This is a genomic window from Pedobacter zeae, assembly GCF_014196715.1.
Lineage (GTDB): Bacteria > Bacteroidota > Bacteroidia > Sphingobacteriales > Sphingobacteriaceae > Pedobacter > Pedobacter zeae.
This window is the reverse complement of sequence record NZ_JACIEF010000002.1, coordinates 230,686-346,028: the sequence shown is the minus strand read 5'-3', so window position 1 is coordinate 346,028 and position 115,343 is coordinate 230,686. Positions and strand designations below refer to the sequence as shown.

The following is a 115,343-nucleotide window of genomic DNA, read 5'->3' as shown; positions in this document are numbered from 1 at the left end:
GAGAGGCCTAAAAGGAACATACGCATACGTAATATATCAAATTCATTTTCAACCCATTAAAACAAAATGCAAACATTTAACTATTTCGAACAAGAAGGTAATACCTATAAATTAAAGGTGCAAAAAGGACTATTTTACACCATTACTTTGGGCTGTATTGCTGCCATAATTGCCATATTGATGTATAGCACCAGCAAGGCGACATTTTTATACGTTGCTTTCTTCGCTTTTGTAGGTGTACTGGGCATTTTGCGTACCACAGGTGTTATTGCTTTTGACAACCAAAGCCGCGAAATACAGCGTAAACGTTTTTTCTTCAGTACCCCTGTAAACTATAGTTTTGATGATTTTGATCATTTCCTGATATCAAAGCAAAAAAGCTACTTCATTACAGTAAGTATCCAGGCCATTATGGTGATGAGAAAGAACAATAAAACCCGACATATTTTACTGGCACAAACTTTATTTACGGCAAAGCCCCTTCAAAAACTTAGTGAAGAAATCAGTACGATAATGGGCCTGACCCAAAATTAAAAATATGCTGTTATGGCATTTATACAAGCCTGCTTCCTTCACCCGGCTGTAGGCCAGCCCTAAATACCTAAAAAACAGGAAAATTATAAGATATGGCAGCCTATCATTTAAAAATAGAAAACGGCAAACTCAGCTTTCAGCCCGAACGGGATTACAGGGGCAAGATTTTGTTTTTCGTACTCCTCGCTATTGGGATATTCGTGGTAACACCGATGCTCGATCTCTATCCTGATACGCAATGGGGTGTAATGGCCATTGGTTTGGTATCAGCGCTGACAGCGCTTTATGATTTTATCTTCCATTTTAATGTTACCTATATTTTCGATCAGTATACGAGACAGGTATACAAAAAAATTCCCGGGTTATTTACCCGCAAAATTATGGCTTTTGAAGAAGTCTATATTCTCCAGGTTCAGGAAGATGGCCTGTTACATTATGCCTTATCACATAAAGAGAACAAATATGGTAAAAGCTTCGCCATTAGTCAACCATTTGGCACTAATCGCAAAAGCCAGGTAAGACAGGAACAGTTTGAAATGGAAGTGTTAACGGAAATTGAAAGAATGATACAGTTCAGCATTCAATAAACTAAGATCATTAAATAAAAGATTCACCTACCTAACCTAAAAGACATGAGAGGACTTTCGATATTCTGGATCATTTACATGTTGTTTTTCGCTATTCCGTTCCCCATGTGGATCTATTACAGCACTAAAGACGACAGCTTATCCAACCTGATGGGTGAGAATCCCTGGTATCCGCTCTCTATGCTTGCTCTATCTGTACTCCTTTGGGCTATATTATTGATCGGTTATTACCAGAAATGGGTGATCCGCACCTTTTCGATTAAACGTAATATAGAAAAACTTAAAACTACGGGCGAACCCCGGGAAGCCAAAATACTGGAGTCGTCAAAAATAGATAAAAGAGGCGCGGCTTACGATACCTACGAACTTATGTTACAGTTTAAAAACCTGAGGGGCAGTACAATTATGCACAAAACCACTGTAAATGATACAAAACCTTATGAACGCCGTTACGAAACAGGTAAAACGGTTGGCATCCTGTTAGATAAAGAGGTAAACAAAGTTCCTTATTTTATTTTTGCCACTACAGAAGTAAGCATAAAAAAAATGCACCTGTTTCTATCTAACCTGGCCTGGCTTGCCTTAACCTCCATTGTGGTTTGGTACTATATTTATTCTTATGATTTAGAAAGCAGGGGCATGGGCTGGCGCTTTATGGGTATTGGCCATCCTTTATTAACCTGCGCCTTTACGCTGCTTGTTTACCGTGTTTTCGGCACTTTTATCGCTCATAAGTTTACCGGCAAACCCAGTCAGTTGTACCTGATCAAATTTAAAGGTACGCATACTACTGCCCGGGTGCTCAAAGTCAGCCAAAGCGGAACTTATATCAACGAGCAGCCTATGATCAATTTTGAACTCGAATTTACCGATGATTTTAATCACAAGCACCGGGCAAGCATTAAAAAGATAGTAGATCTACTTGATCTGGACAGCGTTAGGCAGGAATACTATTCTATTTTTTACCTCAAAGAAGATCCGCAAAAAATTGCTTTTGAAAAAGACCTGAACGAACTTAAAGGAGAATTCTGATGAAAAACCGAAGAAAACTTTATTGCCTGATTGCACTGTCCGGTTTACTGGGTTTAAGCTGCAGGCAGATCACCAAAAGCGTAGATGAAACTTTTCATCCCAACGATTCGTTGGTTAAAAAATATGATCAGGAAAACAGTCTTCGAGAGAATGGAGAATATAAAGGCGATACCAAAACATCTTCTTCTACTTCTATACAGCACCAACAGCAAAAAACCATCGTGATAAACGGTGATACCGTTAACACACCCGAAATGGAGCTCAAAGCAAAAGAAATGTTCAACGACATTGAATCGTTAAAGCAACAAAAAAGCCCTGCAACAGCTAAAGAAATCCAGAAAAGGGTAAATAAGTTTCTAAAAGAGATGAAACTTCAGCAAGGTGGCCTTAAAACCATTGATACAGAAAAACCGGCCGTAAAAGCAAAAAAAGGACTACTCCCTACTGCTGAACTGGCTCTGGCTGAAGAACGGTTAAGGCGGCCGCCCCAGTACCGTAATAAAGAAATTATGGTATACCAATCGGTTCATTTTTACGATAATGGCTCCATAAGCCTGATGTTGCAACACCCGGTAAACCCTAAATATGCCGATGCTTATGAATATCGGAATGGCGCATGGTCTGCACCCAAACCGGTATTGACCAGGGATATCGAACGCAGAACATTCCCTTTAAATGGCATGCATTTTTCGGATGCCAGGAAAGTATTTAACATTTATAACGAAAAAGCAGCCCAGGTAGAGGGGGCGGCACCGGCCTCTTCTGTTTACATTTCCATATGGGATGATCATATCCGCTGGTTCCCCGGGAGCATCAGCGGTACCCGTGAGCGCTTCGATATCCAGTTTAACCAGGACGGGACACTTAAAAGCTTCAGGCAGGAGTAACGAAAAAAGGCTTCCATTCATATTGCTTCATCAATAGCCCAAGCAAATCCGGCACCTGCAACATCATACCACAGAACCATTCTAAATAACATGATGCACTTTAGCTTAACATAAGCTTTAATTTTTCGCAACATGGCCCATGTATTTTTGCCGCAAACGGAAAACAAAACTTATGGACACAACGCTATTAAAGCAAAAGGCCTTGGCCTTCGCTGTTGCTGCATTTGTTACTTCAACAGTAATAATCAGTGCATGTAAAAAGAATAATGAACCAGAAACTCCCGAAACCCCTACTCCGGTAACCCTAAAAGATTATTCGGTAAACCCTGCTTTGGTAAAAGCAATGCCTGGTTTCGAAAACCTGAACATTACTACGTTAATCAGTTCGGATGATGTACTGCCCGAATCGCCAAATTTCATTTTCGGTGCACAGCCTGATGGAGCAGGAATGATTAAAAATCCTGCGGGAGAAGGTTTTATCATGATTAACAACCATGAAATCCTCCAGTCGGTATCGCGTGTATACCTGGATAAAAACTTTAAACCGGTAAAAGGAGAATACATTGTTGATTCGGATGGCGGTATGACCCGTCTTTGTTCGGCTACCCTGGCAACCCCTGAAGAGCATGGCTTTCCTAAACCAGTTTTTTTAACTGCCGGTGAGAGTGGTGCAGAATCGATGATCCATGCCATCGACCCTCTTGCAGCGGCCGATAAAAAGAACAAACAAAGAACCGTTAGCGCATTGGGCAGATGGAGTGCAGAAAATGCCGTACCATTGCCTAAAGGAGCATTCGCCGGTAAAACTGTAATTATGATTGGTGAAGATGAGAGCGATGGGCAGCTGGCCATGTATGTATCCAATACACCAGGTGATTTGGAAAACGGCAAGTTATATGTGATGAAACGCAGCAATAACGACCCGATTGAAACCAACATGGATAAAGGACAAAGCTACGATGTAGAATTTGTAGAGCTTGATAATGTAAAAAGCAGTACGGGTGCCCAGTTGCAACAACAAACTATCGATAAAAAAGCTTTAATGTTAGCGCGTGTAGAAGATATCGATTACAGAAAAGGCAGTGCTGCCAACGGACGCGAGATATACTTTACGGCAACAGGCGTTAGTCAGGGCGATAAAATCACACCGGTAAGCGGTAAAACCATGTGGGGCCGTGTATACAAGCTGGTTCTTGATGCGAGCAACCCGTTAAAAGGTAAACTTGAAGTGGCTGTTGACGGGAACGACAATCCTGGAAAAAGCATCGTAAACCCGGATAACCTTTGCGTTACCGAAAACTATGTATACATTCAGGAAGATGGCGATTCATTTTACAAAAACAACGATCACGATGGAACCATCTGGCAGTTCGCAATGGCTTCAAAATCGTTAAAACCGATGTTGCAGATGAACCATCGCAGAACGGATGCTACATTTAACGCCAAATATAACCCCTCAAACAATACGCAGTTAAGCAGCTGGGAATATGGGGCCATGTACGATATCTCTGCTTTAACCGGTATCCCGGATACCTTTGTTGTGAATTTACACCCACACACCTGGACAAGTGATAAATACAAAAATGCCGACGGTGGTACAACCCGGTTGGTGAACAACAGCGAAGGCGGACAGGTAGTAATTGTTCGCGGCGTTTCTAAATAATCCAAAATGCTTTCTTATCCCTTCCGGTAAAAGCCGGAAGGGATTTTTCTATTTTATTTCAACTCTGAACACGCATGTTTAGCCTAAAAAAAATTGTCTTTTTTGCTTTATTAATCACCCTCACTACCCTGCTTTCCATTTTCTGCAAAACAGCGAACAAAGTAATTGCAGAACAGGTGAAAGCAGATTTCGATCAGCAGCTCACTGAATTTCAAAATATGGTTGATCAAACATTATTTAAGGCCGTTCAAAACCGGAACGAAAAGGCAATTAAGCAATCCTTCTTACAGGCAAGAGCTAAATACAAGGAGCTGGAATATTATATCGAATATTTTTTCCCATCTACCGCAGTAATGCTTAATGGGGCACCCATTGATGAAATTGAATTGGGCGAAAACATGATTGAGCACCCAACGGGCTTCCAGGTAATGGAAGAAATAATTTATGAGGAGCCAACAAAAGAAAATCGCCTGGAATTACTCAACGAAGTAAAGAAAATGCAGCTCAACCTGCAACGGGTTAGTCGCTTTAACGCACAATATCAGCTTACCGATGCACAACTTTTTGATGCCATCCGTTTAGAAATTTTCAGGATTACAAGTTTAGGGATTACAGGTTTCGACACGCCCAATGCTTTACAGTCGATCCCTGAAACTGCTTTTGCTTTAAAAGGAATTGATCGTCTACTAGAGAAATATGATGAACCCCAGGCACATCAAACAATCGCTTCGGCCATTGCTTACCTGGAAAAAAACAGCGACTTTAACACTTTTGACCGCCTGACTTTTATCACGCAATACCTCGATCCGATCAGTAAAAAAATCAGCCTGCTCCGGTTAAAAAAAGATATTGCAACGGCAGCAAGCGGCTCTGCATTACGCGATGAAGCTGTAAGCATGTTTCAGCCAAATGCTTTTAATGTAGATAAATTTGTAGGGAACAGTACTTTGTTCATCAGCGATGCTAAAATTGTTTTGGGAAAGGCTTTATTTAACGATCCAGTGCTTTCTAACGGAGGTAACCGCAGCTGTGCCAGCTGTCATCACCAGGCTAAGGCTTTTACCGATGGTTTAACAAAACCCATAGGAATTAAAACAGGAGAAACTTTACTGAGGAACACCCCCACACTCCGTTATGCAGGCTTGCAACGTGGATTTTTTTACGACTTAAAAGCCGGCACATTAGAAGATCAGGCCCTTGATGTGGTACATCATAAACAGGAAATGAACGGATCACTTACCCTGGCGGCCGAGCGTATTAACACGGCTAAACGTTACCAAGCCTTATTTCAAAAAGCCTATCAGGATAAAGCCGGCAAAGCCGACCCCTGGAAAATCCAGCATGCCCTGGCTTCCTATATCCGGTCGTTATCGCCTTTTAGCTCCAGGTTTGACCGCTACATGCAGGGAGACCAGAAACAACTGGGTGCTGATGAGAAAAAGGGCTTTAACCTATTTATGGGTAAAGCTAAATGTGGCAGCTGCCATTTCGCACCTCTTTTTAACGGCACCCCAGCCCCGCTTTTCCATAAAAGTGAAGCAGAAGTTTTGGGTGTACCGGCAACTGCCGATACCATTAAACCTCAATTAGACAACGATTTGGGTCGGTATGCCCTTTACCATTACCCGCAATACAAACATGCCTTTAAAACTTCAACGTTAAGAAACATTACCAAAACAGCACCTTACATGCACAACGGTGTATACAAGACCCTGGAGCAAGTGATGGATTTCTATAACCGTGGCGGGGGAGCAGGCATGGGCATCAAAGTGGATAACCAAACTTTAGCTGCCGATAAACTGAATTTAAGCAAAACAGAGATTAAACAGATTATTGCTTTTTTAGGGGCACTTGAAGATTTGCCTTAACCTGATTGCATTTTTTTTACCACAGAGATGCGGAGTTTTCACAGCATAAACAGCGTCTCTTTTTATTTTTAACGCAAAAATTTCGTAGAGAAACGCAAGGCTGTATCTGGCTTTGTTAGTTGTACTTACGACGCTTGATGTTGAATTTCCAACCTTTATTTCTGCACCCGCACGCGTGCAACGAACTTGATTAATAAGTAAGAATTATATTTTACCACCAAGATACAGGGACACAAAAGCTACAGGCAACTCGATGGCCTCTGTGACTTCTCTTTGTGTACTTTGCGGTTAAAAGTCTATGTAAAAACTACAACAAATCTTTCAACACCACCCAAACATTTTCGGCCAAAATCTTATCTCCTTCTGCTGTTGGATGGATCCCATCGGCCTGGTTCAACTCCGGTACACCTCCTACCTTATCCAGCAAAAACGGAATCAGTTTCATATTATTCTTTTTCGCCAGTACCGGGAATATATTTTTAAAATCTGCTGCATATTTGGCGCCCATATTCGGGGGTACCTGCATACCGGCCAGTACCAGTTGGGCATCCGGGTATTTTGCTTTTACACGGTCTATAATATCCTGTAAATTTTTAGTGGTTTGTGTCACCGGTAATCCCCTCAAACCATCGTTAGCACCAAGTTCGAGTACAAAGATTGCTACTGGTTGTTTCAGCAACCAATCAATCCTGCCTTTACCACCTGCAGAGGTTTCGCCGCTCAAGCCCCCGTTAATTACTTTATAAGGCAGCTTTAACGAGTCGATTTTATTCTGAATTACGGCCGGATATGCTTCCGAAGGATCGAGGCCCATTCCTGCCGTTAAGCTGGTACCAAAAAAGAGGATATTTTTTTGCTGTTGATTTACAGCAACAGCTTTTTGGTCAGCCGAATCTAAAGTTTTATCATTATTGCTTTTGCTTTGCCCGTTACCGCAGCCCAGCAGGGCTATTCCTAAAACAAATAAGCCTATTATGCGTTTTCGTAACATATTTAACCGGTGTATATCTAATTATAAAACATTATCTTAACAGGAAACATCCTGTTATGTTTGGCAACGATCTATACGCAAACCTAAAAAAATCAGCTATTGGAAAGCATATTGAACATCCGAAATGTAAGCAAAATTTACCAAAGTGCAGGACGCGAATTAACCGTTCTCGATCAAATTAATTTTTCGATCAGCGCAGGTTCAACAGTTGCCATTACCGGCCCCTCGGGCAGCGGAAAAACAACCTTGCTGGGCTTATGTGCCGGGTTAGACCGGGCAAGCACGGGCACGGTGGAGCTTAAGGGCATAGCCCTCGAAAATTTAAGCGAAAATGAACGTGCAGCTGTAAGAAACCAGTATGTAGGCTTTATTTTTCAAAATTTCCAGCTGCTGCCAACTTTAACGGCATTAGAAAATGTGATGGTTCCGCTCGAATTAAGGGGGGCAAAAAACATTAAGGCGCATGCTTTAGAACTGCTGGATAAAGTTGGCCTGGCCGATCGTGCACACCACTATCCCGTACAACTATCGGGCGGTGAACAGCAAAGGGTTTCGCTGGCCAGGGCATTCTCAAATCAACCCGCCATTCTTTTTGCCGACGAGCCTACCGGAAACCTCGATGCCGAAACCAGCGAAAAGGTAATTAAGCTGCTTTTCGATTTAAACAAAGATGCCGGAACCACATTAATTATCGTTACGCACGATCTTGAACTCGCTGCCCGTACGGCAAGAACCATCAAGATTAAAGGTGGCGCAATCCTTTCAGACGAAAACCCTGCTTATGCCTGATAACCTCCAAAAACAATCCATCAAGTTTTCGTGGCTGTTTAAAATGGCCTGGCGCGATAGCAGGAAAAACCGTGCACGTTTATTGCTCTTTATTTCTGCTATTGTTTTGGGTATCGCCGCCCTTGTTGCTGTTTATTCGTTTAAAGATAACCTGCAAAGGGATATTGATGCACAGGCAAAAGAACTTACAGGCGCCGACCTGGTTTTGGATAGCCGGAAAGGTGTAAGCAAAGCCATGCAAAAAATGCTCGATACACTGGGCGACGAACGATCTCAGGAGAAAACCTTTGCTTCGATGATCTATTTCCAGAAAGGCGGAGGCAGTCACTTGGTTCAAATGAAAGCACTGCAGGGAAAATATCCTTACTATGGCACAATCGAAACCATCCCGGCAACGGCAGCAAAAAGCTTCCAATCAGGTAGAAATGCTTTGGTAGACAAAACCCTCATGTTGCAGTTTAATGCAGATATTGGCGATTCGGTAAAGGTTGGCGACCTTAATTTTAAGATCCTCGGCACTTTAACAAAAGCACCCGGGCAAACGGGAATATCTGCCAGCATTGCCCCTACGGTTTACATTCCGCTGCAATACCTTGATAAAACCAACCTGATTAAAACCGGAAGCCGGATCAACAATAAATTTTATTTCAAATATAACGATCCGTCTAAAATAGATGAATGGGTAAAAAAGCAGGACAGCAAATTAGAAAAAGAAGGCTTTGATGCCGATACCGTTGAATCGAGAAAAGAACAGACCGGCAGATCCTTCAAAGATGTAAACCGTTTTCTGGCCTTATCCGGTTTTATCGCTTTGTTGCTGGGCTGTATTGGAGTTGGTAGCGCTATCCACGTCTACATCAGGGAAAAATTAAGTGCAATTGCTACACTGAGGTGTTTAGGATTAACCTCACATCATGCCTTTTTAATTTACCTCATCCAGGTTTTTTTCATTGGCTTAATTGCTGCTGTTCTAGGCGCAGTTTTAGGCACAGGCATCCAATTTTTGCTTCCGCTGGTGTTAAAAGATTTTCTACCGGTCGAAATTACCATGCAGGTTTCGTGGCTGGCAGTTGGCCAGGGTATTTTATTGGGCCTGGTCATCTCGATCCTCTTTGCCCTTCCTTCACTTCTGTCTGTTAGAAGGGTTTCGCCATTAAATGCCATCCGGATATCTTTCGAAAAATCAGGTGGAAAAAGAGATCCGCTAACCGCTTTGGTGTACCTGCTTATAGCTGTATTTATTATGGTTTTTACGCACCTGCAGATGAAAACATGGCTACAAACCCTGATTTTTACCACCAGCTTTGCCCTCGCTTTGATACTGTTGATGAGACTGTCTAAACTATTGATGTTTCTGGTTAGAAAACTCTTACCCAGTTCATCCGGTTATTTATGGCGGCAGGGATTTGCGAACCTCTACCGTCCGAACAATCAAACCTTAATGCTTACCGTTTCTATAGGTTTATCAACTGTATTTATCTGCACCTTATTTTTTATTCAGGGGATATTAATGAGTCGCGTTACCCTTTCATCTGGCACCAACCAACCCAATATGGTGATGTTCGATATCCAGAATGCACAACAGAAAGGGCTCGACAGTTTAACCAAGGCTTTCAAATTGCCATTAATGAACCAGGTGCCTGTAATTACCATGCGCATTGAAGAAATTAACGGAAAGAAAGCCAGTGCAGATACCAATAACAGGAGAGCGTACCGCAACGAGATCAGGGCTACTTACCAGGATACTTTAACCGCAGCAGAGAAAATTACATCGGGCAAATGGACGGGAAAAATAAAACCAAACGAAACGGTTTACATTTCCCTGGATCAGCGTTATGCACAACAAATTAAGGTAGGCTTAAACGATAAAATACTTTTCAATGTGCAGGGCATGATGATTCCAACCGTGGTAGGTAGCTTAAGGGAAGTAAACTGGAGCAGGATGCAAACCAATTTCAGGGTTGTTTTTCCGGCGGGGGTTTTAGAAGAGGCACCACAGTTTCACGTGCTGATGACCAGGGTACCTTCAAGCGAGGTTTCAGCACGTTTCCAGGGGGAAGTAGTGAGGCAATTCCCTAACGTTTCAGTTATTGATTTAGACCTGATCCTAAAACTGCTTGACGAACTTTTGGGTAAAATCGGTTTTGTGATTCAGTTTATGGCCGGATTCAGTATGGTAACCGGCTGGATTGTGCTGATTTCTTCAGTGTTAACCAGTAAAAACCAGCGGATAAAAGAAAGTATTTTACTCCGCACCATGGGCGCCAGCAGTAAGCAAATCATCCGGATCAATGCCATTGAATACTTCTTTTTAGGTGCCTTTGCAGCTGGTGCCGGGTTAATCCTGGCCCTTGGCGCAAGTTGGGCATTGGCCAAATTCAGTTTCAATGCAGCATTTATACCCCCTGTTTGGCCAACGCTGTTCGTATTTGGTTCGATTGTGTTACTGGTGGTCATTACAGGTGTGTTAAGTACGCGGGGCATTCTTAAACAGCCGCCTTTAAAGATTTTAAGAAACGAAGGGTAACTGTGAGGCTGGTTTTACCACAGAACACATAGAGAAAGGCACGAAGCAAATGGCATAAAACTTTTCTGTGTCTTCCCTGCATCCGCTGGCTAAATACAAGTATATTGAATAACCCGGATTTTTGATACTTTTATGCTTATGATCAGATTAAATAACGATACCCCAACCGAAGTGCTTCAGGAGGTAAAGGTTGGCAGCATGGTTACCGATACTTTCAGCAAGACGGGCCTGGTAGAAAGCATTGAAGTAAAAGATGACGGCTTGTACCGGACTTATGAATTTAACCTTGTTACCGGAAGAACCATCACTGTTAAAAAGTAAAACGCCATAAACTTTATCAGCTTATCCTAATCTTAACCAAATGTCATTACTTATCCTGCTTTTCGGTATTCTTTTGCTTTTTGTGCTGATCTTGAAAAAGATTAACCCAATGATCGCCCTGATTGCTGTAGCGATCATTACGGGGCTTTTACTGGGAATGCCTGTTAGCAGGGTAATGGCCTCCATCAGTAATGGAATTGGCAGTACCCTCGGCAGCATGGTGATGGTTTTGGCACTTGGCGCGATGATGGGTAAAATGATTGAAGACAGCGGTTCGGCTAAAAAGATCGTTTTTATTTTGATCAGGGCCTTTGGTAAAAAGAATATTCAATGGGCCGTGCTGTTAACCGGTTTATCGGTAGGAATTCCTTTATTTTACAATGCTGGTTTCGTGGTGTTAATCCCCTTGGTTTTTGCCATTTCAGCTACCACCGGACTATCGAAATTATATATTGGCATCCCAATGGCTACAGCCCTTTCGGTAACACATGGTTTTTTACCCCCCCACCCTGGTCCTGTTGCTTTAGCCGGAATTTTCCATGCCGATATTGGCAAAACACTGATTTACGGTTTAGTGCTAAGCATACCTATTGCACTTATTGCCGGAATCTATTTCCCACGGCTTATTCTCAAACGGGATCAATCGGCAACAGTTCAGGACTTCAGCATCAGCGAAGAAGAAAATCTTCCTTCTGCTTCAAGGAGTTTTATTACCGCCCTGTTACCCGTATTCTTAATCATCGCCGGAACCATAGGAAGCAGTTTCAGAATGGATTATATAGGAAAACCGTTGTTTATATTTTTAGCCGATCCTACGGTAGCCTTATTAATTTCGGTTATTATTGCTTTGGCTGTTCAAAAAACCGGTATTTCAAAAGCCATGGAATCATGCGCCGAAGGGGTGAAAAGCATTGCTATGATTATTTTAATTATTGCCGCCGGTGGGGCATTTAAACAGATTTTGATCGACAGCGGTATGGGTGAAACCGTAAAACAGCTCACCGGAGATTTAAATTTATCGCCACTGCTGCTGGCCTGGTTAATTACAGCATCGCTCCGGGTAACCCTTGGCTCGGCAACGGTTGCCGCCCTGACTGCATCGGGTATGGTATTGCCCTTAATTGGTTCCGGTGTTTCTCCGGAGCTGATGGTTTTATCGGTAGGTGCCGGAAGTTTAATGTTTTCTCACGTAAACGATACCGGTTTTTGGATGTTCAAAGAATATTTTAACCTCAGCCTGAAAGAAACTTTTAGCACCTGGACCATCATGGAAAGTTTGGTTTCGGTTTTGGGGCTTATTGGGTTACTTGTATTAAATCAGTTTGTATAAAGAAAATAATATAAACATTATTAACACCTTAAGAAATATTCAATTGCTAAAAAAATTAGCTTTTTGTTGTTTTCACAATATAATTTGTTTATTTTTGTATAATCAATTTATCAAGATAATTTATGATTTCATATCAATTCGATAAAGACAAAGCTATTGCAGCACTTTTATATATTTCTAAAGAAATAGCTGATGGCCAAGGTATGTCGGATAAGTATGCAGCACTAAAAGTTCTTTACTTTGCAGAAAAGAAGCATCTCATTCAATTTGGCAGACTGATTACAAATGACCGATTTGCTGCATTGAAATTTGGTCCCGTACCATCAGGCAGCTATGATTTAATGGATTATGGATCTTCCTTTATTCAGGTAGATAATAAAAAGGTTATCCCTAATGAAGAGCCAAATCTGAAAAAGCTTTCAAAAAGTGACATATTATGCCTAGATGAATCAATCAAGGAAAACAAGGCTTTAACCTTTGGAGAATTAAAGCAAAAATCACATGATGAAGCTTATCATAAGGCATTTGACAATGGAATTCAGTGGCTTTCAATTGAAGATATTGCAATACAGGAAGGAGCAGAACCGAGTTTACTTGGATATATAAAAGAGTACTACCAGGCCGTTAATTTCTCAAAATGTCCAACAAACTGATTGAACTCTTTTCTGAAGAATACAGGAGAAAACATGCCGAAGAGCTGGTTAAAGCCGATTCTATAATCATTCTGGAAATTCCTGAATTTCATATTAACCATGAGAAGTTTATTATACTGCTTACATCATCAATCAAAGATGATGAATTTTCGGCTGTTTGTATTAATTCCAATCCCTCACCTGGGAATAACCACGTAGTCATTCACCCTAATGATTATCAATTCCTTGATCACCTTAGTCATATCGATTGCGGATCTATTGTAGCTTTTTCAAAACAGTATTTAAAGGATTTACTTTTTAGAGAACCGCACCGATACAAAGGTTCAGTAACAGAAGTGACCTATATTGATATTATGCTAAAAGTAAGCCAATCGATAACGATTACTGACGAACAGCGTGAGAAATTTAATTTATAGTGTCGCTTTTTAGACTTAGAACCTTGATTTCTTTGTGTTTTGACTACCTCGGTATGCTTCGAAATCAAAATTAATCCATTAATTCTTAACCCGGTTCTTTTCTGCATCGGCTCCGGATGATTCGTGTTTTGCCGGTGTAGAAAAAGCCTTACCGAAACGGTAACTATAACTCACCACAACCGATCTAGAATCCTGCCGGTTTACCCAATTTGCCTCCGTATTTGCCAGGTTATTGATTACCCCGTTAAAAACCCTGGTTCTAAAAATATCGTTTGCAGTTAATTTCAAGGTACTTTTTGCTGAAAGTTTTTTCTGTACCGCTGCGCCAAATTCATGTACTTCGCCCAATAAAAACTGTACGCTGGATAATTTACTCTGGTAACGCATATTTACCTCAGCATTCCATGTCGGGCTGATTTTGAACTGCAAATTCGGGGTTGTCCTTAAATAACTTCCGCGGGTAACCAGAAAACCCGTGTAAAAATCTGTCTTTGAAACTATTCTGGCATACTCCACATAAGCATTCAGTTTAACCCACTTCGTAAGGTCGATTTCTGCATTTACCGAAACATTGGCTACCGTTGTTTTGCCCACATTCGCCGGCCTGCTGTAATAGGTGCCCTCTACAATTTCTATCGTTTCGTTTACTTCATCCCTCACCCAGCTATAGCCTAAAGTGGTGGTAATTTTATTTTTATAAGTATGCGAAAGCTCCAAACTTTGTGTAAATGATGGCTTTAAAAACGGGTTTCCGACATAATAGGTAAACTTATCCAATGGCGAGAAAAATGGGTTCAGATCCTGGTAATACGGACGGTCGATCCTTCGTCCGTAATTTAAATCCAGCTGATTGCTCCCGGCAGTATCCAGCTTGTAAGAAAAATAAACCGTTGGAAACAAACTGTTATAGGTTCTTTTAAAGCTCGAGTCTGGTTTAATCAGATTGCCCAACTGGTGCCCGTTTGATACCGTATTTTCATACCTCAATCCTATTTGTAAGGAAAATCGCTTTCCTTCCCTGCTCATGTTCAGGTAAGCAGCATTAATATTTTCTTTGTACAAAAAATGGTTGCTTTTTTCATAATCTACGCTTGTGTTTCCGTTTGCGGTATTAAAGTAGTCGGCAATATTATCGGTTTTGGTATATGCCGTTTTAACACCTGCAGCCAGTTTCCATTCGTTTGCCAAGGGGTGCGAATAATCCATTTTTGCCGTGTAGATGTCGATATCAGAAGGCAGGTTACCCGTTAATACATCCTGATATTTTAATGTTCCGCTTGGCAGGTAACTGAAATTATAATAGGTCTGGTCGGTTTGGTTACGGTACAGCAGGTAGTCTGCATCAAACGTAAGTTCCCTGCCGGCCTGTTTAAACTTATGCCTGTAATTTAAGTTTAGCCCTGCATTCTGGTATTTAATCTGATCGATATTTTCGGCACGGATGACCGAATCGAGCTGCATCGATGCGTTGGATAAATTACTGGTATTGTTGTTTACCTGTTTAGAAATGCGGTTCATACCTGTTAGCACCACGCCCCAGGTCGTATGATCAGAAGCATAATAATCAAGCCCTGTTTTCAGGTTGAACGTATTGCCATGCCTGCGGAAATAGGAGTTCTGATTAAAGTACGATTTGGCACTGGCATCATCATTTTTGTATTTCCGATTCAGGTCGAGATCCGTAAAACTATTATTGAGGTTATAACTTAAATTTCCAAAAACATTAACCTTATCCTTGCGGTAATTAAAGTTTAAACTATTGTTAGATCGGCTTAGCTCGCCCTGATTTAAACTCAGATTAATGCCTCCGTTAAAACCGGCGGTTTTGGTTTTCCTGGTTTTGATATTGATTACCCCGCCATTTCCGGCAGCATCATATTTGGCAGGCGGATTGGTCATCAATTCGATCTGATCGAGCGATGAAGAAGGCAACGAACGCAGGTAATTTTCCAGGTCGGCCCCCGATAGGTAGGTTGGCTTATCGTCGATAAAAATAGCAACTCCATTTTTCCCTTTAAGCGAAATCGCCCCATTCTGATCGACATTAACACCAGGCGATTTACTCAGCACATCCAAAGCCGTTGTACCGGCATTAGAAATCAGGGCATCAACATTCACCACGGTACGGTCGATCTTCCGTTCAACAAAAGCCTTTTGACCTGCAACCGTTACCTCTTTCAGGTTATTGGCTCCGGTAGCCATTTTAATATCAGCCAAAGCAATATTGGGGTGCGCCGCATCCACTACGATTAAATCTGATTGGTAAATGGGCGCCCCCACAACCGATATTTTAAGCTGGTATTTACCGTAAACCAACCGATCGAAACTAAAGCGTCCGTCGGCCTCAGTAAAACTGGTTTTTAACAAAACAGTATCTTTAAGCAGTGCTACCGTAGCAAATTCGATGTTTTTTCCTTCAGCATCCAATACCCGGCCATAAATTTTGGGTGAAAATGGTTGATCCTGAGCAAAAGTAAGGGCAATATTCATCCATAGGGCTAAAAAAGCCAGGAGTGTAAATTTCATGATGGTAGGATTGGATTTGCGCTTTGGAAGATTAATTTTTGTGGTTTTCGATCAGGAAATTATACATCAGCGAGTGGCTATCGTTTTTCAAAAACCGCTTTTTATACTTTTGCTGAACCTCGGCATTTTGTTTCACACCGTTTACAATCAGCTCATCTTTACTGAGTTTATACGATAGTTTATTGGTATTACTGATAATGCCATCTTTCATCAATTCCTGGTTGATCTCGTTGGTATAATCATGTCCATCTCCATTAGTTACTGTTTTTGAGGTAACTATACGCTGCGAACCGGTTCTGATGCTGCCCCTTTCGCGATAAGCAGGTGGGGTTGGTGGCGTAGGAGGAGTAGCATAACTTGCGGTCGGTGGTACTGCAGGAGCTGCCGGCGTGGCAGGTACAGCGGGCATGGCAGGCATCGCAGCAATTGCAGTTCTCGGCACTTTTGGCGGACGAGGTATTCTTGGGACTGTTCCATAACCCTGCGCTTTATACTCCTTTGCCCATTTACCATATTCTTTTGCATCTTCAGCAGCTTGTTTAGCATCAGCAATGGCTTTTTTCGAATCATTTTCGGCCATTTTTGCATCGGCAATTGCCTGTTTACGGTCTAGTTCGGCTTGCTTAGCATCAATGGCAGCTTGCCTGGCATCTTTCTGGGCCTGCATTTCATCGTACTGTCGTGCTTTTTCATCGGCGAGCCTGGCTTTTTCATTCTCCTGCGTGGCTTTTAGATCCTCTTCCGTTTCTTGAGTCGGCTGCTTTTCATTCAGCTTTTTCATTTCGCGATCCATTTTTGCATTGATCTCTCTTTCCATCTGATCTGCAGATTTTCCTGCGGGTCCGGCTTTTTTCCTGGCCGTATCCTGCAAGGCTACAATTGATGTACTGATTTCTTTTGTGGCGACTGTATTGGTATTGCCCACACTTTTAAAAGCGGCAGCACAAACCACAACAGATACCAGGGCGATGGTTAATATTGTTTTTTCCATTTTGTTTAAAGTTGAATGCGTATTGAATAACATCCTGCTTGCTCTGTGCAGCAGGCTACCTTTCTTCCCGGTTATGGCCATCGCATAAGCAGGTGCACGCTGCTTAAATTCCTGGCACACAATAAGGGCCTGAACATAGTTTTTACGATCGTTTACACAGGCGATGGCCAAATCATCGCAGCAATGCTCGCGCTCTGTTTTGATTAATTGCGATACCCAAAGTACCGCGGGGTTAAAGAAGAATACAATTTCAATAAAACTTTGAAACAAGTTTACCAGGTAATCTTTCCGTTTGATGTGAGCCAGTTCGTGAGAGAGGATCGCTTCTACCTCCGCATTCGATAAACCATTGAGCAAGCCCAAAGGGATAAGGATTAAAGGCTTAAAATAGCCCACTACAATAGGTGACTGGGCAATGCCCGATTGCATCACCTTAACTTTTTGCGTTAAACCCAGTTTTTGTGCAAGCTCATTTAATTTTTCGTCCCACTTTTTGCCCGCAGCATAAGTTTTATGATGACGAAGATGGTATACCCCATTTAAACCTACCATTAATTGGATACTTTTTGCACAAATGATCAGAAACCACACCAATACGATCTGATTGGCATAAGTATTCCACAATGATAAGATTTTGTTCAGCCCCAGGTACATATCGTGCTGTACGTTTATAACAGCATGTTTATCTGAAATAGCCTTAGGCAGGTTAATTCCAGTTTGATGAACAGCCTGCAAAGATGTACCGTAAGCCGGTTGCTGAAGTTCCTGATAAAACGTAAAACCTATTGCCCCAACAAACAAACCTAAGCATACCGTCAGCAGGTTATATCTCCATCTGGCGCTTGCCTTACGGGTAGTAAACATGACCAAACCTGCCATCAAAGCTAAAATTACGCCAAGCCATAACGAATGGAACAAGGTAGCGCCAAGGGCATGAAGCCAGTTTTCTGGCAAAAGGTTAATTAATTTAAATTCCATTATCGTGGTTCTTTAGCCTCTATTCCGGGTAATTAGTCCATGCTATCCAATAGCCGCTTAATCTCTTCAATTTCTTTTTTTGAGGTTTTCTCATTCCCCAAAAGCTGCATCATTAACTGCGATGCGGAGCCTTTATACAACGTATTTACGAAACGGTCCAACAACTGCACTTTGGTTTTTTCTTCTGCTTCTACCGGAATATAAATGTGTTTCATTTGGCTCTCATCACGCTTTAAAATTCCTTTTTCAGTTAAGATCTGCATCTGCTTTAAAGTAGAGGTATAATTCACCTCTCTCTGCTCATTCAGCTTATCATTTACAAACCGAACAGTAGAGGGGCCAAATTCCCATAACACCTGGAGAATTTCCAGTTCGGCTTTGGTAGGTTCGGGCAGATTATTTTCGGATTGTGTATTCTTCATACCCTAAAGGTACGATGTTTTTCGTACGATACAAATATTAGGATAAATATTTTTTAATAAATATTATAACAACCTGATTTTAAGAACATTAAAAAAACAAAAACACATTTTATTAAAATCGATATTGCTTTTACAAAAATGATTTGGTCAGGATTTTTAATTTTCCGGGGGGAGTTTTTCGCCCTATCCAGCCAGGTTAGATACTCATTTTGATCACAATCATCAACAGCATTAATGCTTATCAAAGGATATGTAGCTGCTACTCGACAAATTTGGACATAGAACTTATACCCTATCGACTGTTCCGTTTTACCCTGTACACCACAAATTATAATTAAGATGACCGATAAAAAGAACAACATTTCTACCCTGTTTATCACTTACCTGATATTGACAACTACTTTCCTTATATTATTGATTGGCTTTGGAGAAAATTATTTTTTTGCAAATTTTAATATCGAAATCCTGCCCCTTTATGATCTTAGCGATCTGGCGTTCTCACAGCGTGGATTAAGCTACCTGGAAAAATCTGCTCTTTTGGTCTTTTTGCCTTTGATGATCACGGTATCCTTTATTATACACTCGTGGATCTGTGATACTTCTACTGTACTGCGCACCAGGAACGCTGCTTTTCTCATTGGCCTGTTGCCATTCTCTTTTTTACCTGCTTTGATCAGTTTCCAGGAAATGAAAATGTCTATTCTGTTAATCTGCATTTCACTTACACTTACGCTCTGCCTTTGGATCGTTCTTTTCCACATCAGGATGTTTCAGTTTAATTATCTCTCTTTCCATTTATTTACAAGCTGCTGTCTTTTAATCACATTTGCATCAATTAACCGGATCGATGCAGATATTCAGCAATGTTTAAACCATGCAAAAAATGAAGCCCTCATCGAAAAGCCAGATCCGGCTACCGTAAACAGCCCAGTTGTTTTTGTTGGCAGTACCGCATCCTTTAATCTTTACTACTCCCCAACAGAGCACCGGAGCATTATTCTGCCCAAAACGAATTAATAATCTTTACACAACTGCACAATCATCGCCATAACCAAATAGATTAATTTAAACAATTATCTATTTTTTAATACGCTATTAAACGTTTATTGTAAAGCAGTTGAACAAAGTTTTTCAATTTACACAACCAGGTTTCATGCTTGCAGGAAGTACCAAATCCATCGTCTCTAATCAAAATCAACAAGTAATTTGACAATTATCAATATATTTATGCATATTTATGCTCATTTTTATTGGATAACCGTCTATTAATCCCTATAAAAAAGATCAACAAAATGCTTTTCATAGAAAATCATGTTAAAAAACCATGCGTTTTTAACAGGCCGCCTTACATAATTTCCATTACAGTCTATGGCCTTCCCCCATGGGTATCTTCAAAACCATTCTGTTATGGTTGATGTTCTAATTAACTTACTCTAAATGAAAATTTTAAACTTATTAATCAACAATATACGAGTACATTTCAGCTTCATTAAAGTTTATCCCACAAAAGGCGGGCAACACCAAAAATTAAATTTGATCTTCAAGGTAATCCATACAGTTGACAATTGCCGGTCTTCTTTTTTCGACAGTGCGGTTTTAATAGCTGAGAAAGGCTTCTGATCGTGCAGGAACCAAGTCCACAAATAAGGTTAAATGCCTTTTTTACCTATCCAAAAAGTACTTATTGTATTTAGGATCAAACATAAATTTAAATGGAGGGATCTAAAATCTTGGTTATACTAGAGGATTTTGATTTAAGAGCAAAAATCACCGAAATACTTACCGTTGGGAAATACAATGTAAAATCGACAGATAGTGGCAAGCATGCGATCGACATCATCAGAAAAAATCCGGTTGACGTGATTATTTCAGGGGTAAATGTATCAGAAATAGATGGATTTGGGGTGCTCCTTACGGTTAACAAATTTACTGAAACCGCTGGCATCATCTTTATTATGTTACTGAACGATAAAGATTATGATCTTGCCCGCAGGGTTATGGAACTTGGTGCAGATGGCCACTTAATGGCCCCTTTTGATGACGGAGAACTGCTTAATCAGGTGGGAGTTAAACTGAGAAAAAAGAGATTGCAGCACGACTTATTTTTAAAAAAACATTTACAGCTGAGAAGTATAGACAACAGTAAAGACGATATGTCGTGGTTAAGATCGAGGTTTGAAGGAAGTTTACCAAGACATTTTAAGAAAAACCAGGTGCTTTATTACAAAGGAGAAAGACGTTCGCTGGGCCTGCATTATATTTTATCGGGAAAGGTTAAAACTTATGTGGCCGATACCGCAGGTAATGTATTCATTACAGGCATTTATGGGCCCCACGAATATTTCGGATTGCAGGGAACGTTATTGGGTACCGAAAATAAAGAAATTGCCGAAGCCATTGACAGTACTGAAGTACTGACCATTCCATTTGCCGAAGTACAGCATTTAATTACAGATTATCCTGAAATATTCAGTGTTTTTGCCAAAGATTTAGCCCTGACCTTAAGCAAGCGTGATGAAAAGTTGCTCGATATTGCCTATTACTCGGTACGCAAGAGAATTGCAAAGGCCATTATCGGGCTAACGCAACTTAGCCATAATGCAGAGCGTGGCAGACTTATACTTCCAAGGCACGATCTGGCCTGCCTGGTGGGCATTGCAAGCGAAACCCTGAGCCGCGTATTAAGCGATTTTACCAAGGAAGGCCTTATTGAAAAGGAGGGCAACAACATTATTGTACTGGATGCCAAATCGTTAATGCTGATGAAAAATTAACGCCACCAGGTTGAACAATCGATTTTGGACGATTACCGCAAACAGTGGCCTCGACTGGAGCGGCATATGAGAAAGATCAAGATAAGCATTGACCATGGTCAGATGAAAATTGATAGTTATTATACAATTTAGCCATAACCAATACTTAGCCACTATTGGATAAATAGTTTATACAGTATCCATGTTAACAAAACATGAATGCCGGTAAGACCTGAATATGGGATGAAGGAATGCTGTATTTTCGACACAAAACAAATGAAACCGTACTCAATTTAATTAAACAACATGGAATTTAGCTACACGAGAGCTTTTTTAAAGGTATTTCTTTCCTTATTAGACAGGGCAAAAGATAGAGCAGCCATCCGTTTTTTATACCGGCATACCACATTTCGGAACATTAACGCAGGAGAGTCACTTTTCGGATCTGGCAGCCAGGGGACAAGCGGACAGATTATATATGTGGCTGACGGGCTGGTAAATGGGTATATTTCCAATGAAAGCCAAAAATCGTCCAGTATATGGCTCGGCCAATCGGGCAGCACCTACATCTGCGATGATTACAGGTATACCGATCACAACTTTAACATCCAGGCAATAGAGCATTCCACTCTCTTTATCCTGGATAAATGCGAATTAGAGGAAGGATGCGCATGGTACCCGGTACTTAATTCATTATTCCATTTTCATTTTCTCCGCAACGCCATAAACGATGTGAACAATAGCAACATATTGTTCAGGTTACAAAATATAGAAAACAGGATCAGCTTATTCAAGCGAATATATCCAGACCTATATAACCGGATCCCTGCAAATCTGCTCATCTCTTATCTTGATCCGGATGCAACTTTGGATCAGGAACAGAGCCTGCTGCTGGACGATACAGATTACGAATGCGCATTGAATTACCCGCAGCCAGAAAACCCACAAAAACCTACCCTTTCAATCTTATATTACTGTTGATTAAGGCCTAATCAAATTTATTGAATAGCAAATAAATCAGCTTTGAAGCTTTTATGGTTGATCAATGAAAGATCGTCAAGAATAATATCTCTTGAGCGGGTTACCTCCCTATGGTTATTTCTTTAACATTAAAAATATTTCTTTATCCTTTAACCTGCTTAATTACGGCAATTAGATCTTCTTCTCCATATCTGGTGGTTGCTGCTTCAAAGGTTTGCAATGTGGTTTTGGCTAATGGCGAATTAAGCCCTATTGCTTTAGCCAGGTTTAAATCTTTTACAATATGTTTAAGGGCGAAAGCAGGCTTATAATTATCGGCTATAATGGCATCGCCTTTAATTTTGGTAAAAACATTGGCTATGGCGCCATTATTGAGCAGATTAAGCAAATCTTCCGTTTTAATTCCTTGTTGATTGGCAAATACCACTGTTTCGGCCAAACCTTGTGTATATAAAGCCAATAAGGAATTAATAGCCAGTTTAGCCACATTACCTACACCGGTATCACCCAAACGGACCACTAATTTACCCATTTTTTCGAGTATCGGTTTAACTGGTTCAAAAGCCGATTCCTCTCCACCCACCATAATCACCAATTGCCCTGTTTCTGCTTGCTTTACACTTCCGGAAACCGGGGCATCTAAATATTGCGCACCTTTTTCTTTACACAATGTGGCCATTTCTTTTGAAATTGCAGGAGAAACCGTACTCATATTAATCATAACTTTACCCGAAATTTCTACACTGAAAAGCCCTTCAGGTCCATTAAAAATCTGCTCAATGGCCGCATCATCCGATACCATTAATATGATCACTTCTGTTTGGCTGACCAGGTTTTTGGGCGTTTCGGCACTCAGCCCCCCCATTTCTTTCAAAACAGTTTCTTTATCTTTACTTCTGTTGTAAACCGTAACGGCGTAACCGGCTTTTAGCAATTGTTCTGCCATTGGGATCCCCATGTTGCCTAAGCCGATCCAACCTATTTTTGTTGTATTCATGTTGTTGTTTTTATACCAAACAAATGTGATAAAGAAAAAGCTGAAATTGTTTAACAGTTGGTAAAAATACTGGTGCAAAATGATTTATTTTGGGGGCCGGCTCTTAATTTACTAATAAAATTAGTAAATTAGTTGCGTAATTAAATTAATAGCATACAACAATTAGCAAACATGGCCAGCCTCCTGAAAGATTTATACTCCCCCGCTTTTTACGACCGTTTAAGCAATGCCCTGGCGGTTAGTATCCCAAAATTTGATAAAGAAAAATTTATTAAAGCCATTTTTATACCTGAATTTGAAGCAAAAGAACTTAAGGAGCGGATGAGACATACAACGGAGGTTTTGCACTGTTTTTTACCCCAGGATTATCCTCAGAGTATTGAACTGATCAAAAAAACCATCACACAATTAAGGGCGCAGGGTATCGGGGAAGACGGATTGGCCTATATGTTTCTGCCAGATTATATCGAAACTTATGGCATTAACGATTTTGAAAACTCGGTTGAGGCACTTGAGTTTGTTACGCAGTTTATAAGCTGCGAATTTGCGGTGCGCCCTTTTATTTTAAGGTACGGAAATCAAATGATCTTAAGGATGCAGCAATGGTCTCTACATGAGAGCCATAAAGTCAGAAGATTGGCCAGTGAGGGCAGCAGACCACGCTTGCCCTGGGCGATGGGCATCCCTTTTCTGAAAAAAGATCCCGTTTCGATCTTACCTATACTGGAGAACCTTAAAACAGATCCTTCTGAATATGTGAGGCGAAGTGTGGCCAACAGTTTAAATGATATTGCAAAAGACCATCCGGAAGTGGTACTAAATGTGGTTAAAAAATGGTCAGGTTTAAGTAGCGATACCGACGCCATTATTAAACACGGCAGCAGGACATTGCTTAAACAGGGACATACAGCTATTCTTAAACATTATGGTTTGGATGATAAAGGCATTTTGCTAAGAGACTTTAAAATCCTTAACCCAACCATTAAAATCGGGGAAAGCCTCGAATTTTCATTTTCAATCACCAACGAAAATCCTACCGGACAAAAAGTGCGCCTGGAATATGCCATTTATTATAAAAAACAAAATGGCCAGAATACAAAGAAGGTATACAAGATTTCGGAGAGGCTTTATCCTCCTGGTGCAGCAGTTAGGGTAATACGTAAACAAAAATTTGTGTTAATTACCACCAGAAAATTCCATTTGGGCGATCATCAGCTATCGATGATTATCAATGGCGCTGAAAAGGAAAGGCTACATTTCGAATTAACCGCCTAATTTGGCGATCAGTTCATCAAGCAATGCAACCTGTCGTTCGTTGATGTATTTAACCGCATCCGGATAATTAAACCAGGCGGCTTTATCCATTTCCGGATAACTTTGCCTTTTACCTGAGCGGGGCGGCCATTCTAATTCGAAAGTATTGCTTACAAAAACTTCAGGTGCCAGATTACCTGCTATTGCCCAGCAAAAAACTTTTTTGCCCCCTTTTTGAACAATTGGGGTTAACTCGATAAAATCACCGGATAGTTTTTTGCCGGTTTCTTCTGCAAATTCGCGGATAGCAGCCGCTAAGGGTTCCTCGTGCTCGTCTATTTCGCCTTTGGGTACCGTCCAAAAGCCCTGATCTTTGTTTATAAAAAATGGTCCGCCCGGATGAGCAAGAAAAAATTCAATTTCCTCATCCTTTTTTCTAAAGAGCAATATTCCCGCACTTTGTTTCATTATGGTAAGGTAGGAATTGCATAAAAAAAAGCAGCCATATTTTTAAAATTTGGCCGCTTTATATAAATCTGGCATGATGAGATTTTTTGAAGATATTTTTTACAATAATCCATACAAACCGTGGGCGTAATTCCTTAACGATGACGATACCGTTTTCATCTTATCCGGTGACGGACCTTTTACTTTGTACGCTTCCGGATGAAGTTCTAAAGGCTGTTCTTCAACTTGTTCTAATGTGCTTCTATTGCTTAATGCAGCATGCTGTTCTTCGCTTAATTTTAAAGGTGCCATGATGTTTATTTTATATTAGAACAACAGGAATATCTGAAATAAGTTTGCCGTTTTTACTATTTTTTTTGTATTTTTTATCAAAAACCTCTGACCAATTATTTACAAATTCTAAAACTAAATTTATTTCGCTATCGATGGCTAACATAATAGTTTATGGTACGTGAGGACACGAACCTAGGCGACGGCTAGGTGGCCAAAACGGTTTTTCATTTTTTAGGGCTCGTAAAGTGCAAAACCCTTTGTTCCTAAACCTGATTGAGCGGAATAGCCCGCATCCCGATTTTTCATCGGGAGAGGACTATAAGCGAAAGCAGGACTGCAGGCCGCCAGGAACCGCTAACCAATCATTTCCTGATTCTATTCCAGTGAGACAGCTATCGATGGCAAACATAATAGTTTCTGGTACGTGAGGACACGAACCAAGGCGATAGCTAGGTAGCCAAAACGGTTTTTCATTTTTTAGGGTTCGTAAGGTGCAGAACCCTTTGTTCCTAAACCTGATTGAGCGGAATAGCCCGCATCCCGATTTTTCATCGGGAGAGGACTATAAGCGAAAGCAGGACTGCAGGCCGCCAGGAACCACTATCCAATCATTTTCTGATTCTATTCCAGTGAGACAGCTATCGATGGCAAACATAATAGTTTATGGTACATGAGGACACGAACCAAGGCGACGGCTAGGTGGCCAAAACGGTTTTTCATTTTTTAGGGCTCGTAAAGTGCAGAACCCTTTGTTCCTAAACCTGATTGAGCGGAATAGCCCGGATCCCGATTTTTCATTGGGAGAGGACTATAAGCGAAAGCAGGACTGCAGGCCGCCAGGAACTACTAACCAATCATTTCCTGATTCTATTCCAGTGAGACAGCTATCGATGGCAAACATAATAGTTTATGGTACATGAGGACACGAACCTAGGCGACGGCGATGTATTTCGGTCGGTGAAACACCTACCGATAGGATAAGGTTCTATATACTTATGGCACGAAATATAAACATGAGAATTCCGGTACCATCATTTTCAAAAGCATAAAAAAACCGCCCCAATTTTACATTGGGACGGCTCTGAATAAGTTTATCTAATTATTTAATGGTAACTGGTACCGAGATTTTATCCCAATCCAAAGAGAATCCATTTTTGGTGATTTTGTAAACCAAACGTTCTTGTGTTGCTTTTAAGGCTTTGGTTTTAACCTCTACACGTAACGCATCTTTTGCTTCTTCGTATTTGTAAGCCCCCCATTGTTTAGGTTCTTTATTAAAAATAGCTGTCCAGGTACCACTTTCTTTAGGGATCAAGAAGAAACTGTATTTTCCGGCTGCCAAAGGTTTGCCTTCAACCAGGATATCTTTATCGGTTTCGAAAGTTGTAGCCTCGTTTGCACCAGCACGCCATACTTTATCGTATGCCTCTAGCCCACCCCAGATTTTACGTCCTTTTACGGCTGGGCTGCTGTAATTGATGGTGATGGTTGCGCCTTTAACTTTCCCGGTTGCCGTTGCCGCAGGGCTTGGCTTCGGCTGAGCATCTTGAGCCATTGCATTTACAGAAACGGTAATTACTGTTAATAGCAACGCGATTGATTTAATCATCGTTTTCATAGAGTTATATTTATCTGTTTTTGTTGTTTTTTGATTTTACGAATTTATACTTTTAGGTTGAAAAAACTATAATCCCAGTGTCTAAAAACGTTTGAAATGCTTTATTATTTCACTTCTGATTTTCTATTTTTTCCGACCCGCAAATCTGATTACTGAACCTTGCCCGTTATGAAATAAACCTTCGCTCAGTTCGATCTCTTTTTCTTCTAATGTGATGATGTCAAAATCCACAAAATCTGATTTTATTTCTTCAATGGAGAATAACATATCAATCTCTTTTGGCCCGCCAACATTTTCGTTTTTGGCCAGGTAACCGAGGTGGTTTTTGCTAAAAGCTTCGAAAATAACTATGCCCCCTTTACGCAAATAAGCACGGAGAGATTGGTGATAAGAAGATTTAATTGCAGCCGGAAAATGGGCATAAATCAGTGCCAAGGCATCAAACTGTTCGGGCTTATAATTTAATGTTTCTAATTGACCAACCTGGTAATCGATGCTGACCTGATTACTTTCTGCGAGCCGGAGGGCTTTGTTTTTCCCTTCCATACTGATATCAAAAGCTGAAACCTCCCAACCCAGTTTGGCTGCAAAAACAGCATTGCGTCCTTCGCCTTCTGCAGGAAATAGTATTTTGCCCGGGCTGAGCTTTTCTAACTGTTCTTTTAAATAATTATTCGGTTGTTCGCCATAAGCAAACTCATTTGTACGGTAACGGTCGTTCCATCTGTCAACCCAGGCTTCGTTCATATTCGCATTATTGATTTTAATTGATCAAAATAAAGGTATAGAATTTTGCCCAGGCAGCGGCGTTTCCAATATCTTCCTGAAGTAAAAATTAAGCCGGTTTGCCTATTGGGGTTTTAGGCTGATAAAACAGGAGACCCAACAACGAAAATATAATTACCGCAAAGGCGCCGATTACATTTAACCACAAAAAAGAGACAACATCAAATTCATATACGGCGATCACCGCAATTTCAGCTAAAATTGCTGCCGTGAACACCAAAGGTCCGTTTATCTTTTTAAAATAAAAAGCCACTAAGAAGATGCCCAATATTGGGCCGTAAAAAAGTGAACCCAATACATTTACGGCTTCAATAAGCGATCCCATCTGTGTAGCAAACATGGCCACTGCAATGGAGAAAATTCCCCAGGCTAAGGTATGCAGGCGACTATATTTCAGTTCATCTTCGTCTGCTATTTCTTTTTCCTCAAAAATGAGGTGTATGTCTTTTAAGGAACATGCAGCCAGAGAATTAAGTGCTGCTGAAATTGATCCCCAGCTGGCCAAAAAGATCACGGCAAAGAGCAAGCCGATCATCCCTGAGGGAAGTGTATTTTTTACAAAGTATAAAAAGATATAATTGGTATCGGTTTTTTCGGCATTATAGTTCGATTTATTAATGGCCTCTTCTACCCTGCCATGTAATTCTTTGACCTGCTTTTGGGTCGACTTAAAATCTGCTATCGAAGCATTCAATCCGGGCGACTGTTTTTCTTTTTCTTCAAGAATATGTTTTGATTGCTGGTTGAATTTCTGTTGTAATGCAGCATGTTCTTTTTCGAAAGCAGCAGCCTGTTGTGGCTGGGTTGTTTTTAAGTACTGGTAAGAACGCTCATTGAAATATATGGGAGCAGGCTTTAGCGCAAAAAAGGCAAATAACAATGCACCGATTAAAAGAATGGCAAACTGCATCGGAATTTTAACCAACCCATTTAAGAGCAGTCCCATTTTTGCATTCGTATTGTCTTTTGCAGTGATATACCGGCCAACCTGGCTTTGGTCTGTTCCGAAATAGGAAAGCGCCAGAAAAAAACCGCCGATCAATCCGCTCCAGATGTTGTATTTATCTTTCCAATCGAAGCCGGTGGTAATTACATTTAACTTGCCCGATTTACCGGCCAGGTAAAGCGCATCTTTAAAACCGATCCCATTCGGCATGTTCTGCACCAGAAGGTACCCGGCGAAGGCCATGGTACCCAAGATAATCAAAAACTGTAGTTTTTGTGTATGTGCGATGGCTTTGGCCCCACCAATATAAGTATAAATTAAAAGTATACCCCCGGTTAAAATATTCGTTAAATAAATGTTCCAGTTTAAAACACTCGAAAGGATAATACTGGGTGCATAAATACTGATCCCGGTTGATAAACCGCGTGAGAAAAGAAAAAGCAGCGAAGTTAATACCCGTGTTTTTTTATCAAAACGGTTTTCCAGGTATTCGTAAGCCGTATAAACATTCAGGCGTTGAAAAATCGGGATGAAAGTAATGCAGATGACAATCATCGCCAAAGGCAACCCAAAATAATATTGAACGAAGCGCATGCCATCGGTATAAGCCTGCCCCGGGGCTGACAGAAAAGTGATGGCGCTGGCCTGTGTAGCCATAATACCCAAAAGCACAATGTACCAGGGCATTTTATTATCGGCCTTTAAATAAGAAGCGTTACTTTTTTGCCCGCGACCAATAAAAACACCATAAGCTACCACAGCAAGCAATGTAAATATCAATACTGCCCAATCGATATTACTCATGCCCAGAATTTAGTAAAGAGGTAATAAAATACCATCTGGAATACCAGTGCCAATGCCAATAAGACATACCAGGTATTCCAGTTTTTAAATTGATTTTTCATCACTTCCCGGCCGATAAAAAGTTAAAAAACAATCTCGCTGCGCCCACATTACCTGCAGGCAACTGCCTGAAAAAGGCTAAAGGCGTGTAGATAAAATTCCCTTTACCGTATTTTGCGTAAAGTGTTGATCCTTGGAGCGGTTCTTCACCTGTATCGTTCATTTCGAAAAGGGCTTCGTATTTTGCATCCCATTTATCAGGAAAATAAGCACCACGTTCCTGCACCCAGCCTTTAAAATCTTCGGCAGTGATTTTATTCGGATAATTTAGCAGTTTGTGATTAGGGTTTAAGAATTTAACTTCCGCATTTTCTTCGGTTACCCTTTTACCGCTTATCGAGAAGGGATAAATCCCGAAATCCTGTAAGGCCATATCCTGTGTGGTATTATATTGCATTACAATGGTCCCGCCATTTTCTACATAACTACGCAATGCGTTTTGCCAGTTTTTAATCCTTTTTTCGGTATTGATCACCCTTACACCGGTTACCACGGCATCATAAGTAGCCAGTTTTGTTGCATTCAGGATGTCGGCTTCAGTGAGCACATCTACCTGCAAACCCGCCTGTCTTAAAAACTCAGGGATTAAATCACCGGCACCTTCAATATAGCCAATCTTTTTGGCGAGTACTTTTACATCCCCCTTGATTAACCAGGTGGTGGCAGGTATAAAATATTGCAAGGTGGGTAAATGTGGGTATTGGATCAGCACCTGCCCTTTCGAATATTCGTTTGCTTCTGATGAGAAAACAGCTTCAAGCTTATTCCGACTGGTTTTTATTTTGGCCAGATCTTCGGCCGGGATCAGAAAGTCTTTGATCGTTATGGTATTCTCTGCCAAATTAATTCCCTGGAAAGTTTTGATCACCTGGTTCCCGATCTTAAACCCTACCTTGCCGTAATTAATGTTTTTATTTGCTCTTAAACGGAGCGTAACACTTAGTGCTTCTTTTTCTTTAGCGAAATAAACAGGCTCAGCAAAACTTAAATCAAGCGGTGGAATAACCCTCAGCGCTTCTACCACGTCGCCTTTAACCGGATCTAATTTTTTGTAAGACAAGGGCAATTTGATCTCAAATTTTTCATTTTCAATTTTCAGCAACAATACTACATTGATGGGCGATTGTGTTTCCGGTAATCCGATTAAGGTATCGTTGGCTACACTGAAAGTTGCCGCATCTTTTGCAGGTTTGGCTAACCAGTATGGTTCGGTAGGTGCTGCATCAGCCGGAATCTGGATTTTACGCTCAACTGTAATCAGTGAGTCGTTAGCGATATTCCTGTTCAGGTTATCGGTCTGGTTTAACCAGTTCACGCTTTCTACAATTACAGGCGTAGCCGATCTTGAAATTAAATTCAGGCGAAAGTTATAGCTATTGCCTGCAATGGCCTCAGGCTGGTTGGTTACCACTTCGCCCATAAAACCTGCGCAACTTAAAATAATCTGATCAATAGCAGCCAGTTTATCTTTTCTTAAAGCCTGATCCTGTAATTCGGCAATTTTCTTTCTTAACATCAACAGCCCATGCAAACTCTTATCGGGCTGGTTGTAATTGAAAGATAACAGCACAATATCAATCAGTTCGTCAATATCACCGGTTCCTTTTTCCGACCAGTTAAGATTTATTCCATCAAATAGTGTTCGCTTGGCAGGATCGCCCAAAACATGGGTAAAGTATTCGGTTCGAACGCCGGCTACCGATTGGGTTCCTGCCCCCTGGCTTTTATGCAGGCTTCGGCTTAAACCTGCCAGTTCACCATAGCCCATGCCTAATTGTGCATCGTATTGGCCAACCGTAACTTTTAATTGATTCTCGGCCGTTGTATTTACAGATCCGAACCTAAAGGTATTCCACAACAATCTTTTTGGCTGCCAAACGGACACATATTTAAGCTGGTTAGGAAACATATTTTTATCGGCAGCAGCTTTAAAAGCTTTTTCTGCAACCACAGCAGAAGCAGCATGTTGCCCGTGCCCCGCAGCAGCTGTAGGTGGGAAACGGCAAATGATTACATCTGGCCTGAATTTTCTGATCACCCAAACCACATCGGCCGTAATACTGTCGGCATCCCATTGCTTAAAGGTATCGTTGGTATTTTTAGAAAAGCCAAAATCAATGGCCCTGGTAAAAAACTGTTGTGCCCCATCTAATCGGCGTGCCTCTAAAAGTTCGTGTGTTCTGATTAAGCCCAGAGCAGCACCTTGCTCGGTGCCTAAAAGATTTTGTCCGCCATCTCCCCTGGTAAGTGATAAATAAGCCGTTTCTACATTTTGCTCATTGATTAACCAGGATAGCAAACCGGTGTTTTCATCGTCAGGGTGGGCAGCTAAATATAAAACCTTGGGAAGGTGTTTCAAGGTTTTGAGTTCTCTATAAATTTCTGAAGATTTTGCCGGACGTACTTGTTGGGCCATGCAAAATATTGCAGGAAAGCATAATATAAATAGTGCAGTTAATCTTTTGAACATAATATTTGTTTTGCACCTCAAATATGCTTAAAAAGCTTATAAATATTGCTACCAAAACGAAAAAGGTACAAAAAATGGAGCTTCTCCGATTTACAATCGTTTAAAAACAGATTCGAGCAAATGGATGTAGAGGGTTATTCCTTCTTCAATTTCTTCGATCAGTACAAACTCATCTGCAGTATGCGATCTTGCTGATTCCCCAGGCCCCATTTTTACAGAAGGCATGGTTAGCCAACCCTGGTCGGAACTGGTAGGAGAAGTATAGGTTTTTCTGCCAAGCGAAATCCCCGCCACTACAAGCGGATGTAATATATCGATATTGGAAGGATGGAGTACATTGGGGCGAACGTTAAAATCACTTAAGGTATGGTTAATGATCACATTCAAGATCTCGCGCGGGGTATAATTGTGATCGAAACGGATATCCACCGTAAAATGACATTCGCCCGGTACAATATTATGCTGCAAACCCGCATTTATTTCTGTAACCGTCATTTTTACCGGAGCAGGTAAATGGTCTTCAATCGGGAACTGAAAATGTGAAAACCAATCAATATCCTTAATGGCTTTGTAAATGGCATTATCACCTTCTTCACGTGCGGCATGTCCGGATCGGCCTTTGGCTATACAATCAATCACCATCGAACCTTTTTCGGCAATAGCCATTTGCATACCTGTTGGCTCGCCTACTATTGCAAAAGAAATGGGTTTAAGCTCATCCAGAATACTTCTGATACCGTTTAAGCCCGAATTTTCTTCTTCGCCGGTAGCTGCCAAACATAAATTGAAAGCAAGATCAGTCGATTCGTAAAAATAAATAAAGGCAGAAATAAGTGATACCAGCGAAGCGCCTGCATCGTTACTGCCCAGGCCATGTATTTTTTCATCATAAATTATGGCATGGAAAGGGTCTAATGTATACTGCTCATTCGGTTTTACGGTATCATGATGCGAGTTGAGCAGAATAGTTGGTTTTGCGTGGTCGAAATACTTATTGTAACACCATACATTATTGTTTTTGCGGATCGTAGTAATGCCATGTTTAGCCAAATGCGATTCTATTTTATTTGCAGTGCCTTGTTCCGAACCACTAAAGGATGGAATGGCAATTAAAGCTGATAAAAGTTCTATCGCTTCATTGTATAAACGGTTTAAATCGGGATGGCTGGTGAGTTGTTTTTCTATAGTATTCATAACGGTTTATTAAATGCTTTTAAGGTTGAGGTTCTGTTTCAATTGTAGGGTATTTTCTGCACTGGCGATAATTTGATCGATATGTTCGGGGCTGAACAACATGGCCGTGCACAAACAGTTGCTTTTATTTTTGCTTTCGAGGATAGCATAGTTAACACAGCTTTTGCAGCCTTCCCAAAAAGCGGTATCCTGGGTAATTTGTGCAAAGGTTACAGGCTCGAATCCCAGTTGACTATTCATTTTCATAATGGCTGCGCCGGACGTGATGCTGAATATTTTGGCTTCGGGATACAAGCGACGGGAGAGACTGAAGATCCGGTTTTTAATACTTTTTGCAACGCCGGCGTTTCTAAATTTAGGCGCTACAATTAATCCTGAATTGGAAATAAAGGTGTTTTTTTGCCAGCTTTCGAAATAGGAAAAACCTACCCATTCACCAGCTGCAGTTACTGCGATAACGGCTTTCCCGGCATTCATCTTTTCGACAACTGAAGCCGGTGTTCTTTTCGCAATTCCTGAACCCCTTAACAATGCCGAGCTTTGAGTTTCTGTTACAATTTCATCTGCATACTTTGCATCTGCACTGGTTGCTACCCTGACAAAAATTATTGAATTGTTCATTTTAATAAAATTTCATAACTGCCAGTCATCAAAAGCGATACCCACGCAGCGAACAAAACAACAAAACACTGATTATCAATGTGAAAAATTTAAAAAACATATACCATTGCTGTAAGGATGAACAAAATCATATCATTTTGAAAGGCTTCTTTCCATATTGAAAAACTATTTTTATTTTCTGCCTGACTGGTTGAGTTCCGAGCTAAAGCCGAAAGGGCCAATTGTCACAATCGTTACTTATTCGGTATATTTATTGTTAATATTGCAGCATAATTTTTACCTATGAATGGGATGGTCCTCATCATCGATGATGAAAAGAAAATCAGCAGTTTACTTTCCAGAATTATAGAACTCGAAGGTTTTAAAACCTTACAGGCAGGTACTGGGAAAGAAGGCCTTAAATTACTTAAAAACAATGATGTGAGTATTGTTATCAGTGATGTAAAACTGCCTGATGTAAATGGCGTTGCGCTGGTTAAAGATCTTAAAGCCATAAAACCTTATGTGGAAATTATAAACCTCACTGCTTACGGTACCATTTCTGATGGCGTTTTGGCTATTAAGAATGGGGCATTTGATTATCTCGTAAAAGGCGACGATAACGATAAGATTATTCCGCTTTTATACAAAGCCATGGATAAATCGAACCTGCAGCGAAGGGTTTCTGACCTGGAAAATAAAATCGCCAAAAAACACAGCTTCGAAACCATTATCGGTCAATCAAAAGCCTTAAAAGAAGCCATTGATCTTGCCAAAAAAGTAAGTGCAACTGATACTACGGTATTGCTGTTAGGCGAAACCGGTACAGGAAAGGAAGTTTTCGCCCAATCTATCCATTACGAAAGTCCGAGAGCGGCCAAACCATTTGTAGCCTTAAACTGCAGCGGTTTTAGTCCCGATTTATTGGAGAGCGAACTGTTCGGTTACAAGGCAGGGGCCTTTACCGGCGCAAATAAAGATAAAAAGGGCTTGCTTGAAGAAGCCAATGGAGGTACCTTACTATTGGATGAGATAGGCGAAATGAACCTCGATTTACAAGCCAAATTATTACGGGTACTGGAAAGCCAAACTTTTATAAAAGTGGGCGATACCTTAACCCAACAGGTAAACGTGCGGATTTTAGCTGCCACCAACAAAGATTTAAAAGCAGATGCGGCATCCGGAAAATTCAGGTCTGACCTTTATTACCGGCTTTCGGTTTTCACCATCATTTTGCCACCGCTCAGGGAACGTAAAGCCGATATCCCTGCATTGGCTAAACATTATTTAAAAGATTTTGCCGATAAGGTGAACCGCCCGACACCCAAAATGAACGATAAGATTTTATCTATTTTGAGCGATTACAACTGGAAGGGAAATATCCGTGAATTAAAAAACGTAATAGAACGTTTGGTCATTTTATCAGATGGCGATACACTGAGTGCAACTGCACTTCCACCGGAGTTTTTTGAGTTTGCGCCAATAGAAAACGATTATAACCTGCAACAGATAGAAAAACAGCATATCCAAAAAGTGCTGATCCATACCAAAGGAAACAAAACAGAAACTTCGCGGTTATTGGGCATTGGTTTAACTACGCTTTACCGCAAGATAGAAGAATACCAGATCAGAGAACTTTAAGGTTGAAGGCAGGAAGGTTGGGGCTTTTGAGCCCAACAGGATTACTTTTTCATCTGTCTCATATCTAACCTCCCTAATCTCATTTAAACTTCAAACCTGATCCACTTATCACCTTCGTGGCCGAAAATAAAAGAACCGGGATGTAACATTTCGGCAATATCTTCAATTAATGAAACCGCATTTTCGGCAGTTCTTTCGCGTTCAGCATCGTCGTTCAATAAAATGATGCGGCTGTTTTTTACGGCCGGCCAATCGGTATCCAATACAGAAGGCACTTCGCGCATCAAATCTGTTAAGGTTTTACCCGGCTGGTAGTAAATGATGAAAGCAGCACTTAAAATATCCGTTTCCAACCTGCCTCCTGCCAATGCGATCTCTTCTGACAAAAGATAACCAGGATTGTTTCCGGTATCCAGGCAGGCTACAGGCATTTTATCCATAAATTTAATTTTGTGTTCCACTAAATCTAAACGTTCCTGTAGTTCTTCCTGTTTAGCAGCATCGAGGCCAATAAATAAATCGTTTAAAAAAGACATCTGCATTAAATTTATTAATTTGTGCAAAAATAACATTCCTGATCGCATGCGTGGCTCATTTAAATATATATTTTGGATTTTTTGTATCATCTTACTCTTTTCCTGTAAGGAAAGCAATGAGCACAAAGACAAAAAAGTATTCAATATCAATCTCGACCAGGGTTTAACCTCCATTGATCCTGCCTTTGCCCGCAACCAGAACGCCATCTGGATGACGAACCAAATCTTTAACGGACTGGTACAGATCGATTCATCCCTGCAAACCCTTCCGTGCATTGCAAAAAGTTGGCAGGTTTCGGAAGATGCACTCACCTACACCTTCAATCTGCGTAATGATGTTTATTTTCATGACGATCCGATATTCAAAAATGGAAAAGGCAGAAAAGTTGTGGCAAGCGATTTTGTGTACAGCTTTTACAGATTGATTGATCCAAAAGTAGCCTCATCGGGCGGTTGGATTTTTAGTGATAAAGTGAAAGATAAAAACAATTTTATAGCACTGAACGATTCCACGTTCAAGATTAAACTGGTTCGTCCTTTTCCGCCGTTTATGAGTTTGCTTACCACACAATACTGCTCAGTAGTACCCAAAGAGGTGGTAGAACATTATGGGAAGGACTTTAGAAGTCACCCGGTTGGAACCGGCCCGTTTAGGTTTAAATACTGGAAAGAAGGTGAAATACTCGTACTTTTAAAAAACGAACATTATTTCGAAAAAGATGAAAAAGGAAAGGCACTGCCTTATCTTGATGCAGTAAAAGCCACATTTATAACGGATAAACAGAGTGGTTTTATGAGTTTCCTAAAAAAAGACCTTGATTTTTATTACAATGTTGACGGAAGCTACCGCGATGATATCCTGACCAAAAGCGGAAAAATGACCTCAAAATACAAGGGAAAATTTACGCTGACCAAAAGTCCGTACCTGTGTACAGAATATGTTGGAATATTGGTAGACACAAATCTTTCGATTGTGAAAAAATCGCCATTGAGGCAGAAAAAAATCAGGCAGGCTATTAATTATGCCATAGACCGCGATCGACTGATCAAATACTTAAGAAATGGGATCGGTGTTGCGGCCACTTCTGGTTTTATTCCGAAAGGAATGCCAGGTTTCGACAGCTTGGCTGTACGGGGGTATGCCTATAATCCTAAACTTGCTGCCAAGCTTTTGGCAGAAGCCGGCTATCCTGAAGGTAAAGGCCTTGCCGAGGTAACCTTAAATACCACCACCACTTATAAAGATCTGATTGAGTTTATCCAGGGCGAGCTTACAGCGATTGGCATCAAGGTAAAAATTGATGTCAGTCCAAGCGCCAGTTTAAGAGACCTGATGTCGAAAAATCACGTCAATTTTTTCCGCGGCTCCTGGCTGGCAGATTATGGCGATGGAGAAAACTTCCTCTCCATGTTCTACTCCAAAAACAAAGTGCCTTACGGACCCAATTATACGGCTTTCTACAACAAAGCATTCGACGAGCTTTTCGAGAAATGCTATTACGAAGCCAATGATGAAAAGAGATTTGAGCTGTACCGCAAAATGGACCAGATGGTTATGGATTACTCGCCGGTTGTACCCTTGTTTTACGATCAGTCTGTAGTAATGCTACAGAACAACATTAGCGGATATTCTTTTAATCCCTTGAGTTTAATGATTTTGAAGAGGATTAAAAAAAGCGCAACATAAAAATCAATGTGATCAGCCCGGGCTTGTTTAAAACCTTTAACATTAAATAGTGTGGCCCTTCGACAGGCTCAGGATGAACATACGATTTCAAACTATTTTTTCTCCATTAACTTTCTTTTAAGGAAATCGGCGGTTGCTTCGCTTACTTTTAAACCGTTAGAAAATTTCATCCAGTGGTGGGTATCATCCGGGATGGCGAGAAACTCAAAATCAAACTTCTTATCTTCAAAACGTTTAATGAGGTCTACACTTTGGTTAAAAGCAACGTTTCTATCATCATCAGCATGAATAATCAATGTGGGCGAAGTCCAGGTATTTACATAACTTACCGGCGACGATTCTTCGGCTACCTTTTCAGCAAGAGCTGCATCGGGTGCGGGCTTCCGTCCCTCCTGGGCTAAAGTAGTAAACCGGTTATTTACGCCATGTATATCTACCCCTGCAGCAAACAATTTAGAATCTTTACCAAGGGCAAGCGCGGTCAGGTATCCGCCATAAGAACCTCCATAAATCCCGATTTTTTCTTTGTTGATCATGGGCTGTCTGGCAAGCCAGTCGCCCGCGGCTTTAATATCCTGGTATTCTGATGCACCCTGCGCTCCTGCATGCAAGGGTTTATGAAAATCATAACCATAGCCGGTCCCCAGGCGGTAATTAACAGAAAGAACCATAAAGCCAAGATGAACGAGGTATTGATTTAAGGCATAATCTATCGAATAGTAATCCATAGGATTCCAGCCTAAAAGCATTTGCCTTTGCGGGCCACCGTGTACATATACGATAGCAGGTTGATTTTTAACCGCTTTTTTTGGGGAGAACAATTGGCCATAAACGGTACTTCCGTCAGCAGCTTTGAAGTTAACATGCTGAGGCAGCACCATCTCTCTGAGGGGAAAATCATTTGGAATAAGGGATTCGCCAATGAGTTTTAGTGCTTTTCCGGGATTGATAAGCGCAGGTAAAAGCGGTCTTTCGGCAGTAGCGCTTAAACAGAAAAATGTTTGGATATCGCCCGAAATAACCGGATAGGCTTCTATGCCTTTCCCATGGGTTAAGGGTTGCATATCGGCCTGGCTGACCGAAACTTTATAAATGTGCCGCCTATCCAGGTCATCGGCATCTTTGCCTGTATTGGCTGCAAAAACCAATGTTTTCTTATCGGTACTTAACTTAATGTTCTCTACAGCAAAATTACCGGGGGTGAGCAACACTTTTTTTGATCCGTCGGGATTAATGGCATAAAGGTGCGGCCACCCGTCTTCATAAGAGGTAAAAATAATTTTTCCATCGGCCCATAATAAGTTTGCCCCACCATCAATTGAAGGGAAAGAACCGCGTAAAGTTTCGGGGGCTTTCCAGATCTGTTTTCCAGTACCTGTATTAACATTTACTGTCCAAATGGCCCATGGCTGATGCTTCCTGGTTAAAATGGAGTCGGTTTCACCGCCGGCACCGGGTGTTCTTATAAATGCAATGTCATTTCCATCCGGCGACCATACCGGGGTATTATCTTTGGAGAAAGACGGCAATAGCCATTTAACCGGTGTTTGCTGGTCGGTATAAATCCCTAAAAAAGAATGATCGTTACGATTGGAAATAAAAGCAACTTTTTTGCCATCGGGCGACCATTTACAGGACCCATTTATTCCTTTTGCGTAAAATAGATTTTTCGCTGCCGATGTTCCGTCAACAGGGCTGATCATCACCTGACCATTTTTAGTAAAAATAACCTGGTCGCTATTGGGTGAAATAACCGGATAATCGCCTTCGCCCAAAAGCACTGTTTTACCCCCCTCAAAAGGAATGCAAAATACCTGAACTTTGGGTGCAATAGGAGACGAATTTGCATTAACCGGACCGCCATCCCTTCCCCCATGATCCCCACCGCGTACAAATACGATCCACTTTCCATCAGCAGAAATAGATAAACCGGTTAGCTCCTGACCGTCGTCTTCACTATAATCTGTAATTTTTACTGCTTGGTAATGCGGGGCCTGTGCTACATAAATATTTCTTTTACCCTGTTCGTTCGCAGCCCAGGCGATTTTAGCACCAACCGGGGCGGCCACCAACTGGCTTGGAAAAGGATAAGATAAAACAGATTTTAAACTGAACGACTGCGCGAATACACCGTAAGCAGAAAGTAAAACGAATAGGATAATCGATAGTTTCTTCATTTTGTAAAGGGTTTGGCGTTGGGCGCATGGCGAATAGCGTTTGGCAAATGGTGTACAAAACGCTTTCCGCCACACCCTATACGCTTTATCTTACTGATCCCACCACAACCTGGTTGTTCTTGGCACATCTACAGGCACATTACTACCATTTTTACTTCTTTCGCCCTGCGGATAATCTAACCGGCGGATAAAATCAGTTAAGACCGCATTTACGGGAAGCGTAAAATCTTTATATTTATAATCGTATCGGCGGGCATCATTCCAGGCTTCAGGATTCAGATAAGTGGCAACATATTTTTCTTTTAAGATTAAATCTTTGGTTAAAGAGGCTGCACCAACTGCTACCCGTGGATCGGCCAAATAAATGGCCTTATCAGCAGCAGCCACCTGAAATTTATCCATATTAGCTCCTATTGCGGCCAGGTAAGCAGCATAAGCCCGCGGCCTGTCAGTGGCTAATGCAGCTTCCGCTTCAATAAACTTTAATTCGGCATAGGTTGCAATAAATATTGGGGATGTTGGACTGGTCCAAGGCGAGTTGACAGAGATATAACATTCATCTTTAGTTGTATTGCCTCCGGTACCCCGGTTACCTGCGCCATTTACCGTACCGATGTAAATATTATTAATGGTTTTATCGGTTATTTTCGCAATTCTGGGGTCGAACAAACCATATGTAGTGCCATTAAGCTGATCGATCAATTGTTCAGAAAGCCATCCGCCTAATGATTGAGATGCATTTGCGATGGCCACACTTGCCCAAAAGTTTCTGGTTACAAAAGTTCCCATAGCAGCATCATCCGCATTAGAAGTAAATGAGTTACTTACTGCGTTAAGTACCGCTGTTGCATTATAGGCGGATGTTTTACTTACTTTATTTAAAAGCCTTGCCTTAAGTGCATAGGCAAATTTTAACCAGTTTGCCCGCTCTGATGTTCCGGAGGTCCCATAAATAAGATCGCTTGCAGGAGTGAGCTTTATGGTTGCGTTTGTTTTGGCCAATTCTGCAATAGCCTCGTCAACAAGAGCCATGCTTTGGTTGTAAACCTCTTGCCCGCTGTCATATTTAGGGGTAAAATTGGTTACATTAAAAGCCTGTGAAAATGGCGCATTACCCCATAAGTCGTTAACCATAATCAGGTTATACGCAATCAGTACATCCGCAACGCCTTTATATTCGCTTGATCCTTGTGATGTAGCAAGTTTTTTCATTTCATTGGCATCGGCCATCGCGAAATAAAGTGCATCCCAGGTGGAGCTGAAATCAATTGATTGATAAGTATCGCCCGCTGCGCTGGCTGATGGATTTGCAGTATATTGTACATAAGGTACAATTATACTGGCAACATTATAACTGTTTATACCTGCCTTTGCAGTTGATGTAGCCAATAAAGATGGCAGCGTTGGAACGGTAACCTGATTGGGGTTATCAGCTAATTTATCAAAGTAGCTATCCTTACAGCTTTGCAAGCTTAGTGTTGCTATTAAAGCTGAAAATATTGTGTATTTTATATTGTTTTGCATCGTATTTCCTTTTTAAAAACCAACATTAATAGAAAAAAGGATAGTCCTGGCACTTGGATAGGTAAAACCGGCAGAACCATCGTTATTACTGCCTGAATCAAAAGAACTGGATTCAGGATCTACACCATAGTATTTTGTCCATAACCAGAGGTTATTTCCTGTTACCGACAAACTCGCTGATTTTATTGTTTTAGCAGGAAGCCATTTTGCCGGTAGGGCATAACTTAAACTTGCTGAACGTAAACGTACCCACGAAGCATCGGAAACAAATGGCTCCGAAACATTTCTATAGTATACCCTGTAATAACCTTCTCCATAATCCACACCATCTACTGTATTCTGCCCTAACCATACTGGCTTGGTATTGGGTGTTCCATTGGCCAATACACCATCAAACACCTTATACGATCTTCTGTCAGCAGTATAATCCGGTAACCCGAAGGCAGCATAAAAATCTTCAAGCCAGTTATATTTTTCAAATCCTAAACGGGCATCAAAAAGTACATTTAAGCTAAATTGCTTATACCTGAAAGTATTACCCAAACCGATAACATAATCGGGCTGTGAGTTACCAAGCAAGCGTTGTTGTCCGCCGGAAATTACCGGGAAGCCGTTTGCTCCAATCAATAAGGGCAGATTTTTATCTAAGAATATAGGATCCTGGGCCTGAGGAGAATATCGGGTAAAATAACTTCCGTAGATATTTCCGTAAGGTTGTCCTTCAATTAATTTCATGGTTACCCCCGCATTTCCATAGCCCCTGGCCGCACCGTAAACCAGTTCAGTTATACCGTTTGGCATGGTTAATACTTTATTCCTGTTGGCCGAAAGGTTGAGGTTTACGTCCCATTTAAATTGTTCGGTAACGATCGGTTTTCCGTTGATCACCAGTTCCACCCCCCTATTCCGGATATCGCCTGCATTAATAAAAGATGAAACGTAACCTGTAGCAGAAGAAACCTGCGCACGTACGATCTGATCCTTACTCAATGAATAATAATAAGTGAAATCGAAGCCTAAACGGTTTTTCAAGAACGACATTTCTAAACCCGCCTCAAAAGTGTTTGTAAATTCAGCCCTGAGCCCGGGGTTCCCAAGATTTGGAGAAATAGTTAGTCCGGTTGTACCTGTCGGAAGACCAGTATAACTTACAAAACCCGAAGAGGTGGCATATTCCGATGCATCTTTTCCGATTTGAGCATAAGATAACCGTAGCTTTGCCTGACTGATTGCCGTTGGCAGCTTAAAATGATCTGAAAACACATAACTCAAACTTGCCGACGGATAAAAGAAAGATCTGTTATCTTTTGATAAAGTTGAGGTAATGTCATTTCTTCCTGTAAGCGTTAAGAAAAGGTAGTTATTATAATCAAAGGTAGCTTCACCAAAATAGCCAACCAGCCTTTTCTCCGTTATCGCTTGAGATGGCGTTAACACCTTTGCATTCCCCAGATTGAAGAAATTATAAATACTTAACTGACTTCCCAGAACACCAATATCCTTAACACGTTTATCGTAAATTTCCTGTCCAACCCTCAATGTGCCATTCAAACCTTCAGCTATTTTCGAACTGAACGTTGCCACAAAAGTGCTGTTCAAAGTCCTGAACTTGGTGTTATATTCGCCATAAAAACCAAAATCATTATCATATACATTTTCGCCGGTAAACATTGGCCCTCTTGCTGTTCTTATCCTGTTATCGTTATAGGTATCAACGCCAAAACGGTACGCAAAATTTAACCATTTAACCGGCTCATATACCACACTCGCCCCACCAATGAAACGGTTTACATCGCCTTTCAGTTTGTTATTTGCGGTGCCCCATATGGGGTTGTTTGTACCGAGATATACCTGTGTGCCATCAGGATTTTCAGAATTTGAAACATCGTATCGTGGCGACCAATAAGCCAGGCTTTCGCCAAACCTGTCGGCACTGTAGGTATATCCTCCAGAATTGTTAAAATTCATGTTTACCGAAGCTTTAAGTTTACTGCTGATGGTAAAATCGGTATTCAGCCTTGCAGAAAAGTTTTTGTAATCGGTGTTGGGCATCATTCCTTTCTGATAAAGCTGGGAAACTGAAGAAAAGAACTTGATGGCTTCACTTCCTCCTGCTGCCGAAACTGAATTTTTAATTTGCTGCCCGGTTCCGAATGCCTGTTTATAATTATTAAACAGCTGATCGGGATGTGTCGGATCTATCAATTTTGCCTCCGCGATAGTTGGGCCCCATGCCGGTCCGATACCAGCGGGAGGATTGGTATAAATCCCTCTAACACCCTGGGTATATTCTGTCTGAACATCGGGGCTGATCAGTACGTTATCAAAACCATAAGTACTGTTAAGATTAATATTAACTCCACCTGCTTTACCTTTTTTTGTGGTAATTACGACTACGCCATTAGCCCCCCTTAAACCATATAGTGCAGTTGCCGCCCCACCTTTTAAAATATTGATGGTTTCGATGTCTTCAGGATTCACGTCCGATGCCCTGTTGCTTACCCCCCTTGCACCATAAGCTGTTCCTCCGGGATTGGCTCCCAATGTTGAGGTTGTATTATCTATCTGCACCCCATCAATTACATATAAAGGATCGCCGGAAATGTTCGGATCGATAGAGTTAACTCCCCTGATCCGGATATTTGCCCCCTGCCCGGGGCCACCGCCTGTACTCGAGATGGTTGCACCGGCTACCTTGCCCTGCAAGGCATTGATCAGATTGGGCTGGTGATTAAAATTAAGGTCTTTATCGTTTACCGTTTGTGCCGCATAGCCTAGAGATTTGGCCTGCCTTGTAATACCCAACGCAGTTGAGATGGTTACTTCCTGTAATTCCTGAGCATCTGAGGCCAGTGTCGCATTAATAGTCGTATTGCTGCCAACTGTAAGTTCCTTGGTTTTATAACCAATAAGGCTGATCACCAGCACAGCACCTGGCGATGGTACCTGAATGGTAAAAACACCAGTAACATCAGTTGAGGTACCCGTTGCAGTACCCTTAATTTTTATACTTACTCCAGGTAGCGGACCACCATCATCAGAAGAAGTTATTTTTCCTGTTATGGTTTTTACCTGAGCAAAAGTGGTTACGCCGGTAAGTAAAATGCACAGAAAAACAAGTGAGGTAAAGATTTTTCTCATATCTGGATTTGTTTAGGTTAATCATTAGCTATTGCAATATAAGTTTTTAACGGCACAAAAACGCACAAAACATAACAACAGGAACCAATTTAAAGTATTTTTTACATTACAAAATGCACATCCTGCACAAACAAGCAAACAAACTACTCTGAAAACCGCAAAAAAACAGATGCAATACCAATATAGCCAAAAAATGCCAGGAGATCGCTATTTAAAATCATCAATATGATACCAAGAGGGAATTCTGACCGTTCAAACAATCGTTTAATTGAGTTATACCTGAGTTCAATTCACCATCCGTTCTGATAATGTTCTTACAAATGATTTTCTTTTCCGGTCGTCGCCCTGAACCGGAATTCAGATAGGGTATTATTAGTTTAACCACAGTAATCAACCAGTGGTACCGCCGGCACCAGTTGATTTTCCTGCTAAAAGAAAAAAGTCTTTCCGGGTTAATGGAAAGACTTTTAAAATATATGGAGTTTGGGTTTTTACTGTTGTATACCCCCCATACCACCTTGCTGCTGATCTTGCTTGATATCGTCGTTTTTAATCTTTTTCTTCTCTGTAAATTTAAGCTTACCGAAAGAATAACTAAAGTTAACACCAAAAGAACGTAATGGATAATAGATATTCTGACTTTGAAAGACTGTTCCGGTTGGCATTATAGAGTTGTTTACCGTCTGAATGTGAAGATCTTTTGTAAACGGATTTAAAGTATTAACACCAATTGAACCTTTTTTATTTAAAATATCTTTTTTGAAAGATGCTCCATAAAAAACCATTGCATCCGTTTTACCCTGATAAGTTCTGCGCGGAGAATTTACTACACCGAATAATTCAAAATTGTAGCCTTTACTGAACCCGTAAGCTGAACGGAGAAAAATATTATAATTTAAGTAAGTACCGGTATTAAAATCAATTAGCCTGTTGTTCACTTCATAAGTATTTAATCCGAAATTACTCATTATAGTCCATTTGGGTTTAGGATTGTACGAGCCAAATACATTGAAACCATACGTCTGACCAGTACCCACATTGATATAAGTGGTTAATGGCGTATTGGCAACTGTTGTAGTAAGCGAACTTTCTATGATCCCGCCGGTGCGTCGGTAAAATACAGACGCATTAATTACCGATCCTTTAATAAATGTACTGTAGCCCAACTCGAGGTTATCGCTTAATTCGGGAGCCAAATATGGATTTCCCTGCATTAAGCTAATCGGGTTACTGTCGTTAAGAAAAGGATTTAAATAATTTTGTCCAGGTCTTTGTAAACGACGGTTATAGCTTAGTTTTAACGTGGTGTTACCTTTTAGGGTTTGAGATATAATTGCGCTTGGAAATAAATTTAGATAATCATTCTTCTGAATTCCATTGGCTTTGGTATTAAAACTTATTGAGGTATACTCGGTTCTTAAACCACCTTTAAATTTTAATTTTTTGGTTAAATCAAAGTTTATTACACCATAAGCCGCAGCAACATCCTGATTGTAATCAAAATCCTGAGAAGAAAAATCGAACTGGCTTTTTATGGTACGAAAAATCCCTTTTGCCCCCACTTCTAAAGTTGTTGATTTAGAAAACGGATAAGTATAGTCAGTCTGAACAGTATACTCGTTATTTTTACTGGTATTATTTCTTTGAGTAGTTACACCTGTTGAAGAACCCTGGGGAATAAGTGTATTACTAAAACTTTGTGGCGTACGTCCGGCAGATAATTGTGCTGAAATGGAAAACTCTTCCCCTTCTTTCTTAGAGGTCTTTTTATAATCCACATTCCAATCTACATTGCTAAAGGTCATATCCATATCGCTGATGTTTTTTTGGAAAATGCTGTTATAAATAAAATCCGACTCACCCGGTCCTCCGTTAGAAAAACGGTTGAACTTTACATTAGAGCTAATGTTATTGTAAGCATTAAAGTCGTAATCAACCCCCAGGCTACCGTTTAAACCATTTCTACTCCATTTTGAGTATCCATCTTGTGATAAGTTATTAAAACCGCCATTGTTTAATGCGGTATTATTAACGATGACAACCCTTGAATTTTGGGCATATGCAAAATTACCTCCAAGAGCTGTGTTAACACTTAAACGGCCTGTTTTCGCAGTTAAATTGAAAGCACCATTGTTCTGGCGTGTACCTGCAGATGCATTTAGCGAACCGCTTACCCCTTGTGCATTCGATTTTTTAGTAATGATATTGATAATACCTCCAGATCCTTCAGCATCGTATTTTGCAGACGGGCTGGTAATTACTTCTACACTTTTAATCTGTTCTGCAGGAATCATTTTTAAGGCGTCGGCAACACTACTGGCCATTGTTCCTGAAGGTTTACCATTAATCAATACCCGCACCGCACCGCCACGGAGTTGAACATTTCCATTCATATCAACCGAAAGCATCGGCACTTTACGCATCACATCGGTTGCATCGCCTCCAGCATTGGTACCATCAGCTTCAGCATTATAAACCATTCTGTCGATTTTATTTTCAATAACTGCCTTTGTTCCCTGAACCTCAACATCGGCCAAAGTATTCCCTGTTCCGGAGATATAAATGGTTCCTAAGTTGTTATCGGGTTTAGACGGGGTGGTAGTAACTAAAACCGTTTTTGTTTTGTAACCCATAAAACCGATCATCAGTTTATAAGCATCCGGAGCAACATTTTGCAGGGATAATTTTCCTTTCTCATCCGTTACCCCACCATTTACAGATTTATTGTCTTTTACCGTAATTAAGGATACCGTTGCGTAATCAATTGGTTTTTTGGTGAGTGAATCAAGTATAACAGCTGTAATACGTCCGGTAACTGTTGCTTTTTTCGCTGCTCCACCAAAGCCACCACTGGGAAACTGGGCATGCGCGGTAAGAAATATTCCTAGGATAAAAGTTAATAGTAGAAGTTTTTTCATTTTAATAGTTAGTCTTTTGTAATTAGTCTACGCAAATTGCATTTTGTTACAATTATACGCCATACTTTTTACACCAACTCTATCAATTAGTCGGTAAATGTTAGGCTTTTATCGGCGAATAGATTGGTTCATTGGTCAATAGTTTATGGGTTGATAGTCGAATTAGGATTGATGGCTCTAATTATCCAAATCAACTACTCCACTCATGACTTAAGACTAATCAATTTAATACCATGACATTTTCTAACTTACCGGGCAATTAATTATAAAACCATCATCCATCTTACCTCACTACCTTGAAATATTATTTGGTCTTGAGTAAACCATTTGCATTACATTAATATTCCGCATGGCAAAAGCGGCTTCGCAATAGTTGAGGTAATAGTTCCACTTTCGTATAAAGGTTCCGTCAAAACCCAGGGCTTTTACTTTATGGAGGTTTTTATTGAATTCCAGAAACCATAAATGAAGTGTACGGGCATAATCGAGCCCCATATCTTTTAAATCGACCAGGGTTAAATCACCGGTTTCATTTATTGCTTTATTGATGGCCGCTACTGAAGGTAAAAGCGAACCCGGAAAAATATGCTTCTGAATCCAATCTACACTGTTTCGCAATTTATCGTACCGGCAATCGGGAGAGGTAATAACCTGAAAGGCAAAAATTCCATCGGGTTTTAATAACTTTTGACATTTTGCGAAATAGGTTTCCAGGTACTGATGGCCTACAGCTTCCAGCATTTCTATGGAAACGATCTTATCAAAAGTACCCTCAATTTTCCGGTAATCCTGAATAATGATCGAAACTTTGTCAGCAAGTCCTTCTGCATGAACACGCTCCATCGCAAGTTTTTGTTGTTCTTTAGAAATGGTAACAGAAGTAACGCTACAGCCGTAATTTTTAGCCAGAAAAATTGCATTACCGCCCCAACCGCTCCCAATTTCGAGCACATGGTCGGTTGCTTTAATTTTTAGCTGCCTGGCCAGGCGATCATATTTGGCATATTGTGACTCTTCTAAACTTAAATCTTCAGGGTTAAAATAACCGCTGGAATAAGTCATGGTTTTATCCAGAAAAATAGCGAAGAAATCGTTATTCAGGTCGTAATGCTCGGAAATATTTTTCTGCGATCCGGCCAAAGAATTCGCCCGGCGTACATGATAGATTTTGTTAACCCACTTAAAAACATTAAGCGCAATTGATTTCACCCTGCTCCCGGTAACCGAAGGGGCATTTTCAATATTCAGGATTATCCATTTAATTACGTTGGTAATGTTAGTGGTATCCCACAGGCCCGAGGTGTACCCTTCTCCAAAGCCAATATCGCCATAAAGCACAATAGACTTAAAGAAATCGGGATGGTTAACCTGTATATGCGCCTCGATTTGATGCTCACCGTTTCCAAAAACCATTGTTTCGCCTCCAGGCAACGAAAGTTCCAATTTGCCCAATGTCATTTTAGAAAGCGCCTTAAGCACTGCTCTTTCGAAAAAACCCGTTGATGTTCTGGTAGCGGTAAGCGTATTCATAATTTTTAATCTGGTTGATTTTTGGTCTTATAGGGTCTATATACGTTACGTTGCAGTTCAGGGTTTTCAGCTTTTGGATGAAAAGGTATTTTTTTTATCCACAGCCTAAAGGCCTGCCAATGGATCATGGCCATTACCTGCAAAGGAATTAAAGGTATGGTGAAAAAACAACGCAATAAACCGGCATTGGTTAATGGCTTTTTATCTCCCTTTAAAGTACTGATAAAAAACAATTTACCATGCTTATCCAGGTCATTAATTTTAATATCAAGTTGATCAGCGGGCACTTTCAATTTAAAATCGAAAGCATCGTCGTGATCGATAAATGGTGACACATAAAAATATTTGGTTGTTATTTTTTTAAAGGTATCGCCATGCAATTCGTCTCTTCCAAAGAAAAAAAGTTTCATCTCCCGGTAGGTATTGCTGATTTCGGCCACACAACACACCGGATTTCTTTCCTGGTCGAAGCAATAATAAAAAGACACCGGATTAAAGTTATATCCCAGAACATTGAGATTGGTAAGCAGTTTTATTTTAAGCCTGCTGCCATCTACACCATTCTCTTTTAAATAATCTTCTAAATGTTGACGTGTATTTTTTGTTTTATCGGGCTTTTCTCTTGGCAACTGAAGGTGTTCGCCATCGCGAAAAGAAAAAAGGTTAAATTTATTCCGGCTGAACCAGCGCAATTTTTGCGCAAGCAGATCCAACTCATCCAGATCAATATAAAACATATACACGTTGTACCAAAAGGAATGTTTTTTGGGTGCCAGGCGATGGTGCATTACCTTAGCGGTGTAGATGTTTGAATTGAATTCCATTGTTGTTACAATTTACAAAATTTGTTGCTGATTTTTCATTCTGAGTATACTGTCATTCTGAGCGCAGAGAAGAATCTTTTCTAAAAGATCCTTCATTACATTCAGGATGACAGATTATGATAAAAATGCGCATTGCGAGAAGGAACGATGAAGCAATCTTTCATGCTCGTAATTCTTACATTAAAGATTGCTTCGTCGGCTGAAAAAGCCTTCTCGCAATGACGTAATTTCCTTAACACCTGACAAGGATAGCGAAGTACAACACCGTCGAGCCCCATGTTTAGTACTCAACCAAGCTAAACCTAATGAATAGATCTTAGCCGAGATAACGATCATTGAAGACAGGTTAAACCCGGAAAAATGATTAGATCATCAAAGCCCCCGGCACAAATCCACCGCGCTCTTGTAAGCATCTTCATGAAAACCATATTTAAAATAACTTCCGCAATAATAAACTGGCCCGGTTTCGTTTAGTTTGTGTAAATGCTCCTGTGCCTGCATGGCAGGAACATCGAACAAAGGGTGATGATAATCGATTTCTTTGATGATCTTGTCTGGATTTAAAGTTCCGGTGGGGTTAATGGATACAAAATAATTTTGCTTTTTAGAAACCCCCTGTAAACTGTTCATCCAATAAATGGTGCTCGGTAATAATTTATCGCCGTTTTTTTCTACGCGGTAATTCCAACTGCTCCAGGCCAGCCTGGTTTCGGGCATCTGCTTTTCGTCGGTATGTATCACAGCTTTGTTTAGCTGGTATTTAAACTTAGAAAGCAGTTCGGTTTCGAGCGCTGTTTTATCTTTTATGATTTCGAAAGTCTGGTCGGCATGAGCGGCTATGATCACTTTATCGAATTCGAATTTCTCGCCCCTTTGATTTTCCACTTCAACTTTGCCATTCTGCAAACGTTTTACTGAAACAATTTTAGTATTGATCTTAATCCTGTTCCGAAAAGGAGCGATCAGTTTTTCCCGGTAAGACTGACTGCCATTTTGCAGCGTATACCATTGGTGCTGGGTATTTAAGCCCAAAAAGCCATGATTTTTAAAGAACCGGATCAGGGTAACTGCCGGGAAATCCAGAATCTGCTCCATGGGTGCACTCCATACTGCTGCACTCATCGGAATAAGGTATTGCCAAAGCATATCATCGCTATAACCAAAGGCATCAAAAAACTGCCTGATCGAATAATCCTGATATTCCGGTTTATCCAAAATTTCGACACTCTGCTTGTTGAAACGGTTAATCTGCATCAACATTTTTAAATAAGAAATATTGAAAAAATTCTTCCTTTGGGCGAAAAGATGGTTTAAGCTCGATCCGCTGTATTCTAACTTTTTGGGCAGAAATTGTACACTGAAAGACATATCGGTTTTAATTACCGGGGCCTCAATCTCAGCAAACATTTCTGTAAGATTTGGATAAGTCTGGTAATTAAAAACCATAAAACCACTGTCGAGGTAAATGGGTTTACCGTCCTCTTCAAGTGTAATGGTATTGGTATGCCCCCCGATATAACCGAGCTCTTCGAAAAGTGTAATATCGTATTGATGTTGCAACTTATGGGCACAGCCCATACCTGCTATTCCTGAGCCGATAATGGCGAGTGTTTGCATTTTGATAAATTTGAATTAATCGTCATGCTGAATTCATTTCAGCATCTGTAAGTAGCCCCTGAATCAAGTTCAGGGTGATGCACTGCGTTATACCTTTTCGAATAAATAATGGCACACCATCCATTCGTTTCCTTTATTATAATTAAACAGTTCGGCGCACGACATATAGAACAATCTCCAGTATACCCACCACTTTACAGCCTGATCTTTGCCATAAGTACGTTCTAAAATGGGCATAATCTGTTTTTTGTGCTTATCCATATTACTTAACCAGGCTTCGGATGTCTTGCTATAGTTGGTTCCGTTTATCACCCAATGCCTGTGTATTTTAAGGTCGTCGTTAAAATAGAAAAACAGGTGGTTTGATGGCATAATGCCTCCGGTAAAAAAGTATTTGCTCATCCAATCGGTTTCATCGATCACCTCAAATTTGTAAGCCAGGGTTTTATGGGTAAAAATATGCACGAACAGTTTGCCATCGGGTTTCATAAAGGAAGCCACCTTATTGAGCAAAAATTTATAGTTTCGCATATGCTCAAACATTTCTACCGAAACCACACGATCGAAGGTATCGGCAATGGTAAATGTGTTCATATCGGCGGTTAAAACCGTTAGATTCTGGATACCGCGCTGTTTTGCAGTTTCATCGATAAAGACTTTTTGGGTAGCGGAATTAGAGACTACGGTAAAAGTACTTTCCGGATATTTAGCTGCCATGTAAAGCGAAAGCGAGCCCCAGCCACAACCCAGCTCTAAAACATTCTGTCCGTTTTGTAAGTCGGCTCTTTTGCATGTTAAGGCCAGCATATCATCTTCTGAAGTATCGATATCCTTAACTCCTGGTTTCCAATACCCGCTGCTGTATTTCAAATTTTTACCCAAACAGTACTGAAAAAATTCTGTTGGCAGTTCATAATGCTGTTTATTGGCATCTGCGGTGTTTACCGCAATAGGCGATTGCTTCAGCTCTGCAACCAGGTCCATAAATTTTTCCTGCTGCAGTTCAGCATCCCCAAGCGTTTCGTCATCCAGGCGTTGTTTGCATAATTTTCGGATGCCGATACGTAAGGCAGTATCCGGAAGTTTGTCGTTTTCTAAAAGTTTATCGTACCACATATAGTTTGAAGTTTGATGGTCGGAAGTCCGAAGTCGGAGGTCCGATGTTGTTGTTCTATACCTAAAAAGCCTAATAGCAGATAGTTTATTTTTGATTTACAGTTTTATATTGGCAGCCAGCCCCCCGGTCTTTCGGACCTCTGACTTCGGACTACTTTTTCTTAGGCCATGGAAAAAAGGCACTCGTTGTTTCCTGGTATTTTTTATAGGCCAGAGGTTTGCTTCTCAGGTTTTGCTCTTCGTTGTTCGGCACACCGGTAACCCGGGTTAATAAGTATAACATAACTGCCGGACTGATAACTGCCAGAATTCCCCATGGCGATGCCAGCGCAAAAATAAAATAGCCTATCCAGGTTAACCATTCGAAAAAGTAATTTGGATGGCGGCTATAGTACCAGAGGCCCGTATCACAAACCTTGCCTTTATTATTTGGATCTTTCTTAAATGCGGCAAGCTGCCTGTCGGCCATCATCTCCCCAAAAAAAGCCACCGCCCAAACTGCAGCTCCAATAAATTCGAGAATGGAAATTTCGGGCGACAGGTTTGCCGTGACGATCAATAATGGAATTGCCAAAATCACATTGGAGATGGCCTGGAACTGAAAAAAAACAAAAAAATTCCGGTCTGCCTTGTTTCCCCATTCTTTACGGAGCTGTTGGTACCGGCCCTCCTCTTCATCTAAATGACCGATAACCCGCTGCCAAAGGTGAATACCCAGGCGCAACTCGGCTAATAAAAACATGCTGCAGATTAAAATTTTCCGGGGATCGAAACCATCCGACAGAAAAAAAGTAATCAGTGTAATAACGGGGAAATTCAACGCCCAAAAAACATCAACCACGCCAGCATTTTTGATTTTCTTTGCCCAAAGCCAAACCATGGTCATAATAAAACAGCAGGTAATTAAAGAAAGCAGTGCAATGAATAGTGGATTTCCTGTTTGGAGCGACATAAGTTTAATATCAAAGGTTAAGGCTTTAAAGCCATAATCAGCTTGTTATAAAAACTCCTCCTAAGACCTTCAAACCTTAGCCCCTACACCCGCCTTAAAAGTAATTCTTTAACACCTTCGCCATCTTTTAGTTTAAATAAGTGCACTAAAACATAAGCTAAGGTTGCTATACTACCTAAACATACGAACAAAATGGCAATAGAGATTTTGAGAATAATGCTTTTTTCTTTATAAAACATCCACAGCATGATAATGAAGATGTTAGCGTAAAAATCCCACAGGGTTGCACGCATCCAGGGGATGCTGCCCAGAAAATCCCATTGTTCGAACAGGTTGTTTTCTAAAGAAGTGCTAATGACCTTATAGCACATAAAAACGAACAATACAGAGAAAATGATTTTGAGGAAGTTGATCATCAGGCAGTCTATTTTTAAACCTACTGGAGTATATACGGTAAGATAAGTAAAAAGGATTTATTTTAAAATCTCCTAATTGCCTTTCAACTCCCGCTGCCCTTGAATTCTCCTGTCGCTCATATTGTTTTTTTTGCCACAACATAAATACTCTTTAGGGTTTACAAGATCAGAACAGTACGGGCACAGCCTCACATAAATGCATTTTTATTTAAAAAGCAGGCTCCTGTGTGTATCACTTTCGATAGTGCTGCCATTCGCTTCAATCTTTTTAAGGTGCTTTATGCTGAAGGCAGTATCCCGTTCCATAGGCTGCAGATGCTTCGTACCTCAGCATGATAGTATATATGTAGGGTATTGCAAACAAAAAGGATTTTTGCTGCTGTCCCTTAGGTTTAGCTAACCCCAAACCGTAGAGAAAAAAAATAATTCAGAAAGAATTAAATAATGATTCGTAGAGACACGTACCAGAGGATGGAGCTTTAGTCTTTTTTCTTTTAACTCAGCAACCTTAAACCTTTCTGATTTTGATAATCCTCATCCAGTGCAATACTTTCATCACCGGATAAGTAGGATCAAATTCCCACCATTTGGTTGCAAAATTCGGGCTGTTCGGTTTTTTATGGTGGTTGTTCTGAAAAAGCTCACCCATCAATAAAAAATCCCAGGGCAATGAGTTTTTGCTATGGTCCTCATTATCGTGGTTAGCGTAGCCGTATTTATGTCCGCACCAGTTTACAATGGCACCATGCAGCGGCCCCATTAAAAAGTGGATAGGCAGTAAAAGATACAACCACCAGTGATTGGCAAAAACAACGTAAAAACCGATGTAAAACAATGCGCAGCTGATTCTCCAAATCCATGAATCGCCGATCCGGTCAATCAAAGGCCATTCCGGATAATTACCACGGAAAGCAGGTTCGGGTTCGATTTTATGTTTAAGATAATTGAGGTACATATTTTTTGTAGCAATCATCATCCCGAAAACATCTTTAAAAAAATGAGGCGAATGCGGGTCTTTTTCAGTGTCGCTATAAGCATGATGCATCCTGTGCAGGATGGCATAAGCCCTGGGGTTTAAAAAGGATGAACCTTGCGATATCAGTAATACCAGATAGAAAAACCTTTCCCAAAAAGGCTCCATTTTAAACATCTTATGTGAGGAATAACGGTGGAGGAAAAAGGTTTGGCTAAACAGTGATAAAAACCAATGACAAATAAAAAAAATGAAAATTACCATGTATGATGTGTATGCTTTATAAACGGATTTTGAAGGCGTTTAGTTTTTTAGCGTAGGGAAAGGTGCTTAGTTTTTAAGCGTTTAGACAAAAAGAATCCTGTTCCGGTGTGGAACAGGATTCCATATATGACGTATTTATTATCTGCCAAAATCGTCCTGAACGCGAACAATATCGCTTTCATCCGATGGATTAGAAGCATCGGTATGTTGCCAGATTTCTGCCACAACTCCCCAGTCATCTAAACCTATTAAACGGTGACGTTCACCTTGTTGTAATTTGATCTGATCTTTCGGTGCGTATTTTTTCACTTCACCCTCTTCGTCGGTTTGGCTGGTTTTGATACCCACAGTACCGGTTACCACTTGCCAAATTTCTGCCCTGCGATGGTGATATTGCCAAGAAAGACGTGTATTAGGAGCAACGATTAAAATTTTCGGACTTAATTTACCACCAATTTTAAGGTCTTCCACATTTAATCCATCAAAATAAGTATCGGCAAATTGTTGTGCCTGTGCCTCGTCTATTACAAAGAAGCCACCCCAAGGACGGGTTTCATCGCGGTTTACTACATTAAAACCTTCAATTTTTAAACGTTGTGCTACGCTTTCGAATATTTCTTTTTTGTCGTTTGTCATTGATAAAGTATTAGTTCTTCTAATGATTGTTGAGGTTCACAGGCATTAATCACCCTCCTGTGCGGTTCTATAATTTGCGGCAAAAATAAGCCTAATAAATTAAAAAAGTGCTTTCGTATATTTTATTTTTTTAAGTCTAATCGGAGACCGGCTTAAAATCACCGTTCAGGCGGGTTAAAGACGATAAATTGCAGGTAAAAATTTTAGCAGAATAATTTCCTTTAAACGAGAAAGCCTCATATTACTATGAGGCTAATTCCATCGTCCTATTAGCATCCACCAATAAAACTAAACCAAACAAACTAATGAAATTACATAACACATAAGTTTGATAATTGTTTTTAATAAAAGAGAAAATCTTTTAATATCTTTCTTATTGAGATCCGCATCAGAAAATAATAAAATGATAAAAAAAGAGGTTGTGCCATATGTTTAAATTGTCATCATGAGCTTGTCGAACGGCTTCTTTTAAAACAATTAAAAGCGTTTCGACAGGCTCAACGTGACAAAACTTAAAGAAACTGCTTATTATACAGCCCCTATATAAACTATCTATCCTTGATTACTTCAAATCAAAGCGGTCTGCATTCATTACTTTATTCCAGGCCGATACAAAATCTTTTACAAATTTGTGCTGTGCATCTGAACTTGCGTATACTTCTGCAATTGCCCTTAATTCTGAATTAGAACCAAATACCAGATCGGCGCGTGTTGCTGTCCATTTTGGCTGACCAGTGGCCCGGCTGCTTCCGATATAAAGTTCTTTATCTTCTGCAACAGCTTTCCATGCGGTTTCCATATCCAATAGGTTCACAAAGAAATCGTTCGTTAACTGGCCTGGCTTGCTGGTTAACACACCATTTTTTGAACCATCAAAATTGGTATCCAGTACACGCAAACCACCCACCAAAACGGTTAATTCAGGCGCTGTTAAGGTAAGCAGCTGGGCTTTATCAATCAGGAATTCTTCTGTAGATACCCGAGATTTTGATTTGCGGTAATTACGGAATCCATCAGCCGCCGGCTCTAAATAACCAAAAGACTCAACGTCAGTCTGTTCCTGCGAAGCATCCATGCGGCCTGGCGAAAAAGGAACTGTAACGGAATGTCCGGCAGCCGCGGCAGCTTTTTCTATCCCGGCAGCTCCTGCAAGAACAATTAAATCGGCCAAGGAAACTTTTTTGCCATCAACCTGTGCCCCATTAAATTCATTTTGAATAGCCGTTAATACACCCAATACCTTTTGCAATTGTGGAGGATTGTTAACGGCCCAATCTTTTTGCGGTGCCAAGCGGATCCTTGCACCATTTGCACCACCTCGCTTATCGGAACCGCGGAATGTAGAAGCAGACGCCCAGGCTGTAGAAACCAGTTCGGCCACATTCAACCCCGAATCCAATACTTTTGCCTTTAATCCGGCAATGTCGCTTTCATTGATCAAAACATGATTAACAGCAGGTATCGGATCCTGCCACAGTAACTCTTCCTGCGGTACATCTGGTCCAAGGTAACGCGCCAATGGTCCCATATCGCGATGGGTTAACTTAAACCATGCCCTTGCAAATGCATCAGCAAACTGATCAGGGTTTTCTAAGAAACGTCTTGATATTTTTTCATAAGCCGGATCAAATCTTAAAGAAAGATCGGTGGTGAGCATCGTTGGCAGGTGTTTTTTTGATCCATCAAATGCATCCGGAATAATGGCTTCTGCATTTACGGCTTTCCACTGATGGGCACCGGCAGGGCTTTTCGATAATTCCCATTCAAATCCAAAAAGGTTTTCGAAAAAATTATTGCTCCATTGTGTTGGTGTGGTGGTCCAGATTACCTCTAAACCGCTCGTAATTGCATCAGCACCTTTGCCAGAACCATAACTATTTTTCCATCCCAAACCCTGGCTTTCAATATCAGCGGCTTCAGGCTCTTTACCTACATGATCTGCTGAAGCAGCTCCGTGGGTTTTACCAAAGGTATGTCCACCTGCAATTAATGCCACCGTTTCTTCATCATTCATGGCCATGCGGCCAAAAGTGTCGCGGATATCTTTGGCTGCAAGAATCGGATCCGGGTTTCCATCAGGGCCTTCCGGGTTTACATATATTAATCCCATTTGCACCGCAGCAAGTGGTTTTTCTAAATTACGGGTATGTACGTCGCCATCGGCATCGTCATCAGTAACCACCACACCATGTGCCTTGTCCACTCCTTCAGAGCCGTGTGCATAACGCAGATCGCCTCCAAGCCAGGTCGTTTCAGAGCCCCAATATACAGACTCATCTGCTTCCCAAACATCTTCGCGCCCACCGGCAAAACCAAAGGTTTTAAAACCCATCGATTCTAAGGCAATATTTCCTGTGAGGATCATTAAATCTGCCCACGAAATTTTACGACCGTATTTTTGTTTAATTGGCCAAAGTAACCTGCGGGCTTTATCGAGACTCACATTGTCAGGCCAACTGTTTAGCGGTGCAAAACGTTGCAATCCGGCTCCGGCCCCGCCACGGCCATCGCCTACCCTGTAAGTTCCTGCGCTATGCCATGCCATCCGGATAAATAACCCCCCATAATGACCGAAATCTGCCGGCCACCATTCTTGCGAATCGGTCATCAGTGCATGCAGGTCTGCTTTTAACGCATCCAAATCCAGGCTTTTAAAAGCCTCAGCATAATTAAAGTCGCTATCCATTGGGTTGGATAAACTGGAATTCTGACGTAAAATACTTAACTTTAATTGCTTTGGCCACCAATCGCCATTTCTGGTGCCACCACCAGCTACGTTGCTCTTCATGCTACCATTATGAAACGGGCACTTGCTAATATCGTTCGATTCTTTTTCCATATGTATAATTTTGTTAGTAAAACCTGATCTTTTAGTAGACTTGATCAGATTAAGATAAATTTAGAGAATTGAAATAACTAATCACAATCATTTAATTCTATAATGGAATAGTCAGAATCTATTACGGTTTGATATCAGGTATTTATAACACTTTAGGCTATGGCTCGACACAAAAAAAGTTCAACCGTGGATTACCTTTAGAAGTGTAAAAATGAAACCGGTTAATAGAGGCGGCCCCGGCATCCTGACCTCACATTCTGTTATAGATAACCAATATTTTATTTAAAAATATTGAAGATGGCTGCAATTCAGCTATTATCAGGGCCTGGACGAAAAAAGCACGATGGGTATTCAGCTTCATGCTTAACCTGATGGAAAAACCAATATCTTAGCGCCATAAAAAACATGAATAACATTTTAATCTGGATCATTTCTTTCCTTGCAATTGCTGGTGTAATTATCAGGCCTTTTAAGGTTACCGAAGCGGTGTATGCCGTAATTGGGGCTATCCTGTTAATCTTATTCCAGCTGATTACGCCTTCTGAAGCTTTTTCGGGGGTAATGAAAGGTTTAGATGTTTATTTGTTCCTGACGGGCATGATGTTGCTGGCCGAAACCGCCAGGGAAGAAAAATTATTCGATTGGCTGGCTGCTCATGCCACTTTAAGGGCCAGGGGATCGTCCGGAAAATTATTTTTGCTGATTTACCTGGTTGGTGTGGTGGTAACCACATTTCTTTCCAATGATGCCACAGCTGTTGTGTTAACGCCGGCAGTGGCCGCTGCAGTTAAAGCCGCAAAAGTAGAAAAACCACTGCCTTATTTATTGATCTGTGCCTTCATCGCTAACGCGGCTTCCTTCGTGTTACCCATTTCGAACCCGGCAAATCTGGTGATTTATGGCACGCATATGCCATCGTTAATGCATTGGCTCAGCTTGTACCTGGTCCCCTCTTTATGCGCCATTACCGTCACTTACTTTATGCTCCGGTTCTCACAGCAGGAATGCTTTAAGCAGAAAATCAGAACCGAAATTGATTTGCCCGAATTAAGTACAGGCGGCAAGACTGCTTTAATTGGGATTTGTGGAACCGCCGCAGTTTTACTGGCTGCTTCGGCCTGGGATATTCAACTTGGACTGCCTACATTGATTACCGGTGTTACTACCAGCGCAATCGTTTTGGCCAGGGCAAGAAAAAATCCGGTCAATGTTATTAAAGGCATCTCCTGGGCGGTACTTCCCTTAGTGGCAGGTTTGTTTATCGTGGTAGAGGGGTTAAATAAAACCGGGATGACACAGCAGCTAAGTGCATTGTTAAATGCTGCGATAGCGCAATCTGAAACCGCGGCGGTGTGGCTGAGCGGTTCCCTGATCGCAGTAGCCTGCAATTTAATGAATAATTTACCCGTTGGTTTAATAGCAGGAAGTGTGCTACAAAGTACACACACACCCGATATGGTTAAAAGTGCGGTATTAATCGGTGTAGACCTCGGTCCCAATCTCTCCATAACCGGTTCATTGGCTACTATACTGTGGCTGGTGGCTTTAAGACGGGAGGGACAGCAAGTAAGCGCCTGGGCATTCCTAAAATTGGGAAGCGTAATTATGACCGCTGCGTTGATAGTTGCTTTACTATCCTTATGGATTTGATCTGTTTGGTGTTTTGCTTCTGAATAACTTTATTATAACGGTTTAGTTTTTATTTATACTTTAACAAGGTATCAGTATATTTAAAATGCTCTAAAGCCGTATAGGGCTCAGTCAACCTTATATAAACATTATTGTCAGGATTCAATAGTTTACGCTTCAAATGGCTTAATTGTAGTCAATTGTTTCCCTTTAGGGGATATAACATCCCCAAGTACCAAAGATAGCAGCCATTATTTCAAATATTGAAGATTTCGAATCTTATCTGATTTTGCCAAAGTGTGCCTGCAAGCCAAATCTTAGGGTATTTCTTAAAGGACTCTGGCCCGATCCGATCAGGTATGAAAAATCAAAGGCCAAACTGCTGTAACGAACGCCAAGGCCAAGCGTAAAGTAAGAATTATCAGCCTTTTGAGGGTTTTGATAAAGGTATCCCGTACGCAGGTAGAGTGCATCTTTAAAACTGACCTCTGCGCCTGTAGATATTCCTACTTCCTGGAGCTCTTCCCTGAAACCTCCGGGTGCATCACTGAAAGAACCCAATATCCCTGCTGGCACCGAACGATCAGGATCTTTGCCTTTCACTATATTTCCATCAGCATCGTAAATGGGTTGGGTTGGTGCCATGAGTTTATTAAAATCAAGCGCAAAAGTAACTTTTGTTGTTCCTTCACCCATTTTTAGCGCAGATCCTATTTTAAAATTTGCGGGGAGGAAATAGGATTTGAGCGAATTGCCGTAAATCATCTTGGTACCAATGTTGGAGAGACCAATCCCAAAACTCAATATTGCCGGAGTTCCTCCCAATCGGATCTCCGATTTTTGAAGTGCCGAAACATCAACCGCCACCGCCTTACCTGCGCGTACATTGTTTACTGCGCCTCCTCCAATTAAGTTACTGCTGATATAACGTAAGTTCCCCCCAAGGGCAAATCCGGGCCCGAGTTTTAATGCATAGCCTATATCGAAGGCAAATTCGCTTGGGTTATAAACACCGAGATCCTGAAAATTATCGTCGCTAAAATTTACATTACCAATTGAAAAATACCTCAATGATGCCGAAACCGTATGGCGTTCATTTACCCGGTAATAACCTGTAAGTAATGAAATACTCATGCCGGAAGCAAGCTGCCTGAGCCAGGGGCTGTATGAAAACGAGGCACCAATATCTCCTTCGGGCAGAAAGGCGAGTGCCGAGGTGTTGATCGTACTGGCATTAGCATCGGCATCGAGCGCTACACCGGCATTGCCCATAGCCGCCGACCTGGGTTGTGGGGTAATAAGCAGGAAGGGTACCGCGGTATAGATATTACTCAATCGGCTCGCATCGGTCTGGACACCCCCTATAGATTGGGCAGTACTGCTGTAATATGATGCGATTAAGATAATAACGAGCCAATACTTAAAAGGCTTTGCTGATAAATAGATCTTCATAGTAGGTTAATTTCATGATGGCCTGATCATAAAGGAAAAATTACCGGGAGTACATTAGCGTTCCGAAACCGAGCTGATCAAATCCGCCGCTTTTTGGCCCGTAGTTTCCACCACCTCCCTCTGGTCTGAGTTTACTGGCAAATTGCTGCGAATAGGTGGCTTTTAACCCTTTTATCTTGGCATAATGATTAAAAATCAGTTCCCAGCAGGGACGTACGTTTCCCCTGCCTGCGCTTGAAACGGTATGATGTTCGATACCCGGATCGCAATTTTTATAGGGTAAAAACGGCACAGAATTGGTCGTATCCACATTATACTTTGCGGTATATTCGGCCAGGGCCAATACGCGGCTATTATCGAAAGCAAAAAGATCGATACCAATATTATAAGCCATTTGACAAAAAGCACCGTACAATGAAATGTTAAGTGTGGCATGTCCCTGATCCCTACCCGATTCCTGTCCCTGGCCCAGATCTTCATTTCCTACTTTATGCCTGTAAACAACGGCTTTAAAAATATTACCGTTCCCGATGCCCTTTTTAAAATAATCAATAGCGTAGTTAATTTTAGCCTGGTCGTCGGTTAAGATGCCGATAGAAAGAATGGTCGTCATGTTGGCGATATCCCAGTTGGTCCAATAATGAGTAGCACAGGTTCCGTTATGGCGTTGCAGAAAATCGAGGGCCATCGGGTACCAGACATTCAGCATCCAGTTCTGAAAGGTTTTAAATTCAGCGGTCTTCCATCCCGAATATCCTCTTACCAGCTCTGCAGCATTGGCAAACTGGTATCCATAAATGCCTGAGGCCAAAAATTTATTTGAATTACCGGTTATACTTTTATTGGTAATTGCCCATGCGTTTAAAATCTGAACAGCCTTATCGGCATATTTGGTATTCCCGGTTAAATTATACATTAAACCAAGCTGATAGGCTGCGGCAGCATCGCGAAAAGCATTGCTGTAATTATCAGGATCTGGTTCTTCGCGTGTTTCGCCTCCGCGAACGATCTTGATTTGTGGATTAGCAACGTAGTTGAGTGATACGAAATCGCTCGCAGCCAATACATCGAATCCGGCTTTCCAGGGTTGAAGTTTATGGGCAAGTTTACCTTTAATGAATTCAAAATCGCTTTTCGTATGCAGCATTGCCGGGTGAGCTATGGTTATTTTATTGGCCTGCAGTGCTGATTTAACAAAAGTTGGTTTCCGGGTATTGCTTAACAGCTTGTTTTCGCAAATTATCAATAGAAACAAGCATATTATTAAACTGGATGTGCTCAAATAATTCTTCATCATGATCAGTAATTTATGGTTCGACTAGCCTGGAGTTTATCAAAATGATCTAACTGATAATCAATGGATATTGAGACTTGTGATTTCCCTGGATGGTAACGTGGCATTTTCTTCTGGACGGTTCCCGTTCAGGTAATATGCCATACCAAACATTGCCGCATCTTCTCCCAGGGCGGATGGAACAACCGGAACATCAATTCCAAGCTTAACCAAATTCGCATTAACCTGATCGAGATACAGCGGATAAGCCTTTGCAATATTTCCACCGACAACAATGGCACCCGGGCGCTCACGAATACTGAAATTATATAAAAATTCGCTCAAATTTGTGATAAAATCGCCTACGATGCCCAAAGCCAGTGGATCCCTAGATGCGGCTAAGTCAAAAACGGGTTTGGCATCAGCAATCTCTTTCCCGGTGAGCTCCCTATAGCGGGAAACAAACCACCTGGTTGATAAGTAATCTTCTACAATTCCTTCTTTAAAAGGAGAAATACCCAAATTCGCATCAAGGGTAGTTCCGGCAGTATGAATGGCTGAGCCTACTCCTGTGCCCAACGTTATTCCCAATGCAGTTGATACACGTTTAACCGCACCACAATGTGCCTCGCCATGCAGAAAGGCTTCTGCATCATTTCTGAAAATAATGTTTTCTTTGGGGATGGCTAATTTGGTACTAAGATATGTGCGGATATCGGTTTTATAAAGCGATTCGAGCTTATTCATACCTGTAATTAAAGAAATGCCGCGCTCATAATCAAAAGGGCCGGGCATTGCTATACCCATTTTCACATTTGATCCGTTAATTCCTCCCAGTTCAATGCTTCTTTTAATACAGTTTATCCAAACATCCAAAATTTCTTCCGGCACTCCATTGTCTTTAACCTTTTCCCTTGAGTAAGACTTGGAAACCACACGTGCCTCGGTCATATCTATTAGCGAAGCCGTAATGTGCGAGCCACCAATATCGACGCCGAGTAAAGATCCTTTATGTTCTTTGAGCATGTAAATGTTTATTTACTGGTAGACAAATAAAAAAGTCATAGATACTCATTTCTTATCCAGCAAAAAAAACAAGGGCACCAGCAGCATAACCAAGACGCCCTTTTAAGCGGATAGATTTAAATAAATAGTTTAACTATCGCCATTATCGTAGTTCCGGATTTCCATACTCCTGATTACAGCACCGTTTACGGTCTGCCTTAAGCCTAGCGTAATGTTGTTTTTCTCTCCTGCTTTAAGGTTTAGCCAACATTCAGGAATATAAAATTCCCTTTGTGGCCCGGCTTCCCAGTGGCGGCCAATATTATGGCCATTTATATAGATAAATCCATTACCTGAAGCATTGATAAGTAACCTCCAGGTTCTTTTGCCTGCATTTTCAGGGAGTTTAAATTCTGCCTGGTACCAGGTTAGCAATGCATTTTGTTCTCCTTTTGGTTGTATATTATTTCCCTTGCGCGGAATTAGAAAAGTGGTATCCAATGGTACAACTTTCCAGCCCTTGCCATCGAAAGCCGCATCAGTAAATTTGTGTTCTATACCGGACAGGTTGGGAGAATAGTCCCATTTCAGGATTTTATTGATCGCGGTCACACCATCGGAAAGGCCTGCCGTACGGATACCGCATAATTCCTCCATCGGAAAATAGCCATGTTCGTGCCCTATATTTTCGTAAACAAGCCATACTTCATTATGGCCTTCTTTGAGCAGGCCGGTTAAATCGAACTGGTTGTCGTATTCAGTTTCCTTTAAAAAAGTAAAGGATTTATCGCGTTGACGGGTAACTTCTGACACCCACTTTTCGGAAGGGAATAAGCAGGGTGCGATTTTGCCGTTAACCTCCATATTGATGATGTCTCTCGAATAGGTGTTAAACAACATGCGGGTGTATTTGCTTACTTCTTCTTTATTAAGTTCGAAATCAGAACGGTAACGTACGTAGCGTAAATCATTTATCTCCATTTCAGGTAATGATTTTCCGTCATACAGCGGGCGCCATGGCCCCTGTGTATCCTCGTTGTACTGTTTTACTGTTTTAAAGCGGAAGCTAACCGGCGATACGATCTTTGCTTTGGGCACACTGTAAGTCCACCAGGTTCCTTTATCGGCCCCAACAGACGGAGGAATGATCAGCACTTTTGTTTCCATCGGCTCCAAATCATAATGAATGGAAAGGCTGGCTATTGCGGCCATTGCAGTATCTGCACTATTTTTACTTTTGATCAGTACTTTGTTTTCATCCTGGTCGATGTTGTACATGGCCTGCCCGTTATTACCTTTACCTGCTTTAACAGTTGCGTTTCCGCTATATTTCTGGTTAGCAGAACTGTTATGTATAAATACAAAGCGCGTACCGCCCGAAGATATCCGTTGTGCGCCTACGATTTCAGTTGGGGCACTTTCAAAGCTGCACAGCCCACCTTTCGAATGAATAAGTTCTTGCCCATACTTTTTAATGAAATTACCCAAATTCTGTGCAGCATAATATTTTGGCGATAAAGCTCCGTTTTCGCGGATGGCTGCATTATAATCGTAAGTTGTAGTTTGCCCCCTGGCACCCCAGCCCGCAAAATGTGTACCTCCAACAAACACATAAGGGAAAACACCTGTAGCGCCTCCGGCAATTGACATCATGCCGATAGCGTAAAAATGTTTATCATTAGAATAATGCTCTTCGCTCAGTTTGCCGCCTACGGTTGAAAACCAGCCCCCCTGTAACTCTGTAACAAAGCCTGGTGCATTGGGCTGTTGCCTTTTTAAATCGCTCATGCGTTGCGCACAATTAACGGCATCTTTCTGGCCAACATAATAATTGTCGCAATCGAACACCTGTGATAATACAGGGTCTTTGCTCCCACGGGTTTCGGCGGTAAGGCAGGTAAAAACAGGAATGGTTATACCGGCATTGCGTACACAGTTATACATGCGTTGTAAAGCGTGGACCTTATTGGTGGTTTTGTGGGCATTGTACTCGTTCTCGATCTGGATCAGGATGATTCCTTTTTTACCTTTCTGTTTTGAGGTAATCTGCTCTTTCTGAACAACTTTACATACCGCGTTATACCAGTGATCGTGCCAGTCCAGGTAACGATCATCGGCACTTCTCAACCAGAAACCCTCTATATCATTGGGACGGAACTTTGCCAGCCAACGGGGATAGCCACCACCGGCAAATTCGGCGCAAATAAATGCCCCGGGACGGACAACTGTATAGAAACCAAACTCATCCTGCGCCATTTTAAGCCACTCGGTTAAATCTTTTAAATCTACCTGCGAATAGTCATTAAGACCTTTCGGCATATTGAGTTCAGATAAATTCCAGGGTACATAAGTCTCAACGGTATTGAAGCCTGCTGCTTTTATTTTGGAAAAACGATCTCTCCAAAGTGCTTTGGGTGTTCTGAAGTAATGAAAAGCTGCACTGTACACAAAAGTCTGTTTACCATCCAGGTATAAACAGGCACCATCGTACCTGATTTTATCGGGGTAAGGAAAATTTTTATGCTGACGGAGGGTTTGTGACTTGGATGACAGCGCAATTGCCATCATGATAACTACCTGAAAAATTTGTTTCCTGAACATTATAAAATGAAAGTTTGTACATTGTTGAAACCGTATGAACGGTTTTCTTCTGCTGAATGACAAGAAAAATATCAGTTCATACTCTAAAGAGTATAATTGTTGCTAAATAGTGTCAACAAACTAATGCTTTTAAACTACAAACACTCAAATAAATATCAATGACTAAAAAAACATTGTTCTCCTTTTTTTTCATCCTGGGCGTATCGGCTTCAATAAAGGCCCAGAACAGAAACCCATTTGGCAAGCCGCTGATTCCGGATATGAACGCCGATGCCAGTATCCAACAGATCAATGGAACATTTTATTGTTATGCCACTACCGATGGCTATGGCAAAGGCCTCAAATCTTCAGGTCCTCCTATACTCTGGAAATCAAAAGATTTTGTTAACTGGAGCTTTGAAGGCACTTATTTCCCATCGGCTGTTAAAGAATTATACTGGGCGCCAAGCAAAGTTGTTCCGGCAAATGGTAAATTCTACATCTACCCTACCGTGAATGGTTACATGTATCCAGCGGTGGCCGATAAGCCCGAAGGCCCCTTCAAACTTGCCCGCGGCAAGGACGAGTGGTTTAAACCTTTTACGCCATCAACCTTATTGCAAACCAAAAAGCCAAATGGCATTGATGCAGAAATATTTATTGATGATGATAAGCAGGCCTACGTTTTCTGGAACACCAGGCATGCCGCTAAATTAATGCCTGATATGATTACTGTGGACTCGGCTGTACAGGTAATTTCGACCCCCAGAACGCAGTATTCTGAAGGGCCGATTTTCTTTAAAAGGAAAGGCATTTATTACTATTTATATACCATAGGCGGGAACGAGAAATACCAATACGCTTATATCATGAGCAAAGTTTCGCCCCTCGGGCCGTATGTCTTTCCTAAAAATGATATCATAACCACAACCAATTATGAAAAAGGATTATTTGGCCCGGGGCACGGTTCTGTTTTCAACCTGGAAGGAACAGATAAATATTACATTGCCTTTTTAGAATTTGGCAGGGGCAGCACTAACCGTCAAACTTACGTGAGCCCATTAACCTTTGCAAGCGACGGAACCATTAATCCTGTAGAGGTAAGCCTTGATGGTGTTGGCGAGCTCGCAAAAGTAAAACACCGCAAACCGTTGCAGGTAGGCCATGCTTTTGCATCGAGTACGGCCGATTCGGTAAAAATTAAACCGATCAGCGATCCAGCCTTTAAAAGGGAGGAGTTCTTCGACTCCAAATTTGCCTTTGATGGTTCAAATGGTTCGCGCTGGATGGCAAAAGAAGGTGATACTTCCAGCTGGATAGTGGCAGATTTAGGAAAAATAAAGTCTGTAAATTTGAGCGAAGTTTATTTTATTCGCCCGGCTGCAGGCCATGCTTATTTGCTGGAGACATCGACAGACGGAAAATTATGGCAAAAAAGCGGGGGGCACAGCGACATTAAAGTTCAATCGCCGCATGTTGATCAACTGGCCGTAAAATGCCGTTACCTCAGGATAAAAATACTAAACGGAGTGGCCGGACTCTGGGAATGGCACCTTTATTAAGATCGTTTGTACCGGAAATATAAGCCATAAGTTTAATCCAATTGTTAGGGGCTAAAATCAAGCAGTCCTTTAACAATTGGATTATTTAATAGATATACCAAAGCAGGGTACATGTTTCTTAAAATTGAACATTACATAAAACGCACTGCTTTTATTAAATTTTGCGGTAATGAAAGGGCAGGAAACTAAATAGGTAAAGGTAAATTTAGCCCTGCTCTTTAAATTTATTGTATTTCCTTAAGCACACAGGCAAAACCACCTCTCGGAAGCCATTTTAACTTAATGTTATCTCCTTTTCCCAGGTTAAGGTAAGTGGTATTAAAAGCTGAATCATAATCGCCATCTGCAATCAACACTGCCTTGTACCGCTTTCCTGTTTTCAAAAAATCGACAGGAATCTGAAATTCTTCTTTCCTGTCAAGGCCGTTAATGCCGGCCACATACCAGTCATTTCCTTTACGCCTGGCCAGAATAACATTTTTCCCCGGATATCCTGATATCAACCGGCTATCGTCCCAAGTTACAGGCACTTCGCGTAAAAATGCCTTGGGCGCATCCGGAAGGTTATCAAATCCTTCAGGCCTGTCGGCCATGTGCAGGATACCGGATTCGAATACTACAGATAAGGCAAGCTCATGTGCAAAGGTGGTGATATGTGGATGTTGCGAATTGGTAAAGGTTACCGGTGTATAATCCATCGGGCCAATAATATTGCGTGTAAAAGGCAGGGTTGCATTATGTGCAGCAGCTTTGCCTGTTAGCTCGGCGCCATTATTGTACCATTCTGCACCCAACACGGCCTCCATGCTCATGAGGTTCGGGTAGGTTCTGCTCCAGCCCCTGGGAATGGTTGCACCATGAAAGTTGACCATCAATTTAAATTTTGCGGCATCTTCCAGGATATCGATATAATATTTCATCATGTCCTGTTTGTCGCTCTCAAAAAAATCTATTTTAACGCCATAAACCCCGATTTCTGTCAACCAGCGAAACTCCTTCATGCGGTTCTCATGGGTCAGCATCCTGTCGCGTGGCGTAGCAGACACCCCGTTGTGTGGGCCACCCGAGTTATACCACATCATGGGTTTTATGCCTTTGCTGCTGGCATAACGCACCGCATCCTCCAACTTGCCACCGTTGCCCATGGCATCCCATTCCCAGTCGAAAAGGGTATAAGGCCAGTTCATCCGCGCCGCCAGGTCGATATAATCGCATACCTTTTTAAAATCTTTGGTACCGTGGTTATATGCCCAATAAACCCATGAACTCGCCCCTGGTTGCACCCATGATAGATCACTGATCTTAGTAGGAGTGCTGACATCTTCAACCAGGGTAGACTGGAACAGCTGTCCCAGTTCTCCGATTATAACCGTTCTCCACGGGGATAAAAAAGGAAGGGTTATGGTAGGATTTACCTTACCCTGCCTGTTTCCATCAGAAGCTGCCGGAAATAATAGTTTGTAATTGTCCTGGTCGTCCTTATTACCAAGTTTGGTCGCACAATATGAACCGTTCACGTCGGCTTCGGTTATCAGCATCCAGCAATCAGCCTTTCCCAGCGGCTTTTTAAATAATGCAGGGTAGCCCCACTCTCCTTTTGCTACCGAACCGCTTTGAACCGGATAGTAGCCCTCATAACTCGTTTTAAAAGATTGCAGCCACCTTTCTGCATCTGCCGGCATTCTATAGCTGGTGAGCTCGTCGGTTAGTTCAATGGTTTCACCGTTTTTTCCCGTCAGGCCATAACGGAAAGCAATCCCATCATCATATGCCCGAAGGGTAATACTGAGTCTTTTTCCCTGCTCACCTTTAAAATAGAAGCTGCGCTCTGTAGCGTTGTTAGCACAATATTTACGTTTGCCGTGAACCGCGGTATACGTTTCTTTAATTTGTTTTTCTTTACCTGCCTGATCGAATTTAATGCCTGAAGCAAAATCAACCGCCCCGGCCTTAAGCCCTAAATCAATAGCTGGAATCACATTCAGATAAGCACTTCCCTGTAGATAGTTTACCTTAAGGTACCACTTCTTTGAATTATCATCAGTTTTTGAGGCTAAAGACAGTTCGATCTTTTTGTTTGGCGACTGTATTTTATACTCCTGGGCACGCAGTACATGACTAACTAAAATCAGCGCTACAATTGCAATGCCTTTTATTGTATTCATTTTTACTCGGATTGATTTAAGCTCATTTTTGAGCTGCGTTTAACTTTTATTTACTCGTCGAAACTGATCAGGGCTTTAATCAAAGATTCATTTGCCTGGAGCAAGTGGTTAAATTCTTCCTTTACCAGCGAAAACGGCACCCGGTGGGTAACAAAATCCAAAGGTTTAACTAACCCCTTTCTGATACAGTCTATTACATGGGCAAAATCATGTGGCAAGGCATTTCTGCTGCTCATCAGCATGGCTTCACGCTTGTGGAACTCGGGGTGTACCACCTCAATAGTGCCTTTCTGAAGGCCAATCATGATAAATTTGCCTGTATGTGCTAAAAACCTGAAGGCATTATTAATGGCTTTTAAGTTTCCTGTGCAATCAATTACCACTTTTGCAAACTCACCATTGGTAATGAGCGATAACTGCGCTAAGGAATCTTCTTTTAATGGATTTATGGTGTGTACAATACCTAAACGTTCACGGCAAAAAGATAACCTGTTATCATTAACATCTATAACGATAACCTCGGCCCCACTTATTTTAGCAAATGCAATAGTACCCAGGCCAATTGGCCCTGCTCCGAGTATCACCACGGTATCGCCCTTGCTCAACTGTGCCAGGCCAACGCCGTGTGCGCCAATGGCTAATGGTTCTATCAATGCCAGTTCATCTACCGTCAGTCCTTCACCGCTAACCAGTGCTGATGCCGGAACCGTAATATACTCCTGCATGGCCCCATCGATATGCACACCAAAAACTTTAATCTTAACACAACAATTGGTTCTGCCACTGCGGCATGCAATACAGGTGCCGCAATAAAAATATGGACTAATTGTAACCAGGTCTCCGGCTTTAAAGTCAAGCGCAGTACCCGCATTCACCACTTCGGCAGCAATTTCGTGCCCTAGTATTCTGGGATACTCAAAAAACGGCTGCGTTCCTTCGAATGCATGGTAGTCGGTACCGCAAATACCCAGTCTTTTCATCCTGAGTAGCACCATGCCCTCTTCAAGAAGTGGCATTTCTTTATCGATATAGTTGAATTCTCCTGGTGTTCTACAAACTAATGCTTTCATGATTATTTTAAAAATTCAATTAATCCCTGGGTTTTCATTTCTTTCCAAAACCCATCGGGAATTTTCTTTTCGGCCAGAGCGGCATTGATTGCCACTTTCTCAGGCCGTGTAGTATTTAAAGCAATGCTTTTTACCCCCGGGAAGTTTGCAGAAAAATTAAAACAGGCTTCGGCCGGAAGTACATTAAACTGATTGCAGATCCGGAAAAATTTCTCCCTCCAATCCAGCAGCATTTTCCCTGTTAAACTGCTGGGTTCAACCGGCTGGTAATTGTAAAAATCGCCACCGGTTAAAAACCCACCGTTAAATATGGCCGAGTTAATTACTTTAATATTTTTTTGGTTGAGCTCACGTATAAACGTAACCAGCTCCTTTGGATGCGATTTGACAGTCAAACTATTGGCAATCATCACCCAGTCGAGCTTAACATCTGCCGCTATTGTGCGGATGATTTTCCAGTCTTTTGCACCGACTCCAATGGATGATACCAGACCCGCAGATTTTAATTCGGCCAAGGCCATGTAAGCATCCAGGATTTGCTGATACCTTTCTTTATAATCGTCCTGGTTATCACTTGCAAAAAGGTATTCGTCGGGATCGTGTACCGATACCATTTGAGCCTGGTAATTGCCCAGTAGCGCATTGCCTTGTTCGAAGCATTTTAATATCCCATCGTAGCTGATCATCTGAACAGCATCATGTTCAATATCCTTCCAAACTCCTGCTTCAAATGTAGGTTCAGGGGTTAAAAGCGGGGTTCGATACCAACCCAGTTTATTGCTGATTACAACCTGCTGTGGATCTACATTTAAATCCCGTAAACATTTTCCCAGCGACTCCAGTGCAAGGCCTGCTCCGTATTTTCCGGCCGAATCAAAAAAAGCAACGGGTTTTGATGAAGCCACACATGCCTTTACCACCTCCAGTTTAACGCTATAATCTACTGCCTGATAAAGATTCCCCAAACTGCTGGTACCAAAAATAACCGGCGGCAACACTTCTGATTTCAAGGCAGGTGCAACATCACTTAATCTCTCCATTAATCCTGTCCGGTTAACTTAAAGATATTTTGCATAAGCAACCATTTTTCTCCTGGTTTGGCAATTGGCAAAGCCTGCTGGTATTTCCACATCAGTTGTTCCCACTCAGCTACTTTGAGGTTGGCGGCATCCATTTTTGCTTTTTTTTCAAAGCTAAAATCATCGTTGGTTTCCATCACCATAAACAGCCTGTTGGCAACCCGGTATATTTCCATCTCTACAATTCCTGCCTCCGTAATGCTTTGTTTAATCTCAGGCCAAACATTAAGGTGATAGCGCTCATATTCCTCCATAAGCTTCGGGTCATCTACCAAATCAAGCGCCAAACAATATCTTTTCATATTTTATTAATTAATAACTGCTTTGTTTATTTTTTAAATGATATTTTAAACCCGGTTACTTTCCAGGCCGGATAATCTGCAGGCTTTTTGATTACCAGTGAACCCTCGCGTTGTTCCCAGCTTAGCTTTTGTTTACTGCCCAATAGGGAAACAGCGCTGATGGCTTTAGTGAGGTATTTCGAGTTTTTACCCAACAATTTCATCTCAATATCGCCTTGAGGAACATTTAAGCAAAATGCAAAAAGATCGTTTCCTTTTGTGGTGTAACGGATATCACCGGCTTCATACTCACGCGTATCTGTCAATCCGCCGAAATCGCCTCTTTTTTGGTTCGATTTAATGGTAGATGGCCCTTCTCCGTATACTTTCCAAGGCCTGGTGGCATAAATTCCTTCTCCATAAGTTTTGGTCCATTCGCCTATTTCGGTTACGATTTTAACCACATCGGGCTCCAGGTCACCTTCGGGAGTTTGCACAACATTAATTAATAAGTTGCCGTTTTTACTCACAATATCTACTAAAAGTTGCGCAATTTCATTTGCATTTTTATACCGCTGTCCGGTTCTGTAATACCAATCGCCTATTGAGGTATCGGTTTGCCATGGAAAAGGACTGATCGAATCCAGTACACCACGCTCAACATCCTGGGCCCATTTACCCTCCGATGGCTCTTTAGGGGTATAAACTGCTTCGAGTTTACCTTTATTTTTAGCTATGTCCTGATTATAGTAATGTGCCACCACTTTGCGCCCGTAATCTTCAAACGGAAGCTTGCTATCAGAATAAAGCAGGTCAGGGTGGTAATTATCAATAAGTTCGGTTACATATTCTGCCCATTTTTTATGCCATCCGGGATTATTGGTAAGCCATTCTTTTATGTCGCTGGAATCGGCAGGTAAATGATACAGGTCTGAATACTGAGGGTCGCGACCATCATACGGAATTCCGGCAAACTCGCCTGTTTTATCAGCTCCGTGGCTGGGCTGGAACCAGTTGAAACTGGCCGCAAGATGTTCTGAAACGCCAAAGCGTAGTCCTTCTTTTTTAGCTGCCTTTTGCCACAAACCTACCACATCTTTATGTGGACCCATCTTTACTGAATTCCACCTGTGGATTTTAGAATTCCACAAAAAGAACATATCGTGGTGCGAGCCCATACTGACAAAATACTTTGCACCCGCTTTTTTGTAAAGGGCCATTAACTGATCGGGGTTCCATTTTTCTGCTTTCCAAAGGGGGATCACATCTTTGTATCCGAATTTAGAGGGCGTGCCGTAATGCTGTACGTGGTACTTGTTCTGTGGGCTGCCCTGTACATACATATGCCTGGCGTACCAATCGCCCTGCCTTGGAACGGCCTGCGGCCCCCAATGCGACCAGATCCCGAATTTGGCATCACGGAACCAATCCGGATATTGATACTGCTTTAAAGACTCGTTGGTAGGTTTAAATTTCTCAGTCCCTGCCTGGGTGTTACTTTGCTGTGCCTGCACTTTTGCCAGCATGGAAAGTACGGTAACGGTTAGTAATAATGTTTTTTTCATTTGCTTTAGATTGCACTTATGTGTTTTGGATTTTAATCCTAAAGTCTTACTGGTGTGTAAGCTATAATTTGGATGTTATATATTTGGTTAACAACATCAAAAATAAGTATCTTATCCGATGTAAATTTGAATAAAAGAGACTATTTGTTGTAAAATTCCGATATTTAAGACATGATTAAACGGGTATTGCAAAACAACTTTTCGCTGCTTAACGTAGATTATGTAAAACTCACCGAAAAATGGGACTATCGTAATGTAATTAGCCCTTACTACCGCATTTATTATATAGACGGAGGATCAGGTGAAGTATCTGACCAAACCCAGCGTTTACAGCTCGAGGCGGGTTATCTTTACATTATACCAAGCTTTACCCTTTGCAACTTACATTGTACGGGTTATTTAAGTCAATATTTTGTCCAGTTTTTCGAGGAATCTGTAGATGGGGTTTCACTATTTGCTCAAAAAAGAACCGTTTCTAAAGTTAAAGCAAGCCCCCTGGACATTGATCTTTTTAAGCGTTTGCTCGAAATTAACCCTGGCAGGGGAATTAATAGATCTGACGATCCTAAGGTATATGAAAAGAACATCTTCTACCGGGAATACCAGGAACTGAACAACCGGCAGAATTTAGCGAGCTACCTGGAAACCCAGGGAATCATTCTTCAGCTTACCGGTCGCTTACTCGGCCAGCAATTATCGACCAGGCAGGAAATGCTTCCAACACCCGTTAAGATAGCCGAAACCGTAAGCTACATTTTAGTAAACCTGCATAATGAACTATCGGTTACGGCACTTGCCACACGCGTTAACCAGCATCCCGACTATTTTTCGCGCCTGTTTAAAACCTTCACAGGTGAACGCCCTGTTACCTACATACTTGGCAAACGCATAGAACGCGCACAATACCTGCTTGCCACGAGCCAGCTGAGCTATTCTGAAATTGCGACCCGAACCGGCTTTGATAATCTTTCGTATTTTTCCAAATCATTCAAAAAAATTACAGGCATGTCGCCCGGAGCATATAAAAAACAGGTTTACCAGGTGGGATTTACGTTATAAAACTGAATACCAGTGGTTTTGCCGTATCGGTCAGTTTGTAATCCAAAAAGTTCTTTCTACAGGAACTGCAGATTGAATCTTTTTGTTGGGGGTATCACATCCATATTGCCAGGCCACTACAGTTACTTTTACCGGGAATTTGCTTCGGGGCGGAACCGGCGTAAAAAGAAGAATGTTATCTGTAATTTCTGCAGGTCCTTCTTTAATGTAGTAAGAAACCGGTAAACCAGCATCTGATTTAGCATTCAGAGAAAATGATTTTATATTTTTTTGAGGATTGGCAATTGCCGGAAAGTTAATTTTTTGTGGCTCTCCTTTTAAATTAGGTAAAGGAATTTTAAAGCCTAACTGTTGTACTGCAGACCTGTATTTTGCATCACCTTTCTGACTGGCCATTAACCAAATATCATTGCTCCTTTTTTTGTTATTAAACCCCATCCGGTAAAAGGCAATCTTAAAAGTCGAATCGTTTATTTTTTTAACCGGTCCGCAGATTCTTGAAATAACGATCTTTTCAACCGGCCGGTAGCTGCTATCGGGGTTACCTGTGGCCGGGTTGATATTGACAGCCGACAGATGAAAAGAAATTCCATCAGCTAAAGGCTTAAAATTCAGCCTGGCACCAACAAAATCGGCCACTGGTATCGCTTTTCCGTTTTGCACAAACCCAATGGTTCTGCGTATTTTGCCCCTGGCCTTGGCATAAAATTTTTCGGTAGCAGATGCCATTTGATGATCAAAAGCCCAGCCTGCTTCGGCCTTGTTTCCTTTATATTTTTTAACTGGGGCCGATTCCCAGTGGGGCAATTCGTTATTCCGCCACCTGTCTATCAGCCAACCGGCTTCAGGGTTAACCGGCTTAAGTATGGAAAAAGTATCAATGGGCTGTTTTTCCGGTAGTCTAGCCTTAACTGCCTTCGCAATAAAAAGGTTAATATAGGAGATAAGATCATCTGAAAAATCAAAATGGCCATGGCCGGCATCACAAAAAATCGCCAAAGGGGTATTGGGGTTATCGTTCCGGTATTTCATGGCCGGGGCAATCCTTCTTTCGAGCCACTCCTCCTCGCCCATTACAAAAAGGCCCGGAATACCATTCAGGTTTCGTTTTCCCCAATCCGGATTGGGACGGCCGCTACCGGTCATATTCGTTAAAGGTGCATCGCCATGAATCGACAGCACGGCAATGGTACGTTCAGGATTGAAGGCCGCATAGTTCCATGGATAACTCGCCGCAGCAGAATGCCCAATGGGGATAACCGGAGAAAAGGCCAGCTCACTGTAACCCGAAATTTCGGCAAGATCTTTTAGCATACCATCAAAAATTGCTGCAGAGCTGGATTGAAATACCATATCTACAGATGGAGTAATCCAAATTTCGGCTATTCCCAAGCCCGAAAGATTTTTCCTAAAGGCAGGATGTTCCAGTATCCCTTCTTCCAGCATGTTGTGCTGACCTATAATTACGCCATTCAGCTGCTTACAGTTAGGCGGTATCCATAAAAATGCTGTCGGTCTTTCGCCGGTTTCGGTAGAAATACTGCCATTTACCGGTGCAGACCATTGCCATTCTGCCGCTAAACTGAGTAGTGATGCCAAAATAAATAGTATTAAAAAAAATCCTTTCTTCATCCAGCGGGGTAATTTACCTGATTATCATGCTATTTATCCTGTTTCCAGGGAGAAAAACAATGTACCAAACCCGGCATTACCGGTAGGCGAAACATATTTTTTTAGGGAGTAAATTCCTCTTTTCTGCATCTGCCTTTACCATAAAAGGAGTGGGCCAGCAGCGTATGAAGAATTTGGCAATCTTATCCATTAATTTTTGTTATTTTTTATAAAATGGCCTTTTTATTTACTGCCCAAATATAAGAGTGCACCAAATCCAGGTTGATCACGATCGTACCCTTCAGGCCCCATTTTATCGATTACCTGCTTGCTAAATGGCATTGACATTCCCTTACGGCCAACATAATGGTTGTAAACCATTTGGTAAATCGGGATAAATCTACCTCTTCCAATGGTCGAAATTTCATTCCAATCGCTGTACTTTCCGGTAATATCTTTCCATGTTCTGAAAGGCACGTTATTCCCCAGATTATAATTGGCTACATATTCAAATCCTTTTAAAAGGCGGTTTTGCAATGCAGCATAGAGATCGTCGCCCTGTTTCCAGGCAATTTCGCATACCGTAGCCATGGCACCTATTCCCAACTGGCAATGCCCCTGGTCTCGCCCACTCTCCTGTATCTGTCCGCTTTCACCATCAATATAATTGGCTATGGTTCCATTATCTTTTGCATGCAGGTAAAAATCTACCGCTTTATTGTACATTTTCCCGTCGCTTAAATAAATGGCTGCAGAAATATAAAACTTAGTAACAATTGGCCCCCAATTGCCATTGGTATAGGCCGGGGTACGATAAAAAGTTTCGGCTACGGGCAGAAATATATTTTTTACCATTGCTGTAATTTTATCAAGCTTGGACTTACTATCAGATTTGTAGCTATATTTTAACAGTTCCAATACATTTACAATTTTTAGACCTTCGAGCCCTACGAGCAGCGGTGCATCATTGGTTGCGGGAATGCTTTTTAAAGAATCGGCATAGGCTTCCAATATGCTTAACGCCCTTTCGGCATGAGCTTTATTATGTGTTGCCGCCCACATCACCATGTTGAGGTAAGCTGCACTAAAATCTGCTTCCATCCTGCTTTTGGTATTTCCATATTCGCCATCGCGGGAAATAACCCGGAACGGACCATTCATTTTATAACCGGAACTGGCCAATGGATGATCGCTTAATAACTTATAAGATCCATACCCCGGCGATGACGGACGCTGTGCATTTAAAGCGATCCGCTCTAAATCGGCCGTATTAAATAAAATACCTGGGTGAACAAATTTTTTCTGAGCGGATGCAGCAGAAACCGTGAAGCATACAAAAAAGGCTATTGCCAGCAGATGTTTTTTTTTCATTGAAACGAAGTTAAGGTTAACCTGAACAGAGCGTCCAGATTTTTCCTGGTTATAAATATATCAGCTATGACACCTAAAAGTAAAATGCAATACTCTACTAAAAGCGTTAAACAGAAATCGCAAGATATATCCTGATTTGAGAGTATTTACGCCGGTATTTTTTGTCGGTACTTTATCGTATAGCGGGAGGCAGTCCTATTTTGGCCAGACGGTGAATAATTTCCTCGATTTAATTTGATTTTATAAGATAAGCAACGTATGAAAAAAATAGCAATAGCAGTAGTACCCCTACTGATCTGCAGCACATGGGCGGCTTTTGGCCAGGTAAAGGAAATAGCCCGTATTTTATCACCCGGGGCCGGCACCCAGCTGGAAGTGGCCCTGTTTGCCCAAAAACAGCTTAAGTACCGCGTTAGTAACCAGGGAAAAACTGTTATAGGGTGGTCTGAGCTGGGCCTGGAGCTAAATTTCCCTGACGCAGTGCCCGGCATAAAGATAACAGGTACAACCCGGTCTTCGCACCGGGAGAAAATCGTGACCAGATTAGGGGAAAACCAGATCATTTATAACAATTATAATCAGATCAGAATCAAGTATTTGTCGCAGGGAACTGATCTTTCAGTTATTTTCAGGGTGTTTAACGGCAGCATTGCCATGCAGTACCTGATTGCCAATAGTGGCAAACTAAAGGAAGTTACCATTTTAAAGGAAAAAACCGAATTCAGGTTACCCCAGGCGTATACACTTTATCAATACCACCAGGAATCGGTATTTACACCTATTCCGCTCGATTCGTTAACCGGAAGTTCTGATCTGCCGTCTACACTGGCAGGAAACAACTCGTATATCAGTATTGGAGAGGCTGATAATACCGGTTACACCAAAGCAGAGCTAGCGCCCGGATCAGCCAGGGGTTCCCTGCAAATTGCGTTTACAAAGGACAAACGGGTTAATGCAGTTTTGCCTTTCAGCAGCCCCTGGAGAACAATAGGAATCGCCGAAACGGCTACCGGCCTTCACCATTTCAGCGAACTCCCCTACAAACTGGCTCATCCGGCGGCATCCCAAACAACGAATACACCACTTGCAGGTAAGTTGATAAGGGCCCAGCTTGATACCCAGTCCGGATTTGACTGTATTGATTTTGCCGAGAAGATGAATTTTCAGTACATCATGTTCGATGCAGGTTGGTATGGTCCTGAAAGGAGTACCTCTTCCGATCCCAGGGTCCCTATCCAGGCTATTGATATGGAACGCGTTGTAAAATATGGCCAACAGCATGGAATTGGGGTGATCCTGTACTTAAATTATATGGCGCTCCGGAATCACCTCGACGAGATCCTTCCCCTCTATAAAAAATGGGGCATTAAGGGAATTAAATTCGGCTTCATAGACGGATTAACTCAATCGGGTACAAAGTGGCTTGCAACTGCGATGAGAAAGGTTAATGACAGCGGATTAATCCTGAACATCCACGATAACTACAAACCAACCGGTTTATCGCGGACGTTTCCTTTTTTGCTTACCCAAGAGGGCATCAGGGGTGATGAGAACAGCCCCGACGCATTTCACACCACCGTTTTGCCATACACACGTTTTTTAGCAGGTGCAGCTGATTTTACCTTTTGTTTTCCCAATCCAAAACAACAGTTCGCTAAAAATTTAAAGGTAAGCAAGGCGCAACAGCTGGCACTTACCGTAATTAACTTCAGCCCATTACAATCTATCTTCTGGTACGGAAAGCCAAAAGATTACACCAACTGGGATGAAATAGCATTTTTCAAAACTGTTCCAACCGTGTGGGACCGTTCGATGTACCTCCAGGGCGAAATCGGGAAAAACATCTGCGTAGCCAGGAAACACGGAAAGAAATGGTTTGTTGGTTCGGCAGCCGGAAAATATGAATGGCAGGGAACTTTAAACCTCGACTTTCTTGACGAGGGAAAATCGTACCAGGCTACCATCTGGACTGATACCGATAATCAAAAACTTTCGAAAAAGGTGCTCCGTATAAAAAAGGGTTTCTCTTTACCTTTTTATATTAAACCGGCAGGAGGTCTAGCCATTGAAATTAGCCCTGGCTAACTGAATTTTATATTTCAGATCAAGGGTATCCTTAAACAAAAACAACAATTCCAAGTAATCTGGAATTGCTGTTTTTTGCGCTTGTAAACAAGCTGAGAGGGTGAGACTGTTAATTTTGGGATTATTTTTTTGATTGAGGTAACGACTTATTTAAGCATTTCTGTTTCCCCTGTTTTTACATTAATACGCCAGGCTTGTGGTTTGGGAAGCTGAAGTTCGCCTTTTCCTATTTTAAGTGGCATCCAAAGGTACCTGGAATCCCATTGTGTACGCGGTTTCCACTTATCGGCCACAAAAATGACAGAAGTTACTTTTGTACCTGTAACCTTTAACATAAAAGTAGATTGCGAGCCATAGGTATTGGTTTCTACAGGTGCAATATCTTTAAATTCAGACCAGGGGCCTTTTAATGACCGGGCTGTAGCAAATTTATTGGGGTTAGGGTTCCAGCTGGTCAGTGCAGATCCGATGGCGTAATAAAGGCCATCATATTTAACCACTGCTCCGCCTTCCAATGGTGCTTTAATCAGGCAAATATCCTCTTCAACGTCCAAGTAATCGGCAGATAGTTTAGCAATGTGAAATCCTTTCGAAACCCTGTCTTCAAAAATAAGATAGGCAAGTCCATCGTCGTCTATAAACTGCCCTATATCGCGGCTTTCATGGCCGAAAGGACGAAAGGTTCTGATAAATTTATAAGGCCCAACCGGTGAATCTCCAATGGCTACACCTACGCGGGCATAACTATAATTCCCTGCTTTACCTTTTACCTGCCCATCTACATGCATATACATCACGTATTTTCCGGTTTTAAGGTTATGGTATACTTTAGGGCGTTCCAAAACCCATTTTTTACCCAGACTATCCGGATCGGTCATTTTAAATACATCTCCCCTGAATTTCCAGTTCATTAAGTCTTTAGACGAATAACAGCTTACATAACGGTAATTTGAATCCAATCCCTGGCGGCGTTCTTCGCCATACCAATAGTAGGTATCTTTCACCTTTATGATACCCCCGCCATGGGCCTGAATGTGATTACCCTTATCATCCGGCCAAACCTCTCCAGGTACTATTTCATTACGTGTTTGCGCAATTCCTGTTAAGCTGTGCAGGCATAGTGCCCATAGCAAAAAAGTAAATCCAAACCAGCTCTTCCTGCCTATATTTTTTTTCATTTACCAGTGTGCAAATTATATTGCTAATTATTAAAATATTAATCTATAAATGTCGCTCGCTTTAATTCACTTCGCATTTATCAGGCAGCGTAAAATGTAGATAATTCTGAAACCTCCCTCAGTTTTTGAATGGCACGGTAAACATGATTGATTACAGACTGGTATCGTATCTTAAGAATTTTGGCAATTTGCGGATAGCTGAGGTCATCGTAAAAGCGCATGGTCAGAATCTCGCGTTGTTTGGCAGGAAGGGAATTGAGTACAAGCACCAATTGCTGTTTTATTAGCGAATCGGATTCCTTAGATACCATAATATCTTCTGCCGAAAAAACGGATTCCGGTTCAGGGATCAAAGTGAGCTTGGCTTCACGGTGCTTAACCAAACGGATATGGTTGAGCACTATTGACCGGGCCGACCGGTAGAAATAAGCTTCCACATATTTGATTTTACCAATTTTTTGCCTTGTCTCCCAGAATTTAATAAAGAGGTCCTGAAGAAGATCGTCAACGAGTTCATCATCGTTTAAGATCCTGGAGGCAAATACAAAAAGTTTAGGGTAAAGATTGGCATGCAGTTCTGCATAATCGTGCTCGCTTCCTTCCAGGGTGCCTTCCCACAATGCAATCAATTTCTCAGTCATCATAAAATATTAATATTTGGTTAATACGAAGATGGCTCAGCTTGAAAAAATTGATGGGTATAAATTCGTAAAATAGGAGTACATTTTCACTAAATGCCCTTAAAAGGTATTTAAAGGGGGTTTTAAACAGAAATCTGGCAGGTCTTTTGGCTATTATTTCATCTTGTATCTCCGGCCCAGTGTTTTACGGTGCTTGGTGATAAAGGCTGTTGGGGTAAGTCCGAAAAGTTTAGAAAACTGTTTTCCGAAGTATTTGGCGTCATTAAATCCAGAGCGGAAGGCTACCTCGGTTACATTATAATCGGAGCCTATAAGTAACTCTGCTGCCTTGCGCAGGCGAATAAACCTGATAAAGGCATTAACAGATTGCCCGGAAATACTTTTAACACGTTTATATAAGTTTGAATGGCTCATTCCAACTTCATCGGCCAAAGTCTTAATACCAAAATCAGAGTCGGTAAGGTGTTTTTCAACCACCAGGATACAGGCATCTAAAAAGGCCTTGTACTCTTCAGATACGACCACGGAGTTGCTTTGAAGTGTAATTTCGTTATAGAAGTAGTTTTGCAGGTTGTTCCGGTTGCGCAACAGATTGGCTACCCGCGCTACCAGGTATTCCCTTTCAAATGGTTTGTTAATGTAGTCATCGGCACCGCCATGCACACTTTTAAGCTTCAGATCCTGCGATGAACTGGCCGTTAATAAAATAACCGGTATATATGAAAGTGTTGGATTAGATTTAATAGACTGGCAAAATTCGATTCCATTTATACCCAGCATCTTAAAATCGGTAATAATTAAATCAGGAAGTTTTTCGGTGGCAATCTGCAATCCCTGCTCCCCATCTTCAGCTTCATAAACAGTATAATCGTTTATAAAAAGACTTGCAATATATTTCCGGATATCCCTTTCATCGTCGACGATAAGGATGGCCTGCTTGTCGCTCACGATACTCACCTCCAGGCTGATGTTATTGTCTTCAACAGTGGTTAAAAGGTCTGGTGCATATAGTTCATCAAAGAGATCTTCCGGGTCATCCTGGGTACCGGCTACAATAAGCCCTTCCAGGTGATCTGTACCTTTTAACAGGGTTATGCTAAAAATACTGCCTCCATTTGGCCTGTTTTGGTAAGCTATGGTTCCGGAATGGGCTTCTACAAATTGTTTAGCCAGGTAAAGGCCAATGCCAAAACCCGATTTATGTGTGCCATCGGTTCTGTCTGCCTGGTAAAAACGTTCAAAAATGCGGTTGGCGGCTGCTTGCGGAATACCAATACCCGAATCTTGTACCGTGAGTATTAACTCCTGTTCGTTTTCGCTGAGTTTAATTAATATTTCTCCACCAACCGGTGTATACTTTAATGCGTTAGAAATCAGGTTAAACAGAACAATTTCTATTTTGATGCCTTCTGCATACACTTCCGGCTCAAAAGCAGCCGATTCAAACCGGTAATCCATCTGTTTGGCTGTGGCTTGTTGTGTAAAGCAATCATACACCGCTTTCGATAGTTTTTCCAGGTCGAGTTTATGGGCTTTGATTTGTTCAAAGCCTTCTTCTGCTTTTCTGAAGAGCAATAATTGATCGACCAATGAAAGCATCCTTTTTGCATTGCGTTGAATGAGGTTAAGCTCATTGGCGACCTGGCTATCAGGACTGTTTTTTTTAATGAGATCGTTAACCGGGTTGATAATTAAAGAGAGTGGCGAGCGAAATTCATGCGAGATATTGGTAAAAAACGACATGCGTTTTTCGGCAAGTGCCTTCTCCTGCTCGTTAATAATCCGCTCTTTCTCGTGTGCCAAACGTTCCATGTTGTGCCGGGCCACCTGCGAATCGTATTCGGCCTTTTTGCGCTGCGCCTCCAGGTTTATAATCTGTACTTCGTATTTTAACCTGGTTTGGGTGTTGCGGTAACGCACGTAAACATAAAGTAGACCGGCAATAGCGGCTAGATAGCCCAGGTAGGCCCACCAGGTTCGGTACCAGGGTGGCAAAACCCTGATTTTTAAACTAATTTCCTGGTTTCCCCATTCTCCTTCTGCATTAGTAGACCTCACCTTAAAAATATAATTGCCTTCTGCGATGTGGGTATAAATGGCCTTTCTGTCTTTTCCTGATTTACTCCAGCCACGGTCCCAGCCATCCATAAAATACTGGTAAGAAATTTTTTCGGGCGATGAAAATTCGAGGGCAGTAAAGTTAAACGTAAATACAGCCTGATCATAAGGAACTTCTATTTCCCTTATAGCCACATTATCTTCAGCCACGATCCAATCCAGGTTTTTTTCAATCGGGGTATTATTAATGATTATACCGGTAAGAAGCAAACTCGGCATATCTTTCCGCGGAACAATCTTATCAGGATTAAACAGGCTAAATCCTCTGATCCCTCCAAAAACGATTTCACCTGATTTTAGTTTCACTCCCGCATTGATCTGAAACTGGTTACTCTGCAAGCCGTCGCTCTGATAAAAATTACTGAATTTTCGTTTATCGAAATTAAAACAGGATACTCCATAATACGTACTCATCCATAGGTTGCCGCGCTCATCAGGAATTAAAGTTAATACCGAATTATTGCAAAGTCCATCGGCTGTAGTAAACCGTAAAACCACCTTTTTTTTAACGGGATCAAAAACAAAGAGGCCTCCACCTTCTGTACCGATCCAGAGGAGCCCTTTTTTATCTTCATAGATGGCTCTTACTGTATACCCCAGGTCGTAAAAATGATGCCTTTTGGTTGTTTTATCAATTTGAACCAGCTGCCTCAGGTTTCCTGCCCAGATCTGGCCGTTACGCGCCTGCATCATCGTGAAGAGGTCGCCAAGTTGCTGATCGAAAATTTCAAATTTATCCTGCGGGGCATTAAATCTGTAAAGTGCACCAAGGAGACTTCCACGCCTCAGGGTACCTACCCAGATATCACGGTCGCGATCTTCAAATACAGTAAATGCAACTTTACTCTCAATTCCTGTTAATGGATTGATCATTTTATACCGCTTAAACTTTTGGGTAAGGGGGTTAAAGCGGTTTACCCCTTCGTTAAAGGTACCAATCCATATATCCCCTTTTGTACCGGCAATTAATGAAGAAACAAAATCAGAGGAAATGGAGGATGGATCAGCAGTGCGTTTAAAGTTCGAAAAATGATCCGATTCCTGATCCCAGATACTCAGGCCAAAGCCATCTGTGCCGATATAGAGCTTACCTTTTGATTGAGATACAAAAGCTGATATTGAATTTCCTGGGAGCGAATTTTTGTTCGGATTATGCACCCAGGTCTGGAACGGTTTTTTTTCAGGATCAAGGATCGTTACTCCTCCTGAAGAAGTGCCTACCCATTTCCTGTCGTTCTGATCAATAAATATGGAATAAATATTTTCGCCAATAAATCCATTGTCAACATCAGAATTCACAACTTCAGCCTGGTTGGTTGAGATGGTGTAACGGAAAACCCCGCTTCCATTGGTTCCAAGATAAAGTTCCCCATGTTTACCGGCCGATATGGCTGATATGGGCAAGTCGGCAAGCACTCCTTTAATGCCCTTTATCTCGGCAGTTAAACCTGTGGACGGATCGTAGCAGTAAAGTCCGCGCTGTGTGCCCAGGTATACTTTTCCGCCACTAACCATCATGGCCTGCGCCAGCAAAACATCGGTATTACAAAGGCGGAGTGCTCCTGCGCGGAGATCAAGAAAAGCAAGTCCCTGGTTTTGAATGAAAACCCATATACGCCCTTTGTTATCGGTCCCGGCGGCCTGCACACCATACGACACGGTTTTTTTGCCATTGATCAGCAGGGGAACCAGTTCGCCAGTACCGGATGCCTGACGAAAGCGGACTAAGCCAAGGCCTTCGGTACCTATCAGCATTGTATTTTGTGGCCCGCATACCACTTCCCTGATCACATTCATCAGGGGCAAAATTTCACCTGTTTTCCAATCTCGGTATTTTGCGGTATTAAAAATACCTTTCTGATCATTATAGATGCTTAGCCCCTGCCTGGTGCCAATCCATATGTTATTATCCACATCACTACTCACAGTGTGGATGATGTTATGGATAAGAGATGCTTTATTATCTAATTCGTTTCTAAAAATTTTGAAGTCATATCCATCATACCGGTTAAGTCCATCTTTAGTACCTAACCAAAAGAATCCTTTTTTATCCTGGTAAATGCAGCGAACAAAATTATTGGAAAGCCCGTTTTCAATCGCCAGGTGCCTGATGGTAAAAGGGTCTTCCGCAGCAAAACAGAAACCGACATGCAGGAAAAGAAATAAAAGTAGAATTCGTTGCACAACAGGAGGATTGAAAGCTACTAAAATAGTGAAACATATGTGAATAATCTACAGTTTATCCCCTTAAAGCTTTTACTTGATCACTTTAAAAAATTTAATGGCAAAGAGCGCGATGACTACGTAACACACAATGGGTAAATAGTAGGCATGTGCTACATCTGTATTGGCTATCTTACCCATAAAATAAGGCATTACCGCCCCGCCAACCACTCCCATAGAAATATAGGAGGAAGCCTGCTGGGTATGTGAACCAAGATTTTTCAGTCCGAGGCTAAAAATAGTAGGGAACATGATACTAAAGAAAAAATTGATGCTTAGCAGGGCGCAATAGGATGTCCAGCCCCAGCTTTGAGCAACAATAAGGCAGGCCACAATACTGGCAATGGCAAATGCTGCCAGAATTTTGTTGGGGGCTATAAATTTCATCAGGTAAGTTCCAACGAATCTGCCAAGTGCCATCATGACCATAAACAATACCATAAAGTTTCCGGCTTTCTCATCAGAAAAGCCCATCTTCTCGTGGCCATAATTGATAAAATAGCTCCAGGTACCGGCCTGGGCCGCTACATTAAAAAACTGGGCTGCCACTGCCCAAACAAAATGCCTGTGCTGAAAGAGGCTTTTTCCAGGGGCGAGATCAATGTTTTGTGCGGCTACGGGCTCATCGGAAATGCCATGAGGGTCGATCAGATCGGGAATACGGATAAAGAAAAAAGCCACGGCCACAACCAGGATAAATGCTCCTAATCCGGCGTAAAGCAATTTTACCGAATCGAGTGAATTTTCGTTCCCTCCGGAAGTAGCACGCAGCAAAAAGAATGTGCCAATAGCCGGACCAATTATTGCTCCTATGGCATTAAAAGACTGGGAGAAGTTTACCCTTCTGTCGCTGGTACGCTGGTCGCCCAATGAGGCTGCAAAAGGATGTGCAACTGTTTCGAGTGTTGCCATTCCGCAGCCAAGAATAAAAAGGGCTACCCTGAAAAAACCAAAGCTTTCTGCATTTGCTGCCGGAACAAAAAGAAATGTGCCCAAGGTAAAAAGTGAAAGTCCCAGTATTACACCGGCCTTGTAACCAAAGCGCTTCAGGAATATTCCGGCCGGAATGCTCATGATAAAGTAGGCTCCAAATACGGAAAACTGGATCAGTCCTGACTGTGCTTTTGATACATTCAGCACGTTCTGAAAATGTTTATTAAGGACATCACTCATCGAGTGTGCCACTCCCCATAACATAAACAAGGAAGTAACCAGGATAAAGGTTAACAGGAATTTCTTTTCGGTAAAAGCAGGTTTATTGTTCATTTTAATGTTGTTGTATCCTTTATGATTATTTTTTATGGAGCCAGATTGCAGCACCTCCTGAAGCCTGGAGATCCAGTTTCAGGGTAGATTGTGCATCAACCGTAATATCTTTTATCCCCACCTTGGTGGCAGTGTTAACGGTATTGTCGTCATGATAAATCCTGGCAACAAATTTTTGTCCTTTTGGAAGAAAATCCAGCTTCAATTCTACCTTGCGGGCTTCTGTATTGGTAATACTGCCTAAAAACCATTCTTCGCCACTGCGCCTTGCAGTGGTAATGTACTCGCCCGGTCTTCCCGATAAAACCTTGGTTTCATCCCAGGTAACAGGAATCTTGTCCCAGAATTCGAGTTCAGGCTCGCCTTTATAAAGAGCAGGTTTATCATACCAATATAAGGTCTGTATCGGGCTAAAATAAATGGCAGCTAAGGCCAGTTGATGGGCATGTGTGGTTTTAATCCTGCTGTCGAAATAACAGATCGTGTAATCAGCGGCCCCGGCCAGAAACCTGGTAAAAGGCATTACGGTATTGCTGGTTGCTGCGGGCATTTCTTCATTTCCCCTTATTCCTTCGGCTGTCATCAAATTGGGCCAGGTACGCTGCTCGCCGGTTGGCCTCCAGTCGTCGTGTATATTTACCATAATGTGATTTTGGGCGGCCTGCTGTATCGCTTTTTCGATCCAGGCGGTCCAGCGATGCGAACCCGACTGAACAAAACCAAACTTTACCCCTGCAACGCCCCATTTTTTATAAATGGAAAAAAGACTGTCGCTTTGCATCAATAAGGCCTGCTGGTTAACATAAAGCCACACACCTATCCCCTTTTCTTTCGCGTATTTAATAATGGCAGGCAGGTCAAAGTCGTGAATGGCCACTTTTGAAGCATCAGAATTAAAACTAAATGCCGGACCATACCATTTCCAATCGAACAGGATGTATTGCAGGTTCCGTTTAGCGGCAAAATCGATATTCTCGAAGGCATCGCGGGTTGTTTGCGACATTACCCTCATAATTTTACCCGGTTTAATCCAGCTTTCATCTTTTATTTTAGAGGGTTCGTTGAGGTTCAGGATCAAATCTGTACCCATAGCAATTTCCGGCGCAGTTTCGGCAACTAAAATTGCTCTCCAGGGCGTGGCCACCGGCGAAATCAGGTCAACCGGTGTAAACATGGAAGTTACCAAACTGTTTTGGGCCTTTAATTTGAATTTAGACCTCGAATAATCCACCATTCCGGCCTCAATAAGTGTGGCAAACAACCCATTCTTCAGTTCGAGGGTAAGCGGACGTTCGGCTTCACCATCCCAATTTTCTAGCGCTACTTTTTCATAAGGTGCCTGCGCCCAGTTGGCCTTCCAGGCTAAGGTTCCCGGGGCAAAATTAAATTCGGTATTCTCAGACATGATCCGGTAATAGGTGCCTTTAGCATTTTCAGGAAAGAAAAAGCGGATGGCTACGCCCTGGTTATAGGCCCTGATTTCGATATTCATCAGGTAGTTAGGATTATCATCTTTTACTGTGCTGATGATGAGACTATTATACTGATCACGGATAAGTTTTTTTTCGCCGTAAACCGGTTTCCAGGTGGTATCTTTTGTTAAGCGTTGTACTCCGGTAACCTGCAGGTTTTCGAACCAGTTTTTATGCTTATCTACCGGAAGTGCCATTGCGCTTTCTGAGAGGTGGTTATCGAGTTGCAGCTCCAGCTTTGATTCTAAAATAACGGGTTTGCCCTTGTAGCTTAACTGGTAAAAAAAAGCCTTTTCCTTGTTGGCAATTTCCTTCTGAAAAAATTTAAGTTCGACCGAACGATCGGGTGAGGTGAGTAAATGTTCGGCAGGTGTTTCCTTCTCTTTGGCTGTAGCTTTAAAAAAAAGAAATGAGAGGAGCATTAAAATAGTATAGCTGTTATATTTCATATTCAAATCGGGAGGATTTTAGAGATGCTGATCAGTTTTAAAAAAATAACTATTTGTGTTTGGGACGGATGGATGCCGGTTTACCTGTTAATTTCTTTTGGCAAAACGGCTCCCGTTATCCTGGAAGCGATCCGGAGCCAATGTTTCTCGATATTCTTTTCAGAAATCTGCCTACGGTTAAAAGTAAATGGTAGCTCTTCCTGGTCGGTATGGCCAGGTAGTTTTTTATTTTTCATATTTATATGACACCGGGTCGTATTTTATATACTCCATCATCATGAAAATTAAAGAGAGGTTGGCGTACAATTTTCTTGTTACAAAGCTGCATTCGATAATTAATACTACTTTTTGGTGGCTTAAATCGGCTTTTCAACTTAAAGCCATCGTCGAACCTTCGGAACAGCATGACGAATTGTTCTAGTCAGAGGCCTTTATAAAATAATTTTTCCTTAAATAATTATCGAGTTCAGGCTTCTAAGAAAAAATTTAAGCAGGAGGTAAAAGCTGGTTTATAATCAGGTTATTGATTAACTGACGACTAAAACTAAAACAAAACGTCAGTAACACAAGAATAAAAATCGAACTGTCGGCCCCCTGCCATATCCTCTCTAATGCACGTTTAAGCTTAGTTGAACTTACTTTTCAGGCTCAATCCCATTTGTAGTTTTTTCAACCTGAGCAGGGCTTCTATATAATAATAATCTGCATATATAATTGAAGTATCTATTTCCGAACCATTAGGTTTATGGCCGGTTGAATGCAACAAAAAAGCTGTGTTTTTATCTTTGCTCTGATATGCCGGTGAAGAAAGCGAGGCCAGCATTTGTTCTGCAGCCTTGCGGTATTTTTGTGCTTTTTCTTTATCCTTAACCAAAGTAGACAGCTCTAAAAGGCCCGAAGCCACAACTGCCGCTGCTGAGGCATCTTTAGGGGCATCAGGAATTGCGGGGTCATTAAAATCCCAATAGGGAACCTGATCTGAAGGTAATTTATCAAGGTAAACGTCTGTTACTTTCTGTGCAAAATCAAGAAAAGGCAAATACCCGGTTTCGCGGAAACACATGGTATAGCCATAAATGGCCCAAGACTGCCCGCGTGCCCACATGGAGCTATCCGCGTATCCCTGATGCGTTAGCCCCTTTATTTTTTTCCCGGTCTCCCTGTCATAAATTACCGCATGGTAAGCACTGTAATCTGGTCTGAAATGATTAGCCATGGTAACTTTGGCATGCGATAAGGCGATATTATACAATTTCCTGTCCCCCCCATTTTTAGAGGCCCAAAACAACATTTCCAGGTTAATCATATTATCGATAATGGTATTATGTTGTGGCCATTGCATGTGTGGTACAGCCCTCGGCCAGGATAAGATGGTACCCACTTTAGGGTTAAAAAGCGTGGCCAATGTATCGGCAGCATTTAATATTATGGCCTTAAATTTTGCATTTCCGGTAAGCCGGTAGCCATTTCCATAGCTGTTAAAAATCTGAAAACCCAGGTCGTGGTCAATTGCATGCTGCTCTGAAAGCGGTTGAAGCGGTGCCGAAAAACGCGTTGCTTCGTTGAGCAAGGTTTTAGAACCCGTAGCTTCATAGCCGTACCAAAGTATGCCGGGCCAAAACCCGGAGCACCAGTCTTTATAGCCCACAAACTTCCAATCGGCAGATCCGGGGATAACCGATCTGGGGATACTGCCTTTCTGAACAGGAATAAGTTTTAAGGTCTTTTGTATTTGGGCCGTACAATACGCCAGCTCTTTGGATGCATCCACCTGGGCAGTTGCAGCTTTACTCAAAAGGCCCAATGTTACAATTAAATAAATAGCTAAATTTTTCATGTTGATATGGTCTATAGACAAATGAGGTTTACAGATATACTCAACAAAGCCGAAAAGATATTAAGATTGTTACCGCAATATTGGATATATCCCTGCCAGGGGCATATTGCAAAGCCAGAGATAAAAATTAAGGTATCCTGGTTTTAAACACTGAGGTTGTTTACCCCAAATGACTTATTTAAAATACATTCATGAAGTTAACATATGTCGAATATAATTTAACAAATGAGCCATTGTATTGAGGTGCGGGTTTCTAATTTCGTTTCAAGGCGGGATTGAAAAGTGTTACATCGATTATTAAGCCACTAACCAAATACCATATCATATGAGAACACTAAATTACCTAACAGGCATTATGCTGTCCGTTTTAGCGGTAGGCTGCCAAAAACAAAAGATTGAAAACCCCACAGTTATTCAATCCACAAAACGGGCGGTTACCATGCCCACCTCTACCAGTTATCCGAGTTATAATACTTCGCCGCAACCGGCAGATCAATCAGGCGTTGGCAGTACGGCCGCCCAGCTTGCAGCGAAATTTACACTGGGATGGAATGCCGGTAACAGCCTGGAAGCCATAGGTGGCGAAACCTACTGGGGTAACCCCGCACTCACCCAGGCAATGATTGACCAGGTAAAAAGAAGTGGTTTTACGGCGGTACGCCTTCCCTGCTCATGGAACCAGTATATGGCCAATACCAGCACTGCCCAGCTTCAGCAATCGTGGCTTAATAGGGTAAAAGATGTGGTCCAATACTGCGTGAATGATGGTTTGTATGTTATCCTGAATATCCATTGGGACGGTGGATGGCTTGAAAACAACTGTACCACTGCTCAACAGCCCTACGTAAATGCCATGCAAAAAGCATTCTGGGAACAGATTGCAACACAATTGCGCAATTTTGATGAACATGTTATTTTTGCCAGTGCCAATGAGCCGGCAGTTTCAGACGCTACGGGAATGGGGGTACTGTTATCCTATCACCAAACCTTTGTGAACGCGGTACGATCTACCGGTGGTAAAAATAGTTACCGCACGCTTGTAATCCAGGGGCCTAGTACCAGCATAGACTATACCAACAACCTGATGAATGCCTTACCAAATGATACGGCTCCCAACCGGCTAATGGTAGAAGTACACTACTATACCCCATTTAATTTCGCGGGTCTGGCTACTGACGCAAGTTGGGGAAATTCTTTTTACTATTGGGGTAATGGTTACCACTCTACAACTGATGCTTCGCGCAATGCAACTTACGGAGAAGAGGGAGATGCCGGACCACAATTTGCCCTGATGAAAACAAAGTATATCGATAAAGGTATACCGGTTGTACTTGGAGAATATGGCGCCATCAGAAGGCCTAATACTTTATCAGGCGATAACTTAACTTTACACCTGGCCAGCAGGGCTTATTATATCAACCACGTAACCCGTCAGGCGGTTCAATACGGGTTAAAACCGTTTTATTTTGATGACGGGGCTTCGGGAAACAATGCATTCAGGATCCTCGACAGGCAAAATATTGGTTCAGCTGACCAACAAGCCCTGGCAGCGGTTGTACAGGCAGGTCAAAATGCCAGCACCTCAAGCATTCAGGCCGGGCAAACTTACCAGATTTACAACAGGTATAGCTTTAAAGCCCTTGAAGCTGCCGGATGGGGTAGTTCAAACGGAACAGTTGCACAGCAATGGCTATATAGTGTAGGTGCTAACCAACAATTTAAGGTAGAAGATGCAGGCGGCGGATTATTCCGTCTTACGCCTGTTCATGCACCTACGAAGTGCCTGGAAATTAACGGTTGGAGTACTGCTGATGGCGGACAAGCCGTTTTGTGGGATTACAATGGCACCGCTAACCAAAAATGGTCTATCCAGATAACAGACAATGGCTATTACCGCATCACGAATGCAAATAGTGGGAAAGCCCTGGATGTAACAGGTTCCTCATTAAACAATGGAACTGCGGCGATACAATGGACGTACTCCGGAGGAAGAAATCAACAATGGGGATTTGTAAAAATTTAAAAAACAAGGCCTGCAATTAAATTTACTGAAAACCTGATGTAACAAAGGCTTCATCAATTGCGATGAAGCCTTTGTTATTATTAACGTGAATTTGGGTCTTAATTTCGTCATTGCGAACAGGGTGCAACGTAGCCGAGAACCACGAAGTGCTCAGCAAAGCTAACTCTGTCTAGATAGAACTCTCTCCCGAATATTCGGGACTGCGCTTCAGTCGAGATGACGATTCCTCCAGGGGCCTGTCAATCGTAGCCTGTCGAAGGACCTTACCTAAATACTTTAAAGGTGTTTCGATACTTCGTCAAGCTCAGTACAGGTTAAACTCAACATAACAGATTATAAGTGAAATTACAAATATGGTACAGCCTCTTGGTTGTTATTAGGATATGATTTAACGCGAAAAAGTTAAGGTTCCGAAGCCGAGCTGATCGTAGCTCCCACTGGTAGAACCATAATCGCCGCCTCCACCCTCAGGCCTTACTTTTTCGGCAAATTGGGTAGTATACTGGGCAGACTTACCTTTTATTTTTACGTAATAATTGTATACCAGCTCCCATCCCGGACGGATATTCCCCCGGCCAGCACTTGAAATAACCGTGTGATTTGAATTTTCACAATTGTTGTAAGTGGTAAACGGAACAGTATTAGTAGTATTGATGTTATAGGCCGCTATATATTCGCTAACCCCCAAAAGCGGTGGATTAACATGACTCCATGGATTATAATCGAAAAAATTCTGACCCTGGTTATACAGCATCTGGCAAAAGGTTCCGAAAAGCGGAACCTCCATTGTGGCATGCCCCTGGTCTCTCCCTGCCTCCTGTGCCTGGTCCATACCATTTGGATAAGTTGCTGTGGTTACCCGTCCGATAAAGGCCGTACCAGTGCCACTATGCTGGTAATAATTTATTGCATAATTAATTTTAGCCACATCATCGCAAAGGATACCAATGGCCAGCACGGTACATAGGTTTGACATGTCCCAGTTTAGCCAGTAATGGGTGCCACAAGTATTGTTATGCCTGTTCAGAAAATCGCTCGAAACCGGATAATATACATTAAGCATAAAATTTTTAAAAGCCGTAAAATCTGCTGCAGACCAACCACTGTAACCCCGCATAATTTCTGCTGCATTGGCCCATTGGTAACCTTGCAAACCAGCTGCTAATTGTTTATTGCTATCGCCATCAATATACTTGCACTTACGCGCCCAGGCATTCATAATCGCAACAGCGTTTGCGCCGCAGGCTGCATCGCCCTTAATTTTCCATCGTAAAGCATTTTGATAAGCTGCTGCAGCATCCTGACATGCCTGAATGTAATTTTCCCCTCTTCCGCTTGCAGCCCGTCCGCGCACAATCGTATCAACCGGCCGTGGAACATAGGTGGCTGCAGAACGGCCGTTGGCGACCAGTTTATTCCAACCATCCAGCCAGGGCTGCGCCCCTGCATTTACCTTGGTTGTCATTCGCGTAAAATCAGCAGCCGAATGGAGCATTCCAGGGTGTACTACCGAGGTTACCTGGCCCAGCGCAGCAACGGCCATTTGTTTGCCGGATAGCGATCCGGTGCCCAGGCTTGAGGGATCCTCTCCAGCGATCGGCTTACTGCATCCGCAAAAGATTAAAGCGCATAGCATCAATTGATTCATTTTTGTTTTCATAGGATATATATAAATTGGTTAAGCTAATTTGGCAGCAGCAATGTATCCCTTGGAAGATAATTGCCGGTATTTAAAGTAACTCCAATAGGGTATTTGTTTCTACGTTATTTAAAACAAAAGGTTGCTTAAGCAACCTTTTGTTTAGTGATATTCTTATTTATTTATCTACAATCAGCCTGATCGGTGTCAGGTTATTCAGATACACGAAATAAACACCTAAGCGGTAATTTCCGGAAAGGCTTACCTGCAGATCGCGGTCTGTGGCACGGTGGCTTCCGCTCTGCATTATCCTGCCTGTAACATCCCTAACCGTTACCTTAATGTTTTGATCCCTCAGATCAGGCGTAAGCCTTACTTTGAAAGACTGCTCTTTAACCGGGTTCGGATAGATGATATTGCTGGTTGAAGACTCTGGAGCAAGGACTTGTGCCGGGATTACTCCTGAACGGGTTTGTGTGCTCGAAAGATTTCCCGGTTGGCCGTAACCCGCTGCAACAGGTTCTGTTCCGTACACCAGTTGCCCCTTGTAATACAAGGTGATGTGTGCGTTGGTATCCATTGCTGCTTTTGGCCGATACGAATGATCGTCAGACTCGTTAAAGGCCGACCAGTTGCTTTTATAGATGCGGAACTGGATATTTCCGGTACTGCTTAACGGATGTAATTTTCCTGCCGACTGATCGATCGATAATTCCAGGTGGGTATCGGCTCCGGCCAGTGAAGGACTGATCTCTGTAAACTGCCCCCTGATCTTATTATTCCCCAGTTTGGCATAATCAACCATCATATTCAAGCCGGCTGTTCCTTCTTTGCTAAACCAGTAACGCGCAGTAAGATCGCTATAATCAATGGCGCTGTTGCCTGTGTTTTTAATGGCAATAAAAGCACTGATCGTATTAGTGTTTGCTGTCTGGTTCTGATTCTGGTACAACACATTCAGTTTGGTTGTAACTGGCACAAGGGCTGGTTCTTCTCCGGATATCAATTTACCGTTGCGGTATAAAGTTATCCGGTTATTTGTGCCATAGCTGCCGGTATTGGCCTGGTAAGAATAATCATCTGCTTCTGAAAAATCAGACCAATCCTGGTTGGCAAACCTGGTACGGATTACCCCGCTGTTGCTGTTTGCATTTAACTTTCCACCTGGTACAAAACTGTATTCCACATAACCCAGTGCTCCTGAAGCAGGATTTGGCAGTTGTACATATTTCATTTTCACGTTGCTGTTTCCCATCTGGGCATAGTCTACCCAGGCATTTATCCCGGCGTAATTTTCTGCTGTAAACCAGTAACGCATGGTTAACTCGTTGTAGTATACCCCGATCGAATCCTGGTTAACCAGGCTGAAATTTGGCCTGATCACGTTATTGGTCAGCTGGCCGCCATCGCCATCCATTGATTGGACCTGGATATTAAAAGGGATCACGTTCAACAGCTGGGTTGCAATGGCAGCAGCATAAGTGCCGTTACCTGCCTGTTTTGCTGTAATAACGGCCGTTCCCTTACCAAGCACCTGGAGCTTATCATTTACGATCTTTGCAACTGTGGTATCGGAACTTGAATAGCTAACCGGTAAATTAGCGCTTGTTGTGGCACTTAATGTTAGCTCGGCATCTCCTATCCTTTTGGCAGGTAAGCTGGCGAAACTAATGGTCTGTTCAACCTTATGAATGGTTAAGGCCTGGCTTACAGGTGCGGCCGTTGCGTAGGTTGCATTGCCTGCCTGCGTGGCCGTAATAGTGGTCACGCCTGCTCCTTTAACCTGGATCATGTTGTTGGCAACCGTTGCCACTGTGGTGTCTGAACTGGCATAACTGATGGCCAAACCAGAACTGGAAACGGCACCAGCGTTAAAGCTTGTATCGGTAACCGCTTTTTCTGGCAAAGCATTAAAGGTGATGGTTTGCGCAACTTTATGAACGGTTAAGGCCTGGCTTACAGGTGCGGCAGCTGCATAGGTTGCATTGCCTGCCTGGCTAGCCGTAATGGTGGTAACACCTGCTCCTTTAACCTGGATCATATTGTTAACAACCGTTGCCACTGTGGTGTCTGAACTGGCATAACTGATGGCCAAACCAGAACTGGAAACTGCACCAGCGTTAAAGCTTGTATCGGTAACCGCTTTTTCTGGCAAAGCATTAAAGGTAATGGTTTGTGCGGTTGTTAAATTTTCGGCAATCTCTGCATCACTTAATGCCCTGCTGTAAATCTTAAACTCATCTATTGAGCCTTTAAAAAGGGGATCATTGAACTGTGATTTACCCAGGTAATTCAGCGTAGTGCCTGTGGTTGTACCTGAAGCGGTGAGTTGCGAAGGTTTAATGGTCAGGTTGGTATTGGTGGCTGCCAAATTACCGTTAATATACAGTTTTGCCGTATTTCCCGATTGGGTAACCGCCAGATGTGTCCAGGTATCCAGCGGGAAAGCGAAGTTAGCACTTACGTTTAACTCTGTACCCCCGTTTTTAATCGCATAACGAACGGTTGATAGCTTTACCCCATTTACCGTAGGCGTTCCCTGCTGAACGGTAAGGAACATGTATTGTGTGGTGCTTGTACCAAAATCGAAAACACGCATCCAGGTAGACAGTGCATCCATTCTTACCCAGCTCGAAACGGTAAAATCAGATACTGTTTTTACAATTCCTGTTGGCAAGGTGACATAAGAAGTAGCCATACCATCCAGTTTGAGCGAGTTACCCGGTTTCCCGGCTGCACGGGTTGCCGTTGCTGCCAATGCCCCATGTGTAGCCCCCCAGCTGTCGATGGCCCAGGTGCCGCCAGCCTCATCGAATTTAAGGTAAGTAAGCTGGCCAGCCGCAGGTTTTGCAGTTACCGCTGTACCCGGAGGCAATTCTCCTATGCTATCAACTGCTGCAATCACATAGTAATATGTAGTTCCATTGCTCACACCGGTATCAGTAAACCTAGGGGTGCCTGTACTACCCATTGCAGTGTAAGGACCTCCTAATGTGGTTGAACGCTTAACGTTATAGGTAAAGTTCTGAATAGCATCCCATTCGAGCACAATTTTTGCATCCCCTGAAGCAACAATAACATTGCTTACCACATTATTTTTTACCGTTAAAGTGATCGTTTGGGTATTGGCAATGGTGTCTTTAAGAGCGCCAATGGTTACAGAAAAGGTGCCATGCTCAGTAGGTGTACCCGATATTACACCCGTTGTAGAATTTATACTTAGGCCAGCAGGCAAACCTGTTGCCGTAAAATTACTTAATGGCTTATCGGTAATGGTATAGCTAAATGGCCTACCTTTTAAGGTAGTAAGCTGGGTTTTATTGGTAATGCCAACCCACAATGTTCTTGATTGTGATACCGGCCCATACATTTCATCCCCTGCCTGTGATGCTGTAATGATAGCCGTTCCGGCCGATATGATGTGGATATTTCCATCCACTATCGTTGCAACAGCGGGGTTCGAACTGGTGTATTCTACCGGGAGACCTGAAGAAGCAACAGCTTCGGGATCAAAATCATCACTACCAACCAGTTTAGGTGTAATGGTATTAAAGGATATGGTTTGGAAAGCCTTCATACCCTCTACAATTTCAGAAGCACTTAAAGCCCGCTTGTAAATCTTAAACTCATCAATTGAACCTCTGAACATCGGATCATTAAATTGACCTTTGCCCAGGTAGTTTAAATTGGTACCGGTAGTAGTACCCGTAGGGGTAAGTTGTGAAGGATTAATATTAATTGCGGTATTGGTTGATTTCAGCACGCCATTGATATACAATTTGGCTGTGGTTCCGGATTGGGTAACCGCCAGGTGTACCCAGGTATTCAACGGGAAGGCATATGGAGAAGTGATGCCTAACTCTGTACCCCCGTTTTTAGTCCCATATTTAACGGTTGATAAGGTTACTCCATTTGCTGTAGTGGTTCCTCCCTGCACGGTAAGGTACATATACTGGTTAGTACCGGTACCAAAATCAAATACACGCATCCAGTTGGTAAGGGCATCCATTTTTACCCAGGCTGAGATGGTAAAATCAGTTACCTTACTCACAATTCCGGTAGGAAATGTAACATAAGAAGTGCTTGCCCCATCCAGCTTAAGGGCATTTCCTGTTTTACCTGCATCACGTGTTGCTGTAGCTGCCATAGTGCCATAAATAGTTCCCCAGCTGCTCACACAACGATTTCCGCTGCTTTCGTCAAACTTCAGGTAAACCATTCCTATATTGCGTGAGGCCGAAACTTCCTGGCTGGATGCAACACCATCCGGCGAAGCAACGATGTAATAATAAAGTGTCCCATTCACAACAGCAGTATCAGTAAACGCTGTGGTGTTTACTGTGGCAATATCGGTATAAGGCCCGCCCGGAGTAGTTGAACGTTTAATCGTATAGGTTAAATTCGCAATTGGATCCCATTCCAGGATGTTTCTTCCATCAGTCGCCGAAGCGGTCACGTTTATCGGAACCGTTCCAACCGGAACAAAACGGAAAGGAAAAGTATAGGGAACCGGATCGTTATCATTTCCAAGTACAGCAAGTATCTGATTACCGCTCTTATACCAGTACCCGTTTCCGGCACTTTGTGCCCGCTGAACCGCATACGAGGTACCATTACCATAAATATTAAATGAATTGTAAGCCTCGTTGTAGGCAATAACATTACGGCCAAATAAGGCATCCTCATAGATGTAATTGCTAAATGCCGGAAGTGGTGAGCTCAAGCAAATAATTTTATACCTACCGTTCGCCTGCTTTTTCACATTCCACATTTGAGTTAAGGGATTAGGATTCGACACATCAAATAAAGGCCGGTTGGTCTCGTTCTTCGTCCATAACGAATCGCTGTCAAGCGGTTTAAGGTAGTAATTCCCGTCAGCAAGGGTATTCGTAAAGTAGTACATAGCAGACTTATACCGTTCCATTGCATTCTCCAATATCGTAACATAGTCACTGATCTGAAAAACCGTTGATTGGGGAGTATATAAGGATTGCACATGGGTGATACTATCGTTCAACTGTACCTTGGCCGCCACCGGAAATTTACCGCCTTCACCTGTCGTACTGGTTTGGGTGGTATCGCGTAATTTTATCGCTTCAGCCAGTGTTTTAAGGTAAGCGGAAGACATGTCTGATTGCGTAACCTGTTCTATTCTATAAATCTGGTTAGGATTATCCAGCCACCTGTTCAGGTTCATTGCGGCACCATTTAAAGTACTCGAGCTGGCTACCTCCAATGCTTTCTGGCTTGGTTTTCCAACAATACTGAACGTGCCGTTCTCCCGGTCCTTAATAGACCATATCTGGGCTGAATCTGTAGCCGAATAGCTTCGCTGCTCCACAGGAGCATTATTGGTTACGGCATTGTTCACCACATCCATTGCTTTTCCACTCCGCAGGTTTACAATCTTATAATCCGTACCGGATACAGGCGTTATTCGCCAATGCTGGTTACTGGACGAAGAATAGGCATTTTGTCCCAATAAGGCTCCTTCGGCTAGTGAACCGTTTTTAACCTCCACGGCTTTATTGCTGTGTACAGCTATGATCCGGTACACCCCATTAAAACTATCTGAATTTAAGACCTGCGGAACCGGTGGCGCCTCCGGAGTACCTCCATCTCCCGGCGAATCTGCACTGGTGCCCGCAGTATTTACTGCACAAACCTTATAATAATAAGTCTGGCCGTTTGATAAATTATTATCCAGAAAGGTATTTCCGGAAAGGCCTGTGGCAATGGTAGAATAGCTCCCGTTCAGAGAAGACGACCGCTTAAGCGTATAACTCACTGCACCAAAGGAGGATAGCCACCTTACCCGCATCTCTTTATCTCCGGGATAGGCATATACCGAAAGCGGAGCCTGGGGTGCAGTAATCACTCCTCCCTGGCCCCCGGTAATACTTACATTACTAAAAGTAGAGGTGTTTAAAGCACCATTGCCAGATGAACAAACCGCCAGGCCAATGTAGGCTGTACCGGTAAAGCCAGTATACCTGCCCTCATGTGAGGCCGCCCAGCTTACCCCATCAGGAGAATAATAAACGGCAATCATCTCCCCTACACGTTCAACTTTCACCCAATAAGGAATGGCGGTTACTGGCCTCGATGCTTTCTCATAATAAGCACCGCCCCTTAGTTCTGACCATCCATGCATAAATGCCTCGGCTTTCACCTCCGGAGTTATCGCTATCCATGCCCTCTGTGCGGCATTAGGGGTCAGATCAGAACGGAGCATTACTCCGGCTTTAGCACTGGAAGTCGTACCCTCAACCGATTCCACTTTAGCAATGAGGGAACAATTTCCGGTCACTTCCTTATAAACAAAATGCAAAGCATCTGCTCCATGGGTCCAGATATCGCCTTTTCCTTTTACCGTCCACACATTGTTGTTGTAGGAACTGCTTCCGGCAGCCGATACCGTGCCTATGTCAATCGAGGTTAAGCCCCCTGTTCCAACTTTTGTGGGCTCAGGAACAATTTCTGTTTGAGCCGGTACGGTGGCCGTAGCATTGTCTTCTGATTTATAGAACCAGGTAATTACCGGGTCAAAACGTCTGGGGATGTTATTTAGCAGTTTGTTCAGGTAAACCGAACTTTGCTTTTTACGGACTACATAAGCCCCATGCGCTATAGTCGGGCCAAACCTTCCCTGATCCCATGCAGTGGTCACGTCATTTAAATAATAGGCATCGATAGTGCCAAAAGGTACGTAAGGGATTGGCAGGCTTAAATTTTTCCTGGAAAAATATTCGGCATTGGCCATGATCCGGTCTTCCAGGTCCGAATAAATATCGATACCCTGTTTATAGAGCACTTCGGCCACGAAGGTCAGGTTGTTAAATGTCCCGTGGGCGTGTCCCTGGTCCCTTAAACTTTCTCCGTTCTGGCCATTGGGTAAGGTATTTTTAAGCCCGCAAGAGGCAATGTATCTGGACAGGTAGACGATATGCGCCATTTTAGCAGGATCGTCGGAAAATGCCGCGATCACCGCTCCTGCAGATATACTCAGGTTACCTTTATTGGATGGGCCTATAGCATAAAAAGTGCAACCTGAAGCTGGCCAGTATACATTATTAAAGAGGTTTTTTACGGCGGTAGTATTTGCCGCCGTCCAGCCACTCCAGGTTCCGCGAAGAATAGAAGCCGCGCCTCCATAAGCATACGCATAATCCCCCAGGTCAAGGTTACCCAACTGGCCTCCAAACTCTGTTTGGGTGGTGGCCCAGGCAATTAAAATATCCCTGGCCTTTGCAGCATAGGCCTCATTGTCAGTAAAATACCACATGAGTGATAAATAAAAGGCTGCCGTCATGTCGTTTCTCCAACGGTAAAGGTTTAAATCCGGACTACGGGTAACCGTAGCAAAAGCCTGGTAAGTATAGGTCAACTGAGCTTTGCCATCGGCAGCCATCACATCATAAGCCTGTTTCCAGGGATAATCCCCGGCCTTGATGTGTGCTTTCAGAATACTCAGATCGGAAGCCGATAGCGGAGCCCCCGGGTGCACAAAGGTTTGGGATCGTGCAGAGAAGCAGACACTCAAAATGAATGAAAGCAGGATAAAAAAGTACTTGTTCATCATATTTAATGGTTTAGGTTATCAATTATTTAAAGGGTTGCAGAAAATTGAAATGCCAGGTAAAGCTTTTAACAGGTTCTTTGCTAAAAAAAGAATAGCTGATGGGTTATATCAGTTAAAAGAATCCAAAAGCAGCACGGGCCTATCATCTTCGCAGCTGCGTTGAGGAGGATCCTTACAGGCAGTTGCCTGAATATGATGCGTTTTAAGTGAGACCATTTAATTTATTGGAGCAATAGTTTAGTATCAGGCATTGGTGCTGAGGCAAGCCAGGTTCATTTACCACATAGATCAATTGAATACAAAAGACTGTTAAACAGTCTTTTGTATTCAGAAATTCTTATTTATCGACAATCAACCTGATCGGCGTCAGGTTATTCAGGTACACGAAATAAACACCTAATCGGTAGTTTCCGGAAAGGCCCACCTGCAAATCGCGGTCTGCAGCACGGTAGCTTCCGCTCTGTATGATCCTGCCCACCACATCCCTAACTGTTACCTTAATGTTTTGATCCCTCAGGTCAGGCGTGAGCCTCACTTTGAAAGACTGCTCCTTAACCGGGTTCGGATAGATGATATTGCTGCTTGAAGATTCTGGGGCAAGGGGTTGTGCCGGCATTATACCTGAACGGGGCTGTGTACTCGAAAGACTGCCCGATTGGCTGAAACCAGCGGTTGTACCTTCGGCAGCAATTTCAGCATCACTTAATGCCCTGCTGTAAATCTTAAACTCATCAATTGAGCCTTTAAAAAGGGGATCATTAAACTGTGATTTACCCAGGTAGTTCAGCGTAGTGCCCGTCGTAGTGCCCGAAGCAGTAAGCTGCGAAGGTGTAATGTTCAGGTTGGTATTGGTGGCTGCCAAATTACCGTTAATATACAGCTTTGCCGTATTTCCCGATTGGGTAACCGCCAGATGTGTCCAGGTATCCAACGGGAAGGCAAAGTTGGCACTTACGTTTAACTCTGTCCCTCCGTTTTTAGCGGCATAACGAACGGTTGATAGCTTTACCCCATTTACCGTAGGCGTTCCCTGCTGAACGGTAAGGAACATATATTGCGCAGTACTGTTGCCGAAATCAAATACACGCATCCAATTGGAAAATGCATCCATCCTTACCCAACTTGAAACGGTGAAATCAGATACTGTTTTTACAATTCCTGTAGGCAAGGTGGCATAAGAAGTACTTGTTCCGTCTAATTTAATTGAAGTTCCCTCTTGCCCGGCAGCACGGATTGCTGTTGCGGCCAATGTTCCATGCGTAGCCCCCCAGCTGTCAATGGCGCGGGTGCCGCCAGCCTCATTGAACTTGAGGTAAGTAAGTTGGCCGGCAGCAGGTTTTGCGGTTACTGCTGCGCTGGGAGAACCTTCACCCAAACTATCTACCGCTGTAACCACATAATAATAAGTAGTTCCATTACTTACTCCGGTATCAGTAAACTTATTGGTCGTTACATTTGATAAAGTTGAATAAGGACCACCCGGTGTAGTGGAACGTTTCACATTAAAGCTAAAACCCGGAAGAGCGTCCCATTCCACCACATTTTTGGCATCTCCCGAAGCAACAATAACATTGCTGACCATCTTCTCTACCGTTAAGGTAATGGTCTGCGTTCCCGGAATACTGTCATTGACCGCATTAATAAATAGCGGGAAGGTACCGTACTCCGTTGGTGTACCCGATATGATCCCGTTTGAGGCATTCAGGCTTAAACCCGCAGGTAAACCTGTTACATTAAAATCGCTTAGCGCATTATTGGTAATGGTATAGGTAAAGGGCCTGCCTATAACCGCGGTAGGCTGGGTATTATTGGTAATGGCAACCGACAATACTTTTGGTTGCGGCGTTGCAGGCCAGTAAACTGAATTCCCTGTCTGCGAAGCTGTAATAACGGTTGTTCCGGTAGTCAGAACACGGACTTTATTATTTACAATTTTTGCAACGGTGGTATCTGAACTGGTATAGGTTACCGGAAGCCCGGACGTTGCCGTAGCTGCAGGATCAAAATCAGCATCGCCCATGAGTTTAGGCGCAATGGCATTCATCGTGATAGACTGGCTGGTAAATGCGGAAACGATCTCCGCAGTACTTAAGGCCCTGCTGTAAATCTTAAACTCATCAATTGAGCCTTTGAACATAGGATTGGCAAACTGCGATTTACCCAGGTAATTTAAGTTGGTGCCGGTAGTCGTGCCCGAAGCGGTCAGCTGCGAAGGTTTAATCGTGATCCCGGTATTGCTGGCTACCAAAGTTCCATTGATATACAGGCTAGCCGTATTTCCGGATTGGGTAACGGCAAGATGCGTCCAGCCATTTAGTTGCAAAGGATAGTTAAAACTGACAATCTGATCTGCTCCCCCATTTTTAATTCTATAGCTAATGGTCCTTGTGGTGATGCCATTTACCGTAGAAGTTCCTGCCTGTACAGTCAGGAGCATGTATTGTGTAACCGTTGTCGCACCAACACCAAAGTCAAATACCCGCATCCAGGTAGAAAGTGCATCCATCTTTACCCAGGTGGAAATGGTAAAATCATTTAAGCCACTCACAATACCAGCGGGTAAGGTTGCATAGGCATTGGCCGAACCATCCAGTTTAAGCGCATTTCCGGATCTCCCGGTGCCACGGCTTGCCGACGAGGCCAATGTTGCATGTTTAGCTCCCCAACTATCAAAGGCAGTACCGCTTATTTCGTTAAATTTCAGGTAAATAAGCTGCCCAACATTGGGTGAGGCCGCCACCACCGGGCTGGAAGCCAGGCTATCTGGCGAAACTACCCGGTAGTAATAGGTAGTTCCGTTGCTCACACCCACCGTATCAATATACCTGAGGGCATTGGCGCTGGCGCTGATCGTAGCGAGTGTAGTATAAGGACCAGCTGATGCCGTTGCGCGTTTTACGGTATACGTTAAGTTCGGGATAGGGTCCCAATCCAGGATGTTTTTCCCATCGCCTGCTGCTGCTTTCAGGTTTATGGGGATAACTCCGACCGGCACCAAACGGAAAGGAAAATTATAAGGTATAGGATCGTTCGTATTGCCACCTACAGCTAATATTTTATTACCACTTTGATACCAGTAGCCGTTCCCTGCGTTTTGCGCACGCTGAACGGCATAAGAAGTTCCGTCAAAGTAAATATTAAACGAATTCCAGACATCCGAATAGTTATTGGTACCAAACTGGGCGTTCTCGTTTAGATAGTTCTTATACGATGCCGGCGCACTCAGGCAAGCAATTTTATACCTGCCATTCCCCTGTTTGGCAACATTCCAGATCTGTAGCTGGGGCTCAGGACTTGCTACATCGAATAAAGGTATATTCGTATCATTCTTAGTCAATAATGAATCACCGATTAGCGGTTTAAGATAATAATACCCATTAGCCAGCATATTGGTCTGGTAATATTTAGCGGCTAAGTACCGTTTCATCGCATTATCCAATACAGTAATGTAGCTACTTACCTGGATAACTGTTGATTGTGAATTGTATTGAGACTGGACATAGCTAATGCTGTCATTTAACTGGGCATTGGCCGTTACCGGGAATTTACCCGGTACATTGGTGGTACTCGTCTGGGTGGTATCGCGTAACTTGATGGCGTCCGCAAGTTTTTTAAGGTAGGCAGCAGATATTTCAGAGGCCGAAACAGGTTCTATCCTGTAGATCTGGTTAAAGTTATCAGTCCACCTGTAAATATCCATTGATCCCCCCTCAGCGGTACTTGATCCCGGAACCTCCAGCGATTTCCCACTTTGCTTGCCAACAATGCTAAAGGTACCGTTAAACCGGTCTTTGATCGTCCATACCTGGGCGGCATCGCTTGCCGAATAGCTACGCTGCTCAATCAGTGCACCATCCGTTGTGGCATTAGACACCACATCCATGGCCTTTCCACTGCGCTGGTTAATGATCTTATAATCGGTACCGGATATAGGGTTGATGATCCAATGCTGGTTGCTTAAATAATCATAAGTCTTCTGTCCGATTAAGGCACCATCGGCTGTTGATCCATTTTTAACCTCCACGGCCTTATTACTATGCGTAACTATGATCCGGTATACCCCATTTAAAGCAGCTGAACTTAATACCTGTGGAACCGGTGGTGCCTCCGGAGTAGCCCCATCTCCCGGCGAATCTGCACTGGTACCCGCAGTATTTACCGCGCAAACTTTATAATAATAGGTCTGGCCGTTGCTTAAGTTCTGATCCAGAAAGGTATTTCCGGAAAGGCCCGTAGCTATGGTAGAATAGGTCCCGTTCAGAGAAGAAGAGCGTTTAAGCGTATAGCTCGCTGCACCAAAGGAAGATAACCACCTTAACCGCATATTTTTATCTCCGGGGTAGGCATATACCGAAAGCGGAGCTTCGGGTGCGGCAACCACCCCTCCCTGCCCGCCGGTAACACTCACATTACTAAAAGTAGCGGTATTTAAAGCACCATTAACATTGGAACAAACCGCGAGGCCAATGTAGGCCGTGCCGGTAAAGCCCGTATACCTGCCCTCATGCGCTGCCGCCCAGCTTACCCCATCAGGAGAATAATAGGTGGCAATCATCTCCCCTACACGTTCAATTTTCACCCAGTAAGGAATACCGGTTACGGGCCTTGACGATTTTTCATAATAGGCACCACCCCTTAGTTCTGACCATCCATGCATAAACGACTCGGCTTTTACACCTGGGGTTATCCCTATCCATGCCCTTTGCGCGGCATTAGGGGTCAGATCAGAACGGAGCATTAAGCCTGCCCGGGCATTCTGGGCACCGCCCCCGGTAGTTTCTACCTTCGCAATGATAGAGCAGTTACCGGTCACTTGCTTGTAAACGAAGTGCAAAGCATCTGCCCCATGGGTCCACATATCACCGCTTCCTTTTACGGTCCACACATTGTTCGTGTAAGAACTGCTCCCGGCAGGTGAAGTGGCTCCGATATCAAGAGAGGTTAAGCCTCCCGTTCCAACTTTTGTCGGAACCGGAACTGTTTCGGTTTGCGCCGGAACAGTAGCTGTAGAATTGTCTTCCGACTTATAGAACCAGGTAATTACCGGGTCAAAGCGCCTTTGAATGGTGTTCAACAGTTTGTTCAGGTAAACTGAGCTTTGGTTTTTACGGACTACATAGGCCCCGTGAGCCAACGTTGGGCCAAACCTTCCCATATCCCACGGAACAGTTACATCATTTAAATAATAGGCATCAATAGTACCATAAGGCACGTAAGGGGTGGGTAAACTTAAATTTTTCCGGGCAAAATATTCGGCATTGGCCATAATCCGGTCTTCCAGCTCCGAATAAATGTCGATGCCCTGTTTATAAAGCACTTCGGCCACGAAGGCCAGGTTGTTCCAGGTACCGTGGGCATGCCCCTGGTCCCTCAAACTTTCCCCATTCTGCCCACTAGGCAAAGTATTTTTAAGCCCGCAGGAGGCGATATATCTCGAAAGGTAGAGGATATGGGCCATTTTAGCAGGATCGTCTGAAAATGCGGCGATTACAACACCAGCGGATAAACTCAGGTTACCTTTATTGGAGGGGCCCAGCGCATAACCACCACAACCCGATGGTGGCCAGTATACATTATTAAAGAGGTTTTTTACCGCTGCAGTGTTCGCTGCCGTCCAGCCGCTCCAGGTTCCGCGGAGGATCGATGCCGCTCCTCCGTAGGCATATGCATAATCCCCAAGGTCTAGGTTGCCCAACTGCCCTCCAAACTCTGTTTGGGTGGTGGCCCAGGCGATTAAAATATCCCTGGCTTTTGCAGCATAAGCCTGGTTTCCGGTAAAATACCACATCAGCGACATATTAAAGGCGGCCGTCATATCGTTTCTCCAACGGTAAAGGTTTAAATCCGGACTGCGGGTTACCGTAGCAAAAGCCTGGTAAGTGTAAGTCAGCTGCGACTTGCCATCGGCAGCCAGCACATCATAAGCCTGTTTCCAAGGGTAATCCCCGGCATCAATGTGTGCTTTCAGGATACTCAGATCGGAAGCCGACAGCGGAGTCCCCGGATGCACGAAGGTTTGGGATCGTGCAGAGAGGCAAACACTCAGCATAAATGAAAGCAGGATAAAAAAGTACTTGTTTTTCATAGTTGATGATTAGGTTATCAATTGATTATTTAGGGAATTGCAAAAAATTTGGGGTACCACTTAAAGATTTTAAGGGGTGCTTTGCTAAAAAAAAGTACCTGATCGGTTGTATCTGCTGAAAGGAGCCAAAAACAGTACAACAGCCAATCATCTTCCTGTGGTTTAGGATGATCGCTACAAGCAAAACCTGGGCATGATGCGTTTTAAGTGAGACCATTTGTTAATTTTATTGGAGCAAAATTTAGCATTAGGCGCGTTGGTGATGAGGCAACACAGGTTTATTTAATACATAGACAAATTAGTAAACTGACAATACTCTGTTTGTAAAAAATAGTATACAAATTAAAATCAGCCATCAGCAAGACCTGCATGACATAATATACGTTAGTTTGGTTGGGCCAATGTACATCACGTAAATTATACACACATTATATATTTGTTAACTATTGATTTAAACAAATCATTCCATTGGGTTTCCAGCTATTGGGCGCCGCAATGGCCAGCTAATTTAAAAATCTGATTTGGAGGATCTATCGCCACATGGCTCAACAAAGCTACACCCCTTGTAGAGATGAGCATACAATATCATTTAGGTATTTTATTGCAAAGTTGTTTTAGTACCTTGAGGGTACCAAAAAATAATGGACTGACAACCTGCTGAGCGATTATCAAAGCCAGTAATTTGGGCCTTATCCCGCCGAGGTAACCATCAAAGGTGTGTGATCAATTATTTAACTTTAAACCAAGGATTAAAGCTGCAGTATTATTAAGGTGACAGGGGCCCCTTGTTTTTACTTTTTTTTGAGAAAAAAAGCTCTTAATAGGGGATCACAAAAACTGACGAATATCGTATAATACTTTCATAATGAGACGTTTAGACTTGGTTAGTTATTTTATTATTTGGTTAGAACAAGCGAAAATTCCGCTCATTTATAATAAGACAACAACTATGCTTTTCTATACTCTCTCTATCTGATTTTTTTTAAAAACGAGACTAGCCCTGAAGAACGTTTAATTCAGCAAACCGTTTTTTTTAAACAGGAACATGCAAAGATCTATACAGCGAAGAAAATGTTCTTTTTCACTTTGTTTTTTTTGCAGTAGCTGTGTTTCCAGCCCCGGGCGAAGCGGCATCCCGGCAGCGTAGCGCAAGGATATAGCGCAGCACGGGAACAGACTCTAATTGTTGTAACTACCCCTGCGCTCCAAAATTATGATGTTTCTTTTTTGGAAAGCAGGTTCCTTGCCCGTCGGTTCGGGCAGTCCTTCTTTCCGCTTCTATCTTTTTGCGAGGGGTAGGCGGAAACATTTTTGTTTGTGCACCAAAAAGTATAACCGCTTCAATAAGGTTTATTTAACAGGGGCCTGTAGAACAAAACTACTGTACATATCTGCGATAGTCGGCTTTGTATCGGCTTCCTTGCAGATAGAAAGTACCTAGCCCCGGGCGAAGCGGCATCCCTGAAGCGCAGCGGAAGGATATAGCGCAGCACGGGAACAGACTTTAATCATGCTTACTGCCCCTGCGCTCCAATATATGATGTTTCTTTTATGGAAAGCAGGTTCCTTGCCCGTCGGTTCGGGCAGTCCTTCTTTTCGCTTTTATCTTTTTGTGAGGGGGTAAGCGGAAACATTTTTGCTTGTGCACCAAAAAGTATAACCGCTTCAATAAGGTTTATTTAACAGGGGCCTGTAGAACAAAACTACTGTACATATCAGCGATAGTCGGCTTTGTATCGGCTTCCTTGCAGATAGAAAGTACCTAGCCCCGGGCGAAGCGGCATCCCTGAAGCGCAGCGGAAGGATATAGCGCAGCACGGGAACAGGCTTTAATCATGCTTACTGCCCCTGCGCTCCAAATGTATGATGTTTCTTTTTTGGAAAGCAGGTTCCTTGCCCGTCGGTTCAGGTAGTCCTTCTTTCCGCTTCTATCTTTTTGCGAGGGGTAAGCGGAAACATTTTTGTTTGTGCACCAAAAAGTATAACCGCTTCAATAAGGTTTATTTAACAGGGGCCTGTAGAACAAAACTACTGTACATATTAGCGATAGTCGGCTTTGTATCGGCTTACTTGCAGATAGGAAGTACCTAGCCCCGGGCGAAGCGGCATCCCTGGAGCGCAGCGGAAGGATATAGCGCAGCACGGGAACAGACTCTAATTGTTGTAACTGCCTCTGCGCTCCAAAAAAATATCGTTATTTTAATATAAACGTTATTTTTTATCCTAACTATCAGACACGTAAAAAACTATTACAACTACCAAAGCTCTTTTAGGACGGTAAAAATAAAAATTGGATCACCTCTAGGCAATGATCCAATTTTAAGGCGTTAGTCGCCTGATGATGCCAAAACTTATGTAATTTTCAGGGCATTGGCATAAGAAGCCTGTGGCTGATTTGCAGGGAAATAAACTTTTAACCCTTGCGAATTCCTTTCAAAACGCAGCTTTTCTTTGGTGGCAAGCAGCTCGACATTATTTATCTTTCCGGGATAATTTGATGATCCTTCGGCCAGGCAGGAAATCAGCACCGAACCTTCTGCAGGCCAGGCCATAACCGTGGCAAACAATTCTTTTTCTTTTGCGGCAAACCTGATATCTTTATCAGTAAAAGGTTTACCCTTGCCTTCATTAAATCCTTGTGCATTTAATGCTGGTGATTTTTCCTGTGCAGGTCCTTCTCCAAATACTTTCCATGGCCGGGTACCATATATGCTCTCGCCGTTCGCTTTCATCCATAGCCCAATATCTTCAACAATTTTTCGTTCCAATTCGTCTATTGTGCCATCGCCCCGAACCGGAATATTGAGCATTAGGTTTCCATTTTTGCTCACCACATCAATTAAGGTATGAATTACGGTTTTTGCGGTTTTATAGCCATTTCTGTTGTAAATTCCGCGTTCATAATGCCAACCCCCGATACAGGTATCAGTTTGCCAAGGCAGGGGCTCAATGTTGTTGCTCTGACCACGTTCGATATCCCACACCATAGCCTTACGCTGTGTTTCATTCAATATTTTTCCGGTAACTACTGAAGTGAGCCTGCCTTTATCCTTAATACTTTTGTTGTAAAGGTGTGCGGCGATTTTTAAACCTACATCACTGATTGGCCACATAGGCAATTGCGAATCATCAAAATACACCATATCGGGGTTATATTTGTTGATCAGATCGATAGTACGGTTATAAAACTTGTTGATGTATGCACTGGTAGGCGGTGTAACACCATTGCCCCAATCCCATTGCCTGTGTATTGTTCCGTTATTCTGGCTGTTTTGGCTCAGCTCATGGTTCTGGGCATAAAGTTCCTGCGGATCAAGGCCCTCCCACCATTTACCTTTTCCATCGGCTTTGGTCAGCTTCCCATCGTATGGAATACCTGCCATCGGCCCGTTTTTATCTGCACGCTGGCTGGTTTCAAACCAGCTCCAGGCGTGTGCGGCATGCACACTAACCCCAAATGGCAATCCATGTTTTTTCGCCGCAGCAGCCCATCCGCCAATAATGTCTTTTTTCGGACCTACTTTGGTAGAATTCCAGTTCTTCTGGTACTTACTCTTGTAAAGATCGAGATTATCATGGTGGTTGGCCATTGCCATAAAATATTTGGCCCCGGCGCTTTTATACAGTGAAACGAGCGATTCTGGATCCCAGTTCTCGGCCTTCCAGACATTGATTACATCTTTAAAGCCGAATTTAGAAGGATGTCCGTATTTTTCAACATGATATTTATACTTCCAGCTTCCCTCCATATACATTTCCCTGGCGTACCAATCGCCAGCTTCTGGCTGACATTGAGGCCCCCAGTGTGCCCACATGCCAAATTTTGCATCCCTAAACCATTCAGGGGTTTTATAGTTAGCGAGCGACTCCCATGTTGGGGAGAATGGTCCGGCGAGAATTTTCTCTACAAACTCTTTTGCCCCATCATCATTTGATTGAAATGCGGAAAGTTTATTGGAAAGTAAAACCCCCGGAATACCAATAGCAAGGCTTTGGATTAGTTGTCTGCGGTTCATAAAATTGGTTAGATTGATTTATTTGTAGACAACAAATTTAGAACGTCATACTCCAACATCCTTGTCATTAACAGACTATTTTTTAAACAAATCCGACATCAGGTTTTAGCGGTTGTTGCCACTCCAACCCATTCATCCGGCATAAATGTTACGATGTATCTGTTCTTGATGACTTTTGCTTAAAAATTAGCTATATTTCCCATTAAAGAAATCGCAAATGAATCCAAAAATTATAATGCTGCAATTTATGCTGCTCACCCTCACCGGGTTCAAACATCCAGAAAATAAAAAAGAAAGAATATCTAATCCGCAAGCTAAAACCATACAAAGCAAACAGGTTCCTGATCACCTGAAAAATTGGGCAAATAGCATAAACAACCGCGACACGGGTTCTATCAAAAATTTATATGATAACCATGCCTTTAAAATTATTTCTGCAGATAACATCATTGAGGGTTCAACTCCAATAGCCAACTATTACAGATTGAATAAAGGCAAAATCACTTCAATTAAATCAATATTCAACGTAGAGGCAAATAAAGAGAGAAGGATTAATTATGAATTGGTTAGTTATGAGGTAAACAAGCAAAAAAATTTTATAGGGATTGTAATTTGGAGGATGAACAATGAAAAGATAGTCCGGGAGTTTGAATTTTCGACGGAAAGTAGGCCGGAATCTAAAAAAGTCGACAAAACAAACATATCCGAAAGGCGAAAATTATGGATCGAACTGTGTAATGCCCATAACGCTAAAAACCTGGTTACACAATTATACAGCAACAATACTATATATTACAATCATAAACCAATAGTAAAAGGAGCCAAAGATGTGATTAAAGAATACGGCTATATGAACAACAGGAACTACCACTTAAACTTAGAACCATTAAGATTAGAAGTAGTAAACGGCTTTGCTTTTGAGATCGGGCAATGCAGCGGAAGTTATAATGGAAAATATATAATTGTATGGAAAAAACATGCTGATGGAAAATGGTACATCTGTATTGATTCCAATATTTGAAAAAATGAACGGCTAAGGGATATTGACGGAGCGAGTTTCGGCTTATGCAGGTCCTGATGCCGAAAGGTCCAGTACCCCCTGGTATTGAAAAATTTAGACAACACCGGAGCTATACCGAACCTCATTTATAAAATCATTTTGATCCTCATTTTTTTCCCGTTTGCAGGCACTCCACCGCATTTGCCACATATACCAGTGGTGCATTCCAATTGATGGCAATTTCGTTACTTGCATAAGAGTTAACATCGTCAAGGTATGACAATTCTGGTTCGGCATCATACCGCAGTCCATCTTGTTTCCCCCGGTTAGGCCCTCCAACCAACAAGCCCGGAATGGGTTCAGCAACCCCATCTGCAAACGACAGGCGGTGGTGGGGATGCATAGGTGACTTATAACCTACACCCGTAACAAAAGAGTAGCCGGTTGCATTTTTACCCAAAATGTAATCCAGGTTACTGAGCGCAGCATCGAGATAAACATCCTTTTTGGAAAAAAGATAAGCATTGATAAGTAATATGCTCTGATTCATTGCTGAAGAATTACTTCCCCATGCAAAATCGTTAAGCGAAGCACCGATTACAGTGTGATAGGGTCCTGTTTCAAAAGCAGCTAAGTAGCGATCGGCAAGGCCAAGTATTTTCTTCTTCAGAATGCTGGTTACACTTTTGTACTGCCCTGGGAGCTGTGCCTCGCACCTGATCAAGGTATAATATCCCAAGGCAGCTACATTGTTCCAGCTAGGCAGGCTTACCGGAGCGTTTAAACGGGCAAAAAAAGCATCATAATATTCTTGTTGCCCGGTTGAGGCCACTAGTTCTGCAGAGGCCCAGGTCCATTCATCTTCGAAGTTCCCATCGCCATAACCTCCTGTGTTTACCTTCAGGTCTGTCATTTTGTTGAGTGCATCCTGATCATAAGCGATACCTGGATTTTTTACTGACCAGCTCCAGGCCCTTTTGGCGGCTAGCAGGCAACTATCTGCCAGCCCGGGATATTGTTCGGGAAAATGCTTAAAAATGCGGTAAGCTTGTGCGGCAACAGCGGCCAGGTTAAGTGTTGCTGCCGTACCTTTTGCCACCACGTAACGTTTTGATGTGGCTTTATCAGGCATGATCATGCCGTCGAAATCCAGGTTGGTACATTTATTATAAACTCCGCCGTCAGCTGGGTCCTGCATTTTAAGCATCCATCGCAAATTGTAAATGGCCTCAGTTAACACATCAGGAACCTTGTTCTTTGCATGGGGAATATGTGCCTTCAGCCCTTGAAAATATTCAGGAAAATCTTCATAGGCAGAAAGTAAGGTAGAGGTAGAGATACCGCTGTTCACCACATACTTATTGTAATCTCCGGCATCGTACCATCCGCCTGAAACATTGATCTTACTATCAGCCTTCCGGTTTTTAGAAGCAGCCAATGGATGGATATAAACTGAAGTATCGGGATGCCCGGCCGCG

General features: G+C 42.3%; 75 protein-coding genes (1 of these 75 running past the window's edge). 24 read left to right on the top strand and 51 right to left on the bottom strand.

Going from position 1 to position 115,343, the window contains the following annotated elements; translation table 11 throughout:
- Positions 1-66 precede the first annotated feature (66 nt).
- The 6 genes from GGQ60_RS07835 to GGQ60_RS07810 all read left to right on the top strand — a co-directional run bounded on the left by GGQ60_RS07835 (position 67) and on the right by GGQ60_RS07810 (position 6,571).
- Positions 67-534 carry a hypothetical protein gene (locus tag GGQ60_RS07835; protein WP_183762008.1) on the top strand — a complete coding sequence of 156 codons (468 nt, stop codon included), beginning with the start codon at positions 67-69 and terminating at the stop codon, positions 532-534.
- A gap of 92 nt (positions 535-626) precedes the next feature.
- On the top strand, positions 627-1,121 hold the full coding sequence (locus GGQ60_RS07830; protein ID WP_183762005.1) for a hypothetical protein: 495 nt from the start codon (positions 627-629) through the stop codon (positions 1,119-1,121).
- A gap of 45 nt (positions 1,122-1,166) precedes the next feature.
- The gene (locus GGQ60_RS07825; protein ID WP_183762002.1) at positions 1,167-2,153 is read left to right on the top strand and encodes a hypothetical protein; all 987 of its coding nucleotides are present in this window, start codon (positions 1,167-1,169) and stop codon (positions 2,151-2,153) included.
- A complete protein-coding gene (locus GGQ60_RS07820; protein WP_183761999.1) occupies positions 2,153-3,040 on the top strand; it encodes a hypothetical protein in 888 nt (295 codons plus the stop codon). The genes GGQ60_RS07825 and GGQ60_RS07820 overlap by 1 nt, the downstream gene beginning before the upstream one ends.
- A gap of 172 nt (positions 3,041-3,212) precedes the next feature.
- Positions 3,213-4,703, top strand: a complete 1,491-nt coding sequence (locus GGQ60_RS07815; RefSeq protein WP_183761996.1) for a PhoX family protein — start codon at positions 3,213-3,215, stop codon at positions 4,701-4,703.
- 74 nt (positions 4,704-4,777) lie between these two features.
- A complete protein-coding gene (locus GGQ60_RS07810) occupies positions 4,778-6,571 on the top strand; it encodes a cytochrome-c peroxidase (protein ID WP_183761993.1) in 1,794 nt (597 codons plus the stop codon).
- 307 nt (positions 6,572-6,878) lie between these two features.
- Here the strand turns inward: GGQ60_RS07810 and GGQ60_RS07805 are convergent, their stop codons facing one another.
- A complete protein-coding gene (locus GGQ60_RS07805; protein ID WP_183761990.1) occupies positions 6,879-7,562 on the bottom strand; it encodes an arylesterase in 684 nt (227 codons plus the stop codon).
- 99 nt (positions 7,563-7,661) lie between these two features.
- Here GGQ60_RS07805 and GGQ60_RS07800 point away from each other — a divergent pair, with 99 nt between their 5' ends.
- The 6 genes from GGQ60_RS07800 (at position 7,662) to GGQ60_RS07775 (ending at position 13,598) form a co-directional block, all read left to right on the top strand.
- Positions 7,662-8,351, top strand: a complete 690-nt coding sequence (locus tag GGQ60_RS07800; protein ID WP_183761987.1) for an ABC transporter ATP-binding protein — start codon at positions 7,662-7,664, stop codon at positions 8,349-8,351.
- Entirely contained in the window at positions 8,344-10,878 is a 2,535-nt protein-coding gene (locus tag GGQ60_RS07795) for an ABC transporter permease (protein ID WP_183761984.1), read from the top strand. Before GGQ60_RS07800 ends, GGQ60_RS07795 begins: the two co-directional genes overlap by 8 nt.
- A 138-nt stretch (positions 10,879-11,016) precedes the next feature.
- On the top strand, positions 11,017-11,199 hold the full coding sequence (locus GGQ60_RS07790; protein WP_183761981.1) for a hypothetical protein: 183 nt from the start codon (positions 11,017-11,019) through the stop codon (positions 11,197-11,199).
- A 40-nt stretch (positions 11,200-11,239) separates the two neighbouring features.
- A complete protein-coding gene (locus tag GGQ60_RS07785) occupies positions 11,240-12,529 on the top strand; it encodes a gluconate:H+ symporter (RefSeq protein WP_183761978.1) in 1,290 nt (429 codons plus the stop codon).
- Between the two features lie 122 nt (positions 12,530-12,651).
- On the top strand, positions 12,652-13,182 hold the full coding sequence (locus tag GGQ60_RS07780) for a Panacea domain-containing protein (protein WP_183761975.1): 531 nt from the start codon (positions 12,652-12,654) through the stop codon (positions 13,180-13,182).
- Positions 13,167-13,598, top strand: coding sequence for a hypothetical protein (locus tag GGQ60_RS07775; protein WP_183761972.1), 432 nt, complete (start codon positions 13,167-13,169; stop codon positions 13,596-13,598). Before GGQ60_RS07780 ends, GGQ60_RS07775 begins: the two co-directional genes overlap by 16 nt.
- Positions 13,599-13,676: 78 nt before the next feature.
- Here GGQ60_RS07775 and GGQ60_RS07770 read toward each other — a convergent pair whose 3' ends face one another.
- From GGQ60_RS07770 to GGQ60_RS07760, 3 genes are read right to left on the bottom strand one after another with little or no spacing between them, the layout of a single operon-like run.
- Positions 13,677-16,124, bottom strand: coding sequence for a TonB-dependent receptor (locus GGQ60_RS07770; protein ID WP_183761969.1), 2,448 nt, complete (start codon positions 16,122-16,124; stop codon positions 13,677-13,679).
- Positions 16,125-16,155: 31 nt separating this feature from the next.
- On the bottom strand, positions 16,156-18,093 hold the full coding sequence (locus GGQ60_RS07765) for a M56 family metallopeptidase (protein ID WP_183761966.1): 1,938 nt from the start codon (positions 18,091-18,093) through the stop codon (positions 16,156-16,158).
- A gap of 32 nt (positions 18,094-18,125) precedes the next feature.
- Positions 18,126-18,515 carry a BlaI/MecI/CopY family transcriptional regulator gene (locus tag GGQ60_RS07760; RefSeq protein WP_183761963.1) on the bottom strand — a complete coding sequence of 130 codons (390 nt, stop codon included), beginning with the start codon at positions 18,513-18,515 and terminating at the stop codon, positions 18,126-18,128.
- A 339-nt stretch (positions 18,516-18,854) separates the two neighbouring features.
- On the opposite strand from GGQ60_RS07760, the gene GGQ60_RS07755 reads away from it, so the two are divergent.
- The 3 genes from GGQ60_RS07755 (at position 18,855) to GGQ60_RS07745 (ending at position 22,249) form a co-directional block, all read left to right on the top strand.
- Entirely contained in the window at positions 18,855-19,532 is a 678-nt protein-coding gene (locus GGQ60_RS07755; RefSeq protein WP_183761960.1) for a hypothetical protein, read from the top strand.
- A 695-nt stretch (positions 19,533-20,227) separates the two neighbouring features.
- Entirely contained in the window at positions 20,228-21,289 is a 1,062-nt protein-coding gene (locus GGQ60_RS07750) for a response regulator (RefSeq protein WP_183761957.1), read from the top strand.
- 285 nt (positions 21,290-21,574) lie between these two features.
- Positions 21,575-22,249 (top strand): cyclic nucleotide-binding domain-containing protein, encoded by a 675-nt coding sequence (locus tag GGQ60_RS07745; RefSeq protein WP_183761954.1) that lies wholly within the window; start codon positions 21,575-21,577, stop codon positions 22,247-22,249.
- Between the two features lie 142 nt (positions 22,250-22,391).
- Here the strand turns inward: GGQ60_RS07745 and GGQ60_RS07740 are convergent, their stop codons facing one another.
- Complete coding sequence (locus GGQ60_RS07740) at positions 22,392-23,246, bottom strand: NAD(P)-dependent oxidoreductase (protein WP_183761951.1); 855 nt, start codon at positions 23,244-23,246, stop codon at positions 22,392-22,394.
- 171 nt (positions 23,247-23,417) lie between these two features.
- Between GGQ60_RS07740 and GGQ60_RS07735 the strand changes: the two genes are divergently transcribed.
- The gene (locus GGQ60_RS07735; protein WP_183761947.1) at positions 23,418-24,521 is read left to right on the top strand and encodes a DNA alkylation repair protein; all 1,104 of its coding nucleotides are present in this window, start codon (positions 23,418-23,420) and stop codon (positions 24,519-24,521) included.
- Here the strand turns inward: GGQ60_RS07735 and GGQ60_RS07730 are convergent.
- The 9 genes from GGQ60_RS07730 to GGQ60_RS07695 form a co-directional block, all read right to left on the bottom strand.
- A complete protein-coding gene (locus tag GGQ60_RS07730; protein ID WP_183761944.1) occupies positions 24,510-24,968 on the bottom strand; it encodes an NUDIX hydrolase in 459 nt (152 codons plus the stop codon). The genes GGQ60_RS07735 and GGQ60_RS07730 overlap by 12 nt on opposite strands.
- Positions 24,969-25,067: 99 nt before the next feature.
- Positions 25,068-25,259, bottom strand: coding sequence for a hypothetical protein (locus GGQ60_RS07725; RefSeq protein ID WP_183761941.1), 192 nt, complete (start codon positions 25,257-25,259; stop codon positions 25,068-25,070).
- A 10-nt stretch (positions 25,260-25,269) separates the two neighbouring features.
- Positions 25,270-25,404, bottom strand: a complete 135-nt coding sequence (locus GGQ60_RS22975) for a hypothetical protein (protein WP_260300588.1) — start codon at positions 25,402-25,404, stop codon at positions 25,270-25,272.
- A 936-nt stretch (positions 25,405-26,340) separates the two neighbouring features.
- Entirely contained in the window at positions 26,341-26,859 is a 519-nt protein-coding gene (locus tag GGQ60_RS07720; protein WP_183761938.1) for a DUF2911 domain-containing protein, read from the bottom strand.
- A 123-nt stretch (positions 26,860-26,982) separates the two neighbouring features.
- Complete coding sequence (locus GGQ60_RS07715) at positions 26,983-27,606, bottom strand: class I SAM-dependent methyltransferase (protein ID WP_183761935.1); 624 nt, start codon at positions 27,604-27,606, stop codon at positions 26,983-26,985.
- Positions 27,607-27,694: 88 nt separating this feature from the next.
- On the bottom strand, positions 27,695-29,395 hold the full coding sequence (locus tag GGQ60_RS07710) for a sodium:solute symporter family protein (protein WP_183761932.1): 1,701 nt from the start codon (positions 29,393-29,395) through the stop codon (positions 27,695-27,697).
- 100 nt (positions 29,396-29,495) lie between these two features.
- Positions 29,496-31,964, bottom strand: a complete 2,469-nt coding sequence (locus tag GGQ60_RS07705) for a PIG-L family deacetylase (protein WP_183761929.1) — start codon at positions 31,962-31,964, stop codon at positions 29,496-29,498.
- Between the two features lie 90 nt (positions 31,965-32,054).
- Positions 32,055-33,158, bottom strand: coding sequence for a M20/M25/M40 family metallo-hydrolase (locus GGQ60_RS07700; RefSeq protein WP_183761926.1), 1,104 nt, complete (start codon positions 33,156-33,158; stop codon positions 32,055-32,057).
- 9 nt (positions 33,159-33,167) lie between these two features.
- Positions 33,168-33,779 (bottom strand): N-acetyltransferase, encoded by a 612-nt coding sequence (locus tag GGQ60_RS07695; protein WP_183761924.1) that lies wholly within the window; start codon positions 33,777-33,779, stop codon positions 33,168-33,170.
- Positions 33,780-34,061: 282 nt separating this feature from the next.
- Between GGQ60_RS07695 and GGQ60_RS07690 the strand changes: the two genes are divergently transcribed.
- The gene (locus GGQ60_RS07690) at positions 34,062-35,399 is read left to right on the top strand and encodes a sigma-54-dependent transcriptional regulator (RefSeq protein WP_183761921.1); all 1,338 of its coding nucleotides are present in this window, start codon (positions 34,062-34,064) and stop codon (positions 35,397-35,399) included.
- Between the two features lie 83 nt (positions 35,400-35,482).
- On the opposite strand, the gene GGQ60_RS07685 is transcribed toward GGQ60_RS07690, so the two are convergent.
- The gene (locus GGQ60_RS07685; RefSeq protein ID WP_183761918.1) at positions 35,483-35,935 is read right to left on the bottom strand and encodes a substrate-binding domain-containing protein; all 453 of its coding nucleotides are present in this window, start codon (positions 35,933-35,935) and stop codon (positions 35,483-35,485) included.
- 46 nt (positions 35,936-35,981) lie between these two features.
- On the opposite strand from GGQ60_RS07685, the gene GGQ60_RS07680 reads away from it, so the two are divergent.
- Positions 35,982-37,622 (top strand): ABC transporter substrate-binding protein, encoded by a 1,641-nt coding sequence (locus GGQ60_RS07680; RefSeq protein WP_183761915.1) that lies wholly within the window; start codon positions 35,982-35,984, stop codon positions 37,620-37,622.
- 92 nt (positions 37,623-37,714) lie between these two features.
- Here the strand turns inward: GGQ60_RS07680 and GGQ60_RS07675 are convergent, their stop codons facing one another.
- The 13 genes from GGQ60_RS07675 to katG all read right to left on the bottom strand — a co-directional run bounded on the left by GGQ60_RS07675 (position 37,715) and on the right by katG (position 58,549).
- Positions 37,715-39,799, bottom strand: a complete 2,085-nt coding sequence (locus GGQ60_RS07675; RefSeq protein WP_183761912.1) for a S9 family peptidase — start codon at positions 39,797-39,799, stop codon at positions 37,715-37,717.
- Between the two features lie 90 nt (positions 39,800-39,889).
- On the bottom strand, positions 39,890-41,323 hold the full coding sequence (locus GGQ60_RS07670; RefSeq protein WP_183761909.1) for a SusD/RagB family nutrient-binding outer membrane lipoprotein: 1,434 nt from the start codon (positions 41,321-41,323) through the stop codon (positions 39,890-39,892).
- A gap of 12 nt (positions 41,324-41,335) precedes the next feature.
- Entirely contained in the window at positions 41,336-44,464 is a 3,129-nt protein-coding gene (locus GGQ60_RS07665; protein ID WP_221235913.1) for a SusC/RagA family TonB-linked outer membrane protein, read from the bottom strand.
- A gap of 491 nt (positions 44,465-44,955) precedes the next feature.
- Positions 44,956-47,382, bottom strand: coding sequence for an outer membrane beta-barrel family protein (locus GGQ60_RS07660; protein ID WP_183761906.1), 2,427 nt, complete (start codon positions 47,380-47,382; stop codon positions 44,956-44,958).
- Between the two features lie 291 nt (positions 47,383-47,673).
- Positions 47,674-48,912, bottom strand: a complete 1,239-nt coding sequence (locus tag GGQ60_RS07655) for an SAM-dependent methyltransferase (RefSeq protein WP_183761903.1) — start codon at positions 48,910-48,912, stop codon at positions 47,674-47,676.
- Between the two features lie 5 nt (positions 48,913-48,917).
- Positions 48,918-49,736, bottom strand: a complete 819-nt coding sequence (locus GGQ60_RS07650) for a DUF1365 domain-containing protein (protein WP_183761901.1) — start codon at positions 49,734-49,736, stop codon at positions 48,918-48,920.
- 372 nt (positions 49,737-50,108) lie between these two features.
- On the bottom strand, positions 50,109-51,353 hold the full coding sequence (locus GGQ60_RS07645) for an NAD(P)/FAD-dependent oxidoreductase (protein ID WP_183761898.1): 1,245 nt from the start codon (positions 51,351-51,353) through the stop codon (positions 50,109-50,111).
- Between the two features lie 87 nt (positions 51,354-51,440).
- Positions 51,441-52,469, bottom strand: a complete 1,029-nt coding sequence (locus GGQ60_RS07640) for an SAM-dependent methyltransferase (protein ID WP_183761895.1) — start codon at positions 52,467-52,469, stop codon at positions 51,441-51,443.
- Between the two features lie 151 nt (positions 52,470-52,620).
- A complete protein-coding gene (locus GGQ60_RS07635; RefSeq protein ID WP_183761891.1) occupies positions 52,621-53,421 on the bottom strand; it encodes a DUF1295 domain-containing protein in 801 nt (266 codons plus the stop codon).
- An 83-nt stretch (positions 53,422-53,504) separates the two neighbouring features.
- Entirely contained in the window at positions 53,505-53,837 is a 333-nt protein-coding gene (locus tag GGQ60_RS07630; RefSeq protein WP_183761888.1) for a DUF1475 family protein, read from the bottom strand.
- A gap of 508 nt (positions 53,838-54,345) precedes the next feature.
- Entirely contained in the window at positions 54,346-55,074 is a 729-nt protein-coding gene (locus GGQ60_RS07625; RefSeq protein ID WP_183761885.1) for an acyl-CoA desaturase, read from the bottom strand.
- 138 nt (positions 55,075-55,212) lie between these two features.
- Positions 55,213-55,710: a cupin domain-containing protein gene (locus tag GGQ60_RS07620; RefSeq protein ID WP_183761882.1), complete on the bottom strand. Its 498-nt coding sequence runs from the start codon at positions 55,708-55,710 to the stop codon at positions 55,213-55,215.
- Between the two features lie 562 nt (positions 55,711-56,272).
- Entirely contained in the window at positions 56,273-58,549 is a 2,277-nt protein-coding gene (katG, locus tag GGQ60_RS07615) for a catalase/peroxidase HPI (protein ID WP_183761880.1), read from the bottom strand.
- A gap of 405 nt (positions 58,550-58,954) precedes the next feature.
- Between katG and GGQ60_RS07610 the strand changes: the two genes are divergently transcribed.
- Positions 58,955-60,199 (top strand): arsenic transporter, encoded by a 1,245-nt coding sequence (locus GGQ60_RS07610; RefSeq protein WP_183761877.1) that lies wholly within the window; start codon positions 58,955-58,957, stop codon positions 60,197-60,199.
- A 258-nt stretch (positions 60,200-60,457) separates the two neighbouring features.
- Here GGQ60_RS07610 and porV read toward each other — a convergent pair whose 3' ends face one another.
- The 4 genes from porV to GGQ60_RS07590 form a co-directional block, all read right to left on the bottom strand.
- Positions 60,458-61,630, bottom strand: a complete 1,173-nt coding sequence (gene porV, locus GGQ60_RS07605; RefSeq protein ID WP_183761874.1) for a type IX secretion system outer membrane channel protein PorV — start codon at positions 61,628-61,630, stop codon at positions 60,458-60,460.
- A gap of 40 nt (positions 61,631-61,670) precedes the next feature.
- Complete coding sequence (locus GGQ60_RS07600; RefSeq protein WP_229685041.1) at positions 61,671-62,927, bottom strand: alginate lyase family protein; 1,257 nt, start codon at positions 62,925-62,927, stop codon at positions 61,671-61,673.
- Positions 62,928-62,984: 57 nt separating this feature from the next.
- Entirely contained in the window at positions 62,985-63,929 is a 945-nt protein-coding gene (locus tag GGQ60_RS07595) for an ROK family protein (RefSeq protein ID WP_183761871.1), read from the bottom strand.
- A gap of 129 nt (positions 63,930-64,058) precedes the next feature.
- The gene (locus tag GGQ60_RS07590; protein ID WP_183761868.1) at positions 64,059-66,509 is read right to left on the bottom strand and encodes a beta-galactosidase; all 2,451 of its coding nucleotides are present in this window, start codon (positions 66,507-66,509) and stop codon (positions 64,059-64,061) included.
- A gap of 158 nt (positions 66,510-66,667) precedes the next feature.
- Here GGQ60_RS07590 and GGQ60_RS07585 point away from each other — a divergent pair, with 158 nt between their 5' ends.
- Positions 66,668-68,050, top strand: coding sequence for a family 43 glycosylhydrolase (locus GGQ60_RS07585; RefSeq protein ID WP_183761865.1), 1,383 nt, complete (start codon positions 66,668-66,670; stop codon positions 68,048-68,050).
- A gap of 224 nt (positions 68,051-68,274) precedes the next feature.
- Here the strand turns inward: GGQ60_RS07585 and GGQ60_RS07580 are convergent, their stop codons facing one another.
- Genes GGQ60_RS07580 through GGQ60_RS07560 form a run of 5 tightly spaced genes read right to left on the bottom strand, consistent with a single transcriptional unit; the run spans position 68,275 to position 74,210 of the window.
- Entirely contained in the window at positions 68,275-70,215 is a 1,941-nt protein-coding gene (locus GGQ60_RS07580; RefSeq protein ID WP_183761862.1) for a glycoside hydrolase family 97 protein, read from the bottom strand.
- Positions 70,216-70,265: 50 nt separating this feature from the next.
- The gene (locus GGQ60_RS07575; protein WP_183761859.1) at positions 70,266-71,285 is read right to left on the bottom strand and encodes a zinc-binding alcohol dehydrogenase family protein; all 1,020 of its coding nucleotides are present in this window, start codon (positions 71,283-71,285) and stop codon (positions 70,266-70,268) included.
- A 2-nt stretch (positions 71,286-71,287) separates the two neighbouring features.
- Positions 71,288-72,325, bottom strand: a complete 1,038-nt coding sequence (locus GGQ60_RS07570) for an aldo/keto reductase (RefSeq protein WP_183761856.1) — start codon at positions 72,323-72,325, stop codon at positions 71,288-71,290.
- Positions 72,325-72,666 (bottom strand): L-rhamnose mutarotase, encoded by a 342-nt coding sequence (locus GGQ60_RS07565; RefSeq protein WP_183761853.1) that lies wholly within the window; start codon positions 72,664-72,666, stop codon positions 72,325-72,327. The genes GGQ60_RS07570 and GGQ60_RS07565 overlap by 1 nt, the downstream gene beginning before the upstream one ends.
- 26 nt (positions 72,667-72,692) lie before the next feature.
- Entirely contained in the window at positions 72,693-74,210 is a 1,518-nt protein-coding gene (locus GGQ60_RS07560) for an alpha-L-fucosidase (RefSeq protein ID WP_183761850.1), read from the bottom strand.
- Positions 74,211-74,381: 171 nt separating this feature from the next.
- On the opposite strand from GGQ60_RS07560, the gene GGQ60_RS07555 reads away from it, so the two are divergent.
- Entirely contained in the window at positions 74,382-75,269 is an 888-nt protein-coding gene (locus GGQ60_RS07555) for a helix-turn-helix domain-containing protein (protein ID WP_183761847.1), read from the top strand.
- Between the two features lie 30 nt (positions 75,270-75,299).
- On the opposite strand, the gene GGQ60_RS07550 is transcribed toward GGQ60_RS07555, so the two are convergent.
- Both GGQ60_RS07550 and GGQ60_RS07545 read right to left on the bottom strand, forming a co-directional pair.
- The gene (locus GGQ60_RS07550; RefSeq protein WP_183761844.1) at positions 75,300-76,901 is read right to left on the bottom strand and encodes a hypothetical protein; all 1,602 of its coding nucleotides are present in this window, start codon (positions 76,899-76,901) and stop codon (positions 75,300-75,302) included.
- Between the two features lie 222 nt (positions 76,902-77,123).
- Positions 77,124-78,251 (bottom strand): alginate lyase family protein, encoded by a 1,128-nt coding sequence (locus GGQ60_RS07545; protein WP_183761841.1) that lies wholly within the window; start codon positions 78,249-78,251, stop codon positions 77,124-77,126.
- Between the two features lie 258 nt (positions 78,252-78,509).
- Here GGQ60_RS07545 and GGQ60_RS07540 point away from each other — a divergent pair, with 258 nt between their 5' ends.
- Positions 78,510-80,336: a glycoside hydrolase family 97 protein gene (locus GGQ60_RS07540; RefSeq protein WP_183761838.1), complete on the top strand. Its 1,827-nt coding sequence runs from the start codon at positions 78,510-78,512 to the stop codon at positions 80,334-80,336.
- A 146-nt stretch (positions 80,337-80,482) separates the two neighbouring features.
- Here the strand turns inward: GGQ60_RS07540 and GGQ60_RS07535 are convergent, their stop codons facing one another.
- The 7 genes from GGQ60_RS07535 to GGQ60_RS07505 form a co-directional block, all read right to left on the bottom strand.
- Positions 80,483-81,514, bottom strand: coding sequence for a family 43 glycosylhydrolase (locus tag GGQ60_RS07535; protein ID WP_183761836.1), 1,032 nt, complete (start codon positions 81,512-81,514; stop codon positions 80,483-80,485).
- Between the two features lie 80 nt (positions 81,515-81,594).
- The gene (locus tag GGQ60_RS07530) at positions 81,595-82,158 is read right to left on the bottom strand and encodes an RNA polymerase sigma factor (RefSeq protein WP_183761834.1); all 564 of its coding nucleotides are present in this window, start codon (positions 82,156-82,158) and stop codon (positions 81,595-81,597) included.
- A 150-nt stretch (positions 82,159-82,308) separates the two neighbouring features.
- On the bottom strand, positions 82,309-86,457 hold the full coding sequence (locus GGQ60_RS07525) for a hybrid sensor histidine kinase/response regulator transcription factor (protein ID WP_183761831.1): 4,149 nt from the start codon (positions 86,455-86,457) through the stop codon (positions 82,309-82,311).
- Positions 86,458-86,529: 72 nt separating this feature from the next.
- The gene (gene fucP / locus GGQ60_RS07520) at positions 86,530-87,762 is read right to left on the bottom strand and encodes an L-fucose:H+ symporter permease (RefSeq protein WP_183761827.1); all 1,233 of its coding nucleotides are present in this window, start codon (positions 87,760-87,762) and stop codon (positions 86,530-86,532) included.
- Between the two features lie 25 nt (positions 87,763-87,787).
- Positions 87,788-89,683 (bottom strand): glycoside hydrolase family 97 protein, encoded by a 1,896-nt coding sequence (locus tag GGQ60_RS07515; protein WP_183761824.1) that lies wholly within the window; start codon positions 89,681-89,683, stop codon positions 87,788-87,790.
- An 80-nt stretch (positions 89,684-89,763) separates the two neighbouring features.
- On the bottom strand, positions 89,764-89,919 hold the full coding sequence (locus GGQ60_RS07510; protein WP_183761821.1) for a hypothetical protein: 156 nt from the start codon (positions 89,917-89,919) through the stop codon (positions 89,764-89,766).
- 389 nt (positions 89,920-90,308) lie between these two features.
- A complete protein-coding gene (locus GGQ60_RS07505; protein ID WP_183761818.1) occupies positions 90,309-91,520 on the bottom strand; it encodes a glycoside hydrolase family 88 protein in 1,212 nt (403 codons plus the stop codon).
- A gap of 325 nt (positions 91,521-91,845) precedes the next feature.
- Here GGQ60_RS07505 and GGQ60_RS07500 point away from each other — a divergent pair, with 325 nt between their 5' ends.
- Positions 91,846-93,543, top strand: coding sequence for a cellulase family glycosylhydrolase (locus tag GGQ60_RS07500; RefSeq protein ID WP_183761815.1), 1,698 nt, complete (start codon positions 91,846-91,848; stop codon positions 93,541-93,543).
- Positions 93,544-93,931: 388 nt separating this feature from the next.
- On the opposite strand, the gene GGQ60_RS07495 is transcribed toward GGQ60_RS07500, so the two are convergent.
- From GGQ60_RS07495 to GGQ60_RS07480, 4 genes are all read right to left on the bottom strand, one after another.
- Entirely contained in the window at positions 93,932-95,203 is a 1,272-nt protein-coding gene (locus GGQ60_RS07495) for an alginate lyase family protein (protein ID WP_183761812.1), read from the bottom strand.
- 157 nt (positions 95,204-95,360) lie between these two features.
- Positions 95,361-102,764, bottom strand: a complete 7,404-nt coding sequence (locus GGQ60_RS07490; protein WP_183761810.1) for a cellulose binding domain-containing protein — start codon at positions 102,762-102,764, stop codon at positions 95,361-95,363.
- Positions 102,765-103,101: 337 nt separating this feature from the next.
- Positions 103,102-108,849, bottom strand: coding sequence for a LamG-like jellyroll fold domain-containing protein (locus tag GGQ60_RS07485; RefSeq protein ID WP_183761807.1), 5,748 nt, complete (start codon positions 108,847-108,849; stop codon positions 103,102-103,104).
- Positions 108,850-111,200: 2,351 nt separating this feature from the next.
- The gene (locus GGQ60_RS07480) at positions 111,201-112,865 is read right to left on the bottom strand and encodes an alpha-L-fucosidase (protein WP_183761804.1); all 1,665 of its coding nucleotides are present in this window, start codon (positions 112,863-112,865) and stop codon (positions 111,201-111,203) included.
- A gap of 217 nt (positions 112,866-113,082) precedes the next feature.
- Between GGQ60_RS07480 and GGQ60_RS07475 the strand changes: the two genes are divergently transcribed.
- On the top strand, positions 113,083-113,886 hold the full coding sequence (locus tag GGQ60_RS07475) for a Cif family virulence factor (RefSeq protein WP_183761802.1): 804 nt from the start codon (positions 113,083-113,085) through the stop codon (positions 113,884-113,886).
- 145 nt (positions 113,887-114,031) lie between these two features.
- Here GGQ60_RS07475 and GGQ60_RS07470 read toward each other — a convergent pair whose 3' ends face one another.
- Positions 114,032-115,343, bottom strand: partial view of a glycoside hydrolase family 9 protein gene (locus GGQ60_RS07470; protein WP_183761799.1) — the 3' portion only. 449 nt of this gene lie beyond the right edge of the window; only the last 1,312 of its 1,761 coding nucleotides appear in the window; the start codon falls outside the window, past its right edge; the stop codon is at positions 114,032-114,034.

Excerpts from the sequence above, each read along its gene's own strand:
- GGQ60_RS07500 (WP_183761815.1), top strand. The coding sequence starts at position 91,846 with ATGAGAACACTAAATTACCTAACAGGCATTATGCTGTCCGTTTTAGCG.
- GGQ60_RS07675 (WP_183761912.1), bottom strand. The coding sequence starts at position 39,799 with ATGAAGAAACTATCGATTATCCTATTCGTTTTACTTTCTGCTTACGGT.
- GGQ60_RS07495 (WP_183761812.1), bottom strand. The coding sequence starts at position 95,203 with ATGAAAACAAAAATGAATCAATTGATGCTATGCGCTTTAATCTTTTGC.
- GGQ60_RS07680 (WP_183761915.1), top strand. The coding sequence starts at position 35,982 with ATGCGTGGCTCATTTAAATATATATTTTGGATTTTTTGTATCATCTTA.
- GGQ60_RS07505 (WP_183761818.1), bottom strand. The coding sequence starts at position 91,520 with ATGAAAAATTTAGCTATTTATTTAATTGTAACATTGGGCCTTTTGAGT.
- GGQ60_RS07545 (WP_183761841.1), bottom strand. The coding sequence starts at position 78,251 with ATGAAAAAAAAACATCTGCTGGCAATAGCCTTTTTTGTATGCTTCACG.
- GGQ60_RS07815 (WP_183761996.1), top strand. The coding sequence starts at position 3,213 with ATGGACACAACGCTATTAAAGCAAAAGGCCTTGGCCTTCGCTGTTGCT.
- GGQ60_RS07745 (WP_183761954.1), top strand. The coding sequence starts at position 21,575 with ATGGAATTTAGCTACACGAGAGCTTTTTTAAAGGTATTTCTTTCCTTA.
- GGQ60_RS07730 (WP_183761944.1), bottom strand. The coding sequence starts at position 24,968 with ATGAAACAAAGTGCGGGAATATTGCTCTTTAGAAAAAAGGATGAGGAA.
- GGQ60_RS07590 (WP_183761868.1), bottom strand. The coding sequence starts at position 66,509 with ATGTTCAGGAAACAAATTTTTCAGGTAGTTATCATGATGGCAATTGCG.
- GGQ60_RS07570 (WP_183761856.1), bottom strand. The coding sequence starts at position 72,325 with ATGGAGAGATTAAGTGATGTTGCACCTGCCTTGAAATCAGAAGTGTTG.
- fucP (WP_183761827.1), bottom strand. The coding sequence starts at position 87,762 with ATGAACAATAAACCTGCTTTTACCGAAAAGAAATTCCTGTTAACCTTT.
- GGQ60_RS07645 (WP_183761898.1), bottom strand. The coding sequence starts at position 51,353 with ATGCAAACACTCGCCATTATCGGCTCAGGAATAGCAGGTATGGGCTGT.
- GGQ60_RS07515 (WP_183761824.1), bottom strand. The coding sequence starts at position 89,683 with ATGAAATATAACAGCTATACTATTTTAATGCTCCTCTCATTTCTTTTT.
- GGQ60_RS07695 (WP_183761924.1), bottom strand. The coding sequence starts at position 33,779 with ATGAACAATTCAATAATTTTTGTCAGGGTAGCAACCAGTGCAGATGCA.
- GGQ60_RS07640 (WP_183761895.1), bottom strand. The coding sequence starts at position 52,469 with ATGTGGTACGATAAACTTTTAGAAAACGACAAACTTCCGGATACTGCC.
- GGQ60_RS07820 (WP_183761999.1), top strand. The coding sequence starts at position 2,153 with ATGAAAAACCGAAGAAAACTTTATTGCCTGATTGCACTGTCCGGTTTA.
- GGQ60_RS07540 (WP_183761838.1), top strand. The coding sequence starts at position 78,510 with ATGAAAAAAATAGCAATAGCAGTAGTACCCCTACTGATCTGCAGCACA.
- GGQ60_RS07535 (WP_183761836.1), bottom strand. The coding sequence starts at position 81,514 with ATGAAAAAAAATATAGGCAGGAAGAGCTGGTTTGGATTTACTTTTTTG.
- GGQ60_RS07620 (WP_183761882.1), bottom strand. The coding sequence starts at position 55,710 with ATGACAAACGACAAAAAAGAAATATTCGAAAGCGTAGCACAACGTTTA.
- GGQ60_RS07475 (WP_183761802.1), top strand. The coding sequence starts at position 113,083 with ATGAATCCAAAAATTATAATGCTGCAATTTATGCTGCTCACCCTCACC.
- GGQ60_RS07810 (WP_183761993.1), top strand. The coding sequence starts at position 4,778 with ATGTTTAGCCTAAAAAAAATTGTCTTTTTTGCTTTATTAATCACCCTC.
- GGQ60_RS07485 (WP_183761807.1), bottom strand. The coding sequence starts at position 108,849 with ATGAAAAACAAGTACTTTTTTATCCTGCTTTCATTTATGCTGAGTGTT.
- GGQ60_RS07715 (WP_183761935.1), bottom strand. The coding sequence starts at position 27,606 with ATGAACGAAGCCTGGGTTGACAGATGGAACGACCGTTACCGTACAAAT.
- GGQ60_RS07630 (WP_183761888.1), bottom strand. The coding sequence starts at position 53,837 with ATGATCAACTTCCTCAAAATCATTTTCTCTGTATTGTTCGTTTTTATG.
- GGQ60_RS07805 (WP_183761990.1), bottom strand. The coding sequence starts at position 7,562 with ATGTTACGAAAACGCATAATAGGCTTATTTGTTTTAGGAATAGCCCTG.
- GGQ60_RS07700 (WP_183761926.1), bottom strand. The coding sequence starts at position 33,158 with ATGAATACTATAGAAAAACAACTCACCAGCCATCCCGATTTAAACCGT.
- GGQ60_RS07790 (WP_183761981.1), top strand. The coding sequence starts at position 11,017 with ATGATCAGATTAAATAACGATACCCCAACCGAAGTGCTTCAGGAGGTA.
- GGQ60_RS07835 (WP_183762008.1), top strand. The coding sequence starts at position 67 with ATGCAAACATTTAACTATTTCGAACAAGAAGGTAATACCTATAAATTA.
- GGQ60_RS07550 (WP_183761844.1), bottom strand. The coding sequence starts at position 76,901 with ATGAAGAAAGGATTTTTTTTAATACTATTTATTTTGGCATCACTACTC.
- GGQ60_RS07585 (WP_183761865.1), top strand. The coding sequence starts at position 66,668 with ATGACTAAAAAAACATTGTTCTCCTTTTTTTTCATCCTGGGCGTATCG.
- GGQ60_RS07650 (WP_183761901.1), bottom strand. The coding sequence starts at position 49,736 with ATGGAATTCAATTCAAACATCTACACCGCTAAGGTAATGCACCATCGC.
- GGQ60_RS07825 (WP_183762002.1), top strand. The coding sequence starts at position 1,167 with ATGAGAGGACTTTCGATATTCTGGATCATTTACATGTTGTTTTTCGCT.
- GGQ60_RS07510 (WP_183761821.1), bottom strand. The coding sequence starts at position 89,919 with ATGAAAAATAAAAAACTACCTGGCCATACCGACCAGGAAGAGCTACCA.
- GGQ60_RS07600 (WP_229685041.1), bottom strand. The coding sequence starts at position 62,927 with ATGATGAAGAATTATTTGAGCACATCCAGTTTAATAATATGCTTGTTT.
- GGQ60_RS07795 (WP_183761984.1), top strand. The coding sequence starts at position 8,344 with ATGCCTGATAACCTCCAAAAACAATCCATCAAGTTTTCGTGGCTGTTT.
- GGQ60_RS07610 (WP_183761877.1), top strand. The coding sequence starts at position 58,955 with ATGAATAACATTTTAATCTGGATCATTTCTTTCCTTGCAATTGCTGGT.
- GGQ60_RS07555 (WP_183761847.1), top strand. The coding sequence starts at position 74,382 with ATGATTAAACGGGTATTGCAAAACAACTTTTCGCTGCTTAACGTAGAT.
- GGQ60_RS07665 (WP_221235913.1), bottom strand. The coding sequence starts at position 44,464 with ATGAGAAAAATCTTTACCTCACTTGTTTTTCTGTGCATTTTACTTACC.
- GGQ60_RS07530 (WP_183761834.1), bottom strand. The coding sequence starts at position 82,158 with ATGATGACTGAGAAATTGATTGCATTGTGGGAAGGCACCCTGGAAGGA.
- GGQ60_RS07750 (WP_183761957.1), top strand. The coding sequence starts at position 20,228 with ATGGAGGGATCTAAAATCTTGGTTATACTAGAGGATTTTGATTTAAGA.
- GGQ60_RS07725 (WP_183761941.1), bottom strand. The coding sequence starts at position 25,259 with ATGGCACCTTTAAAATTAAGCGAAGAACAGCATGCTGCATTAAGCAAT.
- katG (WP_183761880.1), bottom strand. The coding sequence starts at position 58,549 with ATGGAAAAAGAATCGAACGATATTAGCAAGTGCCCGTTTCATAATGGT.
- GGQ60_RS07760 (WP_183761963.1), bottom strand. The coding sequence starts at position 18,515 with ATGAAGAATACACAATCCGAAAATAATCTGCCCGAACCTACCAAAGCC.
- GGQ60_RS07480 (WP_183761804.1), bottom strand. The coding sequence starts at position 112,865 with ATGAACCGCAGACAACTAATCCAAAGCCTTGCTATTGGTATTCCGGGG.
- GGQ60_RS07595 (WP_183761871.1), bottom strand. The coding sequence starts at position 63,929 with ATGCTCAAAGAACATAAAGGATCTTTACTCGGCGTCGATATTGGTGGC.
- GGQ60_RS07705 (WP_183761929.1), bottom strand. The coding sequence starts at position 31,964 with ATGTTCAAAAGATTAACTGCACTATTTATATTATGCTTTCCTGCAATA.
- GGQ60_RS07735 (WP_183761947.1), top strand. The coding sequence starts at position 23,418 with ATGGCCAGCCTCCTGAAAGATTTATACTCCCCCGCTTTTTACGACCGT.
- GGQ60_RS07740 (WP_183761951.1), bottom strand. The coding sequence starts at position 23,246 with ATGAATACAACAAAAATAGGTTGGATCGGCTTAGGCAACATGGGGATC.
- GGQ60_RS07490 (WP_183761810.1), bottom strand. The coding sequence starts at position 102,764 with ATGATGAACAAGTACTTTTTTATCCTGCTTTCATTCATTTTGAGTGTC.
- GGQ60_RS07780 (WP_183761975.1), top strand. The coding sequence starts at position 12,652 with ATGATTTCATATCAATTCGATAAAGACAAAGCTATTGCAGCACTTTTA.
- GGQ60_RS07690 (WP_183761921.1), top strand. The coding sequence starts at position 34,062 with ATGAATGGGATGGTCCTCATCATCGATGATGAAAAGAAAATCAGCAGT.
- GGQ60_RS07785 (WP_183761978.1), top strand. The coding sequence starts at position 11,240 with ATGTCATTACTTATCCTGCTTTTCGGTATTCTTTTGCTTTTTGTGCTG.
- GGQ60_RS07830 (WP_183762005.1), top strand. The coding sequence starts at position 627 with ATGGCAGCCTATCATTTAAAAATAGAAAACGGCAAACTCAGCTTTCAG.
- GGQ60_RS07655 (WP_183761903.1), bottom strand. The coding sequence starts at position 48,912 with ATGAATACGCTTACCGCTACCAGAACATCAACGGGTTTTTTCGAAAGA.
- GGQ60_RS07560 (WP_183761850.1), bottom strand. The coding sequence starts at position 74,210 with ATGAAAAAAACATTATTACTAACCGTTACCGTACTTTCCATGCTGGCA.
- GGQ60_RS07710 (WP_183761932.1), bottom strand. The coding sequence starts at position 29,395 with ATGAGTAATATCGATTGGGCAGTATTGATATTTACATTGCTTGCTGTG.
- GGQ60_RS07685 (WP_183761918.1), bottom strand. The coding sequence starts at position 35,935 with ATGTCTTTTTTAAACGATTTATTTATTGGCCTCGATGCTGCTAAACAG.
- GGQ60_RS07770 (WP_183761969.1), bottom strand. The coding sequence starts at position 16,124 with ATGAAATTTACACTCCTGGCTTTTTTAGCCCTATGGATGAATATTGCC.
- GGQ60_RS07580 (WP_183761862.1), bottom strand. The coding sequence starts at position 70,215 with ATGAATACAATAAAAGGCATTGCAATTGTAGCGCTGATTTTAGTTAGT.
- GGQ60_RS07670 (WP_183761909.1), bottom strand. The coding sequence starts at position 41,323 with ATGCAAAACAATATAAAATACACAATATTTTCAGCTTTAATAGCAACA.
- GGQ60_RS07660 (WP_183761906.1), bottom strand. The coding sequence starts at position 47,382 with ATGAAAAAACTTCTACTATTAACTTTTATCCTAGGAATATTTCTTACC.
- GGQ60_RS07565 (WP_183761853.1), bottom strand. The coding sequence starts at position 72,666 with ATGAAAAGATATTGTTTGGCGCTTGATTTGGTAGATGACCCGAAGCTT.
- GGQ60_RS07755 (WP_183761960.1), top strand. The coding sequence starts at position 18,855 with ATGACCGATAAAAAGAACAACATTTCTACCCTGTTTATCACTTACCTG.
- GGQ60_RS07775 (WP_183761972.1), top strand. The coding sequence starts at position 13,167 with ATGTCCAACAAACTGATTGAACTCTTTTCTGAAGAATACAGGAGAAAA.
- porV (WP_183761874.1), bottom strand. The coding sequence starts at position 61,630 with ATGAAGATCTATTTATCAGCAAAGCCTTTTAAGTATTGGCTCGTTATT.
- GGQ60_RS22975 (WP_260300588.1), bottom strand. The coding sequence starts at position 25,404 with ATGTTAGCCATCGATAGCGAAATAAATTTAGTTTTAGAATTTGTAAAT.
- GGQ60_RS07575 (WP_183761859.1), bottom strand. The coding sequence starts at position 71,285 with ATGAAAGCATTAGTTTGTAGAACACCAGGAGAATTCAACTATATCGAT.
- GGQ60_RS07635 (WP_183761891.1), bottom strand. The coding sequence starts at position 53,421 with ATGTCGCTCCAAACAGGAAATCCACTATTCATTGCACTGCTTTCTTTA.
- GGQ60_RS07765 (WP_183761966.1), bottom strand. The coding sequence starts at position 18,093 with ATGGAATTTAAATTAATTAACCTTTTGCCAGAAAACTGGCTTCATGCC.
- GGQ60_RS07625 (WP_183761885.1), bottom strand. The coding sequence starts at position 55,074 with ATGGTAATTTTCATTTTTTTTATTTGTCATTGGTTTTTATCACTGTTT.
- GGQ60_RS07720 (WP_183761938.1), bottom strand. The coding sequence starts at position 26,859 with ATGAAAACGATGATTAAATCAATCGCGTTGCTATTAACAGTAATTACC.